The 115,343-nt window shown below is 59.1% G+C and carries 80 protein-coding genes, 1 tRNA gene and 3 pseudogenes (2 of these 84 only partly in view); 46 read left to right on the forward strand and 38 right to left on the reverse strand.

What is annotated here, in order from left to right; translation table 11 throughout:
* Nucleotides 1-1,270 carry the 3' portion of a glycoside hydrolase family 1 protein gene (locus H3T90_RS05795; RefSeq protein ID WP_232350603.1) on the forward strand. Its footprint begins 197 nt before the window's first position, so only the last 1,270 of its 1,467 coding nucleotides appear in the window; the start codon falls outside the window, past its left edge; it ends in the stop codon at nucleotides 1,268-1,270.
* Nucleotides 1,271-1,344: 74 nt separating this feature from the next.
* Here the strand turns inward: H3T90_RS05795 and H3T90_RS05800 are convergent, their stop codons facing one another.
* On the reverse strand, nucleotides 1,345-2,901 hold the full coding sequence (locus H3T90_RS05800; RefSeq protein WP_232350623.1) for a dolichyl-phosphate-mannose--protein mannosyltransferase: 1,557 nt from the start codon (nucleotides 2,899-2,901) through the stop codon (nucleotides 1,345-1,347).
* Between the two features lie 250 nt (nucleotides 2,902-3,151).
* Here H3T90_RS05800 and rsmI point away from each other — a divergent pair, with 250 nt between their 5' ends.
* Complete coding sequence (gene rsmI / locus H3T90_RS05805; protein ID WP_232350624.1) at nucleotides 3,152-4,081, forward strand: 16S rRNA (cytidine(1402)-2'-O)-methyltransferase; 930 nt, start codon at nucleotides 3,152-3,154, stop codon at nucleotides 4,079-4,081.
* Here the strand turns inward: rsmI and H3T90_RS08900 are convergent.
* Entirely contained in the window at nucleotides 4,045-4,506 is a 462-nt protein-coding gene (locus H3T90_RS08900; RefSeq protein WP_232350604.1) for a variant leucine-rich repeat-containing protein, read from the reverse strand. The two genes, rsmI and H3T90_RS08900, sit on opposite strands and share 37 nt — an antisense overlap.
* Entirely contained in the window at nucleotides 4,503-4,994 is a 492-nt protein-coding gene (locus H3T90_RS05815) for a hypothetical protein (RefSeq protein WP_141650028.1), read from the reverse strand. The genes H3T90_RS08900 and H3T90_RS05815 overlap by 4 nt, the downstream gene beginning before the upstream one ends.
* Before the next feature lie 414 nt (nucleotides 4,995-5,408).
* On the opposite strand from H3T90_RS05815, the gene metG reads away from it, so the two are divergent.
* From metG to H3T90_RS05840, 5 genes are all read left to right on the forward strand, one after another.
* On the forward strand, nucleotides 5,409-7,295 hold the full coding sequence (metG, locus tag H3T90_RS05820; protein WP_198229914.1) for a methionine--tRNA ligase: 1,887 nt from the start codon (nucleotides 5,409-5,411) through the stop codon (nucleotides 7,293-7,295).
* A 542-nt stretch (nucleotides 7,296-7,837) separates the two neighbouring features.
* On the forward strand, nucleotides 7,838-9,220 hold the full coding sequence (locus H3T90_RS05825) for an ABC transporter substrate-binding protein (RefSeq protein ID WP_046322291.1): 1,383 nt from the start codon (nucleotides 7,838-7,840) through the stop codon (nucleotides 9,218-9,220).
* Nucleotides 9,221-9,368: 148 nt separating this feature from the next.
* Nucleotides 9,369-10,355, forward strand: a complete 987-nt coding sequence (locus tag H3T90_RS05830) for a carbohydrate ABC transporter permease (protein ID WP_198229915.1) — start codon at nucleotides 9,369-9,371, stop codon at nucleotides 10,353-10,355.
* Nucleotides 10,352-11,245: a carbohydrate ABC transporter permease gene (locus tag H3T90_RS05835; RefSeq protein ID WP_198207591.1), complete on the forward strand. Its 894-nt coding sequence runs from the start codon at nucleotides 10,352-10,354 to the stop codon at nucleotides 11,243-11,245. The genes H3T90_RS05830 and H3T90_RS05835 overlap by 4 nt, the downstream gene beginning before the upstream one ends.
* A gap of 66 nt (nucleotides 11,246-11,311) precedes the next feature.
* Entirely contained in the window at nucleotides 11,312-14,374 is a 3,063-nt protein-coding gene (locus tag H3T90_RS05840; RefSeq protein WP_198229916.1) for an HAD-IA family hydrolase, read from the forward strand.
* Between the two features lie 41 nt (nucleotides 14,375-14,415).
* Here H3T90_RS05840 and H3T90_RS05845 read toward each other — a convergent pair whose 3' ends face one another.
* Nucleotides 14,416-15,438, reverse strand: a complete 1,023-nt coding sequence (locus H3T90_RS05845) for a LacI family DNA-binding transcriptional regulator (protein ID WP_198229917.1) — start codon at nucleotides 15,436-15,438, stop codon at nucleotides 14,416-14,418.
* A 303-nt stretch (nucleotides 15,439-15,741) separates the two neighbouring features.
* Here H3T90_RS05845 and H3T90_RS05850 point away from each other — a divergent pair, with 303 nt between their 5' ends.
* The 4 genes from H3T90_RS05850 to H3T90_RS05865 all read left to right on the forward strand — a co-directional run bounded on the left by H3T90_RS05850 (nucleotide 15,742) and on the right by H3T90_RS05865 (nucleotide 22,111).
* On the forward strand, nucleotides 15,742-17,580 hold the full coding sequence (locus H3T90_RS05850) for an ABC transporter ATP-binding protein (protein ID WP_121913037.1): 1,839 nt from the start codon (nucleotides 15,742-15,744) through the stop codon (nucleotides 17,578-17,580).
* Nucleotides 17,581-17,609: 29 nt separating this feature from the next.
* On the forward strand, nucleotides 17,610-19,517 hold the full coding sequence (locus H3T90_RS05855) for an ABC transporter ATP-binding protein (RefSeq protein ID WP_198229918.1): 1,908 nt from the start codon (nucleotides 17,610-17,612) through the stop codon (nucleotides 19,515-19,517).
* A 115-nt stretch (nucleotides 19,518-19,632) separates the two neighbouring features.
* Nucleotides 19,633-20,700 carry a glycoside hydrolase family 43 protein gene (locus H3T90_RS05860; protein WP_232350605.1) on the forward strand — a complete coding sequence of 356 codons (1,068 nt, stop codon included), beginning with the start codon at nucleotides 19,633-19,635 and terminating at the stop codon, nucleotides 20,698-20,700.
* 52 nt (nucleotides 20,701-20,752) lie between these two features.
* Nucleotides 20,753-22,111 carry a glycoside hydrolase family 27 protein gene (locus H3T90_RS05865; RefSeq protein WP_198230034.1) on the forward strand — a complete coding sequence of 453 codons (1,359 nt, stop codon included), beginning with the start codon at nucleotides 20,753-20,755 and terminating at the stop codon, nucleotides 22,109-22,111.
* A gap of 6 nt (nucleotides 22,112-22,117) precedes the next feature.
* Here H3T90_RS05865 and H3T90_RS05870 read toward each other — a convergent pair whose 3' ends face one another.
* Nucleotides 22,118-23,701 carry a glycoside hydrolase family 43 protein gene (locus H3T90_RS05870; protein WP_198229919.1) on the reverse strand — a complete coding sequence of 528 codons (1,584 nt, stop codon included), beginning with the start codon at nucleotides 23,699-23,701 and terminating at the stop codon, nucleotides 22,118-22,120.
* A 211-nt stretch (nucleotides 23,702-23,912) separates the two neighbouring features.
* Here H3T90_RS05870 and H3T90_RS05875 point away from each other — a divergent pair, with 211 nt between their 5' ends.
* The 8 genes from H3T90_RS05875 (at nucleotide 23,913) to H3T90_RS05910 (ending at nucleotide 35,676) form a co-directional block, all read left to right on the forward strand.
* Nucleotides 23,913-26,084: a family 43 glycosylhydrolase gene (locus H3T90_RS05875; RefSeq protein WP_198229920.1), complete on the forward strand. Its 2,172-nt coding sequence runs from the start codon at nucleotides 23,913-23,915 to the stop codon at nucleotides 26,082-26,084.
* Complete coding sequence (locus tag H3T90_RS05880) at nucleotides 26,081-27,163, forward strand: LacI family DNA-binding transcriptional regulator (protein WP_046322303.1); 1,083 nt, start codon at nucleotides 26,081-26,083, stop codon at nucleotides 27,161-27,163. Before H3T90_RS05875 ends, H3T90_RS05880 begins: the two co-directional genes overlap by 4 nt.
* A 162-nt stretch (nucleotides 27,164-27,325) precedes the next feature.
* Entirely contained in the window at nucleotides 27,326-30,160 is a 2,835-nt protein-coding gene (locus tag H3T90_RS05885) for a family 43 glycosylhydrolase (protein ID WP_198229921.1), read from the forward strand.
* A 138-nt stretch (nucleotides 30,161-30,298) separates the two neighbouring features.
* On the forward strand, nucleotides 30,299-31,291 hold the full coding sequence (locus H3T90_RS05890; protein ID WP_198230035.1) for a glycoside hydrolase family 43 protein: 993 nt from the start codon (nucleotides 30,299-30,301) through the stop codon (nucleotides 31,289-31,291).
* 229 nt (nucleotides 31,292-31,520) lie between these two features.
* Nucleotides 31,521-32,840, forward strand: a complete 1,320-nt coding sequence (locus H3T90_RS05895) for an ABC transporter substrate-binding protein (RefSeq protein WP_046322308.1) — start codon at nucleotides 31,521-31,523, stop codon at nucleotides 32,838-32,840.
* A 112-nt stretch (nucleotides 32,841-32,952) separates the two neighbouring features.
* Nucleotides 32,953-33,903, forward strand: coding sequence for a carbohydrate ABC transporter permease (locus tag H3T90_RS05900; RefSeq protein WP_046322309.1), 951 nt, complete (start codon nucleotides 32,953-32,955; stop codon nucleotides 33,901-33,903).
* Nucleotides 33,900-34,781, forward strand: coding sequence for a carbohydrate ABC transporter permease (locus tag H3T90_RS05905; protein WP_052733238.1), 882 nt, complete (start codon nucleotides 33,900-33,902; stop codon nucleotides 34,779-34,781). The genes H3T90_RS05900 and H3T90_RS05905 overlap by 4 nt, the downstream gene beginning before the upstream one ends.
* 163 nt (nucleotides 34,782-34,944) lie before the next feature.
* Nucleotides 34,945-35,676, forward strand: coding sequence for a PDZ domain-containing protein (locus H3T90_RS05910; RefSeq protein WP_198229922.1), 732 nt, complete (start codon nucleotides 34,945-34,947; stop codon nucleotides 35,674-35,676).
* Here the strand turns inward: H3T90_RS05910 and H3T90_RS05915 are convergent.
* The gene (locus H3T90_RS05915; RefSeq protein ID WP_332468240.1) at nucleotides 35,658-36,752 is read right to left on the reverse strand and encodes a LacI family DNA-binding transcriptional regulator; all 1,095 of its coding nucleotides are present in this window, start codon (nucleotides 36,750-36,752) and stop codon (nucleotides 35,658-35,660) included. The two genes, H3T90_RS05910 and H3T90_RS05915, sit on opposite strands and share 19 nt — an antisense overlap.
* A 385-nt stretch (nucleotides 36,753-37,137) precedes the next feature.
* Between H3T90_RS05915 and H3T90_RS05920 the strand changes: the two genes are divergently transcribed.
* The 5 genes from H3T90_RS05920 to H3T90_RS05940 all read left to right on the forward strand — a co-directional run bounded on the left by H3T90_RS05920 (nucleotide 37,138) and on the right by H3T90_RS05940 (nucleotide 42,344).
* Entirely contained in the window at nucleotides 37,138-38,688 is a 1,551-nt protein-coding gene (locus tag H3T90_RS05920; RefSeq protein WP_332468241.1) for a type 2 periplasmic-binding domain-containing protein, read from the forward strand.
* A 125-nt stretch (nucleotides 38,689-38,813) separates the two neighbouring features.
* Entirely contained in the window at nucleotides 38,814-39,743 is a 930-nt protein-coding gene (locus tag H3T90_RS05925; RefSeq protein ID WP_233439353.1) for an ABC transporter permease, read from the forward strand.
* A gap of 24 nt (nucleotides 39,744-39,767) precedes the next feature.
* The gene (locus H3T90_RS05930) at nucleotides 39,768-40,727 is read left to right on the forward strand and encodes a carbohydrate ABC transporter permease (protein WP_144178213.1); all 960 of its coding nucleotides are present in this window, start codon (nucleotides 39,768-39,770) and stop codon (nucleotides 40,725-40,727) included.
* Between the two features lie 4 nt (nucleotides 40,728-40,731).
* Nucleotides 40,732-41,646: a family 43 glycosylhydrolase gene (locus tag H3T90_RS05935; protein ID WP_198229924.1), complete on the forward strand. Its 915-nt coding sequence runs from the start codon at nucleotides 40,732-40,734 to the stop codon at nucleotides 41,644-41,646.
* Nucleotides 41,643-42,344, forward strand: coding sequence for a YesL family protein (locus H3T90_RS05940; protein ID WP_046322320.1), 702 nt, complete (start codon nucleotides 41,643-41,645; stop codon nucleotides 42,342-42,344). The genes H3T90_RS05935 and H3T90_RS05940 overlap by 4 nt, the downstream gene beginning before the upstream one ends.
* Here H3T90_RS05940 and H3T90_RS05945 read toward each other — a convergent pair.
* Entirely contained in the window at nucleotides 42,298-43,362 is a 1,065-nt protein-coding gene (locus H3T90_RS05945) for an alpha-arabinofuranosidase (RefSeq protein WP_198229925.1), read from the reverse strand. The genes H3T90_RS05940 and H3T90_RS05945 overlap by 47 nt on opposite strands.
* A gap of 200 nt (nucleotides 43,363-43,562) precedes the next feature.
* On the opposite strand from H3T90_RS05945, the gene H3T90_RS05950 reads away from it, so the two are divergent.
* From H3T90_RS05950 to gndA, 3 genes are all read left to right on the forward strand, one after another.
* Nucleotides 43,563-44,519: a TatD family hydrolase gene (locus H3T90_RS05950; protein ID WP_198229926.1), complete on the forward strand. Its 957-nt coding sequence runs from the start codon at nucleotides 43,563-43,565 to the stop codon at nucleotides 44,517-44,519.
* Between the two features lie 175 nt (nucleotides 44,520-44,694).
* Nucleotides 44,695-47,016: a KUP/HAK/KT family potassium transporter gene (locus H3T90_RS05955; protein WP_232346824.1), complete on the forward strand. Its 2,322-nt coding sequence runs from the start codon at nucleotides 44,695-44,697 to the stop codon at nucleotides 47,014-47,016.
* Nucleotides 47,017-47,128: 112 nt separating this feature from the next.
* Nucleotides 47,129-48,595 carry an NADP-dependent phosphogluconate dehydrogenase gene (gndA, locus tag H3T90_RS05960; protein WP_046322323.1) on the forward strand — a complete coding sequence of 489 codons (1,467 nt, stop codon included), beginning with the start codon at nucleotides 47,129-47,131 and terminating at the stop codon, nucleotides 48,593-48,595.
* 67 nt (nucleotides 48,596-48,662) lie between these two features.
* On the opposite strand, the gene H3T90_RS05965 is transcribed toward gndA, so the two are convergent.
* On the reverse strand, nucleotides 48,663-49,697 hold the full coding sequence (locus H3T90_RS05965; protein WP_046322324.1) for a LacI family DNA-binding transcriptional regulator: 1,035 nt from the start codon (nucleotides 49,695-49,697) through the stop codon (nucleotides 48,663-48,665).
* Nucleotides 49,698-49,881: 184 nt separating this feature from the next.
* On the opposite strand from H3T90_RS05965, the gene H3T90_RS05970 reads away from it, so the two are divergent.
* The 4 genes from H3T90_RS05970 to H3T90_RS05985 all read left to right on the forward strand — a co-directional run bounded on the left by H3T90_RS05970 (nucleotide 49,882) and on the right by H3T90_RS05985 (nucleotide 53,951).
* Nucleotides 49,882-51,135 carry an ABC transporter substrate-binding protein gene (locus H3T90_RS05970; protein ID WP_198229927.1) on the forward strand — a complete coding sequence of 418 codons (1,254 nt, stop codon included), beginning with the start codon at nucleotides 49,882-49,884 and terminating at the stop codon, nucleotides 51,133-51,135.
* A gap of 13 nt (nucleotides 51,136-51,148) precedes the next feature.
* The gene (locus H3T90_RS05975; RefSeq protein WP_198229928.1) at nucleotides 51,149-52,078 is read left to right on the forward strand and encodes a carbohydrate ABC transporter permease; all 930 of its coding nucleotides are present in this window, start codon (nucleotides 51,149-51,151) and stop codon (nucleotides 52,076-52,078) included.
* Complete coding sequence (locus H3T90_RS05980) at nucleotides 52,075-52,932, forward strand: carbohydrate ABC transporter permease (protein ID WP_110424784.1); 858 nt, start codon at nucleotides 52,075-52,077, stop codon at nucleotides 52,930-52,932. Before H3T90_RS05975 ends, H3T90_RS05980 begins: the two co-directional genes overlap by 4 nt.
* Before the next feature lie 89 nt (nucleotides 52,933-53,021).
* Complete coding sequence (locus tag H3T90_RS05985) at nucleotides 53,022-53,951, forward strand: family 43 glycosylhydrolase (protein ID WP_198229929.1); 930 nt, start codon at nucleotides 53,022-53,024, stop codon at nucleotides 53,949-53,951.
* Here H3T90_RS05985 and gnd read toward each other — a convergent pair.
* The 3 genes and pseudogenes from gnd to H3T90_RS06000 form a co-directional block, all read right to left on the reverse strand.
* Nucleotides 53,941-54,852: pseudogene (gene gnd / locus H3T90_RS05990) on the reverse strand (phosphogluconate dehydrogenase (NAD(+)-dependent, decarboxylating)); the annotation flags it as partial. The gene H3T90_RS05985 and the pseudogene gnd sit on opposite strands and share 11 nt — an antisense overlap.
* A 54-nt stretch (nucleotides 54,853-54,906) precedes the next feature.
* Entirely contained in the window at nucleotides 54,907-55,584 is a 678-nt protein-coding gene (locus tag H3T90_RS05995; RefSeq protein WP_082097679.1) for a gluconokinase, read from the reverse strand.
* A 36-nt stretch (nucleotides 55,585-55,620) separates the two neighbouring features.
* Entirely contained in the window at nucleotides 55,621-57,066 is a 1,446-nt protein-coding gene (locus H3T90_RS06000; RefSeq protein WP_046322328.1) for a GntP family permease, read from the reverse strand.
* A 233-nt stretch (nucleotides 57,067-57,299) separates the two neighbouring features.
* Here H3T90_RS06000 and H3T90_RS08905 point away from each other — a divergent pair, with 233 nt between their 5' ends.
* Nucleotides 57,300-58,076: a FadR/GntR family transcriptional regulator gene (locus H3T90_RS08905; RefSeq protein WP_198207554.1), complete on the forward strand. Its 777-nt coding sequence runs from the start codon at nucleotides 57,300-57,302 to the stop codon at nucleotides 58,074-58,076.
* 29 nt (nucleotides 58,077-58,105) lie between these two features.
* Here H3T90_RS08905 and pgl read toward each other — a convergent pair whose 3' ends face one another.
* From pgl to zwf, 3 genes are all read right to left on the reverse strand, one after another.
* Nucleotides 58,106-58,897, reverse strand: a complete 792-nt coding sequence (gene pgl / locus H3T90_RS06010) for a 6-phosphogluconolactonase (protein ID WP_198207552.1) — start codon at nucleotides 58,895-58,897, stop codon at nucleotides 58,106-58,108.
* A gap of 80 nt (nucleotides 58,898-58,977) precedes the next feature.
* Complete coding sequence (locus H3T90_RS06015; RefSeq protein WP_198229931.1) at nucleotides 58,978-59,985, reverse strand: glucose-6-phosphate dehydrogenase assembly protein OpcA; 1,008 nt, start codon at nucleotides 59,983-59,985, stop codon at nucleotides 58,978-58,980.
* The gene (zwf, locus tag H3T90_RS06020) at nucleotides 59,982-61,463 is read right to left on the reverse strand and encodes a glucose-6-phosphate dehydrogenase (protein ID WP_232350626.1); all 1,482 of its coding nucleotides are present in this window, start codon (nucleotides 61,461-61,463) and stop codon (nucleotides 59,982-59,984) included. Before zwf ends, H3T90_RS06015 begins: the two co-directional genes overlap by 4 nt.
* A gap of 233 nt (nucleotides 61,464-61,696) precedes the next feature.
* Here zwf and H3T90_RS06025 point away from each other — a divergent pair, with 233 nt between their 5' ends.
* Nucleotides 61,697-62,362: an HD domain-containing protein gene (locus tag H3T90_RS06025; protein WP_198229932.1), complete on the forward strand. Its 666-nt coding sequence runs from the start codon at nucleotides 61,697-61,699 to the stop codon at nucleotides 62,360-62,362.
* Here the strand turns inward: H3T90_RS06025 and H3T90_RS06030 are convergent.
* The 4 genes from H3T90_RS06030 to H3T90_RS06045 form a co-directional block, all read right to left on the reverse strand.
* On the reverse strand, nucleotides 62,341-63,222 hold the full coding sequence (locus tag H3T90_RS06030; RefSeq protein ID WP_198229933.1) for a hypothetical protein: 882 nt from the start codon (nucleotides 63,220-63,222) through the stop codon (nucleotides 62,341-62,343). The genes H3T90_RS06025 and H3T90_RS06030 overlap by 22 nt on opposite strands.
* Nucleotides 63,223-63,304: 82 nt before the next feature.
* Nucleotides 63,305-64,330 carry an ATP-binding cassette domain-containing protein gene (locus tag H3T90_RS06035; protein ID WP_198229934.1) on the reverse strand — a complete coding sequence of 342 codons (1,026 nt, stop codon included), beginning with the start codon at nucleotides 64,328-64,330 and terminating at the stop codon, nucleotides 63,305-63,307.
* A complete protein-coding gene (locus H3T90_RS06040; protein WP_198229935.1) occupies nucleotides 64,327-65,562 on the reverse strand; it encodes an FtsX-like permease family protein in 1,236 nt (411 codons plus the stop codon). Before H3T90_RS06040 ends, H3T90_RS06035 begins: the two co-directional genes overlap by 4 nt.
* Before the next feature lie 101 nt (nucleotides 65,563-65,663).
* On the reverse strand, nucleotides 65,664-67,136 hold the full coding sequence (locus H3T90_RS06045) for a DHA2 family efflux MFS transporter permease subunit (protein WP_198229936.1): 1,473 nt from the start codon (nucleotides 67,134-67,136) through the stop codon (nucleotides 65,664-65,666).
* A 160-nt stretch (nucleotides 67,137-67,296) separates the two neighbouring features.
* Between H3T90_RS06045 and H3T90_RS06050 the strand changes: the two genes are divergently transcribed.
* Together H3T90_RS06050 and H3T90_RS06055 are read left to right on the forward strand one after the other, a co-directional pair.
* Nucleotides 67,297-70,791 carry an SNF2-related protein gene (locus H3T90_RS06050; protein WP_198229937.1) on the forward strand — a complete coding sequence of 1,165 codons (3,495 nt, stop codon included), beginning with the start codon at nucleotides 67,297-67,299 and terminating at the stop codon, nucleotides 70,789-70,791.
* A gap of 253 nt (nucleotides 70,792-71,044) precedes the next feature.
* A complete protein-coding gene (locus H3T90_RS06055; protein WP_198229938.1) occupies nucleotides 71,045-71,815 on the forward strand; it encodes an MIP/aquaporin family protein in 771 nt (256 codons plus the stop codon).
* 82 nt (nucleotides 71,816-71,897) lie between these two features.
* On the opposite strand, the gene H3T90_RS06060 is transcribed toward H3T90_RS06055, so the two are convergent.
* Both H3T90_RS06060 and H3T90_RS09040 read right to left on the reverse strand, forming a co-directional pair.
* Nucleotides 71,898-72,314, reverse strand: a complete 417-nt coding sequence (locus H3T90_RS06060; RefSeq protein ID WP_015021278.1) for a hypothetical protein — start codon at nucleotides 72,312-72,314, stop codon at nucleotides 71,898-71,900.
* A 214-nt stretch (nucleotides 72,315-72,528) separates the two neighbouring features.
* On the reverse strand, nucleotides 72,529-77,412 hold the full coding sequence (locus tag H3T90_RS09040; protein ID WP_198229939.1) for a Spy0128 family protein: 4,884 nt from the start codon (nucleotides 77,410-77,412) through the stop codon (nucleotides 72,529-72,531).
* Nucleotides 77,413-77,616: 204 nt separating this feature from the next.
* On the opposite strand from H3T90_RS09040, the gene H3T90_RS06070 reads away from it, so the two are divergent.
* On the forward strand, nucleotides 77,617-78,867 hold the full coding sequence (locus H3T90_RS06070; protein ID WP_198229940.1) for an MFS transporter: 1,251 nt from the start codon (nucleotides 77,617-77,619) through the stop codon (nucleotides 78,865-78,867).
* A 157-nt stretch (nucleotides 78,868-79,024) separates the two neighbouring features.
* On the opposite strand, the gene H3T90_RS06075 is transcribed toward H3T90_RS06070, so the two are convergent.
* From H3T90_RS06075 to H3T90_RS06085, 3 genes are all read right to left on the reverse strand, one after another.
* Complete coding sequence (locus tag H3T90_RS06075) at nucleotides 79,025-79,390, reverse strand: TIGR02328 family protein (protein ID WP_198229941.1); 366 nt, start codon at nucleotides 79,388-79,390, stop codon at nucleotides 79,025-79,027.
* Nucleotides 79,391-79,478: 88 nt separating this feature from the next.
* Nucleotides 79,479-80,219 (reverse strand): SDR family oxidoreductase, encoded by a 741-nt coding sequence (locus H3T90_RS06080; RefSeq protein ID WP_121913066.1) that lies wholly within the window; start codon nucleotides 80,217-80,219, stop codon nucleotides 79,479-79,481.
* Nucleotides 80,220-80,643: 424 nt separating this feature from the next.
* Nucleotides 80,644-81,969, reverse strand: coding sequence for an MFS transporter (locus tag H3T90_RS06085; RefSeq protein WP_198229942.1), 1,326 nt, complete (start codon nucleotides 81,967-81,969; stop codon nucleotides 80,644-80,646).
* A 453-nt stretch (nucleotides 81,970-82,422) separates the two neighbouring features.
* Here H3T90_RS06085 and H3T90_RS06090 point away from each other — a divergent pair, with 453 nt between their 5' ends.
* A complete protein-coding gene (locus H3T90_RS06090) occupies nucleotides 82,423-83,169 on the forward strand; it encodes an SDR family oxidoreductase (protein ID WP_198207524.1) in 747 nt (248 codons plus the stop codon).
* A gap of 18 nt (nucleotides 83,170-83,187) precedes the next feature.
* Here the strand turns inward: H3T90_RS06090 and H3T90_RS06095 are convergent, their stop codons facing one another.
* The gene (locus H3T90_RS06095) at nucleotides 83,188-83,808 is read right to left on the reverse strand and encodes an isochorismatase family protein (RefSeq protein ID WP_198229943.1); all 621 of its coding nucleotides are present in this window, start codon (nucleotides 83,806-83,808) and stop codon (nucleotides 83,188-83,190) included.
* Between the two features lie 345 nt (nucleotides 83,809-84,153).
* On the opposite strand from H3T90_RS06095, the gene H3T90_RS06100 reads away from it, so the two are divergent.
* Complete coding sequence (locus H3T90_RS06100) at nucleotides 84,154-84,924, forward strand: GNAT family N-acetyltransferase (protein WP_198229944.1); 771 nt, start codon at nucleotides 84,154-84,156, stop codon at nucleotides 84,922-84,924.
* Between the two features lies 1 nt (nucleotide 84,925).
* Here the strand turns inward: H3T90_RS06100 and H3T90_RS06105 are convergent, their stop codons facing one another.
* The 3 genes from H3T90_RS06105 to H3T90_RS06115 all read right to left on the reverse strand — a co-directional run bounded on the left by H3T90_RS06105 (nucleotide 84,926) and on the right by H3T90_RS06115 (nucleotide 88,851).
* On the reverse strand, nucleotides 84,926-87,202 hold the full coding sequence (locus H3T90_RS06105) for an ATP-binding cassette domain-containing protein (RefSeq protein ID WP_198229945.1): 2,277 nt from the start codon (nucleotides 87,200-87,202) through the stop codon (nucleotides 84,926-84,928).
* Nucleotides 87,199-87,636: a MarR family winged helix-turn-helix transcriptional regulator gene (locus tag H3T90_RS06110; RefSeq protein ID WP_198229946.1), complete on the reverse strand. Its 438-nt coding sequence runs from the start codon at nucleotides 87,634-87,636 to the stop codon at nucleotides 87,199-87,201. Before H3T90_RS06110 ends, H3T90_RS06105 begins: the two co-directional genes overlap by 4 nt.
* A 366-nt stretch (nucleotides 87,637-88,002) precedes the next feature.
* Nucleotides 88,003-88,851: an HNH endonuclease gene (locus H3T90_RS06115; RefSeq protein WP_232350607.1), complete on the reverse strand. Its 849-nt coding sequence runs from the start codon at nucleotides 88,849-88,851 to the stop codon at nucleotides 88,003-88,005.
* A gap of 185 nt (nucleotides 88,852-89,036) precedes the next feature.
* Here H3T90_RS06115 and H3T90_RS06120 point away from each other — a divergent pair, with 185 nt between their 5' ends.
* Together H3T90_RS06120 and H3T90_RS06125 are read left to right on the forward strand one after the other, a co-directional pair.
* Complete coding sequence (locus H3T90_RS06120) at nucleotides 89,037-91,412, forward strand: hypothetical protein (protein WP_198229947.1); 2,376 nt, start codon at nucleotides 89,037-89,039, stop codon at nucleotides 91,410-91,412.
* Nucleotides 91,413-91,772: 360 nt separating this feature from the next.
* A complete protein-coding gene (locus H3T90_RS06125) occupies nucleotides 91,773-93,395 on the forward strand; it encodes an RNA/DNA-binding domain-containing protein (RefSeq protein WP_456298260.1) in 1,623 nt (540 codons plus the stop codon).
* A gap of 1,806 nt (nucleotides 93,396-95,201) precedes the next feature.
* On the opposite strand, the gene H3T90_RS06130 is transcribed toward H3T90_RS06125, so the two are convergent.
* Both H3T90_RS06130 and H3T90_RS06135 read right to left on the reverse strand, forming a co-directional pair.
* Entirely contained in the window at nucleotides 95,202-95,957 is a 756-nt protein-coding gene (locus tag H3T90_RS06130; RefSeq protein WP_198229949.1) for a DUF8453 domain-containing protein, read from the reverse strand.
* Nucleotides 95,958-96,899: 942 nt separating this feature from the next.
* Entirely contained in the window at nucleotides 96,900-97,130 is a 231-nt protein-coding gene (locus tag H3T90_RS06135; protein ID WP_198229950.1) for a hypothetical protein, read from the reverse strand.
* Nucleotides 97,131-97,624: 494 nt separating this feature from the next.
* Here H3T90_RS06135 and H3T90_RS09000 point away from each other — a divergent pair, with 494 nt between their 5' ends.
* Nucleotides 97,625-97,759, forward strand: a complete 135-nt coding sequence (locus tag H3T90_RS09000) for a hypothetical protein (protein ID WP_269751106.1) — start codon at nucleotides 97,625-97,627, stop codon at nucleotides 97,757-97,759.
* Between the two features lie 393 nt (nucleotides 97,760-98,152).
* Here the strand turns inward: H3T90_RS09000 and H3T90_RS06140 are convergent, their stop codons facing one another.
* The 8 genes from H3T90_RS06140 to H3T90_RS06175 all read right to left on the reverse strand — a co-directional run bounded on the left by H3T90_RS06140 (nucleotide 98,153) and on the right by H3T90_RS06175 (nucleotide 106,488).
* Nucleotides 98,153-99,514: a hypothetical protein gene (locus tag H3T90_RS06140; protein WP_198229951.1), complete on the reverse strand. Its 1,362-nt coding sequence runs from the start codon at nucleotides 99,512-99,514 to the stop codon at nucleotides 98,153-98,155.
* The gene (locus H3T90_RS06145) at nucleotides 99,511-100,113 is read right to left on the reverse strand and encodes a hypothetical protein (RefSeq protein WP_198229952.1); all 603 of its coding nucleotides are present in this window, start codon (nucleotides 100,111-100,113) and stop codon (nucleotides 99,511-99,513) included. The genes H3T90_RS06140 and H3T90_RS06145 overlap by 4 nt, the downstream gene beginning before the upstream one ends.
* 8 nt (nucleotides 100,114-100,121) lie before the next feature.
* Nucleotides 100,122-100,310 carry an excisionase family DNA-binding protein gene (locus H3T90_RS06150; RefSeq protein ID WP_198229953.1) on the reverse strand — a complete coding sequence of 63 codons (189 nt, stop codon included), beginning with the start codon at nucleotides 100,308-100,310 and terminating at the stop codon, nucleotides 100,122-100,124.
* Nucleotides 100,311-100,531: 221 nt separating this feature from the next.
* Nucleotides 100,532-101,392, reverse strand: a complete 861-nt coding sequence (locus tag H3T90_RS06155; RefSeq protein WP_198229954.1) for a hypothetical protein — start codon at nucleotides 101,390-101,392, stop codon at nucleotides 100,532-100,534.
* Nucleotides 101,389-102,810 carry a tyrosine-type recombinase/integrase gene (locus tag H3T90_RS06160; RefSeq protein WP_198229955.1) on the reverse strand — a complete coding sequence of 474 codons (1,422 nt, stop codon included), beginning with the start codon at nucleotides 102,808-102,810 and terminating at the stop codon, nucleotides 101,389-101,391. The genes H3T90_RS06155 and H3T90_RS06160 overlap by 4 nt, the downstream gene beginning before the upstream one ends.
* Nucleotides 102,811-103,079: 269 nt before the next feature.
* Nucleotides 103,080-103,167 (reverse strand) — tRNA-Ser (locus tag H3T90_RS06165).
* A gap of 133 nt (nucleotides 103,168-103,300) precedes the next feature.
* On the reverse strand, nucleotides 103,301-104,743 hold the full coding sequence (locus tag H3T90_RS06170) for a catalase (protein ID WP_110412379.1): 1,443 nt from the start codon (nucleotides 104,741-104,743) through the stop codon (nucleotides 103,301-103,303).
* Between the two features lie 302 nt (nucleotides 104,744-105,045).
* Nucleotides 105,046-106,488: an Nramp family divalent metal transporter gene (locus H3T90_RS06175; protein WP_232350608.1), complete on the reverse strand. Its 1,443-nt coding sequence runs from the start codon at nucleotides 106,486-106,488 to the stop codon at nucleotides 105,046-105,048.
* Between the two features lie 192 nt (nucleotides 106,489-106,680).
* Here H3T90_RS06175 and H3T90_RS06180 point away from each other — a divergent pair, with 192 nt between their 5' ends.
* The 4 genes and pseudogenes from H3T90_RS06180 to H3T90_RS08915 form a co-directional block, all read left to right on the forward strand.
* Nucleotides 106,681-107,409, forward strand: coding sequence for a metal-dependent transcriptional regulator (locus tag H3T90_RS06180; protein ID WP_198229956.1), 729 nt, complete (start codon nucleotides 106,681-106,683; stop codon nucleotides 107,407-107,409).
* A 575-nt stretch (nucleotides 107,410-107,984) separates the two neighbouring features.
* On the forward strand, nucleotides 107,985-110,285 hold the full coding sequence (locus tag H3T90_RS06185; RefSeq protein ID WP_332468242.1) for an RICIN domain-containing protein: 2,301 nt from the start codon (nucleotides 107,985-107,987) through the stop codon (nucleotides 110,283-110,285).
* A 56-nt stretch (nucleotides 110,286-110,341) separates the two neighbouring features.
* Entirely contained in the window at nucleotides 110,342-111,412 is a 1,071-nt protein-coding gene (locus H3T90_RS06190; RefSeq protein ID WP_232350609.1) for a glycosyltransferase family 2 protein, read from the forward strand.
* Between the two features lie 96 nt (nucleotides 111,413-111,508).
* Nucleotides 111,509-112,498 (forward strand): annotated as a pseudogene (locus H3T90_RS08915) (glucosyltransferase domain-containing protein); the annotation flags it as partial.
* Nucleotides 112,499-112,991: 493 nt separating this feature from the next.
* On the opposite strand, the gene H3T90_RS06195 reads toward H3T90_RS08915, so the two are convergent.
* The gene (locus H3T90_RS06195; RefSeq protein WP_332468243.1) at nucleotides 112,992-114,038 is read right to left on the reverse strand and encodes a glycosyltransferase family 2 protein; all 1,047 of its coding nucleotides are present in this window, start codon (nucleotides 114,036-114,038) and stop codon (nucleotides 112,992-112,994) included.
* Nucleotides 114,039-114,438: 400 nt separating this feature from the next.
* Between H3T90_RS06195 and H3T90_RS08920 the strand changes: the two are divergent.
* Nucleotides 114,439-115,343 (forward strand): annotated as a pseudogene (locus H3T90_RS08920) (DUF6020 family protein); its annotated part runs 493 nt beyond the window's last position; the annotation flags it as partial.

Below are 115,343 nucleotides of genomic sequence, written 5' to 3' on the forward strand. Positions count from 1 at the left end.
CTGCGATCAGTATCACCGCTACCCGGAAGACATAGCCCTGATGAAGCAGATGGGTGTCGGCGCCTACCGCATGTCCATATCCTGGTCCCGTATTTTTCCTACAGCCGGCGGTCCGGTGAACCGAGCCGGGCTGGACCACTACCTGAAGGTCCTTGATATGCTGCGTGACAATGGAATCAGGCCCGTCGTCACCCTATACCACTGGGACCTTCCCCAGTACCTACAGGATGCCGGAGGTTGGCCCAGCAGGGACACAGCTCTCCGTTTTGGCGACTACGCCTCCGCCCTGGCCGCTTCCTTCGGCGATCGGGTGGACACCTGGACCACCCTGAACGAGCCTTGGTGCGCGGCTTACCTGGGTTATGGGAACGGGGCCCATGCCCCCGGGATCAAGGACTACGACCAGGCCTTGGCCGCCGTCCACCATCTGAACCTGGCCCATGGACTGGCCTGCCAGGCCATCAGGGCCCAGGTTGGGCAGGATGCCCGACTCTCGGTCACCCTCAACCTTCAGGTGACCCGGGCGGCCTCGGACAGCCCGGAGGACCTCGCCGCCAAGAAGAGGGCCGACCTCTTCGCCAACGAGGTCTTCCTGGCCCCCATGCTGGAGGGGGCTTATCCGGAAGGCGTCAGTCAGGCGGCGAGGGGGGACACCGACTGGCGCTTCGTGCAGGACGGTGACCTGGAAACCATCCACCAGCCCCTTGACGTCCTGGGATTGAACTACTACGCCACCACCTATGTAAAGGCCAGGAGGGCTGATGACGAATCCGCCGATGCCTCGGTCGGTCCCGAGGGCAAGCTGGTCGATCGCCATGCCAACGCTATGCCGGCCCAGGATAGCGTGGAGGGGCAGGCCCCGCAGGGAGAGCTGACGGGAATGGGCTGGAACCAGGAACCCCAGGGTCTGACCGATGTGCTGGTGGAGATGGGCCGACGTTTCCCCGACATGGAACTCATGGTGACCGAGAACGGCTCCGCCTGGGATGACCAGGTCAGTCAGGATCCGGACGCGCCCGGCGGGAAGATCGTCCACGACCCCAAGCGGGTGGCCTATCTGGAAGAGCATGTCAAGGCTGTGGCCAAGGCCATTCAGGCCGGGTGTCGGGTGACCGGCTACTTTGCCTGGTCCCTGCTGGACAACTTTGAGTGGGCCCTGGGCTACACCAAGCGCTTTGGGTTGATCAGGGTCGACTATGACACCCAGGAGCGGATCTGGAAGGATTCCGGTCTGCGTTACGCGCAAATCATCCGTGATCGCGCAGTCTGAGCAAGACGGCATACAAGGCATACAAAGGTTACTGCAAGGCGGTTGGGCATCGCTGTCCGACCGCCTTCTTTGTCTTAGATCCAGCTGGACAGCCACATGTGCATGCGCCAGAAGTCATAGGGGATGGGCATGGCGGTCCACAGCGGGTAGAAGAAGACTGAGGTCAGGCCCAGCAGGGTCAGGCCCATGATCATGGTCTGCCGGTAGAGGACGATGTCCGAGTTCTGCCGCAGCCAGTTGACCACGTAGCAGATGGCCAGGATCATCCAGGGCAGGATGACGATGGAATAGAAAGTGAAGGTGGTCCGGTTCATGTATTGGATCCAGGGTAGCCAGCCGGCCAGCATGCCTGCCAGGACCCCCCAGATCCGCCAATCTCCGTGCTTGATCACGACGGCGATGACGATGGCTAGGATCATGCAGATGCTGCCCAGCCACCAGGTCAGAGGATTGCCCAAGGATGTGACTGCGGCTACGCAGGGAGAGTCCTTGGCCAGTCCGCACAGGCCGGGGAAACCCGTGAGCTTCTGCCAGTAGAAACTGGTGGGCCTGACCTGCAAGGGCCAAGTCAGGGGGTTGGCCATGTATGGGTGGCGGGTATGCAGGGTGGTGTGGAAGCGCCACATCTGCCGGTGGTATTCAGCCAGGGACCGCAGCCCTTCCGGCAGCCAGGTCAGGCCTTGGCCAGGGTGCTGGGCCGCCCAATTGTGCATGAAGGAATCGTCGTGCAGGAACCATCCCGTCCAGGAGGCCAAATAGGTGCCCGCCCAGATGGGGATCATAAGCAAGGCCGCTGGCAGCCCGTCCCTGAACACGGCGCTCTGCAGCCAGGATCCATACCCTGCTTGATGACGCTCCCAGCCATCCCAGAGCACCGAGATCAGGGCGAAGACAGCGAAGAAGTAGGCGCCCGACCACTTGGTCCCCGTGGCTAGGCCCAGTAGCAGGGCGGCTCCGGTCCGCCACCAGGACCAGGCGATGAAGGGGCCGGTGGTGGCCACGGGCAGTTCGACACGGCTTTTCTGCCCTGGCTGTCCCTGTGACTGAATGACCTTCACCCGGTAGTGCAGACGGAAATCAGCCCGGTCCTTGGCCCAGGATTGTCGTAGTCTGGCCCTGGCCCAGTCCCGATGGCCCATCAGACACAGCCAGGCTCCCAGAACGAAGATCATGACGAAGTTGTCCAGCAGGCCGGTGCGGCTCATGACGATGCCCAGACCGTCTATGGCCATGAGGAAGCCGGCCGTCAGGGCGATGGGCAGGTTGTGGAAGAGGCGCAGAGCTACACGGCAGAGCAGCAGGATGGCGATGGTGCCGGCCAGAGCGGTGGCCACTCGCCAGGCGAAGGGATTGCCTGCTCCGCCGAACAGTTTGAGACCCAAGGCGATGCACCACTTGCCTACCGGCGGGTGAACCACGTATTCGGCCTGGGGCAACCAGTCGCTTGTCTGCCCCTGGGCGAAGATCTGGTCGATGGGTAGGTTCAGCGGGCCGGCTTTTTTGGGCCAGTTGCGTGGCTCGCCGGTCATCAGCATGGTCCAGGCGTCTTTGACGTAATATGTCTCGTCGAAGACGATGGCCCGGGGGCTGCCCAGCCGCACAAACCGCAAGAGCCCGCCTAAAAGAGCCATGAGTATGCAGGCCAACCAGCCGCTCTGCCGATGGGAGGGCCTGTGGATCCGGTTGACCCGACCCTTGGTGTGCTGACCCATGGGCGTGCTGAAGATAGATAGCATGACAGGGCGACCAGACCGGTGGGCGGCGTGCCTGCCGTGTCTGGAGGAGCGATGCTGCGAAGAAAGCCCTGCCAAAGATGTCATCACCCCTAGATTAGGCCATACTAAAGGCATGAGCAGCACGAATGGCCGGAGCGATGGACATATGCAGGGCAGAGAAAGTCATGAGAAGCCGATTCCACCTAGTGTTTCACGTGGAACGGTAGTGTTGGCGGCCACGCCTATTGGCAATGTCTCCGATGCCTCGAAACGTTTGGTGGAGCTCCTGCAGTCGGCGGACCTGGTTGCTGCGGAAGACACGCGGCGGCTCTACGACTTAGCCAACCGATTGGGCGTGCGTGTAGGCGGCAGGGTTATGGCCTATCACGATCATAATGAGCGACGGATGGCCGATCCCATTTTGGATCAGGTTCGTGACGGAGCCTGCGTGCTGGTGGTCTCGGATGCGGGTATGCCCACCATCAACGATCCGGGCATGGCCATCGTAAAGCGGGCCATCGAACGAGGCATACCGGTCACCTGCGCTCCCGGCCCCAGTGCTGTGCTGGACGCTCTGGCTCTCTCCGGTCTGCCGACTGACCGCTTCTGTTACGAAGGGTTTCTTCCCCGCCGACATCAGGAGCGGTTGCGGCATCTGCGCACTCTGCGCAGCGAGGAGCGGACCATGGTCTTCTACGAGACACCCCACCGCATTGATCAGGCTATGCAGGACCTTCAGAAGGTCTTCGGCTCCGACCGGCTCATGGCCCTCTGCAGGGAGCTGACCAAGGATCATGAGCAGATCCGGCGAGGTACCGTTGGCGACATTGTGCGCTCCCTCCAGGAGGATCCCCCAAGGGGGGAGATGGTCCTGGTCGTGGCTGGTGCTTCTGCTTTGGAGGCCAGGCGCAACGACCCTGAGGCCATGGATGATCGGCAGTTGGCAGACCTGGCACGCGAACTGGCCAGATCCGAGGGCCTACGGCTCAAGGAGGCTATCGCCCGGGTGGCTGCCGAGCATCCCTTGGCCGATGGCAGCCTGCCTAATCGCAAGCGGATCTATGCCTTGGCCGTTGAAGAGGATAAGGAGGACTGATTCCCGTCCCCTTCATCCAGCAGCACCTCGAGTGCTCTGCGCACACCGGGCCCACCCAGCTGTGAGACGGTTTCCAGCAGTGCCGGCGAAGCGGCGGGATTGGCCACCAGCCACCGGCGCAGCCGGGGCTCTTCTCGGGCGATGGTCCAGAGGATGCTCGGGTCGGTCTCGGGGTCTGTGGCCATCAGTGCCGTTGGCACCAAGGGAGGCTCTGGCGGTGGGGCCCGCCCCTCGGCCATTGGTTCGAGGCTATTGGGTTCGTCTTGACTCCAATCGTCTTCCGTTGAGGGGTGCGACCGGCTGCTGATGGCAGTCATGAGCCGGGTCATGCGTTCAGTAGCGGAAGATTCACGACAGTGTCTGATCCTATCCAGGTGCCGATGATGGCCATGACTACGTCGGCCGTCCCTCATCGCCTTATTCATAGGATCGCCTTGAGCCGTCTTATGGTATCCAGTCCTTGAGCGTGGCCAGGCCATCGGGGGTTGGAGGACAGAAGCGCCTCGCAGGATCCGCAGCTGACATGATACCGCTCCATGAGCTCATGGAGAACCGCCATGATGTCCTCACCGTTGCATTGGCCCGTGGGCTCGCAGGCCAAATCACAGGCCGTCCAGAGCGGCGAAGTCACCCAGAGCCGCCCAAGCTTCATCAGATAACGGGCATCCAGCTGTCGCTGATGGGGGCGAAGGGGCCTGCCGTAAACCGGCGTGCGGAAGTGGGAGTTGGAGATGATGTCCAGAGCATCGGGGAAATGGCCGTTGATCCATACCCAGAGCGCCAGTCCGCCGCATGCTGCTGCACCGTAAGGGACCATGGACATGACGATCGAGGCGCGACCGTAGAGTCCCTCCGCCTGTTCGTTCAGGTAGCAACAGGATCGGTCCAGGCAGGTCACGATTCCCTCGTTCACCAGCAGGCTGAGGCTGAGCGGACCTGGCAGATCTCCGATCTGAATCAGACTGGGCAGCGGTTTGGGCTCAGGAACCGGGGTTCCGAATTCGGTCGTAGGCGGACGGCCACGGGTGCGCGTTGGGCCTGTTCCGTATCGTGGCCCGAAACACTGCTGAGCGGTGTCGACGAGCGGTGCCCGGCCTGGCGGCTTGGTTGTAGCTCTAAGGGTGCGGCTGGCGCCAAGGGTAGTGGCAGGCGCCCACGTCGCTCCCCCGAGGACGTGTTCTCGATTCATGGTTCGACTGTAAAGGGCCGTATCCGGGCTTGCCTGAAGGAGGCCTAAATTTGTGAACTTGTGGATAATCTGCTTGACAGCCGGCAGTCTTGTGGATGAGGCGGGGGATTGTAGGCCTAAGCCGATAATCTTGCTGGTATGAGTCATATCCTTGTTTCCGTCGCCTGGCCCTATGCAAATGGGCCCCGTCACATCGGCCACGTCGCTGGGTTCGGCGTCCCTTCGGATGTCTATGCACGCTACGAACGCATGAAGGGCAATGATGTCCTTATGGTTTCGGGGACCGACGAGCACGGCACTCCCATCCTGGTGGAGGCTGATGCTGAAGGAGTAGGTCCCCAAGAGATTGCCGATCGCTACAACCGGGTCATCGTCAAGGACCTGTGCGATCTGGGACTCAGCTATGACCTCTTCACCAGGACCACGACCGGCAATCACGAGAAGGTGGTGCAGGAGCTTTTCCGTCAGTGCCGGGCCAATGGCTACATCTATGAGGGTCAACAGAAGGTGGCTATCTCGCCTTCCACCGGACGAACCCTGCCGGACCGCTATATTGAGGGGACCTGCCCCATCTGTGGTGCCGATGGCGCTCGCGGCGACCAGTGCGACAACTGCGGCAACGAGCTGGATCCGGACGAGCTGATCAACCCTGTGTCCAAGATCAATGGGGAGACGCCCCGGTTTGAGGAGTCCAAGCACTTCTTCTTGGATCTTCCCGCCCTGGCCGAGGCCAATCTGGCCTGGTTGAAGACCCGCAAGGGCTGGCGCAGCAACGTACTCAACTTCTCCCTGGGGCTCTTCAAGGAGGTCAAGCCACGGGCCATCACCCGCGACATCGACTGGGGCATTCCCGTGCCTGTGGACGGGTGGGTCGACGACCCCAACAAGAAACTCTACGTCTGGTTCGACGCCGTCATCGGCTACCTGTCGGCATCCATCGAATGGGCCCGCCGTCAGGGCGACCCCGAGGCATGGCGCAAGTGGTGGAATGATCCCAAGGCCCTGGGCTACTACTTCATGGGCAAGGACAACATCACCTTCCACTCGCAGATCTGGCCCTCGGAGATTCTGGCTTACAACGGCAAGGGATCCAAGGGAGGAGAGCCGGGGCCCTACGGCGAGCTCAACCTGCCTGAGCAGGTGGTGGCCAGCGAGTTCATGACCATGGAGGGCAAGAAGTTCAGCTCCTCCCGAGGCATCGTCATCTACGTCAAGGACATCCTGGCACGTTACCCGGTCGATGCAGTTCGCTACTACATTTCCATTGCCGGGCCGGAGACTTCGGACTCGGACTTCACCTGGGCGGAGTTCGTCCGGCACAACAACGAGGAGCTGGCCGCCTCCTGGGGCAACCTGGTCAATCGCGTTGCCAACCTGCTCAACAAGGATTTCGGTCAGATCCCTCACATTGAAGAAGGTTGGCTGACTGAAGAGGACCGGACTCTCCTGGAGGAGTCCCGGTCGGCCTTCGACACTGTGGGATCCCTGATCGAGCGCCAGCGCCAGAAGGCTGCTCTGGGTGAGGCTATGGCCCTGGTCAGCGATATCAACAAGTACCTATCGGCACAGGAACCATGGAAAATCAAGGAGGACCAGGACCGCCTGGCCACCGTCCTCCACACCGCCGCCCAGGCTGTCTGCGACGCCAACACCCTTCTGGCCCCCTTCCTGCCACACTCGGCCCAGAAGGTCTACGAAACCATGGGAGGTGAGGGGACCTTCTCCCCTTTGCCCCATCTGGAGGAGGTCCAGGACCTGGACAAGCCCGGCTTCTCTTACCCGATCATCACTGGTACCTACCAGCTGGGCGTCAATGTGCACCCTTGGAGGAGCGAGCCTGTAAAGGAGGGGGCCCTGATCGCCAGACCCGCCCCCATCTTCGCCAAAATCCCCAAGGAGGCCGTGCAGGAGGAACTGGATCGGTTCCAGGCCCAATCGGACGAGCGCAAGGCTAAGGAAAAGGCACGCTTCGAGGCCGAGCAGATCAAATTGAAGACTGCGGAAAACGGATCTGAGGAAGGCTGACCCCCCCCCCCTCCACTGTGCCTTTCTGGATTCCTGGTCGCCTTTACCGGGCCCTGACCGGACCTACGGGAGGAAGACCAGGTACATACAGGGGCACAGGATTCACAGGGAACTTTGAGCTTATCCTACCCGGACTTACAGAAAGCCATGGTTGTATAAATCGTGCCGGTTGAAGTGATGACCGGCGAGGCTCCTCCCTGGGCCTCATAACTGAATCCCTTCTTCTCTCTCAACCCGACGGTTCCTTGCCGTCGGGTTTCTCTTTAACCTGACCTTGCCATTGCGCTCATGGTTGCGAGGTTCCCGGCTGTTCCCGCCCTACCGTAATCCGGTGCGTTTCCAATGAACAGAACAGAGTAAGCGCTTGCAATGACCTATATTTGTACTTATACTGAGAGATGCGCATGGAAGCGTCCGGCCGGGGTCGCGAACCCGTACGGAAATAATGTGCAAAGACGCTGAAGGAACTGTCATACGGATGGTGGGTCCTGAATATAGGAGCTGTCTGTATACGTTCACGAACACAACGTAGTGGGAGAAGTATGAGAAGGACAACGTTAATGAAGGGGCTGGCCCTGGTGGTTAGTTCAGCCACCTTATTCGGCATGGCCGGCTGCGGCTCAGGCAACGGCTCCGGCGATGGTTCGAAGAAGGCCGATTCGGCCAGTTGCACCGCCTACAAGAAGTATGGTGACCTGAGCGGCAAGAAGATCTCCACCTACACCCCCTGGATCGACCAGGAGGGGGATGCTACGGTCAAGGCTTTCAACGAATTCGCCAACTGTACCGGAGCTAAGGTGGAACACGAAGGTTCGCGTGACATGGCCGCACAGCTCCCAGTCCGCGTCAAGGCCGGTTCCGCTCCGGATGTGGCCATCATGCCACAGCTGGGAATGATCAAGAACATGGTGGCCACGGGCAAGGTCAAGGATGTCCCCGCCAAGGCTGCTGCGAATGTGAAGAAGTACTACTCCAAGGATTGGCAGGATTACTCCACCCTGGATGGCAAGCTGGTCTCCATCCCGGTGGATGCCAATGCCAAGTCCTTCATCTGGTACTCGCCCAAGGCCTTCAAGGAAAAGGGCTATAAGGTCCCGACCACCTGGGACGAAATGATGGATCTGACCAAGAAGATCGCCGATGACAACAAGGGGGATACATCGGTCAAGCCCTGGTCCGTGGGTCTGGAGGGCGGAGCCGACTCCGGTTGGCCCGGCACCGATTGGCTGGAGGATGCCGTTTTGCGGTTTACCGATGCCGACACCTACAACAAGTGGGTCGACCACACAATCCCCTTCAACGATCCCAAGATTCTGGCCGCTTTCAAGGAGATCGGCAAGATCCTGAAGGATCCGGCCTACGTCAACGGTGGTTTCGGCGACATCCAGTCCATAGCCTCTACCGCGTGGCAGGATGCCGGCACCCCCTTGGTGGATGGCAAGGGCTACCTCATGCACATGGCTCTTTTCTATCAAAGCAACTACCAGACAGCCAACCCCGATATCAAGATCGCCAAGGACGGGGATGTCTGGGCCTTCCCCATGCCCAGCAAGGATGCCCAGCATAAGAGCATGATTGGCGGGGGTGACTTCGCCATCGCCTTTTCCGACAAGCCCGAGGTGCAGAAGTTCGAAGAGTTCCTCTCATCGCCTGAATACGCCAATGCACGTGCCAAGGCCATGACGGGCTGGATTACGGCCAACACCGGACTGGACGAGAAGAATCTCAAGCCCATCGACAAGCTGGCTTATGAGTCTCTGACTGCCGAGGGAACCACCTTCCGTTTCGACGCCTCAGACATGATGCCTGCCGAGGTGGGTACGGGCTCCTTCTGGAAGCAGATGATAGCCTATTTCGCCCAGAACAAGTCCGAGCAGCAGGTGCTCGACGCAGTCGAGGAATCCTGGCCCAGCGACGTCAAGTGAGTTCGTGTTCCCTCGGGACGCTTCAAGGCCCACAGCTCCATAAGTCATAGTCAGGCCCTGTGCCACCCCGACGCACGGTAAAGAGTGCACACCCCCTCCACCAGCTCCGGCTGTGGAGGGGGTGGCCTGAGAAAGGCTTCTTACAACCATGGATTTCATTCTGCATCCGGACAGCAATCTGTCCAAACTCCTGGCCATGCTTCTGGCCATCCTCATCTTCGTCGGCGTCATGGCGTTGATCCTCTTCCTGACCAACCTGCCCAAGCGGATGCCCTCCTGGGGAGTGGCGGTCATGTTCCTCCTGCCCTCGGTGGCCCTGGTATGTTTCGGCCTGCTCTACCCCACAATCGTCACCTTCCGTGACTCCTTCTACGGGCGTGACGGCAACGAGGCGGTGGGGTTCGCCAATTACGTGAAGATATTCTCCGAGCCTCAGTTCGTCCAGGTCCTGATCAACACGATCCTGTGGACTGTTCTGGTTCCCTTGTGCTCCACGGCCATCGGCCTGCTCTACGCTGTCCTGGTGGACAGGACCCGGTTCGAGAAGCTGGCCAAGTCCCTGATCTTCCTGCCCATGGCCATATCCATGGTAGGGGCCTCCATCATCTGGAAGTTCGTCTATGACCAGCGCGTAGGACTCCTGTCCGCCGCCTATACCGGTCTGGCCCACCTCTTTGGCAACAAGACAGTCTCGGCCCCGCAGTGGCTGATGTCCTCACCGCTGAACACCTTCCTCCTCATATTCGTCATGATCTGGATCGAGGCCGGGTATGCCATGACCGTTCTGTCTGCGGCCATCAAGGCAATCCCTGACGACTTGACCGAGGCAGCCCGTCTGGACGGGGTCGATGCCCGTCAGCAGTTCTTCTATGTGACCGTCCCCATGATCAGGCCCTCCATAGTGGTCGTTCTGACCACCGTGGCCATGGCCGGGCTCAAGGCCTTCGACGTGGTCAGGACCATGACGGCCGGCAACTACGGGACCTCGGTGATAGCCAACGAGTTCTATACACAGTCCTTCCAGTACCAGAACACAGGTCTGGGGGCCGCCCTGGCGGTGATCATGTTCATCGTCGTCATCCCCCTGATAGTGTTCAACGTCCACCAAATGAGAAAGTCGCAGGATGTGAGATGAGCAGGAAACTGACCCGCCATGAAAAGGCGCTGATCCGCACCAGGAACAAGCTGTCCTCTCCCTGGAGCTCGGCCATCTCCATTATCATCGCCGTCTTGTGGACCATCCCCACCGTCGGCCTCCTGGTGACCAGTTTCCGTGACAACAGGATGGCCATATCCACCTCCGGCTGGTGGACCAGCCTGAGCCCCTCCCATTGGAAGGATTTCGGCCTGGGCAACTACAGGTCGGTGCTGGGCGGTGGCTACAACCTGGGCGCCTACTTCGTCAACTCCTTCGTCATCACCATCCCCGGCGTACTTATCCCCATTACCCTGGCGCTTCTGGCGGCCTATGCCTTCGCATGGTGCGAGTTCCCCGGCAAGAACATCCTCTTCGTTGCTGTCTTCGCCCTCCAGGTGGTCCCCATCCAGGTGACCATGATTCCCCTGCTCTCCCAGTATGTGAAGTGGGGGCTCAACAACACCTTCTGGGTCCTGTGGCTGTCGCACACCATGTTCGGACTTCCGCTGGCCATCTTCCTCCTGCACAACTTCATGCTGGATATACCCAAGGAGCTGATCGAGGCGGCCAAGGTCGACGGAGCCAGCCATGTGCAGATCTTCCTGAAGGTGGTCCTGCCCCTCATGGTCCCTGCCATAGCATCCTTCGCCATTTTCCAGTTCCTCTGGGTCTGGAATGACCTGCTGGTGGCGCTGGCCTTCGCTGGAAACACCCCGGCGACAGCCCCGCTGACCTCCCGCCTGTCCGACATGGTCGGTTCCCGCGGGTCGGCCTGGTACCTTCTGGCACCCGGTGCCTTCATAGCCATGGTCGTCCCGGTGGCCGTCTTCCTATTCCTGCAACGCTATTTCGTCCGCGGTATGCTTGCTGGGGCGGTCAAGGGCTGAAAAAACCTGTTCGGAGTCCGGCAGATTCATCTGATCCGCAAGAACAAGTGAGTAGGATGCGCAACCATGAAAATTGTCCAGAGTCTGGCTGTTCTCTTCGATTTGGACGGGGTCCTGGTTCCCACGGTTCGCCTGCACAAGGCCGCCTGGAAAGAGCTGTTCGACCAGGTCCTGCCGGAGGACGTCAGCCCTTATGAGAACCAGGACTATTTTAATTATGTCGATGGCAAGCCCCGCTATGACGGAGTTTCCGCGGTCCTGGCAAGCAGGGGGGTGGACCTGCCGCAGGGGAATCCTGCCGACGGACCTACGGTCCGCAGCATCTGCGGGCTGGGCAACCGCAAGAACGCCATATTCGAGCGTCTTCTGAATGAGGAGGGGATTGAGCCCTACCCCGACACTGTGGATGTCCTGCGTCACCTGATGGGGACAGGCAAGCGCCTGGCGGTGGTATCCAGCTCCCGCAACGCCAATACCGTGCTCAGCGCGGCCGGCATCAGGAACTTCTTCGACGTCATAGTGGACGGGAATGTCAGGGCCAGGGAGGGGCTCAAGGGGAAGCCAGCTCCCGACACCTATGCCTTTGCCGCACACCTCTTGGGGGTTCGGCCGGAGGAGGCCGTGGTGGTCGAGGATGCCCTTTCCGGGGTGGCGGCCGGCCGGGCCGGGGGGTTCGGCATGGTTGTCGGTGTGGACCGGGGGGCCGGTCGGCAGGCCCTCTTGGACTCCGGTGCCGACCATGTGGTCGACCAGCTGATCGAGATGATTCAGGACGGATCCGCCCGCGCCGATCTGGCAAGGCCGGCCGACCTGGATCCGACCACCTACCCTGTGGACCCCTGGGCACTGATTGAGAACAAGGAGGGGGATTCCAACAGTGCGACCCTCTTTTCCGTGTCGAACGGGAACATCGGGGTTAGAGGGGCCGGGGACCCCAGTCGGGACCTGGGCAGCGGGACCTTCATGAGCGGCTTCCATGACACCTTCACCATCAAGCACCCTGAGACCGCCTATGGGTTCGCCCGTGTCGGCCAGGTGATCCAGGGGGTACCCGATGCCTCCGATTTCTCCCTGAGCCTGGATGGCTACCCACTGGGCAGTCCGGTCTCTGCCAGCCAAAAGGTCGATTTCAGACGGGGGATATCATCCTACGTCCGGCGTTACCGTACCGACGATGGGGCCGACCTGTCCGTGACGGTGGAGCGTATGGTCTGCCTCTTCGACCCCCACCTGGCCCTCTATACTCTGATTATCGAATCACCTGACAGGACAATGACGGTGGATGTGGATGCCAGGATCAACGGCAACGCACCCCGTCGACAGGCTTCTAACGATCCACGAAAGTCCAACCTGGTCGACGGCTGCGGCATACACGAGGTCCTGGAGGACGCAGACGGGGATCAGGAGGGCCCTGTCTGCCATGTCTACCGCTGCAACAACTCACAGATGACCGCAGTCCTGGCCGTCCGCCAGTATGCCGAAAGTACAGACGGCGATCCAGGTGTGAGGCCCATGATGACCTCCGCCCTCCCGGAGGATGTCTGGCACCTACGTGTGCCTGCAGGCGGAAGGGTCTCAGTCCGTCGCTACGCCGCCTACCGGAGCCCATCCATCCTCCCGGTCGGGGTCGATTGCGGCTTGGTCGTGCGCACACGGGAGGGGTCGGATGCCAGGAGCATGGTCCTGGCCTGCCTGGAGGATCTCGACAGCGCCTGCCATAAGGGGGCAGGCGGTCTTGAGGGGGCGCAGCGTTCCTGGCTGGAGGACTTCTGGCGAAGGGGGGACGTGCAGGTGGCTGCCGGGGACGGTGGCCGTATCCAGCAGGTGAGCCGGTGGGAGATCTTCCAGCTGGCCCAGGCCACGGCCCAGGTCAGGAACGGAGTGGGGGCCAAGGGATTGAGTGGTTCGGGATATGACGGTCACTACTTCTGGGACACAGAGATTTACATCCTTCCCTTTCTGACCTACACCGACCCCGCACGAGCCAGGGCCATCCTCCACTATCGGCATGAGATGCTCCCGGCTGCGCGCAGGCGCGCTGCCATCATGAATCTGGACGGGGCCCTTTTCCCCTGGAGGACCATCAACGGCGAAGAGGGGTCGGCCTACTTCCCAACCGGCACCGCCCAATACCACATTGATGCCGACATAGCCTACGCCCTCATGCAGTATGTTTTAGTCAGCGGGGATGATGACTACCTGGGCCGAGAGGGGATTGACATACTGGTCGAGACCGCACGTATGTGGGCATCCCTGGGCAGCTACCAGTCGGACGGACGTTTTCATATACACAGTGTGACCGGGCCGGACGAGTACACGGCTTTGGTGGATGACAATCTCTATACCAACCAGATGGCCCGGTTCAACCTCATGGCCGTCATACAGGCCGTCCACAGGCTTGATGAGGCCGACGAGACAGGGGAGATCCTGGCCCAGGCCCGTCAACGCCTGGGATTCGGTGATGAGGACCTGAAGATCTGGAAGGGGATGGCCGAGGCTATGTTCATGCCTTACGCCAATCAGGAGGGGGTCCATGCCCAGGACGCCCAATTCATGAACAGGCCCAAGTGGGACTTCGAACACTGTCCGGCCCGCCCCCTGCTCCTCTACTACCACCCCCTGGCCATCTACGGTCACAAGGTCCTTAAGCAGACGGACGTGGTCCTGGCCCTCTTTCTGCTCAGCTCCTGGTTTACCCCCGAGCAGAAGTTGGCCGACTTCGATTATTACGACCCGCTGACCACTGGAGATTCCACCCTTTCGGCCGCCTCCCAGTCGATTCTCGCTGCCGAGGTGGGGCGTAAGGAGCTGGCCATGGACTACTTCAGGCGGTCCCTCTTCGCCGATGTGTTCAATCTTCATGACAATACCGAGGATGGCATCCACCTAGCGGCCGCTGGTGGTGTCTGGTCGACCTTGGTCTGCGGCTTCGGTGGAATGAGGGATACGGGGGGAACGGCCATAGGGATCGATCCCCGTCTGCCGGACGGGTGGACCTCTTTGGAATACACCCTTCTGATCAGGGGGACCTCGATCAGGGTGACGGTGACGCCGGAAGGTGTGGGCTTGCAGCGCATGTCAGGACCGTCTATGGTCCTCAACGTCAATGGTCATCCCCGTCAGGTGTGAACGAGGGCCTCTGGATACAGCTCTCCAAGGAGGTTCACCGGTCAGCGGATCCTACCGGCGGGCGGGGGGCCGACGGTGGCCCGCTCTATCAGTTTGGTAGGGAAGATGATCGTCTTCAGTGCCAGGTCGCCCTCGATGGCCTTCAGCGCGACCTCGGCCGCTGTCACCCCCTGCTTGCGTACCGGTTGGGCCACCGTAGTCAGTCCGAATGGTCGGCCCAGGTCGTGCCCGTCGATGCCGATGACCGAGATGTCTCGACCCACTGCCAGGCCGCGCTCGCGGATGGCTTGGATGGCCCCCATGGCCATCTCATCCGAGGACGCCATGATGGCAGTGATATCGGGACGCCTGTCCAGGAGGCGTTTGGTGGCCAGGTAGCCGTTGGAGGCCGTCATGATGGTCACGGCTTCGTCCAAGCTGTCGGAGCACTCGAGGTTGAAGCGCGTCAGGGTCTGCTTCCAGCCATCCCGTCTGCGCTGGGAGGGAGCGAATGGGCAGAGGTCATTGGTCTGACCTGACAGGTGGCCTATGGTCTTGTGCCCCAACGTAATCAAGTGACGGCAGGCCTGTGCCGCAGCTTGCCCGTCGTCGATTCCTACATGACTGTAGCCCTTCTGGCGAACGGAAACGAAGACGGCCGGCACACCCAGGGATCGAAGTTCGGCCTCCTCCTGCTTGTCGAAGAAGAGTGAGAGGACCAGGACCGCGTCCACCTTTCCCACCAGATCCCGTGCCTTGAACCGTTGACGTTTGGGGCCAAGGTAGTCGGGCAGGGAGTAGACAAGGGCGTCATAGCCTGCCTTGCGGAAGGTCTGTTCCGCGCATTCGAGGATGGTGCTGAAGAACCACCGCGACATGTCCGGCTGGATCAATCCGATGGAATGGGTCCGCCCGCTGGCCAGAGAGGAGGCGGTGGGGGAGGGGGTGTATCCCAGGGCCTTGGCGGCCTGGAGGACTAGTTCACGGGTTCGCCCGCCCACCCCGGGCAACCCCCGTAGGGCCCGTGAGACCGTGGCCGTTGAGACGCCGGACAAGCGGGCCACGTCTTCGATTCTTACGGTCATACCGTCATTATGCCAGCGTGAAGTCACAAGGGAATCCGCGATCCTCGAGGTGGCTGGATGCCTTTGTTCTGCTGGTCAGGTGATTCTTGCTGATGCAGACACGCCCGGATTATCGGGGTTGCATCTGGTTCTGGCTCCAATAAAATAGGCAACGCTTGACGAATCCAGGGCGGACACGCGCGGCGTTGCATAGGCGAGGAACATAGCCGGGCGTCACCATCGGTCAGTCACTCTCCCGGACGGTCACGGCAATGAGAAGACCAGATCAGAGAAGTTCAACAGGGAACGTGAGGGTGTCCTCCAATGTACGTCGATTCTGCGAAGAATCAGCACAGCAGCAACCTTCGATGGATCCTCCCCTACTGCAGGCCGGACGCCGGTAGAATCGCCGCCGCCTTCCTGCTTTTTGCGGCGGATAAGGTCCTGGTCATGCTTATGCCCATTTTGGCGGGCATGATCGTGGACCAGGTCATTGGCCAGGGACATGAGGACCGGCTGCCCAAGCTTTGTTTCGCCATGATAGCCGTCACCCTTGGGCGCAGCATCTGCCGCTATGGCTACCAGATGTTCATGGAGCGATTCGGACAGAACACCATCTATCGGCTGGTCAGCGACGAGTATGAGAAGCTCCACGACATGGACTTCACCTACTTCAACCACACCCGCAACGGCGACATCATGAGCCGGATGACCTCGGACACCGATGCCATCCGCCACTTCGTCTCTTGGGTCTCCTACAACATCCTGGAGGCTGTCTGTCTCTTCGTTGGGTCGCTGGCCGTCATGTTCACCATCGAATGGCGGCTGGCCCTGGCCCTGCTGGCGGTGACACCATTCCTCTTCTACTTCACCTGGCAGCTCTCGAAGCACGCCCACCCGCTCTTCTACGCCATCCGCAACTCGCTGGCATCCCTCAATTCCATGGTCGAGGAGAACATCGAAGGCAACCGGGTGGTCAAGGCCTTCGTCCGCGAGCCCTATGAGACCGAGAAGTTCGATCGGCACAACGATGACTACATGGAACGCAACATGGACTCCGCCCGCAACAGCCGCACCTATATGCCATGGCTGGACGGCTGCTCCTACATGCTCCAGCTGATCACCCTGATCCTGGGCGGCTGGCTGGTCATCCGCCAGCAGATGACCCTGGGCGCCCTGGTCTCCTTCAACAGTTTCCTGTGGATGATTGATGGCCCGGTGCGCCAGTCCGGCTGGCTGATCAACGATGTGGAGCGATTCAACGCCTCCTGCGTCAAGATCCGTCGGCTGCTGACGGCCGAGCCCAGGATTGTCGAGCGCAAGAACGCCCAGGCCAGCGTGGTCCAGGCAGCCACGGTTCGCGCCAAGGTCAACGGCGAGCAGACTGAGGACCCGGTCAGAATCCGTGGGGACATCCGCTTCGATCACGTCAGTTTCGCCTTCCCTGACGATCCGGAGACCCCCATTCTCAAGGACATCGACTTCCACGTGGCGGCCGGCACCCGACTGGGCATACTGGGGGAGACAGGATCGGGCAAGTCCACCCTGGTCAGCCTGGTGGCCCGCTTCTACGACCCCACCGTGGGCCATGTGCTCATCGACGGGATCGACGCCAGGCAGTGGCCCCTGGACCTGCTGCGGCGGCAGGTCAACATCGTGGCACAGGACACTTTCCTCTTCTCGGACACCATCGGCGACAACATCGCCTTCGGAGCCCACCGCGACGACGAGCAGTATGTCAGGACCATGGCCTCCATGGCCGGAGCGGACTCCTTCATCAACCGGATGCCTGAGGGCTATGACACCGTGGTGGGCGAGCGCGGCGTGGGCCTGTCAGGCGGCCAGAAGCAGCGGCTCAGCCTGGCCCGGGCCCTGGCTGATGACCCGGCCATCCTGATCATGGACGACACCACATCGGCCGTCGACATGGAGACCGAGGCCACCATCCAGCGGCATCTGCAGGAGATGGAGGGCACCAGGACCATGGTTACCATCGCCCACAGGATCTCCTCCATCAAGGATTCCGACCTGATCCTGGTCCTGGACCACGGCAGGATCGTAGAACGCGGGTCCCATGAGGATCTGGTCCACGCCCACGGCCGCTATTACCGGATATACCGCAAGCAGTTGGGGCTGCAATCCGGGCAGTCGGTGGGATTCTGACACATCAGCAGGCATGGCAAGGTGAGACGATGAAGCAGAAAGAGCAACGTTCGGCGGGCACCGCGCGCAGGAACACCTTCCGCGAGGACGAGGACCTGGAGGAGCAGATTGACTTTGGGGACATCAAGCGTATAGGGGCCTATCTGAAGCCCTACCTGCGCCAGGGGGTGATCATCCTGGCGGCGGTCCTGTCCATGAGCGCCATCGCAGTAGCCATCCCCTACATGACCAAGACCATGATCGACACGGTCATCCCCTCCAAGGACCCGGTCCGGCTCTTCGCCCTGGGCGCGGTCTTCCTGCTGGCCATCGTGGTCTACGAGCTTCTTCTGCGCTACCGGACCGTGGCCATCACCCAGGTGGGCCAGCTCATGCTCAAGGACATGCGCCGGGACCTCTTCACCCACATACAGACCCTGCCCTTCTCCTACTTCGATTCCAGGCCCCACGGCAAGATCCTGATCAGGGTGGTCAACTACGTCAACACCCTCTCGGACACCCTGAGCTCGGGTCTGATCAACGTGATCGCAGACATCTTCACCTTCCTGCTGACCCTGGTGGTCATGTTCGTCATCGACTGGAGGCTAACCCTTTGGTCCCTGGTCCTCATGCCTCTGCTAGTGCTCTATGTGTTGGTCCTCCAGCGCTTCCAGCGGCGGGCCTACCAGCGCCTGTCCAACAAGCAGAGCAATCTGAACGCCTACATCCATGAGTCCATCGCAGGGGTCAAGACCACGCAGACCTTCGTCAGGGAGCGCGAGCAGTTCCACACCTTCCAGGAGCAGCAGGGGCAGGTTCGCAGCTCCTGGATGCGGGCCGTGCACATCCAGTACCTGATGTGGCCAGGAGTGCAGAACATCTCCACCATCACCATCGCACTGATCTACTATCTGGGGATCACCGGCCTGGGCGGCGTGCAGGTGACCACGGGTATGCTGATCGCCTTCGTTGGCTATGCCAACAACTTCTGGAACCCCATCATCAACATCGGCAACTTCTACAACCAGCTGATCACCTGCTCGGCCTACCTGGAACGCATCTTCGAGACCCTGGATGTCCACCCGGAGATCGAGGACCGCCCGGGGGCCATAGAGCTGCCTCCGGTCAAGGGCAGGGTGGACTTCAACGACGTGGTATTCAAGTACGAGCCCGGAGGCCGCAACATCCTCAACCTGGTGGACTTCCATGTGCCGGCAGGCAGCACGGTCGCCCTGGTGGGGCCCACGGGTGCCGGCAAGACCACCATCGTCAACCTTCTTTCGCGTTTCTACGACGTGACCGAGGGCAGCGTTTGCGTGGACGGGCATGACGTGCGCGACGTGACCCTGGCCTCCCTGCGCCGGCAGATGGGGGTCATGCTTCAGGACACCTTCATCTTCACCGGCAACGTGCGCGAGAACATCCGCTACGGACGCCTGGATGCCACCGACCAGCAGATCGAGGAGGCCGCCAAGGCCGTTCATGCCCACGAGTTCATCATGGAGCTGCCCGACGGCTACGATACCAAGGTCGAGGAGCGCGGATCCACCCTCTCCGCAGGTCAGCGGCAGCTGATCGCCTTTGCCAGGGTTCTGCTGGCCGACCCCCGCATCCTGATCCTGGACGAGGCGACCAGCAGCATCGACACCCGCACCGAGGAGGCCCTCCAGGCCGGACTGGCCCACCTGCTCAAGGGGCGGACCTCCTTCGTCATCGCCCACCGGCTGTCCACCATCGAAAATGCGGACCAGATCTTCTACATCGATCACGGGCAGATCGTGGAGCATGGCACCCACCAGGAGCTTCTGGCCAAGAGGGGTGCCTACTACCGGCTGCACGAGTCCCAGTACGCCATGATCCGCACGGCCAACGGCGACCAGGCGCAATCGACACAGCCGGACGATGATGCTGGACAGGGCAGCCATGTTCGGCAGGATTCGGTCGTCTCTGCGCAATAGCAGGCTGGCCTGTGCATCGCAATTGGTTCTCGACTAGCAGGATTACATCGTTGTAAAATAAGCGACGACAAGTCAACAGCCGACAGGTTCGGTAGCCAGGGCAAAGGAGCAGACGTTGAGCAATACGGTTCACAAGGACGCCGAAGGAGCCGACCCCTACGGGTATCTGATGGTGCACTTCATTGAAGACCCCCAGGGGTACGCCGAACGCCTCTACTTTGACCTGTCCCGGGGCGACGACCCTCTGAGCTGGGATCCGCTGTACGGGGGCAGGCCGCTGCTGACCTCGCACCTGGGCACCACCGGTCTGCGGGATCCCTACATGGTGCGTGATCCGCGCAACGGACGGGTCTATGTCATGGCCACCGATCTTCGGGTGTTCGGCGGCGATCAGTCACAGGGCAGCGGCTGGGAGCACTGGTCCCATCACGGCAGCACCAAGCTGATGATCTGGTCCACTGACGACCTGATTCATTGGTCTGGCCCCCGGCCGCTGGATGTGTCCTTGCAGCAGGACGGCAGCAGGGTCCAGTTGGGCATGGCCTGGGCTCCGGAGTGCCTATGGGTACCCGACTATGAGGGGCCGGGGCAGGGGGCCTTCGTCCTCTACTGGTCATCCAAGCTCTTTGACCAGGATGATCCCGACCATGCCGACCCGTCGGTATATGACCGGGTGCTCTGGGGGTCAACCACCGACTTCACCCAGGAACACTTCCGTTATGGGGGAGTCCTTATCGATACCGGTCGCAATGCCATCGACACCACCATGGTCCAGCGCCCCCTGCCTGGCGGCGGCCTGCGCACCTACCGGGCCACCAAGGACAACGGCTTTGGTCGGGGCATCTGGCTGGACAGCACCGACAATCCCCGCTGGTGGCTGCCACAGGCCCGGTGGACCACCATCCAGGAGCGTATTGGCGCCGGCTGGTGCGCTGATGGCAACCCCTCGGGCGTGGAGGGTCCGGCTCTTTATGCCGACCATGCCCGTAACCGCTGGTACCTGCTGGTAGACGTGATCCCTTCAGTGGGCTACAGGCCCATGGTCAGCGATGATCCAGACGCTGGGTTCGACTACGCCCGGGAGCAGGATTTCCACCTGCGCCCCCATACCAAGCACGGCGGGGTCCTGTCCCTGACCCGGCAGGAATACGAACGTCTGCGCCCTTTGGCGCAACGGAACTGAAACAAAAGGACCGAGAAAGGAGCAAGACATGGACAAGGCCTGGAGACCGCCTATGGGGTGGAACAGCTGGGACAGCTACGGGACCACCGTCACCGAGCAGGAGGTTCTGGACAACGCGCAGATTATGCGCGACAGGCTGCTCCCAGTGGGCTGGGACACGGTCGTCATAGACATCGCCTGGTACGACCCGACCGCCAGGGCCCATGGCTACAACGCCAAGGCGCCACTGGTCCTGGATGACTATGGTCGGCAGCTGCCCGACCCGGTCCGGTTTCCGTCGGCGGCCGACAGCCAGGGGTTCGCTCCGCTGGCCGCTCGGATCCACGATCTGGGATTGCGCTTCGGCATCCACGTCATGCGGGGCATCCCTCGGTTGGCGGTTGAGCGGAACCTGCCCGTCCTCGGCACCTCCTACACCGCCGCCCAGGTGGCTGATACCGCCCATGTCTGTGCGTGGAATCCCGACAATTACGGACTGGACCAGTCCCATCCGGGAGCCCAGGCCTGGTATGACGCCCAGGTTGACCAGTTCGCCCGTTGGGGAGTGGATTACCTGAAGGTGGACGACATGCAGGTCCCCTTCATGGATCGTGAGATTGACGCCTACGCCCGGGCCATCCGCAAGGCCGAGCAGGCCTATGGCCATCCCATGACCCTCTCCCTGTCCCCGGGCACCCGGGTGCCGACCACCCATCTTGGCTTCCTGCGGGACCACGCCCAGCTCTGGCGGATTTCGGACGATCTCTGGGATCGTTGGCAGGACCTTTACGCCCAGTTCGCCCGTCTGGCCCGCTGGGCACCTTTGCAGAGCACGGGCCACTGGGCTGATGCGGACATGCTGCCTCTGGGGCATATCGGGCTGCGGGCCGAGCGGGGCGGGGACCGGTCAAGCCTCCTGACAGCCGACGAGCAGCGCACCATGTTGACTCTTTGGGCCATGGGGCGCTCGCCGCTGATGGTGGGCGGCGACCTTCCCAGCAGCGATGAGGCCACTCTGTCGCTTCTGGATAACCCGGCCCTGGAGGAGGTCACCGCCGGATCGGCCGACAATGGCGAGATCATCCGGGAGCCGGTCGAGGGCGGGGATCACCAAAGCAAGGAGATCTCAGGCGAGGAAATCGTCTGGAGGGCCCTGGCCAGCGACTGGGCCGACGGAACCCCCTCGGCCCATGCCAGCGGGGTCTATGCGGCCGTCTTCTGGACCGGGGATCGCCCGCGGCAGGTCAGGACGGCCCTGTCCTCACTGGTGGGCCTGGATAGGGCGGACGGGGCCTGGACCCCGGTCGACCTGTGGCGGGGCCGGACCTCGGAGCCCGCCCAGATCAGCCTGGAAGGACAGGGTGTCGACCGTGAGCTGGTGACTCTTGTGCCTGCACACGGTGTGGTCTGGGTGGCTCTGGATCCCCACTGAGGCTGATCAGCGCTTGGAGCCCCAGATGCAGAGGTTGTTGCCCAGGGCGCTGAAGGTCATGACCATGCGGTGATCCTTGTCCCTGGGCAGCCGAGCGAAGACTCCCTGGTAGGTTACGGTCCCGTCTTCCTCCTTGAGGTCCATGGACAGCCGTCCCTGGTCGTCGACCTGCCAGTGGCCCTGGCGCGCTCCGGTCACCTGGCCGCCGGGCTCCAGACGAATGTCCACGGCCTTGACCACGCCCCGGTATCGGGTGCTGTGAGTGTCGGTCACCTTGCGCGGTCCCTTGAAGAAGATGGTCGGATCATGCTCCACCAGCTCATAGGTGCCGGCCTCGTCCTTGGCGCTGTACGGGCCGCCGGCCTTGGTGCCCAGATACTCATAGGGGGCGGCTACCAGCCACCCGTCTGTTGTGGGCATCAGCTGCCTGACCCGGATCTGATGCTCCTCCTTGCGGTCGGAGAATCTGGTGTGGTAGACCACGTAGTCCCGGCCGTCCTTGTCGTGCAGAGCCGTGTTCCCGCCCTGCGAGACCTCGATGTCGCCCTTCTTGTCCCCGCTCCACTGGTAGGAGCCCATCAGACGGATGCCTGTCTTGCTGGTCCAGTTGTCGGCCTCGCCGCTGGTGGCAATGGCCGGGTTGCCCTGCTGGTCCAGGTAGGGGCCGGTGATGGAGTCCGAGCGGAACATCCGCATTTGGTAGCCTCCGGTCTGCACCAGCTTGCCATAGGAGAGGAAGAGGTACCAGTGGCCGTTGGTGTGCAGCAGTGCCGATCCTTCGCCTGAGTTGCCGAAGCCTCCGGCGAGTTTGTGCCCGTAGTAGGCGTCGGACTGGTTGGCCTGGGTGGGATAGGTGGTGGAGTAGTCACGCAGCCCGGTCTTGGGGTCCAGGCGGATCATCCAGATGCCCCCGAACCAGGAGCCGAAGCTCATCCACAGGCCCCCCTGCCCGTCATCCTTGACACAGGCGTCAATCGCATTGATACCCGTATCCGTGTAGGACTGATAGCGGTCCAGCTTCGGGTCCGAGCCCAGCACCTTGGGAACATCGGTGCTCATGTAATTGGCCCGGGTGAAGCCGGAGTAGACCACCGGTCCCACATAAGTCCAGTCGCCGTCCACCCGGTCGGCAGTCAGCAGGACGATGACCGAACGATGTTCGGCCCCGTTCAGGCTCAGGTACATGCACCACTTCTTCATGGTGGCGTTGTAGTAGACGTCAGGCGCCCACATGTTGCCGGTCACGTCCGGATTGGAGGACTGCTTGGGCCAGTCCTTCCAGATCTGGGCAAAGATCTTCTTGTAATCGCGGCTCAGGTTGTTGGTGAAGGGGGTCCAGTTGACCAGATCCGTGCTGCGGGCATAGGCCCGGTGCGAGCCGAAGACGTAGTAGCTCTTGCCGGAGCGAACCACGGAGGGGTCGTGGACCGAGACACGCTTGGGTTCCTGGGTGGTGGCGGTTTTTGTGCCGTTGGCTGACGGCTGCTGGTTCGAGCAGGCGCCCAGTGCCCCTGTCAGCAGCACCGCCAGACCCGCCGTCAGGGCAGTCAGGGCCTTCATGGCCCGTCCGGTGCGTTTGGGTCTTCTCATGGTTCCTCGCTTTCCGTGAAGACAGCCCGATCGACATCGATGACGACCCGCGGCGCATGACCGGCCTTGTGGCTCGGTTCGGATGAGCGAACAGCCCGGCCTCATTCATGCGGGCATCGGGCGTCGGGGACTGATCTCCATGTATAATTTCTATCGTTAGAAACGATAGTCGTCGGCGTTGAAGCCGGCAAGCCGAACGGAAGGAATCGTCATGGGTGAGGATGCTCTGGACGGTAGACGAGAATCTGGGGATGGGGTTGCACTCATGTGCTACACCCGGCATCCCACTGATCGGCAGGAGGCCAACAACGAGGATGTTGCCCTGAGCATGCACCTGGCCCTGCGTTCGCGGGCGACTGGCCATTGGGAGCCCCTGAACGGCGACTACGGCATCTTCTTCGCTGCAGCTGTGCCCACCAAGGCAGTGCCGGATAGTGCCCGCGGGGCCTGCACGGCCGGGGTTGCCCTACCAGGCGAGGAGGCGCCGCAAGAGGGTGAGCACAACCCTGGACTGGACGCTCACCAGGCATCTCAGGCGGCCCAGGAACTTGCGGTGGTCCCAGGGCAGGATCTGATCCTTAAGAGTCTGATTGACCCCTTCCTGTTGCCGCTGAAGGACGGCACCTTCGTAATTCTGGCCACTAGAGTGGCCAGGGGCGGCCAGCCGGACGGCTCCCAGGCTGACTCCTTCCTAATGGCTCTTTCACCTGATCTGCTGACCTATCGACGGCTGCCGCAGGTCCATATCCTGGGCGCTCATGGTGTCCACCGGCCCAGAGCGCGGCTTCTGGACGATGGCCAGGGCTGCCGGCTCTACTGGGACGACGATCTCGGGCGGCTGTGCACGGCCAGGGTGGACGACCCCATGCGGATGGGCATGGTGGCCGATATGAAGATCCTGGAGGATGGCGATCCCCTGGCCCAGGGTGACCCCCTGCCCCTGGATCGGCGGCGTGCCTTGGAGGAGGACTGCGGCATGAAGGGCATTCTGGCAGGCAATGTGGTGTTTGTCAGCCTCGATTGCGAGCGTGGCCTGCTGGAACGCTTCGGCCGCATCTACAACACCGGCGTGAAGGTGGATCCGGTTCAGGTGTCCCGAGGTGACGGCCTGGAGTCTGTCCGACAAGCCCAGGCACGGCTCCTCTACAGCGACGGGTCCACCGCCCTGCGCGGGGTAGATTGGGACCAGAGTCAATTAGATTGCCTGGCCAATGATCTGGCCCAGGGTCGTCTTAATTCTGGAGAGACCAGGCTGATCGGCGGACGGGTCCGGCAGACGGCTTATCCGGTCCCCTTCGCCCGGCAGCGGGCCGATCCATCCATTTTCCGCTGGTCCTGGAGGGGTCAGCGCCTGTTCATGTTCATCGCCACCGAGGATGCGGATGGCAACTGCATCGACCCCTTGAATGGGCACACACACATGCCCCTGCGGGTGGCCGACACCATCGAGGGCCTGAGCGATCAGGCCGGCGGTCATGAAAATGAGGTGGATCTGCTGCGCAGGGGTGATCGCAACAGCGAAGGCCGAGTCATGACCGGCTGTTTCTGGGCCCCGGAGATTCACCTGATCGGCGGCAGGCTCTCCATCCTCTTCATGCCATGCTTCGATGGTCCGCAGACCAATCCGGATGGGACCGCCAACGATCGAGCCGGAAAGCCGGACATGTGGACGGGCTGCTGCCACATCATGCAGCTGCGCCGCGACGACCAGGGCCGGGATCTGGATCCTCGCCAGCCTGATAACTGGGACAGGCCTCGACCCATCCTGCGTGCTGAAGGCACCCCTCTCAACCCCATCCAGCGCATCAGCCTGGACATGACGGTCCTGCACGATACCGGCCGCTGGTATTACGCCTGGCAGCAGCTGGGTTCGGTCTGGATCGCCTCCTTCGACCCGGCCCGCCCCGACCGTCTGACCAGCACGCCGCGCCAGATCATCGTCCCCGAGTTCGCCTGGGATAACATGATTGCCGAGGGGCCCAACGCCGTGGTCCATGACGGCCGGATCTTTTTGATCTATTCCGGCTCCCTGGTGGGCATCGACTACACCACCGGACTGGTGACTGCACCGGCCGGAGTCGGCGCCGATCTATGCGATCCCGGCGTGTGGAAGAAGCTGGACTACCCATTGCAGAAGTCCGGGAAGTACAATGGCCATTGGCAGCTGGGCACCGGCCACGGCATGTGGTCCCAGGACGAGGACGGCACCATGATCTACGTCTTCCATAATGCCGAGCATGACCAGGACCGCTACCTTGGCCGCGACAGTCAGGTACGGCGGGTACATTGGTCTGCTAAGGGGATGCCCGTATTGGATATGCAAACGGATGAGGAGCTCGACCCCACCCGCGCCACGGTAACCTTGGAGGTCAGGGTCTTATGAGTTTAGCCGCTTCCCCCGGCACAGGACGTGGTTCCACCCCGACTATGAAGGACGTGGCCCAGGCTGCAGGAGTGTCGGTCAAGACGGTCTCCAATGTAGTCAATGACTACGAATTTGTCTCCGAGGCCACCAGAGGCAAGGTCAACAAGGCCATAGAGGAGCTGGGCTACCGGGTCAACGTACCGGCCAGAAATCTGCGGCTGGGCTACACGGGGATGATCTCCCTGGCCATACCTGATTTGACTATGCCCTACTTCGCACAGCTCTCCTCCCTGGTTATCGAAGAGGCCAAGAAACTTGGTATGCGGGTGCTGGTAGAGCCCACCCTCTACTCGCGCGAGGGTGAGATTGAGGCCCTGCACGGCTCCCAGCGATCCATGATCGACGGCCTCATCTACAGCCCGCTGGAGCTGGGCATGGACGACCTGGACCAGTTGCGGGTGGACTATCCCCTGGTGGTTGTGGGCGAGCGCATCTTCAGCGATCAATTTGATCATGTGGCGACGGAGAACGTTGAGGGTGCCAAGCACGCCACCGCTTATCTGATCAACACTGGCTGCCGTCGGGTGGCGGTCATCGGCACCCACCCCGGCGAGAAGCTGGGTTCGGCTGCCCTTCGCTTGGAGGGGTACAGACAGGGTCTGGAGGAGGCCGGCCTGGACTATGACCCCCGGCTGGTGGCCCCATCGCGCATGTGGCACCGTATCGACGGGGTCAACGCTATGAACTCTCTGTTGGACCAGGGCATCGTCCCCGACGGGGTGGTGGCCTTGAACGACATGCTGGCGGCAGGGGTTCTGCATTCCATACAAATGCACGGCATGTCGGTGCCGGACGACATCTCGGTCATCGGCTTCGACAATTCAGACGATTCCCAGTATCTGTCGCCTTCGTTGACCAGCATCTCGCCCGGGCTCAAGGCCGTGGCCAGGCTCTCGGTCCGTGTTCTCAAGGACAGGATCAACGGGGTGCAGCCGCTGAACACCAAAGAAAGCCAGCACGTCTTCCGCAAGGTGTCCTCCTCGCTTGTAGTCCGCAATTCAACCCGTGCCCTGCCCGGAAACGAAATCGCCGTCTGATTGTTGATCTTCTTTTCTTTTCCGGGTGTCCCGGGTTCCTTGATTTCTAACGTTGTAATATACTGAAGACGTTCTCGAATGATTTGAGGCGGTATCGGCGGACCATGGAGGCCGGCCGGTCGGAGCGCGGTCGCTCCGATGCCGATATGGAAAGGTGTGAACATGCGTCATCAATCGTCATCAGACGCAGGACGACGGAGCCGGGGAGGAGTTGCAGCGGCGGCCCTCGTGGGCATGATACTGGCGGGCGGCACAGTCGCTTCTCCAGCCTGGGCGGATCAGACCCAAGCGGGCGGCAGCGCCTCAACCGGGATGTCAGCCAGTCAGCCGCAGCCCCTGCTCGGCTATGATTTTTCAGCCCTTGCTCCAGGAGCCAAGGAGGCAAAAAATACAGTCTCAGGCTCATCCTTTGGCCCGGCCCGCATCATGGACGCCGATGGCCGGCCGGCCGGGGCGGTCAAGACCGACGATGCGCTCTTGTTCGATGGATCCGCCTATGTCAGGCTTCCCGATGACATACTGAGCGGACACGCCAGCGCCACGGTGTCCATCCGCGTGCGCAACGATCGGTTCAACGCCTCAGGTCCCTGGACCTACCTCTGGTCGCTAGGGGGGACCGGCCAGCAGGCCGTCGGCTCCTGGACAGCCTCCACCCACACCTCCCTGTACACCTCCATCACTTCCAAGGCCAACGGCCAGGGCGAGACCTATCTGCCGGCAGCCAAAAACCTGCCCGACGACCGTTTCTGCACGCTGACGGCCACCATCGACGGCAAGGACAACATGGTCCGCCTCTATATCAACGGTCTGCAGGTGGCTGAGGGCAAGACCACGGTCAACCCCGCCGCCTTTGGCGACCACCATCACAACGTAATCGGCCAGTCACGATATCCTGGCATAGGCGACGCACTCTTCCATGGCGCGGTGCAGTCATTCGCCGTCTATCCGCAGGCCCTGAATGCCGATCAGATCGCTGCCACCCTACCCTCGGAAGATCTGGGCGATCTGATCGACCAACAGGCCACATCACTGGCGGTCCCAGCCGCTGTGGACGGTGATTTCAACCTGCCGGTCTCTACCACTGTCGCCTCAGTGAGCTGGACCTCTTCGGCTCCCGAAACAGTCAGTGTCAATGCAGCCACCGGCAGGGCCCATGTGGTCCCTGGCAAGCGAGATGTTCCCATTACGCTGACGGCCCGGTTGCAAGCGACCAAGGCCTCGAAGTCCTCCCTGGACGCTAAAGCCATCCAGCATGACTACCGTCTTATTGTCAGGGGCACCTCCAAAGACGGTCAGGACGCCTACTCGCGCGTCTCTGTGCATGATCCTTCCGTGGTCAAGGCCGGAGGGCGCTACTACATCTTCGGCTCCCACCGGGCCTGGGCCCGCAGCACCGACCTCAAGCATTGGGAGCCCTTCACCAACAATCTGAGCCGGGATTACCAGCGCATCCTGGATCCCATCTGGAAGGCATGGCCCAAGCAGTCCTCCAATCCGGACGTGACCGGCAACATGTGGGCGCCCGAGGTCTACTACAACGCCACCATGAAGAAGTGGTGCATGTACCTGAGCCTGAACGGGGGAGGGTTCCCCTTCCAGAAGTCGGTCATCGTCCTGCTGACCGCCGACGACATCGAGGGGGACTGGAGCCTGGTGGGCCCGGTGGTCTACTCCGGTTTCCAGAAGTCCAACGTGGCGGCCACCGATGTTCCCAAGGTGCTAGGCCCCAATGCGGATTTGTCGCGCTACGCCAGCCTCACGGATACGGGTATCAATGCGATTGATGCTTGTGTCAAGGATGATGGGCAGGGGGGCCTGTGGATGAGCTTCGGCTCCTGGTTCGGGGGCATCTGGATGATCCGCCTGGATCCTAAGACCGGGCTGCGTGACTACTCCACCACCTATCCCACCCAGGCCAACCAGTCCGACGCCTACTACGGGCACAAACTCGCCGGAGGCTTCGGCAACTCAGGCGAAGGCACCGCCTTGGTCCATCAGGGCGACTGGTGGTATCTGATGCTTTCTTACGGCGGACTCGGGCAGACCGGAGGCTACCAGATGCGTGAATTCCGTTCCCGTTCCATCACCGGCCCCTACCTGGATCAGAATGGCAAGCCGGCAGTCTATGGGCGTGCAATGAATGATCTGGATGTCAATCGGGGTCTGCGGATCGACTCCTCCTTCGCCCAGCCCGGACAGGACCAGGTGCTGACCTCCCAGGGAGGCAACGCACTTTTGATTGACGAAGATCGCGTCTTCAACGTCTACCACACTCGCTTCGTGCGCGCTGACGGCAACCTGGAAGAGCACCAGGTCCGGGTCAAGCAGATGGTGCAGACCCCTGACGGCTGGTTGGTCATGACACCCTTCGAATACCGGGATTCGGTAGGTAGGGTCGCCTCCAGCCAAGTGGTCGGCGACTACCAGGTGGTGGTCCATGACCCGGTCCATTACTATGCGGGTTCTGGCTTGTCCAGCCCGGCCATCTATCGGTCGGTGTCAGTGAGCCTGCTGGCCGGCGGTCGGCTGGGCGGCCAGGTGCAGGGTTCCTGGACGGCGACCGGCGGCGACCTGACCGTCAAGGTGGATTCGGCGGATCTGGGCACTTTGTTGCACGGCGTCTATCGGGCTAGGCTGGGCCGACAGCTTGATGAGCAAGGTCATCCGGTCGCCTTCTTCTCAGGGCTGGGCGGCGATGTCTTCACCGATGCAGGCGCCGATGTCTCCAAGGCAGCAGGTGCCGCAGCCGTCTGGGGTACGCGTCCCTTGACCGATGCCAAGGTTCATGAGGATGCCGATGGTGGTAACGGTCATGTGACTGTTCCTGCCGCGGACTTCACTCCTGCACCTGCAGGTCGGTCCGACAGGGAAGGCAAGACCGGTCGTCTGCCCTCTACTGGATCGGCCTTGTCGGCTCCCGTCGCAGCTGCGTCTGCGGCTCTTGTCTTGGGTCTGGGCGCACTGGTGTTCACTGCCATTCGTAAGGCCCGAGGCTGAACCCGAACGAACCCGCTACCGAAACCGCCCTCCGACTTTGACTTGATCGCCCAGCGGAGGGCGAGCAGTCCAATAATATTCAACGTTGTATATTGGTCGTACAGACCAGTACCTTCGTCTTCGTGATAGGAACACATGATGAGCGCATACCACAATCCTCTGGTACTCCAGCGGGCCGATCCTTGGGTCATCAGGCACAGGGACCTCTACTATTTCACTGCATCCTACCCGGCCTATGACAGGATCATCCTGCGTGCCGCCGCCAGGCTGAATGACCTGCAGGCCGCACCTGAGCGCACCATCTGGCGCAAGCACGAGTCCGGTCCCATGAGCAGGTACATCTGGGCGCCTGAACTCCACCAGATCAACGGGGCCTGGTACATCTACTTCGCGGCCGCCGAGGAGGACTTCGGTTCTGCCGATCTGCCCACCCACCGCATGTATGTGCTGGAGAATATCAGCGAAGACCCCATGGATGGCGAGTGGACCGAGAAGGGGCAGATCCACACCCCGATCGATTCCTTCTCCCTGGATGCCACCACAACGGTGATCGGGGGCAGTCAGTACCTGATCTGGGCCCAGAAGGATCCAGCCATCGCGGGCAATTCCAATCTCTACATCGCCCGCATGGCCAACCCTTGGACGCTGGCCACTGATCCTGTCATGCTCTCCAAGCCCGAATACGACTGGGAATGCATTGATTTCAAGGTCAACGAGGGGCCAGCCGTCCTGCTTCACCAGGGCATGATCTACCTGACCTACTCGGCCTCGGGAACCGGGGTCCCTTACGCAGTGGGCATGTTGACCGCTCGTGAGGATGCCGATCTGCTGGACCCGGCCTCCTGGACCAAGAGCGATCGTCCTGTCTTCAAAACGGCAGAGGAGAACCATCAGTATGGCCCCGGCCACAACTGCTTCACGGTCAGCGAGGACGGCAGCCAGGATCTGATTGTCTATCATGCCCGCAACTACACGCATATCGAAGGGGACCCCCTCTTCGATCCCAACCGGCATGCCAGGGTCGGACTGGTCGCTTGGACCGACCACGGCCCGGACTTCGGACGGCCCCTGCCTGACGACCGGTGGACTCCGACAAGCCGTCAGATTCTGCCTCCAGACGGTAGCCATTGAGCGGCATTGCCGGGCCATGCCCGACACGCTTGTACATCGTTGAAGAAGTGAGTAGTATATAATTTGCAACGTTAGAAAGATGTCGGTTTACAAAGGCGTGGGCTACGTTCACGTATCTGGGAGCGTGACCAAGCGATGCAAGCCATTGGACCAGATGGGCAGGACATGGTTGTTCCGGCCGTCATCGGTTCCTTTGTAACCGTTGCTTGATGTCGAAAGGACAGAGACAATGAAGGCAATCAGAAAGGCTGCGGTAGCCGCGATCGCGCTCGCCACGCTCAGCACCGTGGGGCTCTCGGCCTGCGGTTCTGGCAGTGGAGGCAAGGATGCCAAGGGCAAGGACGGCGTTACCAACATCGTCATGTGGCACGGATTCTCCGAGGCCGATGGCAAGACTTTGAAGAAGATCGTCGAGAACTTCAACAAGTCCCAGAAGAAGTACCACATCGACGCTCAGCTGCAGCCCTGGAGCACCATCGGCGAGACCATGGTCACCAAGGTCACCTCGGGCGACGGTCCCGACTTCGTCACCACCGGCGCCGACAATGGCCAGGGCTGGTCCATCGACGGCACCTTCCAGTGCGTGCAGGACTTCTATGACGATCCCTCCAACGAGACCAAGAACTACCTGCCCAACGTGACCAAGCAGACCGAGTTCACCATTGACGGCAAGAAGCAGCAGTGCGCGGTCCCCATGGGCTACGCGCCCACTACCGTCTGGTACAACACCGATATGTGGAAGGCCGCCGGCCTGACCGATCAGGACTATCCCAAGACATGGGACCAGCTCCTGGATGTGGCCAAGAAGCTGACCAAGGGTGACGGTTCCCAGTACGGTATGGCCCTGTCCGACTCCGGATGGGCGGCCTTCATGAAGGGCAACGGCACTGGTCTATACGACACCAAGGGCAAGGTCACTATCAACTCCGAGCAGAACAAGGCCTTCCTGCAGAAGATGCGCGAGTTCTACAAGGGTGGTTACTCCAAGACCGGCATGGATGACACCGCTGCACGCGAGTCCTTCGAGTCCGGCCAGTCGGCCATGGTCATCGTCGGCCCCTGGGAGGATCAGGCAGCCACCGACAAGGGCATCAAGCACGATCTGTTCCCCGTACCCAACGGAGACGGCACCTATGTCTATCCCGATGGCAGGAAGGGCTCCAACACCGGTTCAACCGGTCTGTATTGGTGGGTCACTTCGCAGGTCAAGGACGAGGCCAAGAAGAAGGGTATCTATGCCTTCTTCAAGTACTACAACAACCATGACAATCAGGTCATGTGGTCTCTGGGGTCCGCCTATCCGCCGAACAACAAGACCGTGACCACCGAAGAGCTCTCCAAGCGCCCCCTGATCGCCAAGGTCTCCGAGAATACGGACAACTCCTACATCGGCATTGCCGGCCTCAAGGGCGGCTTCGGTGATATCTCGGCCACCCTGGATTCGGTGACCCAGAACACCGCCCGCACCGACGATGACATTTCCGCCTCGCTGTCCAAAGCCTCCAACAAGATCCAGAAGTATCTGGACGAGTACAAGGCTGAGGACTGATTGACCATCCGCCCCTGAGGAATCGGTCTGGCGGCCAGTAGCGCCGCCGGCCGGTCCCCTCATGGCTGACCGTCGCCTGGGCCCGGCGTCCGGGCGACACTTTGGAGTACCTATGTCCACTACCACTGGGATCCCACCCGCGCAGGGCGCCGACGCGGTCATCAAGGACAACAAGAAAACCCTTTCCAGGCGCAATATTCGAATCGGGTTGAGCTTTATAGCACCGGCCCTGATTGTCCTGTCGGTCTTCGTCTTTTACCCGACCATCAAGACCTTCTTCACCTCGCTGACTACAGACCGCATCAACCGTAAGGGCATCTTTGTCGGTCTGCACAACTACGCCGAGCTTTTCACCAACGCGGACTTCTGGACCGACTTCCGCAACACGGTCATCTATGCGGTCGCCTACGCACCACTGGTGGTCATCGTCGCCCTGGCCTTCGCCCTGTTGCTCAACCGCAAGGACATCAAGGGGGTCGGCTTCTTCCGCACCTGCCTGTTCATGCCCTACATCATTTCGCTGACTGTGGCCTCCATCGCCTGGAGCTTCATCCTCTCGCCCTCCCTGGGTCTTATACCCTACTGGGGCAAGGTGCTCTTCGGCATCCAGCACATGGATCTGCTGGGGACCAAGTCCACGGCCTTGGCCACCATCATCTTCATCACCGTTTGGAAGAACTTCGGCTATTTCATGGTCATCTTCCTGGCCGGTCTACAGGGGATCAACCCGGACCTGTACGAGGCGGCCTCCCTGGATGGGGCCAACGCCTGGCAGCGTTTCCTGCACATCACCCTGCCCGGGCTGATGCCCACCTTCAACTACGTGGTCATCTTCGGACTGATCGGATCCTTCCAGGTCTTCGATCAGGTCTTCATTCTGACTTCCGGAGGCCCCGACCGCGCCACGGAGACCATCGTCTACCGTATCTATACCGAAGCCTTCGGCAACGGCAAGATGGGCTATGCATCGGCCCTGTCCTATGTCCTGCTGATCATGACGCTGATCATCGGCGTTATCCAGCTGGTCTGGAACAACAAGCATGAGAAGGAGGAAATCGGATGAGCCAGTCGACTCCTACCGCAATCGAGCACGATAAGCTGCTCAAGAGGGCCCATGCGCGACACATGGTGGCCAGGGTCCTGACCTACTTCCTGCTGATCCTGATGACGGTAATCATCATCTTCCCGCTGCTGATTGTGCTGATTACCTCCTTCACGCCCAACAAGCTGACCCAGACCTGGCCGCCCAAGGTGATTCCCTCCTCATTCACGCTGGACAACTACACCTCGCTCTTCCAGCGGATGCCCATCGGCAAGCAGCTGATGAACACAGTAATTTTCGCCGGAGCAGTGACGGTCTTCTCGGTCTTCTTCGACTCCCTGGCCGCCTACGGGCTTTCCAGGATCGACTTCAAGGGGCGTGGCTTCCTGCTGGGAATCCTGATCGCCACCATGATGATCCCCGGCATGGCCCTGCTGATCCCGGTCTACAAGCTGCTGGCAAGCATGGGCCTGGTCAACTCCTACTGGGGCATCATCATCCCCAGGCTGGCTGATGTGGGCGGCATCTTCCTGATGCGGCAGTTCTTCATCTCCTTGCCCAAGGATCTGGACAACGCAGCCCGCATTGACGGTGCCGGCGAGTTCCGCATCTTCTGGCAGATCATCCTGCCCAACGCCAAGTCCTCGGTGCTGGTAGTGACCATGTTCAACTTCATGGGCAACTGGAACGATCTGCTCTGGCCCTTGATTATGACCAGCCGCCCGGAGACCAGGACCATCACCGCCGGTCTGGCTATGCTGACCGGGCACGGCTCCTCGGTCACGCCCTATGGCGTGGTCATGGCGGGCGCCCTGATCTCGGCGCTGCCCCTGCTGATTATCTTCTTCTTCATTCAGAAGAGCTTCGTGCAGGGCATCGCTATGACAGGCATTAAGTGACCGACAAGGCCGACATCATCGGCACCAGGTACAGGGCCCGTTGAGGGGTGGGCCGCTGTGCCTGGTGCCCAAGGGGCCGACGGGGGATGACCACCTCCGTCGGCCCCTTGTTCATTCTGGATTTAGACTGGGCTGGTGAGCGTCGCGGATGGGGAGGTCAGGCATGGATGAGCGTCAGGGCGATCGGTATGGGCTTAGCTCCGACCAAAAGGATGCTCTGGGGGTTCTGGCATCGGCGGATCCCCACGCCGGACAGTCCAAATGGACCATCTTCAGGCAATTGCCGCCGGCCAAGCGCTGGCCCTACTTCGCCCAGCACTTCCTTCCTGGTGTTCTGGCCGCTGGTCTGGTACTGGCCCTGCTGATCGGCTTGGTCGTCACCAGACTGACCAGGCCGCCGGACCCGCTTATTTCAGTCCAGGGTTTCAACATGAGCGCTCAGGAGGAAGGGTTCGACCGACTCAAACAGGGGTTCATGCGCGACCGGGGAATCAAGGACGGTCGGCTGGTGGACATGGAGGCGACCCTGACGCTGAATGGCCAGGGCTACGACGATTCGGCCAAGGCCCTGACCCAGGTCACTGCAGGCCAAATCAACATGGTTATTGCCCCGGCGGGCCTCTTTCCGACTCTGTGCAAGCGCGGGCTGGTGGCTAAGCCTTCGCAAGGATTGAAGGGCGGCGACCTGCATCGGTTGGCTAGCCAGGGCGTGCTGGTGGATTCCAAGGGCCGACACGTATCGAATCCGTCACACGCCATGGGTCTGGATCTCTCCCGCTCATCGCGCTGGCGGCAGGTGCCTGGCCTTCCTGATCACGCCATCCTGGGGATGAGCAACGTAGCCGACACCGTATCCTACGTCCGGGCCTTCGTTGACTATATGGATTTCGACTGAGTCTCCGGGTCCCTTTGAACCGTGTTTGTGGGATGGATTCCCAGGGTGGATTCTCGCTCCAGCAGATGGTAGCCCACAATCACTCTGCGAGGGGTTCGGGCTGAATCTTCCTGACCTTCCTGCTGACCGACATGATCCAGCATCATGGAGACGGCCATCCGCGCCATCTCAGTGAAATCCACTGCCACGGTGGTCAGGGTGGGGACGGAGTAGGCTCCCGGTTCAATTCCGTCGAAGCCGGTGACCGCGACATCCTCTGGCACCCGCACTCCGCATTCAGCCAAGCCGCGGATGACCCCAAGGGCTAAGGCGTCATTCATGCAGCAGAGGGCATCGTAGGGCATGCCTTGGCGGACCAGGGCGTGGGCCGTCCGCCGTCCGGCCGGGGTGGACCAGTCACAGGCGACAAGGGCCTGGGAGGTATCCATGCCCAGGTCCTGCATGGTGTCCAGAGCCTGCCGGTAGCGGTTCCGCCGCAAGGTCACGCTCAGGGCATGGCTGGCGCTCAGGGCTCCCTGATGGCCGCCCACCACGCCGATTCTCCGGCGCCCGCAGGCATGCAGATGGCGTATGGCGGCGGTCATCCCGTCCCTGCTGGGAGTCTCGATGGAGTCGTAGCAGGCCTGGTTCTGCACGCTCATATCGTCGAAGAGCAGGACCGGGAGCCCGTTGGCCACCTGCTGGATTTCCCGGGCGCTGTTGTGAGTGGAGCAGACGAAGAGCCCATCGCACATGGAGGAGCGTAGCTCCTGAATCTGGCGGAGTTCCTTGGCCTTGTCATACTGGCTGACCTGGATGATCAGCTTCAGGTTCCTGGCGAAGAGCCGGTTGGACAGGGAATTGGCCAGCCTGGCGTAGTAGCCGTTTTCCAAGTCCGGCACAATCAAGGTAAAGATGCCTGACCTGCCCGAGCGCAGGGCACGGGCGGATACGTTGGTGGAGTAGTGGAGTCGCTGGGCCTGTCTGATGACCTTGCGGCGTGTAAGCGGTTTGACGATGTCCATGCCGCGCAGGGCCGCCGAGGCTGTCGACGGGGATACGCCTGCGGCATCCGCCACATCCTTGAGTGTTACCACCGCTTCGCCTCCTTGCGAATTGACCAGGAACCGATGGGTCAAGTCTGGTCCCATAGGTCGACCCGCCTATCGAATCGTTGCAATAATTCTATGTCCATCACCTGCCGAACGCGCCCACAACAGCGATGATTTGACAAGGACGCAATGGGAATTGCATAATCAAATCGTTACGATTCCTATGGGATGACGACAGGTTTCACCCTCTGCAAGTATGCAAAGACGTATGCGTAGGCAAAGCAGCCGGGGTCCTGTAGACCCGATCCGCTTGCCAGGCCTTTCAAGGGCCGGGAATGGAGAAGGAGACTGATGATGACAACCAAGGCAACCATGATGAAGGGCCTGGCCGCGCTGTCGGCACTGGCCATGGCGGGCACTCTCGCCGCCTGTGGCGGGGGGGGGGGGCTCCTCCACCGATGACAAGGGACGGCCCATAGTCAAGATTCTGGTGGTGAAAAACTCCAACGAAACCAAGATGGCCGACATGACCTGGGCCAAGGAGCTGGCCGCCGACTGCGACTGCTCCATCCAGTGGCACGAAGTCAGCGATGACGCCTGGGGGCAGCAGAAGAATGCCTCGCTGGCTGCTGGCGAGATCGACGATCTGAACATCAGGGCTTTCAATCCGGACGATGCCGTCCGCAATCCTTCAGCCTTCGAGACCTTGGGAGATGACCTGGACAAGCTCCCCAATGTCAAACGCTTCTTCAAGGAGCAGCCCACAGCCCGCAAGTTCGTCACTGTAGACGGGAAGGTCCGTGTCCTGCCATCCAGCCGCACCAAGGGGTTCCTGGCCTCGGGGCAGCATCTGATGATCAACCGCGTCTGGCTGGAGAAGCTGGGGCTCAAGGCCCCCACCACCTGGGACGAGATGCGTACAGTCATGGAGGCCTTCAAAACCCGCGATCCCAACGGCAACGGCAAGGCCGACGAGATCGCCTTCAACCCGCGGGAACTGGTCACCGGAAAGATCGGGGACTGGTGGAGCCCCTTCCTGATGATGAATTCGACCGGCATCGTCACCCATTTCAACTCCGGACCCTCGCAGCAGGGGATCTATCTGCGCGACGGCAAGGTCGGCAACTGGATGCAGACCGACCAGTTCCGTCAGGTCATCGCCTTCTACCGTGAGATGGTCGAGAAGGGATGGGCCCCCTCTGACTGGGTCACAGCCAAGGACGACAAGTACAACGCCCGCAACCAATCTGACGGGCAGACCGCCAAGGTAGGCATGGTCTTCGGCTGGGACGACTCTGCCTTCGGATCCTACGGGTCGGCCATGGCCCAGCAGTATGAGAGCATCCCCGTGCCTGCGGCTGACGGGGTCTCCGCCGACAAGGTGGTCTGGGACGGTTCACGCGAGGCCAACCGCTTCGAGGACTACCACATGGCCATGTCCGCCAATGCGACCAACAAGGATGCCGCGTTGAAGGTCATCAACCTGCTTTATTCCGAAAAGTACTCCGTCCAGCAGCTCTACGGCTCCTTGACAGATAAGTACCTTGAGAAGACCGGTCCGCACGCCTACCGGGTCACCGACAAGTTCCACCAGGCCCAGGACGCGGCCAAGATTCCGGCCCTGGAAGACCGGCTGGCCGGCTGGATTCCTGATGCGGTCACCGTTGAGGGCGACCGGGGCATGGACCATGTGGCTGCCGTGGACAAGGCGTATGAGGAGCAGTATAAGCACTACGACCACGAGCGGGACATGATGCCTATTTATGTGCGTATCAGCGAGGCGGATCAGAACACCGTGGCCAACAACAACACCGCCCTGTTCAACTATGCCGTGCCCGTGGTCTCCAACTGGCTGGCCAAGGGGGGCGTCCAGGATGATGCCGCCTGGAAGGACTTCCAGAGCAATCTGAAGAAGTATCAGATCGAAAAGAACACCGCGATTTGGCAGAAGGCCTACGACAAGGCCATCAAGATCAAATAAGCCGATTGGCGCGGATAGGGGTCCGGCGGTCGGTTCTGCAGGATGGCCGGTCGCCGGCTCCTCTGGCAAGGAGGTTGAAGGTGCGTACGGACAAGGAAACGATTGAGCGCGGTAGCGACGCGCAGGTGGTGGATAACGACAAGGTCCGGAAAACCTGGCCTCTGCGTAGGCGGCTGGCCTGGCATTTCCGACGATACTGGCAGCTCTGGCTCATGGCCCTGCCGGCCCTGGGCTTCACCCTGCTCTTCGCCTACGTGCCCATGTACGGCATCCAGCTGGCATTCAGGGACTTTGTTCCCGCCAAGGGGCTGACCGGTGGCCGATGGGTGGGGCTGCAGTACTTCAGGCAGTTCTTCCAGTCGCCCCTCTTTGCCTCCACCATGATCAACACCTTCAAGATCAGCCTTGGGACGCTGGTCCTGGGGTTCATCACCCCTATCATTCTGGCCCTGCTGATCAACCAGATCGGCTCGCAGCGGATCAAGGGATTCGCGCAGACCATCACCTACATGCCCCATTTCATCTCCACCGTGGTCATCGTGGCCATGCTCAACATCTTCCTGACGCCCAATACCGGGCTGATCGGTCGCTTCCTGGGCAAGGACAACGTCCTGGACAGCCCCGGTGCCGTGGCGCCCATCTACTGGATCAGCGAGGTCTGGCAGCACTGCGGATGGAACGCCATCATCTATCTGGCGGCCCTGAGCTCGGTGGACCTGTCCCTTTACGAGGCTGCCAAGATGGACGGGGCAGGCCGGCTGCAGCTGATCAGGTATGTGGACCTGCCCACCATCATGCCCACCTGCGTGGTCCTGCTGATCATGAACATGGGCTCGGTCCTGTCCGTGGGCTTCGAAAAGGTCTGGCTGATGCAGAACGCCATGAACCTGCCGGGTTCCGAGGTCATATCCACCTATACCTTCAAGATCGGCATCCAATCCTTCCAATTCAGCTACGGAACGGCCATAGGCCTGTTCAACACGGTCATCAACTTCATCTTCCTGGTCGCGGCCAACTGGATATCCAAGCGGGTCACCGACACCAGCATCTTCTGATTGTGCAGGATAAGGAGCGTCATCATGACTAGCGGCAACGTCGCGCAACCGGCACCCAAGGCGGACCCTGGGGCCATCCCGTGGAACAAGCACACCAGACAGCAGTTGAAGCCGGGGGATATGGCCGTCGATATCGTCATCGCCCTGCTCCTGGCCGTCATTCTTCTGGCGGTCATCTACCCGCTCTGGTTCATCGTGGTCGCATCCCTGTCCGACCAGGGGGCGGTCTCCTCGGGGCGGGTCACGCTCTGGCCCGTGGGCTTCACGCTGGCCGGCTACCAGAGGGTTTTCCAGGATGCCCGCATCTGGACCGGCTATGGAAATACGGTCCTGTACGCCGTCTTGGGCACGGCTCTGAACCTGGTGGTCACCATGCCTGCGGCCTTCGCCCTGTCACGCCTGGAGTTCAAGCCCCGCAGGGTGCTGCTCTTCCTGTTCACCTTCACCATGTACTTCGCCGGCGGGCTCATCCCCAACTACCTGCTCTACAAGCAACTGGGCCTGCTCAACAGCATGTGGGTCTTCATCTTGCCTGGCGCCCTGAGCGTCTGGAACCTGATCATCGCCCGTTCGTTCTTTGAGACCTCCATACCCGAGGACCTGCATGATGCGGCGCGGATCGACGGACTGGGCTACTTCGGCTACTTCATGAAGATCGTCATCCCCCTAAGCTCGGCCATCATCGCCGTCATCGGCCTCTACTACTTCGTGGGCCACTGGAACGACTACTTCACCGGTCTGATCTACATCCGCCAGGAGGCCAAGGAGCCTCTGCAGAACGTCCTCCAGTCCATTCTGCTGGCCAACCAGACCAACCAGATGGGCAGCGGCAACGGCGGCCAGAACGTCCTGCAGCAGCAGCAGCTGGCTGACCAGATCAAGTATGGCGTCATCATCGTATCCACCCTGCCCCTGCTGATCATCTACCCCTTCCTGCAAAAATACTTCAACAAGGGGGTCATGATCGGCGCGGTCAAGGGATGAGACCATGAGCCTCATACCGGGTGTGCAGCTGGTCAGGCGGGCGGATGGGTCCGTGGCCCAGTTGCACGCTCTGGGCATGCTGAAGGATGGCGGCCGCTGGCTGGCCTATGGCGAGATCAAGACCGGGGGCAGCCGGTTCGGGGGAATCTGCTGCTATGCCACCGAGGACTTCGTCCACTGGCACGACCTGGGCTGCGCTCTGCCAGTGGGGGCGCCGGGCGGGATGACCTCTCCGGAGCGGATTGTGGAGCGCCCCCGGGTCCTGCGCTGTCCGGCCAATGGTCTCTATGTCATGTACCTGCATGTGGACGGCGAGGGGGATTATCGTTACGCCCATGTGGGCACAGCCGTCAGCGAACGGCCCGAGGGACCCTTCCGGCCTCTTTCAACAATGCGGTTTGGCATGAATGCCAGCCGTGATATCTTCGCCTTTCAGGACTGGGATGGCAGCGGGTATCTGGTCTCCGAGGACCGGGATCAGGGAACACACATCTACCGGCTCTCAAGGGACTACCTGTCTCTGGTGGAGGATCTGGTCTGTCTGCGTGGACAGGACGGCCGCTTCGGCTATGAATCCCCCATCCTCCTGCACCGGGGCGACTGGTACTACTGGTTTGGTTCGCAGTTGACCGGCTGGGATTGCAATGACAACATGGTGTCTGTTTCGCGGGACCTGCGTGGGCCATGGAGCCCGTGGAAGCCTGTGGCGCCTCTGGGGACGCAGACCTACCAGTCGCAGTGCGACGCCATCGTGCCCCTTTCAGAGGATCCGGCCCTGCCCTGCCTGTACATCGGAGATCGGTGGCGGCCGGATCATCTGGGCGAATCCCCGCTGGTGACCCTGCCCATATTGATCGACGAGGGTTGCGTTCGTCTGCTCTGGCGGGAACAATGGAATCCAGAAAAGGGGTGGCGATGAAGCGCTTCGCAGTGGGATACGAGTTCCTATGCCGAATCATCATGATGATATTCGTGGTCCATGTGGCCTTTCTGGCCCACACTCTACTGGGACTTGTTCTGGTTGGATTCTTCCCTTCCATGGCGGCCACCTGCACCACGTACCGGACCTGGCTGCTGGACCTGAAAGACCGCTCATGGACGGTCAAGCAGACCTGGATGACCTTCCACCGGGCTTGGCGCTCAGAGCTGGCTGCGGCCAACCGCTTCGGATGGCCCCAGTTCCTTGTCTGGGCACTCCTGATCTGGGAGTACTGGCTGACCATGACCAATGACATGGGCACCCTGACACCGGTGGTCTCCGGCCTGCTCCTCCTGCTCAACCTGCTGTACGGGCTCTTCGTCCTTCTCAGCTGGCCGGTGCGGTCCAACTTCGACGAGGGCCCCCTCTGGGCGGCCCGGACCGCCCTGTCCATGGTGGTGGGGCGTCCCCTATGCTCCCTGATGGTCCTGGCCCTGCTCATGATTACGGGCTGGGCCTACTACACCTGGCCGGGTCTGGCCGTGACCTTTGGTCTGGCCGTGCCGCTTTTTGCAGACATGGCCGCCGTTTATTCCTGGGGACGGCTGCCGGGCATGGATGTCCATGTGCTCGAACCCGCCAAAAAGCGGGTCAGCGGGTCAGGTTCCGCTTCAAAATCCGATACTCGCTCTCGGTGATGGGCATGATGGACCCGTGGCGTTTGGTCAGCCGGCCGAAGTCCATGTCGTTGACCAAGGTCCAGTCCTGTTGCTGTCTGGACGACAGGTCGGCCGAGCGGAAGGGCAGATAGCCCCGGCCCTCGAGGAATTGGTCGCAGATCAGACCGAAAGGCATGGCTCTGCCGTCGGGTCCGGCAGCATCGGCATCGTTGTAGAGGAAGAGCTCGGGGCCCTCCAGATAACGCGAGGAGTAGCGCCCCTGGCCGAAGATGTCGGTCAGATTGGATAGGTAGGACCAGGCCTGGTCGTCGTCCGTGCGCACCAGCTCATGGGTGACCGCATAGGGGTTGCGTGTGCGCTCCAGGGTGATCTGGTCATCCTTGGAGGCCCGGTACCACCAGCCGTCGGGCGCCTTGAGCATGGTTGTGTCGATGATACCGTTGCTGCGGTCGATCCACTTTACCGGGCGGGAGAAGGTGATCAGGTCAGCGCTGGTGGCGTAGTACATGTTGATGCCGTCACCCAGCTCGTTGGCCAGGTCGGCTGCAGCCGGGTCTTCAGCACTGTCGGCGGCGGCCGTGGCCCAGAAGACTATCCATTGCTCCCTGTCGGCATCCCAGCAGGCCTCCGGAGCCCAGGCCATGCCGGCCTTGGGAATGGCCGAGGCCACATCCACCAGACGGGGCCTGCCCCAGTGGGCCAGATCAGGCGAATCCCAGATGACCAGGCCGGTGGATCCGTTCACGGTGGTCCTGCCCTCCTGCCAGCCGCCCCTGTGGTAGACGGACAGATCGGTCGCGATGATGTGGAAGAGGCCGTCTGGCCCCCGGACGACATAGGGGTCGCGTACGCCACCTTCGCCTTCGCTCCAGGTCAGCACCGGGTCTCCCTGGGCCCGCAGGTCATGCCAGTGCAGGCCGTCGCGGCTGAGGGCGAAGTAGAGCTGCTCATCCGTCTCAGCCTGTTCATGGCCGGTGAAGTGGACGAAGAGGTAGGCGCTGGTCGCCTCGAATGAGGGCTGCCAATCCGTAGACATGTTCCACCTTTCCTGCTTTCGGCAAAGATACTGCGGCGGCGGGGGACTGGCAGGGACAGATGGCGGGCGCTTCTTCGCTCTTCCGTTCCGGTCGTTCCAGGGCCGTCATGGGCGATTCTAGCTGCCGACCTTCCTTTTGACAGAGCCGGCCGTCCGGGCGGGTCGCACATTGGGCCGTATGGGTTCCTAGACTGTGGACCATGAGCAAGCATCATCGCGACCGTAGCTGGGCTCCCGACCCCGAGCCGCTGCCCGCAGGCACTGGAGTCATCGACGATCACACCCACATGGCCTCTGTGGTCCCCTTCGCCCAGGAGATGGACCGGCAGGCCAGGGAGCGCGGGCAGGACCCGGTCCCCGTCCGCACGGTCGACCAGCAGCTGGCAAGGGCTCGGGCCGTGGGCGTGGTCGGAGCCATCGATGTGGGCTGCGAACTGCCCCACCTGCAGACGGCTGTGGATCTGGCCCTGGCCCATCCTGGGGTGGTTCACGCGGCTCTGGCCATCCATCCCAATGAGGCCGTTCTGCACGGCCATCGAGCGGTGCCGGGACCGGATGGACTGCCACTGCAATATCAGCCCTGGCATGAGGTTTCTTTCGAGCAGGCGCTTGAGGATGTCGCCCGCCTGGCTCGCGCATATCCCGACCAGGTGGTGGCCATCGGGGAGACGGGCATGGACCTCTTCCGAACCGGCCAGGGGGCCGAAGAGATCCAGCGGCAGGCCTTCCGGGACCACATCGCCCTAGCTAAGGAACTGGATCTGCCGATGCAGATCCACGACCGCGACGCCCACCGGCAGGTCATTGAGACCCTGCTGGAGGATGGCGCTCCCGAGCGCACGATCTTCCACTCCTATTCAGGGGATGCGCAGATGGCTCAGGTGGCCGCCGAGCACGGTTGGTATCTGAGTTTTTCCGGGACGGTCTCCTACAAGGGCAACGAGGGAATCCGCCAGGCCCTGTCCGTAGTCGGCATGGATCACATCATGGTGGAGACCGATGCGCCCTATCTGAGCCCCATGCCCTACCGGGGGCGTACCAACTCCCCCTACATGATTCCCTACACCCTGCGAGCCATGGCCGATGCCTTGGACTGCCCTCTGGCCCAGGTGGCCAAAGCGACGGCAGCCACCACGCGCCGTGTTTATGGCCTGTGAGGGATGTCCGACGGACGGTGCCAGGCCGGGATTAAGCTTATGGTGTGTCGCGGTCTGAATCGCCCCTGCCGAGTGTGGGGGGAGAGTGCTACGGTTGTCGTCGCACGTGTGCGCAAACAGCAACATACGGCACCCGGAAGTAGATGAGTGAAGGCATTGGCCGATGGAGGGCTCTATGGCGGATGAGCGGCATGAGTTGGCGGCTCAGGATGATGGCAGGGGCGCTGACGAACCACCCCGGTTATCCGGCGAAAAAGCGGCGAAGTCGACGGCGGCCTCTCGTAAGGGTCGGTTGACGAAAGAATCGATACTTCCCCCGGAGAGCTTTACCAAGGCCCCAAAGATCTCGGCCAAATCCCGCACGCGCGAGGAGGAGAACGAGCTCAAGCGGGTCCGGCGCGAGGCCCAGCGGGCAGCCCAGCGTCGTCGCACTCCGCCAAAGGGTCCTCTGGGCCGCTGGTGGCGGCGGGTACAGTCCTCACCTGACAGGATCAGCTTGGGCATGTGCATCGTGGCCCTGGGCGTGGTCTACGGCGACATCGGCACCTCGCCCCTGTACACCATGCAGGCCTTCGTGGCCGGGCAAGGCGGTATGGCCCGTGTGGACAGGGCGGCTGTGCTGGGCATGCTCTCCCTGGTCTTCTGGTCCATCACGCTGATTACCACGGTCAAATACGTCCTGGTGGCCATGCGCATCGACAACAAGGGCGAGGGCGGCATCTTCGCCCTGTACACCCTGGTCCGGCATTACGGCAAATGGCTGGCCATTCCTGCCATGGTCGGCGGCGCCGCCTTCCTGGCTGACTCGGTGCTGACTCCGGCGGTCTCCATATCCTCGGCAGTCGAAGGCCTCAAGACCATCCCCGTCCTGACTCCGATCTTCCGTGAGAACGGGAACCTGACCATGGTCATCACCTTCGTGATCATCCTGATCCTGTTTGCGGTCCAGTCGCGCGGAACCGAGCGGATCGGCAAGGTCTTCGGCAGCGTGGTCATGGTCTGGTTCGCCTTCCTGGCCCTGATCGGCATCTACTGCATTGGCAACGACTGGTCCATCTTCGAGGCGCTGAACCCGGTCTACGGGATTCGCTTCCTCTTCAGTCCGCAGAATCCGGTGGGCCTGACCATCATGGGCACGGTCTTCCTGTCGACCACGGGAGCCGAGGCACTCTATTCCGACATGGGCCACGTGGGCCGCGGCAACATCTACGCCACCTGGCCCTTCATCAATGTCGCCCTGGTCTTCAATTACTTCGGCCAGGGGGCCTGGATCCTGCGCAACAGCGACAATAAGGCCCTGCAGGGCGTAGACGGGCTCAACCCCTTCTTCCAGATGATGCCCACCACCGTGCGCTACGTGGCGGTGCTTCTGTCGGTGACTGCTGGCGTCATCGCCTCGCAGGCCCTGATAACGGGCGCGTTCACCATGGTCTCGGAGGCCACTGGCCTCAACTGGATGCCTCACCTGCAGGTGCGCTACCCGGCGCGGACCCGCGGCCAGCTCTATATCCCCACCATCAACTGGGTCCTGTGCGCGGCCACGCTGACTGTGCTGGCCATCTTCAAGGATTCCGAGCACATCTCGGCCGCCTACGGGCTGGCTCTGACGGTGACCATGATCACCACTACCGTCCTGCTGGCCGACTACATCTGGCACGACGGTAAGCGGGCGCTCTCCCTGCTCTTCGCCCTGGTCTTCCTGGCCATCCAGATCCTCTTCTTCATGGCCTCCATGGCCAAGTTCATGCACGGCGGCTGGTTCACCATGCTGCTGACCGCGGCCATCCTCTACATCATGTACACCTGGGATGTGGGCACCAAGGTGGAGCGCTCGCAACGGCGGCATATGACGGCCAAGGAGTGCCTGCCCGCCCTGGAGATGCTCCATAACGACTTCCGTGTCCCCTACTATGCAGACAACCTGGTCTATTTGACCTCGGACGCGGAGATGCGGCGGCTGGACACCGACATCTTCTTCTCCATCTTCGCCAACCGGCCCAAGCGTGCCCGGGCCTGGTGGGCGGTCTCGGTCCAGACCACGGACGCTCCCTACACGCGCAAGTACTCGGTGGAGAACTTCGGCACCAACTACCTCTTCCGCGTGCGCATGAGGCTGGGCTTCAAGGTGGACCAGAATGTGGCCACCTACCTGCACCAGATCATGCACGAGCTGATCGATAGCGGCGAACTGCCCAAGCAGCCCTCCATCTACCCCAAGGTGGACGAGGATCCGCAGATCGGCACAGTCACCTATGTGCTGGTCCACAAGGCCCTGATGCCCGAGTCCAAGATTGATTCCCGGGGCGCCTTCTCGCTGAAGGTCAAGTACGCCATTCGCAAGGTGGCTGGCTCGCCGATCAAGTGGTTCGGTCTGGCTCCCTACAACCCCATCGTGGAGGTGCAGCCCCTGTTCGTCTCCACCCGGGCGGTTCCCAAGCTGACGCGAGTGGTCCTGCCCTCCCGCAAGATGAAGGGCGGCAAGCACCACAAGGACTGAGTGAGTGGAATCTCACCCTGTGGATCCTGGCCCAAATCGGGTCCGGGCCATAGAATTGACGGCATGGAACCTGGTGCCCGGCCTTTCCGGGCTACCGTCGAAAGGTGATGTGATGACACAAGCTCAAGCCAATATCGGAGTCGTGGGTCTGGCCGCCATGGGCGCCAGCCTGTCCAGGAACCTGGCACGGCACGGCAATACCGTAGCGGTCTATAACCGCCACTATTCGCGCACTGAGACCCTGATTCACGATCATGGCCAGGAGGGCCAGTTTGTCCCGGCAAAGACGCTGCAGGAGTTCGTGGCTTCGCTGACCAAGCCCCGCACGGCCATCATCATGGTCAAGGCCGGGGACCCCACCGACCAGATGATTAATGACCTGGCCGACCTGATGGAGCCGGGGGATATCATCGTGGACGCCGGCAATGCTTACTTCAAGGACACCATTCGCCGGGAGAAGGCCATCCGGGCCCGTGGGCTGCACTTCGTGGGCTGCGGCGTCTCCGGCGGCGAGCAGGGCGCCCTCTTGGGACCCTCCATGATGCCCGGCGGGACCGATGAGTCCTGGAAGACCCTGGGACCCATCCTGGAATCCATCGCAGCCAAGGTCGATGGCGAACCCTGTGTCACCCACATCGGCACCGACGGGGCGGGTCACTTCGTCAAGATGGTCCACAACGGCATCGAGTACTCAGACATGCAGGTGATCGCCGAGTCCTATGACCTGATGCGCAGGGGCCTGGGCATGGAACCCGAGGCCATCGCCCAGGTCTTCGAAGAGTGGAACCAGGGGGATCTGAACTCCTACCTGGTGCAGATCACTGCCGAGGTGCTCCACCACACTGATGCCGCCACCGGCAAGCCCTTCATCGACATCGTCACCGATCAGGCAGGCATGAAGGGCACCGGCACCTGGACCGTGCAGACCGCGCTGGACCTTGCCGTGCCCGTGACCGGCATCGGCGAGGCCGTCTTCGCCCGGGGACTTTCTTCCTCGCCCGAGCTGCGCAGCCAGGCTGCCCAGGAGGGCTTGAAGGGTCCGCAGCCCAAGGCCGTCATGGCTGATCTGGCCGCCGACCCCGAGGCCCGAAAGTCCTTCATTGAGGACATTCGCCAGGCCCTCTATGCTTCCAAGATTGTGGCTTACGCCCAGGGATTCAACGAGATGCAGGAGGGAGCTCGAGTCTATGGCTGGAAGCTGGATATGGGTGCCATCGCCCGCATCTGGCGTGGCGGCTGCATCATCCGTGCCAAGTTCCTGAACCGGATCTCCGATGCCTATGCCTCTGGCCGTGAGCCGGGCTCCCTGCTCTTCGACCCCTTCTTCAAGCAGGCTGTCGAGCAGGCTCAGGATTCATGGCGGCGTGTTGTGGCCCGTGCCACCCAGGCCGGCATCCCCATCCCCGTCTTCGCCAGCTCTCTGTCCTACTACGACGGGCTGCGTTCCGATAGGCTCCCCGCCGCCCTGATCCAGGGCCAGCGTGACCTCTTCGGTGCTCATACCTATGGGCGCGTAGATCAGCCAGGCGTCTTCCACACCCTCTGGGCCGAGGACAAGTCCGAAATCAAGCAGGACTGAGCTTCGCCGGGATCGCAAGGGTCCGCGCAGCCGCTAAGACGGCAGCGCGGACCCTTTTGTCAATCTGTTATCGGATCTTGGCTGTGGATTCCCGGACCACCAGCCGGCAGGCGGCAGTCGTCCGGGTGGCAGGACGATTATCGTCGTCGCCCTGCAGGCGGGCCAGGAGGGCATCAACCGCCTTGCGGGCCAGGTCCTCCTTGTCGGTGCTGATGGTGGTCAGCGAAGGTATATAGGACTCTCCCTCCTGGATGCCGTCGAATCCCATGACGGCCAGGTCCCGGGGGACCTCCACGCCGCATTCGTGCAGTCCTCGGATCAGGCCCAGGGCCAGGGAGTCGGTCATGCAGAAGATGCCGTCAAAGGGCAGGTCGGACGTGTCTGCCAGATGATGACCCAAGTCCCGGGCCAATTCCCCGTCCCAGCGGTCCAAGGTCAGGAAGTCTTTGGAGCGGGCCTTGATTCCGGCATCTTTCAGAGCCTTCAAGCAGCCGGCCACCCTGCGGCCGCGGACCGAGTACTGTTGGACCGGATCGGTGCTGGCCGTCATGTCGGCGCCCACCACACCTATTCTTTGGCATCCGCAGTCCAGTAGGTGCCGCACGGCCATGGCGGCTCCCTCGAATCCGGCCGTCATGACTGAATCAAAGACCGGCTCGGCTGAGGGGTCGTCCAGCAGGACCAGAGGCTTGCCATCGGCCAGCTCCTGCATCTCCTCATTGGTGATGCTGCCCGGGCTGAAGATTGTGCCGTCGCAGAGCTGGCTGGTCACATGCCGCAGGATGGAGACCTCATCCTGTTTGGAGTTGGATGTCTGCTGGATGATGGCCTGCATGCCATGGGCGTTGATCTGCCGGGAGATGGCTGCGCTCATCTGCGCGGGGTAGGGCTTGTCCAGCTCGAAGATGGCCACGCCGATGATGCCGCTCTTGCCTGAGCGCAGGCTTCTGGCCGACAGATTGGCTGAGTAGCGGAGCTTGTGGGCTGCAAGCAGGACCCTGCGCCTGGTGTCATCCGCTATGCGTGTATCGCCTCGAAGGGCATAGGAGGCAGTGGCCCGAGAGACCTGCGCCTCCTTGGCCACGTCGCTCATCGTCACCATTTCGCACCTTTCCCGGGTTCAGCCATTATCTTAGGCACGTGGGTGGCCTTATCGTCATGTAATTGACACGATTCAACCAACGTGCTATACCATATCTTGATAGCAGTTGAATCGTGTCAATTCCCGGGTCTCGACGTTGAACAACCCGGAAGGATGTTCAGAGGATTGATTGCAAGGAGGAGTCATGAAGCTGAAGCGAGCATGGAAGGGCATAGCTGCGGCGCTGGGGGTCGGTATGTTGGTGTCGGCCATGGGAGCCTGTGGAGCCGGTGGCGGTGCCGATGGGTCCAAGACCACGCTGACCTTCCTGTCATGGAACAACGAACAGACGATGAGGCCATACATCGACCAATTCGAGCAACAGAACCCAGGAATCAAGGTGGACTTCAGCTACTCGCCGCCTACCGCTGAGTACGTCCAGACCCTGCAGACCCGACTGGTCGGCAATCAGGCCCCGGATGTGTTCGTCATCACCTCCGAGAACAAGGCTGACCTGATCAAGAACAGCTACGTGCGCGACCTGACCGATGAGCCCTTCATGCGCAACATCTCCCAGGCCAATAAGGACTTCGTCAGTCATCAAGGCAAGGTCTACGGCATGTCCGTGTCCTCCTGGGCTTCCGGAATCGTCTATAACAAGGACCTGCTGGCCAAGGTAGGCGCCAAAAAAGTGCCCGAGACCTGGGACGGCTTCCTGCAGCTGTGCAAGAAGCTCAAGGCCGCCGGGGTCACGCCCTTCCTTGAGGGCATCGCTGACGCTCCCAGTCAGATTCCCGACGCTTTTTTGGGTTCGCAGCTGGCCAGGGACAAGGTGGATGTGAACAGCCTGATTGACCGCCGCCCACAACAGCCAGGCAGCGATCAGCGCGAAGCAGTTGCGGCCTGGATGAAGCTCTATGACCAGGGCCTGTCCACGCGAGACACAGTGGGCATCAGCGGCGACGACAGAAAGACCCAGTTCATCAACGGACAGGTGGCCATGATCTGCACTGGGCCCTGGGACCTGCCCTCCATCAGCCAGTCCGGATTCAAGTGGGGCATGGCCCCCATGCCGCTCATGGAGGAGGGCATGCCCAACTACGCCCAAGGATCACCTTCGCCTGCCTACGCTATCTACTCCCATCTCAAGGGTGCCAAGCTCAAAGCGGCCCGGAAATTCCTGACTTTCATGGACAGTCGCTGGGCCTTGCAGCATTCGGCCGATAACGGGGATGCCATTACCGTTCAGGGGTTCAAAGCCAAGGTCAAGCCCGAGTACGAGGAGGTCTACCGGACCAGTCTGCAGACGGGTCGTTACTTCCTGGTCATGAATTTCTACGCCAAGCCTGATGTGCTGACCACCGTCCGTCAGTCCGAGACCCAGCAGTTGGTGCAAGGGTCCATCAATGTAGATCAGTGGGCCAAGGCCATCGATGACAAGATGGCCTCGGTCAAGTAGGAAGGGCTAGAATATGACTTCCCAATCTGTGGCAGAACGTGCCAACGCCCATCGACGGCGCATGGTCGGTCTGCGGCAGGATCTGACCTCTTTCTGGTTCCTCCTGCCCATACTGGCCGTCTTCGTCATCCTCTTCGCGGTGCCGCTGGTGCAGACCATCATCTACTCGGTGACAGACTTCAACGGCTACAGCCTGAACATGCATTATGTGGGCTGGAAGAACTACCACAGTGTGTTCACCGATTCCTCGACCATGCAAGGCCTGATGTTCACCATTCTGTATGCCGTGGCTCAGACGGTCCTGGTGACCATCTTCGCCATCCCTCTGGCCGTCACCCTGAACCGGAAGTTCTGGGGCCGCAACTTCGCCCGCTCCCTGTTCTTCTTCTTCAGCGTGCCTTCGCTGGCCATCATGGGCATGGTCTGGAAGTACATCTTCTCACCCATGAAGTCAGGCGTCTTCAACACCATCCTGGGTGTCTTCGGCCTGGGACCAGTGCCCTGGCTGTCCAACTCGACCCTGGCCCGGTGCTGCGTCATCTTCATCGCCGTCTGGGCGCAGATCGGCTGGCATGCCACCCTCTACTTGGCCTTTTTGCAGTCCATTCCCGGAGACCTTTATGAGCAGGCCACAGTGGACGGGGCCAGCAGCCGCCAGCAATTCGTCCACATCACCCTGCCCCAGCTGATCCCAGGCATCGTCACCTCCAGCTTCCTGCTCATGTCGGGCGGCCTCAAGGTCTACGACCTGCCCTACACCATGACCAAGGGCGGCCCCGGGTACTCCACCTATACGGTGACCCAGTCCATCATTCAGCAGGGCATCGGCCAGTCCCAGTATGGGCTGGGTTCGGCCCTGGCGGTTTTGTTCACCTTGGCTACGGCCCTCGTGGTCTTCGCTCAGATGGGTGCCGCCAGCCTGATTTCGAGGAGGTTCCAATGAGCAGCAGCAAGAGCTCGACCCTGACCCTGAGTCAGCGGGAACGGCGGCGTTCGGTGGTCAGAAGCGTGGTGGTGCTGATCATTGCCCTGATCTGCGCTGTGCCCCTCTGGTACATCTTGATTAACACTTTCAAGACCATCCCCGACATGGCCACCAATCCGCTGGGCCTGCCAAAGCAGTGGACGCTGCGCAACTACACGCGGGCCTTCGCCACGGTGCCCATCGTCCGCAGCCTAATCAACACCCTGATCGTCACCTTCTTCGGTGTCCTCTTCCAGGTGCTGATCGGAGCTCTGGCTGCCTACGGGATGATTTTGCGCAAGTCGATATTCACTTCGGTCATCGGAGTGATCCTCATGATCGCCTTTGTCATTCCCGCCCAGTCCACTCTGATTCCCCTCTACCGGATGGAGTCCAGCGTGGGGCTGGTCAACACGCTCTTGGGCCTGATTGTCATGTACCTGGGCGGGGCGGTTTTCTGCTACTTCCTGATCGTGGGCTACATGCAGTCCCTGCCCTTTGAGGTCATTGAGGCCGCCAGGATCGACGGGGCCGGACCCTTGAGGATCTTCTGGAGCATCGTCCTGCCGCTGATCAGACCCATACTGACTACGGTGGTGGTCTTCCAGACCATGTCGACCTGGAATGACTTCATGACGGCCAACGTCTTCATCAGCAGTTCCAACCTGCGCACCATCGTTCTGCAGGTTTACAACGCAGTCGGCCAGTTCACGACTGATTGGCCCAGCTTCATGACCATTACGGTCCTGGCCCTGATCCCGGTCTTCATCTTCTTCATCTTCTGTCAGAAGTGGATCGTCTCCGGACTGGTTGCCGGAGCGGTCAAGGGGTAAGGCGGCCAGTCGGAAGGTCATAGTCAATGGCGGCGGTCGGAGGTTCAGGTTCCGGCCGCCGCACTCATGAAGGATCGGAGTCACAGTCCATGGAGGAATTCGCAAGCGCACATCAAGGGTCGAAGGGGACGGGATTGGCAAGCAACCCCCTGCATCGCTACTGCGCGGACCCGGATCTGGTCATGATCGGGGACCGCTGGTACCTCTATTGCACCGAAGACGGGCTGCCTGATTGGTCCTCGCACGCTTTCTACGTCTATGAATCCAGGGACCTGTGCCACTGGACCCGCAGAAAAATCCTGGATCTGGAACAGGTCCCCTGGTGGCATGGGGGACAGGGTGCCTGGGCGCCCTGCCTGCTGGTGCGCCGGGGACGCTGCATCCTGTATTTTGTGGCCGATGGACAGATCGGCCAAGCCGTCGCTCCCGGCCCGACCGGTCCCTTCCGAGCGGCCAGGGAGCCATTCATCGCCCGGGGGGACTACGACTGCCTGCCCATCGATCCCTCAATCTTCGTGGATGACGGCGATGTGCCCTATCTGCTGTGGGGCAATGGCCGTGCCTATATGGCGCGGCTGAGCCCTGATGGCCTGCGTCTGGAGAATGGCTCAGTACGCTCCGCTGTGCCTGACAACTTCCGCGAAGCCATCACTGTTTGTCGGCGGGGAGACATCTACTATGCCTCCTGGTCGGAAAATGACACCAGGGATCCGAACTATCAGATCCGCTGGTCCAGCGCGCCATCGCTGGACGGCCCTTGGACCGCGCCCCAGGTCCTGATCAAGGCTGACCATGCCAAGGGGATTCTGGCCACGGGGCATCACTGCATTACCTGTGTGCCGGGCCGGGACGACTGGATCGTCGCCTATCACAGGTTCGCCAGGGACGGCCAGGGCGACGGCTGTCATCGCGAAATCGTCTTTGCCCCCTTGGATTTCGCTGATGACGGCGCCATGGTCCAGGTCTGTCCGCAGGTGGGATCCTACTGGTACCCGGCCCAGGACCTGGTTACTCCCTGACGATGGGGTGGCCGCCGAAGGCGCTGCGCAGTGCAGAGACCACCTTCATGGTCATGGGGTCCTCGATCTTGGAGGACTGGCGGGCGTAGAGTGCCGAGGTGATGGCCGGTGTGGGCACCCCCAGCTCCAGGGCGTCCGCAATCATCCACTTGGTCTCGCCGGTCTCATCGGCCTTGCCGGCGATTCCACTTAGGTGCGGGTCTTCCTTCAGGGCCTGAGCCAGCAGGTCCAGCAGCCAGGACTGGATGACCGAGCCCTTTCGCCAGGACTCCACCACTTCGCCTGGCTCCTTGATCAGGTTGGAGGCCTCCAGGACTGCGTACCCTTCGGCCAGGGCCTGCATCATCCCGTATTCGATGCCGTTGTGGACCATCTTGGCATAGTGGCCAGCGCCGGTTCCTCCCGCGTGGACCAGACCGTAGTCGCCCTCAGGTTTCAAGGTGTCCAGGATGGGCTGGATCCGGGCCACGTCTTGATCCGATCCTCCGACCATCAAGGCGTAGCCCTTCTCCTTGCCCCAGATGCCGTTGGAGGTGCCCACATCCACCAGGCCTATGCCCTTGGCGGCCAGGGCTTGGGCGTGCTCCTGGTCCTGGGTGAAGCGGGTGTTGCCCCCATCCACGACCAGGTCGCCGCGCTCCATCAGCTCGCCCAGCTGATCGAGAGTGGACTCAATGGGCTTGCCGGCCGGGACCATGACCCAAATCACTCGTGGGGCATCTAGGTCCCGGACCAGGGCTTGCAGGCTGTCCACATCCCTGCCCGAGTCCGGCGCGATGTCGTAGCCGACCACCTGGTGGCCACCGGTACGCAGACGGTCCGCCATGTTCTTGCCCATGCGTCCCAGGCCAATCATGCCGATCTTCATAGTGTCAGTTCCTCTCCCTTGACTGCAACAGTGTGAAGTTGACCGCGATGGTTGGTGGTCGGCCGCGGTCGGGCCGCTTTGCCGGTGCTACTGGCGGGCTGCCTGCCGGGCGCGCTCGGCCTGAACCTGGGCGGTGTGCGCTTTGACATCACACTGCAGACCCAGGGTGTCGATGACCTCTTCGGCCTCGATCTCGGGAGACATGCGCAGACCTACGTCGATGGTCAGGTGAACCTCGTCCGGTCCCAGGGGTTCCAAGTCATCGAACTGGGAGCGGAGCATCTGCGGCTTCATGAAATGCCCCTTCCGCTTGGAGAGCCGTTCCATGATGGAGTCGTAGTCCCCGCTCAGGTGGATGAAGACCACCCCAGGCATTCGCAACCGGTCACGATAGATCCGCTTCAGGGCGGAGCAGGTGACGGTTCCGGGCACTCCTCGCCGCATGTGGTCCTCGATCCAATCATGGATGCTGTCCAGCCAGGGCCAACGGTCCTGGTCGTTCAGGGGGATGCCGCGGGCCATCTTGTCGATGTTGGCCTGGGGGTGGAAGTCGTCGGCCTCGGCCATGTCCCAGCCCAGTTTGCTGCCCAGGTGCTCGTTCATGGTGGTCTTGCCGCAGCCGGCGACTCCCATGATGACCAGAACGGGTGTGCGGCCTTGGAAGTAGTCCGGGGGAACCGTGTTGTCCACTGCCGAGGGGACCTGGGGCTCCGGGTGATCTTCTGCGCTCAGCGCGTCGGAATTCTTCAACGATGTGTCGACCATGTGCAACCTTTCTGAAAAGTAATCTGACAATGACGCTCAGGCGGTGATGGGCACAAAGATGCTGGCGATCATGACCAGGACCAGAACCACTACCGACAGCAGGCATTCCAGAACCGACCAGGTCTTCAGGGTCTCACCAACGCTCAGGCCGAAGTACTCCTTGATCAGCCAGAAGCCCGCGTCGTTGAGGTGGGAGAGGAAGATTGATCCGGCGCCGATGGCGATGACCAGAAGTGTAGTGGCCGTGGAGCCCGCATGCATCATGGTCATGGCGTTGCTGAGAATGCCGGCCGTGGTCAGGATGGAGACGGTGGCCGAGCCTGTGGCGATGCGTACGAAGACGGCGATGACCCAGCCCAGCAGGAAGATGGAGATGTTGGAGTTCTCCACAAAGGTGCCGATGATCTTGCCGATGCCGGTGGAGACCAGGACGCCCTTGAAGCCACCGCCTGCGCCCACAATCAGCAGGATGCCCGCTACAGCGGGAAGCGACGCTCCCAGGGAGTCATTGACGGTCTTCCAGGAGATGCCCGAGGCGGCCTTGAGGACCAGCATGGAAACAATCAGTGCTATGGCCAGGGCCATGACCGGGTTGCCGATGAAGTTGATGGTCTGTGCCAGGCCGTCCTTGCGATCCTTGAACCCGGGAATGGCGATCTCGAAGATGGAGGTCAGCAGCATGAGGACTGCCGGCAGAAGGATGCAGCAGACCGAGAGGGCGAAGGATGGCAGCCGGGTCTCCTCCTTGCCGGCCTGCTCGCTCTTGGCCACAAAGTCGGCCGGGGCTTCGATGGGCACCCAGCGGGAGGCTAGACGGGAAAAGGCCGGGCCCACGACGACCAGGGTAATCAGGGCGAAGGGGATGCCGAACATCATGGTCAGGCCTACGTTTCCGGTCTGCTTGAATTGGCTCAGGGCTGCCAGGGGGCCGGGGTGAGGAGGCACACAGGCGTGCATGATGGACAGGCCTGCCAGGGTGGGGATGGCCACACGCATCAGGGGAAGCTTGGTGCGGCGGGCCACCAGAATGATGACCGGGACCAGAATGACCAGGCCGACTTCGAAGAACATGGGCAGGCCGATCAGGGCGCCGATCAGGGCCATGATCCAGGGGATGGTGGCGGGCTTGGACTTGGCGACCAGGGTGTTGACCACCTGGTCAGTGGCTCCGGTGTCCATGAGGACCTTGCCGATCATGGCTCCCAGGCCGATCAGAATGCCTACGGAGCCCATGGTGGAGCCGAACTCGCCGGTAAAGCTGGTCAGGGTGGCCACGGGTCCGTAGCCAGAACCGATGCCGACCACGAGGGCGGCACCCAGCAGTGAGACAAAGGGATGAAGTTTGACGACAGTGACTAGGAAGATGAGCACCGCCAGGCTGAGCACCAGGCTGATGCCCAATTGGGTGGTGTTCAGGGAAACGGCCTGACTCGCCGCCAGGGTTAGGTACCCGTCGGCTGTCGGCTGCGACGCTAAAAGCATGGCTGCCTCTTCTCTGAGGATGCGAGCCGTTCAGCCTGAACAGCTTCCCGGCTCTTATTTTTGCATTACATAATATCGACAGTGTGATATTACGTATGCCTTAACAGATAGTATTTTACACGAATCTGTGACGGATTGGAAGACGGCATGCTAAGAGGCAGGATTGAGTCTCAAATTATTTACATATCACTCTGGTCCCATTGGGAATGAGCCAGGTTGCTAGAGTGGAATTCGTGAAAAACGCGAGGAAACCTGATGACGAAACGGCTGCAGAAGGCACCCTGCATGATCGGCTGCTGGATCAGTGGGGGGCGGCCATCGTAGATGGCACCATCGCTCCGGGAGACCGGCTGCCCGCCCCCGACCTGGATAGCCAGAGGCCTTCGCGCACGGTCACCCGCGAGGTCACCAGGGTTCTTGAGGCCATGGGTCTGGTCACTGTCAAACGCAAGGTCGGTGCCACAGTCAATCCTCGTCAACTCTGGAATATTTATGATCCACAGGTGATCGAGTGGAGACTGCGCGGACCTGACCGGGGACGGACCTTGCATGAGCTGTCTGAGCTCAGGGCATGCGTGGAGCCCATGGCTGCCCAGCTGGCGGCCGGCAACGCTGATCAGGATCAATGGGCGAAGCTGACGCGGGCCGCCATTGATATGGTGGCCAACGCTGACCGGGCCGACGGGCCGGACTATCTTCGGGCTGACGAAACGTTTCATCGAACCCTGCTTGAGGCATCGGGCAACGCTATGTTCGCGGCCTTGGGCGATGTGATTGCATCAGTGCTGTCTGGGCGGACCCGGCATGAGCTTATGCCCAGGAAGGCCGATGAGAAGGCACTGCGGCTGCATGGCGACGTAGCTGCACTGATACGTCGGGGCGATGCGGAGGGGGCCCGCCACGCCATGGATTGGATCGTTGACGAATCCGATCGGGCTGTCGAACAAATGACAAGAAAGGACTCCGAAGACTCCGCTCCTGCTGCGGATAAGGAATCTTCGGAGTCCTGAGATCTGTAGAGGCTCTTGGTGCAGAAGGCTCAGTTCAGTTTCGAGGCGGCATCAGCGTCCAGGAGCCAGAGGGTCTCCAGAGTGCCCCTGGCATAAGAAGAGGGGACATGGGGATCGTCTGTGGTTCCCAGGGCAGCAGCCACGGCCGAAGCCTTCTCAGCGGTTGAGGTGAACAGCCAGACCTTGGGGGTCCGGCGGATGAATGGCGTGGTCATGGTGACCCTGAGCGGGGGCAGCTTGGGGGAGTTGCTGACACCCGTCACCAGCAGATCGTCGTCCTGCAGCCTGACCTCAGGACGGTCGGGGAAGAGGGAGGCATAGTGGCCGTCAGGGCCCACGCCAAAGACAGCCAGATCCATCCGGCCCTCAGGGCCCAGCTGGTCGATGATCTCCTGCTGATATGTGGCTGCCGCTTGGGTCAGAGCCCGTTCGTTCTCCTCCTGGTCGGCGGCCTCAACCTGAGCTGGGCTGCGAGTATCCACGGGCATGGAATGTACATTGGCCTGCGGCAGCAGCCCCTGGTCGATCAGCGAGCCATACCAGGCCCGCCGTGCCTGTTCGTCGTTGCGGTCCGGATCTTCCAGGCCCACGAACCGCTCATCGCTCCACCAGAGGTGGACCCGGCTCCAGTCCACGCTCTGGCTCAGGGGATCAGCGCCCATCAGGGCATAGACATCCGCCGCATCTCGCCCGCCGGTCAGCGCCAGGTCGGCCCGGTCCTGACGGGCCAGAAGGTCTCCCAGCTCCAGCAGGATGCGGGCTGCTGTAGCTTGGTTGAGCAGCTCGGTTGTGGCATAGGTAACGATACGACGCTCGGTCATCTGATCCTCCTCGCATGCAGGTGATGCTTGCCTCAGCCTACACCCCTGTGTTTGCATATGAATTCAGTCGCTGCCGGGGCCTACTGGTGGTCGACCATTCCCCAGCCGGCGTGGATGACCTCCTGATAGACCTCGTCAGGATCCAACCGACCCAGTTCCTCGCTCATGCAGTCCACAGCGGTGCGCAGGGGCATGGAAATGGTCTGTGAAGCTTGCCCAGGTTGGTTGATTCGGGCCTGGTCGTCATTGTGGCGCTCCATGCTCATGATTCCGTCCGGGCGTTCGAAGTAGACGCCGGTGACGGCCTGGGCCTTCGGATCGCGCTCGACGGTGACCGGCACTTTAAGTTTCAGTGCCAACCAGGAGGCCAAGAGTTCCAATGGCAGGTAGTGGGCCTGGCCGGTCACCCTGACCGAACGGATGGGCAGGTGGGGCGGCTGCTGCACCATTGAGGTCAGCTGTGCCCGCCAGATGGTGATCCTGGTCCAGGACAGGTCCACGTCCTGAGCGCGCGAATGGGCCAGCAGCCCAGCGAAGGCAGCCTGGCGATCGTCGGCCTCCATGGCATCGGTGATTCTGCTTGCGGCCATGGTCCCGATGGAATCCTGCGAGGGATCCAGTGGCGGATTGGTAGGCCACCAAACCACCAGAGGGGCATCCGGCACCAGGAGTGGGATGACCAGAGCATCTGAATGGTTCAGCAGAGCCCCCACTGGTCGCAGGACCACTACCTCGCCGGCACCGGCATCCGAGCCGAAGCGGATCTCGGCATCCAGTGTGCGGTCGCCGTCATGGTCGGTGTTCTTGTAGGAGACGCAGTCTTCAGAGGACTGTGCTGCAGCGAACTTCTGATCCGCTTCCTGCTCGGCCTGATGGTCTTCGGCGTCGGTCACCATGGCGATAACCCGGCAGGGGTGTTCGCGGCTTGCGGCGTTTACGGTTTCCAGGGCCGTCTCCAGATGGGCCTGCTCGGTGACGATGACCAGGGTCAGCACCCGTCCCTGGGCCGCCTCTCCCCGCTCCACGTGGAGCTCGTCAATCTCCCGGGCGATGGCGGAGGTAGTGGTGTTGTTCAGTCTGACGATCATGGCATCCTCCAGTGGTATCCGTCGCGGGCCAGCATCAGATCTGCCTCCCGCGGACCCCATGTGCCGGCGCGGTAGGGCTGGGGCTGGCCCTGTCCGGCCCAGTACTCCTCGATGGGGTCCAGGATCTTCCAGGACAGATTGACCTCCTCGGTGGTGGGGAAGAGGGGCGGGTCTCCCAGGAGCACGTCCAGGATCAGCCGCTCATAGGCCTCCGGGGAGGCCTCGGTGAAGGAACGCCCGTAGGAGAAGTCCATGTTGACGTCACGCACCTCCATGGCCGAGCCAGGGGTCTTGGCCCCGAAACGCAGGGTCACGCCCTCATCAGGCTGTACGCGGATGACCACGGCGTTGGCGCCCAGTTCCCGGGTGGCTGTGGCTTCGAAGGGCAGGTGGGGGGCGCGCTTGAAGACGATGGCGATCTCGCTGACCCGCTTGCCCAGGCGCTTGCCTGTCCGCAGGTAGAAGGGGACGCCGGCCCAGCGGCGGGTGTCCACATCCAGCCTGATGGCCGCGTAGGTTTCGGTGGTGGAGGAGGGATCGATCCCGTCCTCGTCCAGGTAGCCGACCACGTGCTGGGAGCCCTGCCAACCGGCTGTGTACTGGCCTCGAGCGGTGTGGGCCGCCAGGTCCTTGGGAAGGCGGACAGCTGAGAGGATCTTGGTCTTTTCAGCCGTCAGATCTGAAGCCGAGAAGGAGACCGGCTCCTCCATGGCCGTCAGGGCCATCAGCTGCAGGAGGTGGTTCTGGATGACATCCCGGGCTGCTCCGATTCCGTCGTAGTAGCCGGCCCTGCCGCCGATGCCCATGTCCTCGGCCATGGTGATCTGCACGTGGGAAACGTAGTTGGAGTTCCAGACCGGCTCGAACATCATGTTGGCAAAGCGCAAGGCCAGGATGTTCTGCACGGTCTCCTTGCCCAGATAGTGGTCGATGCGGAAGACCGAATCCGGCTCGAAGACCTCGGAGACCACTCGGTCCAGCGCCTTGGCCGAGGCCAGGTCGTGACCGAAGGGTTTCTCGATGATGACGCGGCGCCAGGCCCCTTCCGTGGAGTGGGAGAGCCCCGACTCGGCCAGCTGACGGGCCACCTGGGGGAAGGCCTTGGGCGGCACCGACATGTAGAAGGCATGGTTGCCACGGGTGCCACGGACCCGGTCCAGCTCAGAGACGGTGGCCGACAGGTGGCGGAAGGCCTCGGCATCGTCGAAGCTGCCTTTGACGAAGCGCATGCCCTGGCTCAGATGTCGCCAGGTGGATTCGTTGAAGGGGGTGCGGCAGTGGGCGCGGACGTTCTCTTCCGCAAAGGCGACGAATTGCTGGTCGCTCCAGTCGCGCCGTCCGAATCCGATCAGCCCGAAACTGGCTGGCAGCAGTCCCCGGTTGGCCAGGTCATAGACGGCCGGCAAGAGCTTTTTCTTGGCCAGATCTCCGGTGACGCCGAAGATGACCAATGAGCTGGGTCCTGCGATGCGCGGCATGCGCAGATCGCGCGGGTCCAGCAGGGGGTTGTGCCAGGGCGCCTGTCGGCCGCCGTCCTCGTCGGGGGGAGTGGGCTGGTCGGCGGAGCGCACAAGTGGTGAAGTGTCCATAGTGCTCCTCGTGAAATACCGTGGCTCCCAGTGTACTGTCGGCAGCAGAAGGGCAGGGCTGATTATCCGCTGAAGTGTGCATAAGCGTCGCAAAGGTCACATTTGCGGCAAGGATCCCTAGAATGGTCGGTATGATTCCCAATGTTCCCATGGCTGAGGCCCTGCATCGTCAGTATGCGCCCTCCCAAGCCGCCTATGAACTGATACACACCCACTGCCAGATCATTGCCGCGCTCGCGGTGCGCATGACCGACCAGGTCAACGAGCGCCTGTCGCGTGGCGATGACCCTGACGGGGTCCTGCCCGAGCGGCCGCTTGATCGTGACCTGGTCCGCACGGGCGCCTTGCTGCACGACATCGGCACCTATCGTATCCTGAAGTACGACGGTTCTCAGGGCCGGCCCCTGACCTTCCAGGGTGAGCGGTACATCGAGCACGGGCTGGAGGGCTATCGCCTGCTGCTGGACGCTGGCGTGGACGAGTCGGTGGCCCAGTTCGCCCGCAATCATACCGGGGTTGGGCTGACCCGCCGCCAGGTGGAGGAGGAGCACCTGAACCTGCCGCCGGACGACTACCTGCCGGTCAATCCTGAGCAGGAGGTGGTCATGTATGCGGACAAGTTCCACAGCAAGCACCAGCCGCCTATCTTCGTCTCCGAGCCTACTGCCGCCAAGCGCACGGCCAAATATGGTCCCGACAATCTGGCCCGTTGGAGGCAACTGGTGGCCCGATACGGGGTGCCGGACCTGCAGCCCCTTGCTAAGTACTACGGCATGACCATCGTCTGATCCGGTCGGGTCGACCCCCAGGAACTGCGGAAACGACCAGCGAATTCGCGCGCCATCCACGGGTCTGGTTGATAGGGGTCGACTGGATCGGTCCGGCAGTTCGCGACGGCTTTCAGGAAAGAGATCATGCCCTGTGGCCCGTAAGCGTAAGGGGCTGCGCACCAGACCGGGTTTCCCTCCAAAATCAGCGGCCGATCCGACCCACGGAGGAAGGCCAGGTCCACGCTGATTGGAGCAGAAGATCGACCATTGGCTGCCTGGAGGGCGCAGTCCTCGGCGATTGTTCGGTGTTTGGGATCGAAAACTGCACCGTCAAAAATCGTGGTGATGGCCCTAGAGCCCTCACCTTCATGCAGGCAGTATCCGCTGGATGCTGCAATCCGTCCCTTGTTGATGATGACCCGCCACTCCTCTTGGATATCGGGCAGGTGGGTCTGGATGCGAATCAACGATTGCGCAGGGGCCGTCCGCAGCTTGCTCTGCAGATCTTCAAGGTTTCGCCGGGCTGCAGGCAGGCCCGATACACGACCGACGGCCAGCTGCGACCAGGGGCGCTGCCCCAAGCCCGATGGTAGTCGGCGCCAGGCCAGAATGGTTTCGGCCGTTACAGTCAGAATTCTGCGTCCGGTCAGGGACTGGTCCAGATCATCCAGCCACATGGTCGGTGGGGCTGACAGGGCCCATGAGGGACGGCCGTGGGATACCAGCCAGGCGTTCTGGGCGATCAGCAGCCCTGGGGTGATCCATATGGCTTCCTTGATGCCGACTTCCCGAATGGGTCCGAATCCATGGTGATGGTGCAGGATGATTCCCCGTTGCCGATGTGGGTCCTTGTTGCTCAAATCGATTTGTTCGGCCATGACCCGGGGTATCCACTCCTCATGGGTGATGACCGAACAAATCAGTGCAGTGCCATCCGTCTCCGGTCCGGAAGGCTGAGGCTCAATCGACGATGAATCGGTCGTCGTAGGTGCCCTCGTCTACAGTGTCCGAACCGCCCGAGGTCAGGATGATCACGGTGCAGTCATGACGGCGGGAGACCCGCTTCAGGGTGGCCAGCAGGGTATCCCAATCGCCCGGCTCCAGCCCTTCGGTGGGTTCGTCGGCGATAAGCACATCGCACTCGCAGCACAGGGCTCGGGCCACGGAGGCCAGGCGGAAGTCCAGGTGGCCCAGATCAGCGGTCAGTTTGTCCTGCAGACGCTCCGGGAAGCCGACCTCGTCCAGCAGTTGACGGGCCAGATTGTCCTTGGGGCCCAGGAAGGTGCGCCCGCTGGCATCCATGGTGTAGACAAGATTCTGCACAGCGGTCAGGTCGTGCCTCAGGGCATCAGTGCCAAAGATGGCCCCAATTTGGTGGCCCCGATAGTCGGAGGCCAGCAACTGGCGCAGATCTGTGCCCCGGAAGAGCACACTGCCCTGGGTGGGGGCGCGCAGGCCAGTCATCAAGGCCATCATGGCGGCTCGTACGGAAGGGGAGGTGGTCTCCACCGAGTAGATGCGGCGACGCTGGAATTCCAGATCGACATCGTCCAGAATCTGTTCGGGGCGACCCTGGATCTTGCGCGTATAATCCACGTGCTTCAGGGAAAGCACCGGGTAGCCTCCAGGAACCAGCACCCGTTGGTCATCGGTATCCAACAGCGGGTCCTCTTCCTGATCGTCATCGGAATCTTCGGTATCTTCGTGCTCGATGACCACTTTGAAGGCAGCCAGCGCGGCATCTTCTTCTGAAGAATTATCCTCCTCGGTCTTTTTGTCCGTCTGAGTGGTTGCTTCTTCCTTGGATTCCGTTTCCGTCTCCGACCCTGTGTTGGGTTCGGACATGGGTTCGGCGTTGGTGCTCTCGTCGGCTGTTTGCCCAGCTTCGGCCCTTGTCTGAGCGGCTTGCTTCTGATCGGTCTGTTTCTGATCAGTAGTTGCCTGGGACTCTTCGTCTGGTTGCTGGTCCGATGTCTTTTCGCTCATGCCTCGTCCTCCAGGTCGTTGGTGTATAGCTGGGCGGTTCTGAAGGCCGCTACTCTGGCGGCTGCTGCCAGAGCGATGACCAGGCAGGCGGCCAGGCCAATCAGGATTATCTTCCAGATCAGGCCAGCATGAGGCATGCTGGCCAGGCTCCCCAGATGGAAGAGCGACCGCCCCAGCGGCCGACTGATCGCGGTGCCCAGCGCCAGGCCCAGGGCCAGTCCGGGCAGGGTGAGCAAGAGGGTCTCCAAGGCGAACTGCCAGCCCAGCCGGGCCTTGTGGACACCGATGGTGATGGCCATGCCGATTTCGTTGGTGCGGCCGTGCAGCATGAGGAATAGGCAACCCAGCAGAATCAGCCCGCCCAGCAGGCAGACCAGGATGATGACAGTTCGCGCCTGGTCGGCAGCCTGGTGGACCGGCTCCATCCGCCGCTGATAGTCCTTCAGGCTGGGAGAGTCTATGTCGTACTGCGAGGCCTTGAGCCCGTCCTTGCGGAGCTCCTTGATGAACTTTTGGTAGGTGCTCGGCGAATCCAGAACGAAGGCCACCAGCAGCTCATGGCCAGGGTCACCGGGTTTGCTGGCCGTATCCAACCCCAGCATGGCAAAGGTGGGATAGGCCGTGTAGATGGCCCGGTTGGCTGCCTGGTCGGCGGCCTTGCGGTAGTGATAGATGCCCGAGACGGTCAGCTTGACCTGCTGATCCTGCTGGCGGGGATCCTTGATGGTCAGGGTGTCGCCCACCTTGAGCTTGTTGACCTGTGCCATCTGCTTGGAGATCAGCACGGTCTGGGTGCCGGAGGTATTCTGCGAGGCGTAGTCCAGCCCCTTGCCCTGGTCCAGCACGAAGGGACCATGAGGCAGGGTGGGCTCGGCCTGCTTGTCTGAGACGCCCACCAGGGAGTAAGTGCCTGACTGGGTCAGTCCCTCCGGGTTGATGTCGGCGGTCTCATGGAAGTAGGCCTTGTACTGCATGCCATCCATCTGCAGGCGCTGGGCGTACTTGGAATACTCGTTCCAGCCCAGGGGGGAGGCCTTGGTCCCCTTGCGCGGGCTGATGACGGCATCCACCTGTTGGGATTCGTAGTCTGTGGTACGTGCCTTGGTGTCAGCTTGGAGCACGGTGGCTGCTGCCGTGGCCAGCGCCGCCACGACCAGACAGGCAAGAACCATGACCAGGCTCCGCGCCGCATGCCGCCTGATGGTGAACCAGGCGTTCTTGAGAACGAACATGACACCCTTCCTGATAGCGTTCCAGGGATGACCGGGCGGCCCGCGATGGCGGGCCTCAAGTCCGGTCGCCGTCCTCCAGTCTAGCCAGGGACGTTCCCAAGCTAGCGGTGCGAACTTGGAGCTTGCTGAATGTCTCGATCGGCCTCTGGCTGCTCGGCGTGGGAGAAGTTGCGCACCTTCAGGGAGACGGCCAGAGCAGCCAGGATCAGCACCAGGGTGAATATCAATCCATAGTGGGTCCCCTTGGTGAAGGCCTGGGCTTTATCAACTCCGGCTGCCTGACCCTCGCCCATGGCCAGCAGGGAGGTGGTGATGGCTGTGGACACGGCTCCTACGATCTGCTGCATGGTGTTGATGATGGTGCTCCCGTCGCCGGACTGCGGGCCACTCAGAGAGTTGAGCGCGTAGGTCTGTGCTGGCGACATGGCCAAGGGGCAGCCGATCATGAGGATGATGTGGGCTGCCACCACCAGGGCCACAGGGGTGTGCGGGCCGGTGAACAGGAGGATGATCGTTCCCAACAGTGCGATAAGAAATCCGCAGCGGACGGGCATACGAGCCCCGAAGCCGTCGTAGAGCCGGCCGGCGAAGGCCGAGACCAGGGCGTTGATGGCCCCGCCGGGCAGCATGAGGATGCCGGTCATGGCCACGGGCAGGAGCAGCCCACGCTGCAGGAACTGAGGCAGCAGATACATGGAGGAGAGGATGACTGCGAAGTCCAGCATGACCAGGGTGGCGCCGTAGCGGAAGGCCGGGATGGAGAAGATGCGCAGGTTGAGCACCGGGTGTTCCAGGCCCAACTGACGACGAATATAGAGGACCAGGGCTACTAGGGCCACGACCAGAATGGTCAGGGTGACCGGGGAGAGCCATCCGAACCGGCTGGCCAGGCTGACACCTGCCACCAGTCCGCCGAAGCCGACAATGGATTCCAGTATGGAGGCCAGATCGGGCCGCTGGTGGGTGATGGTGCCAACGTTCTTCAGGAAGCAGACGGCGAAGATCAGGGCCACCACCAGGAAGGGGGTGAAGAACCAGAAGATCCAGTGCCAGGTCAGCTTGCCCAGGATGATCCCGGTCAGGGTCGGGCCGATGGCGGGGGCGAACATGATGACCAAGGCGCACATGCCCATGACCGTGCCCAGTCGCGCCGGCGGGAAGATCAGCATGGCCACGGTGAACATGAGCGGCAGGATCAGGCCCGTGCCGATGCCTTGGATCAGCCGTCCAGCCAACAGGACAGGGAAGGTGGGTGCCATGGCCGAGATCACCGAGCCCGCCAGGAAGGCGACCAGACCGAAGATTACGGTCTGCCTGGTGGTGAACCACTTGGAGATCAGGCTGGAGAAGGGCAGGACGATGCCGATGACCAGCATGTACCCAGTCACCAGCCATTGCACGGTGGCAGCGGGGATTTGGAAGCTCTCCATCAGGTTGGGCAGGGCGATATTGAGCGAGGTTTCGCTCAGCATGCCCACGAAGGCCCCGATCATCAGCGCGGCGATGGCCGGCCAGGGGTGGGGGACGGCCGGTCGTGACCGGTGAACGGAGGCAGAGGTGGACGTGTTTTGCACGATAATGATCTCCTTCTTCAGACAAACAGCACGCCATCTTAGGGAGGCGGCAATTTTTTCGTAAGTCGGCATGTCTACTCGCTTCGCCGAAGGCGTGCCGCGTCGGGATGGAAAAGGTTATGCTCGGGAATGGTCGTCAGAGACCATAAGGAGGGTGCGTGTGGATTGGCATGCAGCGGTCTACGGGTCAAGAGCCGGTGGTTCAGGAGGCCATGGCTTCTATGATCCGGGTGATGAGGAGGAGGGGCGGACCTTTGGTGATCCGGACACCATCTCTGACGCTGCTCTGCGTCGATTGGGCGGCAAGGCCTACTTCCGTGCCCATCAACTGCTGGATGACCGTCGCTTTACAGACTTGCGCCTGCGACACCTGGGGGCTTTGACCGTCCTCAAGGGACGTGTGCCCGCCACCTATCAGCCGGATGGCGACTGCATGGTTCAGGCTCGGCTGGACGAGCAGGCCCATCGGGTCATCGACTCCTCCTGCACTTGCCGGGCCTTTGGGCGCCAGGGTCCTGCATGCAAGCATGTGGTCGCTCTGATCATGGCCTATAACGAGTCCAGCCAGGCCTTTGCAGGATCGGATGATTGGACCGGTGACGAGGGTCGATCCCGGTCCGCCCGCTCGACCTCAGGACCCTTGGCAGCCTACATGCACCGGCAGGAGGGTCGGCGGCGGCAAGCCTTTCGTGACCGCCAGCTGAGCTTGCTCAAGCAGGAGAACGGACCGGTCGGCGGTCGTCACCTGCCCATCGGCTCAGTCGGACTGATCCCAGACCTGACCAGCGAGCGCGGAGGCTGGCTGGTCCGTCTGCACATCACCCTGTCCTCCCACGGGGTCGCCTATTTGGTCAAGGACCTTCCGGCCCTGCTGCGCGCCGTTGACCAGGGCGAATTCATGTCTTACGGACGGCGGCTGGCCTTCATCCATTCTCGTGACACCTTTGATGACCGGGCCCAGGCTCTGCTGACCATCCTGGAGAGGGCTGGCGCCATCCGCCGCAGCCTGGCCGAACAGGAGGGGGGCATGCGCCGCCGTCTTACGCGTGCAGGATTGGCGGGGATCCGGCTCAGCGACGATGAGGTGGCGCAGATCCTCGACCTGTTTGTGGATTCCGGGCTCACCCTGGACTACACGCCTCCTGAGGACTCCTTCCTGCAGACCATGCCTGCCCCCGTGGTCGGCGGAGACCCGGACCCTGGCATCGCAGTCAGCAAGGAGGCGGAAGGCTACCGGATCACTCATGCCCTGGCCGTGGAGCGCTTCATCGTAGGCCAGGCCCATTCCTTCGTTATCGTGCGCCCCTCTCAGCCTGGTTTAGGGCTGGATTCGGGACCAGTCATCCACCGTTGCAGCGCGCGTTTCATGCGTCATCGGGACCTGCTGGAGACCCTTTGCCGCCCTGGCGAGGATCGGGATCTGCATCTGGATGCCGACGACCTGGACTTGTTCGCCCGGACTGTCCTGCCTGACTTGGATCAGGGTGCCCAGGAAGGATCCGGGCTCTCCGCCACACTGCCTGAAGAGCTGGATGCCCGCCGACGGCCGCCCTGCAGGATCGAGCTTTACCTGGACAGGGATCAGCAGGGGGTCAGCTGTGACCTCAAGGCCCGCTATGGAGATCGTCTTGTGTCCGTCGGCGCTGATCCCGGCTCGGAGGATGAACCCGGCAGAGATCGGGAGAGCGAGTCTCTGGCCCGGCAGACGGTCCGCCGCTATTTCCCCCTGATGGATGAGGGATTGGCCCGCATCCCCGAGGAGAACGAGGAAGCCATCCACACCCTGCTGACCCGGGGCCTGCCGGTGCTCAAGAGTCTGGGACGGGTTTTTTCCACCCCGGCCTTCGACGGACTGAGCGTCGTCTCTCATCCGCAGATTCGTGTGGGTGTGCGGGTGCGCTCTGGTCTGGTTGAGATCTCTCCCATCGCCGATGAGGTACGGCCCGAGGAGGCCGCCGCCATTCTGGCTGACCATCGCCGTCGTCGGCGCTTCCATCGTCTGCGCAATGGGGCTTTCGTCGAGTTGGCTGATCTGAATACCGATGCTGTGGACACCTTGGCCCAAGATCTGGGCATCGACCCGGCTGATCTGGCCAAGGGGCCGGTCCGTGTGCCTGAATTCCAGCTCGGCTACCTGGATGCGCTGGTACCCGAGCAGGACCGTGATTCCAGCTTCCGCGACTACCTGAAGGAGCGCAAGCCTGACCCTCAGGAGTTCAAGGTCCCCGACGGGCTGCGCGGGCAACTCAGACCTTATCAGGTAGAAGGGCTGCGTTGGCTATGCACCTTGAGCGACCGCGGATTTGGTGGCATCCTGGCCGATGAGATGGGCCTGGGCAAGACCATACAGATGTTGGCTTACCTGCTCTCCCGTAAGGATCAGGCCAGTGATCGAGGGCCTTCGCTGATTGTCTGTCCAGCCTCCTTGGTCTACAACTGGGAGGCCGAGTGCCGTCGTTTTACGCCGGATTTGCGGGTGGCGGTCCTGGCTGGGGGGCGTAGCCAGCGTCAGGCACTGCTGGATCAGGCCGGGTCCTACGACCTGCTGATCACCTCTTACGACCTGCTCAGGCGTGACCTGGATCGGTATCGGAGCCTACCCTGGTATGCCTTGGTCTTGGATGAGGCCCAGTACATCAAGAACCATGCCACCAAGGCAGCCCGGGCCGTACGCGCTCTGGACAGTCTGCATCGGTTCGCCCTGACCGGCACACCCATCGAGAACCGGCTGTCTGAGCTTTGGAGCATCTTCGACTTCCTGATGCCCGGGATGTTGGGCCCCTACTCCCGGTTCCGGGACCGCTTCGAAATGCCTATACTCAGCGGCGATCAGGACGCCCAGTCCCGGCTCCAGGCCCTGGTGGGACCCTTCATTCTGCGACGGCTCAAGTCACAGGTGCTGACCGATCTGCCAGAGAAGATCGAAAACGTGATCAGCGTGCCCCTGCAGGGTCGTCAGCGCAAGCTCTATGCGGCCCTGGAGCAGGAGCTGAGGGCCACGCTCAACAAGGAAAGGGATCAGGAGTACGAAGTCGGCAAAATCCAGGTCCTGGCCCAGCTGACCAGGCTGCGGGAGGTCTGCTGCGATCCGCGTCTGGTCTACCAGGATCAAGGTCGTGACCGGAGGGGCGATTCGGCCAAACTGGATGCCATCGAGGATCTGGTGGTCTCCTGCCAGGATGCCGGACGCAAGATGCTGATCTTCTCCCAGTTCACCTCCTACCTGGACCTGATAGCCCAACGGCTGCGTCGGCTGGACGTGTCCTACGATCTGATCACCGGGGCCACATCCAAGAAGCGTCGGCTGGAGCTGGTGGAACAGTTCAATAGGGATGCCACGCAGGTTTTTCTGATCTCCCTGAAGGCCGGCAACACCGGGCTCAACCTGACCGGAGCCTGTGTGGTGGTTCATGCGGACCCTTGGTGGAACGCCGCTGCCCAGGAGCAGGCCAACGACCGCGCCCACCGGATCGGCCAGACCCAGGACGTCAACGTCTACCAGATCGTAGCCAAGGACACCATCGAGGAACGCATCCTCAACCTGCAGTACAGCAAGAGCGACCTGGCATCGCGCTTTGTCGATTCGGCCGCCTCCACCGGCGCCTCCAGCGTGGCCAGGCTGAGCAGAAAAGACCTTCTGGCCCTGCTGGGCTGATCCCGTACTGACATGAATCTACTCGAAACTAAGACTCAGCGATTTTGAATGTGCTGCCATCATTGATGGCGAGGTCCTCGGGCCACGGTTCCGGTTATTCTTGATGCGGTAGTCAAATCGAAAGACTATGTGTATGAGCAGATTGACGGTTGTGCCACTGCGGGCTTGTCGATTTGGCAACGGTCGATTATTCGGGTTATGGGAGCCTGGCCATTTTTCAGCTCCTTTGATACAGGAAGCTAAAGGAGAGAGCATGATCAGCGGTGTGCAGATGTTCTGCTCGGAGTTCATGGGCACCGCCCTTATGATGGCCATCGCGGTCATGGTCGCCGCCAGCAGGTCGCTCCCCAAGACAGGGGCTTATCGATCCGACTGGATCAACGCATCGCTGGGCTGGGGTCTTGCTGTCTATGTGGGCGTATATGCGGGGTGGAGAACGGGCGGTCATCTGAATCCGGCCGTGACCCTGGCCAGGGTGGTCGGTCACTGGATTGATCCACAAGCGACCTTGAACGGCCTGGCCATGGGCAAGGGTGGCATTCCGGTCACCTTGGCCAATGTAGCCATCTTCATTTCCGCCCAGTTCCTTGGGGCTTTCTTAGGTTCCTGTCTGGGCTACCTGGGCACTCGCCAGCATTTCGAACTTTCGACCGATACAGATACCAAACTCATGGTTTTCTGCACCAAGCCGGCCATACGTTCGAATTTCTGGAATCTTACATCGGAGGCCATCGGCACGGCCATCCTGGTTTCCTGGGTTTTCCTCAATGGTGGAACTCCTACACAGGTCGGGCCTCTGGGTGTGGCCCTGGTCATCACGGTTCTGGTCATGGCCTTGGGTGGGGTTTCTGGTGCGGCCATGAATCCTGCACGTGACTTTTCCGCCCGATTGGCTTACTGCCTTCTGCCCATGTCCGGCAAGAAGGATGCGGACTGGAGCTACGCATGGATACCCTTTGTCGGGCCGATCATTGGAGCCTGCATCGGTGTGCTGGCTCCTGCCTGGATGGGACTTCTGCCTTGATCGTCGGCATGGAAAAGCCCCTAGCCTTGTCAGGGGGTTATTACGACAGGACCGGGGGTCGAGTTAGTTAGACAGCTCGAACTCAGTAGCTGGCTGAGGTGGGCTCCTGGAAGCGGACTGTCAGTCCGCGGCCGTGGTGAAGGAACATCTCCGCACCGTGGCGGTCGACATCGCGATGGGTGAAGAGCATGCGGATGGCAAACGCCGTCTGGGCATCATCGGGCAGGTCCAGAAAGGCCTTATGGGCATCCCAGCCATCGGCTGCGACAGCCTTATTGGGTACGTATGCATATCCATAGCCGTCCTCGTCCACGTAGCCCAGGAAAGGCAGGTCCCATGCCTGGTGGTAGCTCAACTGATTCTTGTAATCCTCGACCTTCTTAAGGGCTTCGTCGCTGATGCCGTACTTGCGGGCGACCTCGTTGGCCTTGGCGGTCTTCGCCGCGGCATCTTTTCCGAACATGGAAGTATCAACAACAATGACTGTATCGTCTACCATGACTGACCTTTCTGTGTGACGGCCTGCACGTGTGACAATCAACGCCATGACCATGCAGGGCCATGACCTTTCGGGTGACCGTCCATCGTCGACAGCGACCCCTGGATGCAAGATTCCTTCCACTTGCAAGAATACCAAATTCCGCCTGCAAATAGGGGCAAGGAACCGTGAGGTTCGCCATAAGTGCCTGACATTGGCGAAGAGGAGGGAACTATCAGTCCAGCTCGGTCTCCTGAGCCCTGCGATGCCGAAGCAGACACATCAGCGCCAGGCCGAGAACGGCAGTGCCGACAGCCAGGGCTGCAGGAATGACTATGTCTGAGCCGGAGTCGGCTAGGGACGGGGAATTCGTAGAGGACTTCGCTTGGTCATCAGAAGATTGGCTTCCTGGCACTGGTTTTTGGCTATTTCTGGTTTGATCCGGTTTGCTAGGTGCATGATCGGACTCGACCGGCTTGCTCGGTTCCACCGGCGGATTCGGCTTGTCATGCTCTCCGGAGTTGTTGGAGTTGTTGGGGGTGCTGGAGTTGTCAGGGTTGCTGGAGTCGCCGGTGTTGCTGGGGTTGCCGGTGTTGCTGGGGTTGCCGGTGTCGCCAGAGTCAGAGTTGCCAGAGTTGCTGGAGTTGCCAGGGTCGTCGGGCTTGGCCGGCTGGGTCTGGTAGGTGTTGGTGAAGACCGCCGTGTCTAGCTTGATGCCCTTGCTGTCAGTCCATTGCGCCTTGGCGGTACGGTGTAACTGAGCTGAATCGGTTGTCAAAGTGATGGTCAGGATTGCAACGCTCTGATCATACGTCAGGCCAGGAATGGAGCCGGTTTCCTGGTGAATACGATACTTGTAGCTGCCATCGTGGGGCAGAGCATACACGTTGACGGGCACCTGGATATCTTGGTTGTCGGTGTTTATGATGATTTGGCTGGGCAACGCTGCGGAGGGTGCTCCTTCCAGGGGCTCGACGGTTAATGTAAAGGAGTCTGTACTGAGCCAGTTCCTGCCTTGAATCCGTACTTTGACTCCGGCAGACACTTCATCGGTGTCCATTGTTCCCGTCAGACCGCAGTTGTTGTAGTCCAGGGATTGGCTGGCTGCGTCCACCATATCCTCGGCCTGCTGGAACTCAATATCGTTGATGACGGCGCCTTTCATGGTTCCGTCCTCCAGTACGTCGCTGGCTGAGGAGTTTTCGCTCGGGCTGGCTCCGCTGGCCTTTTGGACTGTTGTAGTCAGGTGAGTCCAGTTCGTGTTCGGGGCGGGGGCGAAGCGCAGGTGGAATTTCCCTGCCGGTATATTGGTCAGTTCGTACTTGCCCTGGGAATCAGATTTTGTGCTCAGAACATCATGTGGGGTGACGACCGACTTGGCGGGCTCGTTGGTACCGTCCTTGATCAGGGTCACTTTCACATCTTTAAGCAGAATATCTTCCGAAGAGCGGACACCGTCCCCATTGACGTCGTACCATACGATGCCACTGATGGAACGTTGAACAACCATGGCCTGGGCAGGCATTTGGTTCAGTGCATTGCCCCAGCGATTCCGATAGAGGTCGCCGGAGGAGTTGTTTCCGGGGTTTATATGGAAAGTAATGTCATAGCGGAATTGGTTGGGCTGCCCATCAATGATGAAGGCCCAGGCGACCACGTTTCCAGGCATTTTCACTTCGCCGCTTGTTGGGTCAAAGTCAGCCTTGCTCCAAGAGAGGTAATCCTGGGATTGTATGGAACTCGTGTCATTCACCCGCCATCGAGAATCTGTGGTGTAGCGGATGGTGATTCCGCTCAGACCAGCCCCCGCCGAAGCTTTTATGCTCATATCGGCAAAAGTGGGTTCCCCGTGGAAGTCGGGTTTGCCGCTTGCCTGTTTGTAAGGCATGATGTCGATGGCATAGTGATGCTGCTTGCCACTGCCTGCGGTGCTGCTCAGCATGTTGGTGAAGCCGATTGGTGCACCGGCTTCATTGGTATCCTGTACGGCCGAAGTGGAAAGGCTGGTGGTGTTGGTCCGCCAGGCGTGGATGGTGAAGGAGTCGGCAGTCTTCAAGTATGTGTTGGGCTGGGACATATTCTGTTTTGACTGGACTGTGGCAGAGGTCATTAGGTCGTCGCCGGGACCTATGTCTTTGCTGGGGTCAGTCAGGTCGCCCAGGGAGGTGGAGAAGTGGATGATGCGGTTGCTGCCGTCCACAGGGATGTTGGTCAGTGCCCAGGACAGAGTGGTTATTCCGGTTTCGGAGTCCGTGCTTACCGATGGCTCACAGGCGGTTCCGCCCTCTATGTGGCCCATTTCAGGCGTGGCTTCCGTATATGTGCCGCCCAATCGGGCGCTGCCGGGGATGTAGTGGAGCTTTGCTGGTAGTTTGTCGGTGATGTAGAGTTCGGTTTTGGCGCCCTTGTTGGCTTGGGAAGCTGAAGTGCCGGTGTTGATGGTTAGCCGCCAGTCAACGAACCGTTGATCGCTGTCTATGTCAAAATAGTCTTTGGGTTTGGAATTGGTGCTTGTTTGTGCTACGGCGTTGGAGATGGTGTTGGTTTCGCCGGCTACATAGAGGCTGTCCCCGTGTTCATTGCCGCCGGTGTCTCCGCCCAGGTAACCGTTTATTTGATCATAGTGGGCCTTGGTATAGCCTCCGACGGGAGTGGTTAAGACAGGAGATTTTATTTTGGCCAGATCGTATGGGTTCTGCTTCTCGGCCCAGTTCTCCCATTCCTGATCTCTGGACTTCTCGGGGCTCAGCCCGGCCATAGCTGCTAATTGGCTGCGGGTGAAGGTGCGCGACACTGATGTCAGCTGGGCTACCGAACCTACTTTGGCGTCGGGGAGGACGTTGATCACAAATCCGCCGAAGCCGAATCGGGAATTCTCTTCGGCAAACCTGGAGGGCGCGGCGGTGCGCCCGCCCAGCAGCATGCCTACAACCGTGCCATGCTTCTTTGCTTCCTCCTGTGTGCTGTAGAAGTTCAGATTCTCTATGTCGGCATTGGCTTGCTCAGTGTCGTTTTTCCAGTCCTTTCCGTCGGGTTTGGTGGCATACATGACCAGGTCCCGAAACGGGTTTTGAGCGCTCGTTTGCTCGTATTTATCGTATTTGCCGTTTTGCCAGATGCCATTGACCCAGGGAAGATCCAGGCTGTCGGAGTCCGGCAGTCCAACTACCTTTGGGTCGATTTTGACCAAGGACATTCCCAGCAGAGGCAGATCGGCCTTGCTGGTTTTGAAGTTGAAGCCAGCCGTTACCCGCACTTTGGTCCCTGCGACTGCTGAGTCGGTCCCCCGTAGATTGTCAGGAGCGTTCCACCACCCGCAGTCCACGCCGTTATCAAAAAAGTTGGAAGCCGTCATGCAACTGTACTGAATGATGTTGCTGATGCCTGCCTTTGATGTTTCGGAGCCTAGCGTGAAGATGACGTTGTGCCACATGTCATCGGACTGGTCGGGTTGGTTTGACGTGTCCGTTGCGTCAGAGGCAAGGGGTAAAGACTGGTTTGATAGCGATTTCGCACCCAGGTTGCCGTCATTGACCTTGCTCTGCAGGCTGAGACCGGTCTGTCCATAGTAGTTGGCCACGTCCTTGCCTCCGACAGTGGAGGGGTTGAAGACATATAGGTAGCCAGTGGAGATTTCGGCCACTTCCTGTCGCGTGCAGTCAGTCGAGGCCAGGGCAGGGGTGCAGTTGGTGCCTGGCGCATGGGTATGCCCCAGGTATGGGAAGGGGTCGTTGGTTTTATAATCCTTCAACGTCAGGTCCAGCCTAAGGCCCTGGCTGCTGCGCTGTTCAGCCACGGTGTATTGACCATTGCCTTGGACCCGGTCCTTCCCGGCATCGCCACCCGTGGATCGGGCATAGCCATAGTTGCTGAGAGTGGGTTTCCAGCCCTGATCGCCGGTGTTGCGCCCGCTGTTGTTGAAGTCGCCATCGATGGTGCCGATGTCCCAGAAGTAGGGTTGCAGATCCTCTATTTTCGGGTAGGCATCTCCGCCGGCGGTCTGCCACAAATTGCTAAGCGACAGGGAAAAGGTTATGGGGCCAGTGGGAACCTCCAGACCCTTAAGACCCTTGGTTCGATCGGGCCAACGCATGTCAACGGCCCAGTTGAACTTGCTGATGATCCCCTTGCGCTTGCCCAGCTCATGGTTGGGGTAATTGCTGGCGGCTGGGGTGTTGAAATCGAAGGTTTGGTTGCCGGAGCCTTCATTGGTTCCGCCAGTGATTCTCAGGTTCAGATTGAGCTTGGCCGATACGGTGATCTCATCGGACGTGGCTGAAGCAGGATCGGTCTTGGTGGTGGCATCCGGAGCTCCCCAGGCCTGGATCTCTGGGGCGAATTTGCTGCCATTGGGCATGCTTCGGACCCGGAGGACCAGAGTGACGCTGGAGGATCCCGGAATGACGGTAGACATATTCTGTGTGGAGGCGAGCAGCCTGTAAACGGTAAGCACCTGTGTGGGCTGACCGTTGATGATCTCTGTAGTTTGCTTTGGCTCGTATCCCTGCGTATTGTCCACCCAGCCCATCGAAGCCACATCAAAGGTGACCTGATCCTCAGGCTGGCTCAGTTTGAATTGGAAGCCTATTCGGCCCCGGCGGTAACTGGTTGTCTCGCTGCGGGTATTTACGGCGAAAGAGTAGGTGTAGGACATCTTATCGAAAGTGCGCACTATGGCATTGTCCGCATCGTGGTCGTCGCCTGGGTTGTTGTCGCTGTCGAAAGGAGCCGTGCCAGTGGAGCGGGAGGCCTGGGACAGTGTGGTGACCACGGCGTCGTCGGTGTCCAGCGTGTCCTTGATTACCGATTTGGCGGTCGGCCTCCTGCTGGGTTGTATGGGCGCGGCCTGGTTCGGGGAGGTTGACTTCGATTTATGAGTGGTTGGGGCTGCTCCAGACGTGGCAGCGTCTAACTGTGGAGACGAGGTTTGGGTCGACGTGGATGATGCCTGGTTTGTCACAGTCGTCTGTTGTGCTTGCGTCGTTGCCGATGTTGATGTGGAGGCGGTGGTCTGTGCACCAGCTGTCTGCCCACCATCGGCTATAGCCATGGTGGGTATCAACATGGCCATAGCCATCAGGCCGACCAGGACTTTTCCACTCAAATTACCCTTTGCCACGTTTCTCCTTTTTGAGCGCCGACGACCTCCAGGGGCGTCGGGCCGGGCATCCCCTTCAGATCATCCGGTCGACTGTCTACGATGGTTTTCGAGTCATTCGATATTAGTTCTGTAGAGCTAGTATACAAAGTCTTTGGTTATGATTCCGATTGATACGCGCCTCCGGAGAAAAGGGCCAACCATGGACAGAACAAGGAGGTCCGCATGAGTGAACGGGATCATCATGAGCTCTCGGCTGCCGATTTTCCGGGTCACGGAATGCGCGAGCGGCTGGCCGTCTACGGGTTCTTCATCATCATGGGTATTGGTACATCGGCCTGGATTTCTCGACTGCCAACAGTCAAGGCCAGTCTCGGTCTGCAACCCTCGGGTCTGGCGCTAATGACTATCCTGGGCGGATGCGGCGCTCTGGTCGGCATGCTGGTCTCGGGAGTGTTGACTGATCAGCTGGGTGTGCGCCGGGCCATGTTGCTGGCAGCTTCGATCTGGTGCCTGGGCATGGTGATCGCGGCCCTGGCCGTCACTTTGCAATCAGTGCCGGGGGTGATTTTGGGGCTGCTCTTCAATTCGGCGGGGATCAGCCTCTGGGGAACGGTCAACACTGTTGAGGCCGGCGCAGTGGAGCGATTCTCCTCCCGGTCCATAATGCCGCGCTTTCATGCCTCGTACAGTCTGGGCATGTTTCTTGCCCTGGGGCTGGGCTCGCTCCTGTCTCATCTGGGCGTGCCCATAGGCGCGCATCTGGCGGTCAATGCACTGATCAGCCTGGTCCTGGTGGCCGCTTGCGTTCTGCTCTGCCCGGCTCGGCCTCTAGGGGACTACAAGGGCAGTGCTGACGGCAAACGTTCGGACCGTCATGCTGATTCATGCCGCTCATCCGCCTTCAGCAGGCAGTTAGCGGCTTGGAGTGATGCCTTGGTGCTCATCCTGGCCCTGATCAACGTGGCTCTGGAGGCCAGCGAGGGTGCTGTCAACGACTGGAGCGGGATCGGTCTGGTCGATTCCTTCGGTGTCCCCGAGTCTCAAGCCGGTCTTGCTCCCACGATTTTCGCTGCAGCCATGATCGTCTCAAGGCTGCTGGGTACGCATCTGATCGAGTGGCTGGGGAATATGCGCTCGCTGGTTCTGACTCTGCTGGTCTCGGCTCTGGGCATTCTGGTCTATGCTCTTTCGCCCTCTTTCGTGCTCAGCCTCGTGGGCACTGGAATTTGGGGTGTCGGAGCAGCTCTGGGTGTACCTATCGTCACCACTCTGGCAACCAAGGATCCGGCCATGGCGGCTCAGCGGGCTTCGGTCATCTCCACTGCCTACTACGGGGTCTCCTGGATCATTCCTCCGGCTATCGGATTTTTGGCCGACCATACAGGTGTCAGACCGGCGTTGCTTCCCTTGGCGTTCTTGTTGGCGGCAGTCACCCTCCTGGTGCCCAAGGTGTCCAGGCTCACTCGGGAATAATGCTCTTCGGTTGGCAAACCCCGTCAACCGGTTGTTGGGCGAAGTACAGTCTTTGGGAAGATACTCGGATTCAAACAGCCCTTCCTCAACATTGCCGTACACGTCAGTGAATTTTATGGCCACAGCAGTCAGCCGGCACCGGCCCTGAGGATCGGCCTTAGGACAGATGGATGCCCTTCTCCGCCAGGTTCTCCAAGCACTCCTGCAGGTAGGCTGCATCGTGCTCGGGATAGATGGGGTCCGTCAACGGCACTGCAGACAGATCCTTATAGGGCGGGCAATGTCTGCCGCGGTAAAGCGGATCGTACCAGGCAGGATCAGGATGGTAGCCGCGCTCGCGCATCGTTGCCATGACCAGCAGATGAAATTGAAAGAGCTTGTACGGGGAGTAGTGAAAGACATAGTCAACAGTGGCGTGCCGTCTACCCCAGCCCAGTCCCCGCAACGCGGTGATCTCCCGATGCTGGCCCAACAGCTGCTGTCTGGGGAGCAGTCGAATCAAATCCTGATGCCACAGTCGCATGATGCCCCCTCCTTCAGCCTAGCCGCTTGCATTACTGTAAAGCGGACTGGCAGAAGAAGGGGTTTCAGCAATTCTTTACTGGAATTGCTTACTGGGCGATGAATCCACCGTCCACAACGAATTCGGCACCCAGTGCGAACTTGGATTCGTCGCTGGCCAGATAGACGCAGATCTCGCCGATGTCCTGGGGCTCGCCGATGTGGCCCAGGGGGGTCAGCTTGCTCATCCTGTCCTCAAGGCTCTGGCTGATCAGAGGGGTCTTGATGAATCCGGGATGAACCGAGTTGATGCGAACACCATAGTTGTTGTTGGCGGAATCCAGGGCCGCGGACTTGGTCAGCAGCCTGGTGCCGCCCTTGCTGGCGTTGTAGGCTCCGGCTCCGCTCAGGCCTACGAAGCCCTCAATGGAGGAGATGTTAATAACGGATCCGCCACGGCCCTTCATGACCCGCATGCCGTGCTTGGTGCCAAGGAAGGTTCCGTTCAGATTGATGGCGATGACCTTTTTCCAGTCCTCGTAGCTTTCCTGGTCCATAGTGGCTCCGCTGCCGCCTATGCCGGCATTGTTGACCACGGTGGTCAGCTGACCCAACTCCTTTTCAACGGTGTCGATGGTGGAGACCCACTGGTCCTCATCCGTCACGTCCAGGGTGTGGAAGACGACCTGCCCGGGGTGCTTCTGCATGAAGCTGCGGGAAGCATCGCTTTCCTTGATATCGGTAAGGGCCACCTTGGCTCCCTCGCGGACGAAGCATTCGGCGATGCCTACGCCCATGCCACCGGTTCCTCCGGTGATGATGGCTACCTTACCTTGTAGTCGATCAGTCATATCCACTCCTTTATAGAGATGTGCTGTCATATTCCATCCTATGGGATGGCATGCCCACGGTGGTGACCGACGTACCGATTATCTTGGTTCCGTTATTTCTTTGAAGTTGTCCATGAGGGGCTAAAAGTTCTGCAGGGGTTACAGTAAATTCCCCGCAGAAACAGTGCGCCTGTTCTGCTGACTGGTCTGCGCTTAGACATCAAGCAGAAGGCAGTAGAGCCCATGATCCATAGGTCGGTCAAGACAGAAATTGGTGATGGTGACGAGCATCCGGTCATTGCCGTCCGGCCCTGCTTTTCTTCCCGGCATACGGTGGCCCTATAGCGGTGACGGGGCCTAGGTAGTAGAAGTTGCGGTCTGCCGTATCCTGTCAGCCCATGACGCAAGGTGGAATGTTGCGCAGGCTGCTGGTTGCAAGGTTCGGTCAGTTGGTTTGAGTAGCTGACTTGTGCGTGCCCTTCAGTGGGATAATGCCCAGGAACAAGGCTGCAACCATGATCAGGATGCTCAGACCGAACATGATGATGTAGCCGTGGGGCAGGTCGGCGATGGCTCCCCAGAAGAGAGCGGCGAAGGCCGAAGCCAGGGAGCCCACCATCTGAATGCGGGCGTAAATGTTGGTGTAGTCATGCGAGCCGAAGACTGCCGTAACCAGAATGGGCGTCTGCACTGTAGTGCATGCGTAGACCAGGCCGAAGGCGAAGGCTCCCAGCAGGAGAAGCGCAGGCAATCCGGGGAAGGCGACCATGAGGCAGACGCCGAGAACGCCGCCGCCGATGCCCAGGCAGAGCCCGCCCACGATGCTGCCGTCGTTGACCATGCCCAGGATGACCTTGCCGATGGCCTGGCCGGCCATGCAGGAGGAGGCGATCAGGCCTGTGTAGGCCGCCATGGATGGCAGGGATGCTGCATAGGAGGGCAGGAACTGGTAGATGGTCTGATTCATGGTGATCAGGCCGCAGAAGAGTGCCAGCGCCCAGAAGGCAGGGGAACGCAAGGCCTGGGAAGCGGTCATGCCAACAGTCGACGTGACAGGCTCTGGGCTCTTTACGTCTTTACTTCCGGTGTTTGGGCTGTTGGACGCAGCCTCAGCTGCAGCAGGCTCCTGGCCGGTGGCGCCATAGGGGAGCAAACCTATCTGCTCGGGCGTGCCGCGAATGACGAAAATGGTGAAAGGCAGGGTGATCGCCAGAATGAGAATGGCAAAGACCAGGTATCCCCGCCGCCATCCGTCAGGGGCGGATCTGATGATCATGGTGCCTATCTGGTTGAAGATCACGCCGCCTATGCCGGTGAAGGCCATGCACAGGCCGATGAAGAACCCGACCCGTTTGCGGAACCAGGCGTTGATGAGCGTGGGAACCGACAAATATAGAATGGGCGGCATGCCGATTCCCAGAACCACTCCGCATAGGTAGAACTGCCACATGGCGGATGATCGGGACATGCCAAGGCAGCCCAGTCCGGCCAGGATGGTGCTTGCCGTCAGGACGATGCGCAGATCATAGCGGTGCATCAACCATCCTGCCACCGGCAGGAAGACGACCATGGTGACGCTGAATATGCTGAAATACCCCGTAAATGCAGCCTTGGGAACATGAAAGTAGTTGCTGACAGGAGTGAAGAAGATGCCTGCGCAGCTGCATACCAGCGATACGGGGATGGCCGTGAAGACAATGCCCGACAGCACGATCAGGTACGGATAAACAGCCTGTTTTCGTGATGAGGGCTGTGTCGGTGTGGTCGACATGACTGCGACCTTCCTCTTATGGGATCGTGGCTAGCCAACTGATGTTTGGTTTGTATGCTCCCATCGATCTGTGGCTCGTCTGCTCTGAATGTCCACTATGGGAAATGTAAGGACTAATTGTAGTTCAATATTTGACCCTCACCTATCGTTACAATGCAGATTAAGACGATGCAGATTAAGTAGTTTTGCGACACTGCCGTTTTTATTCCTTGCAATGGAGTGAACAAGCCCCTTTTGGCTAGCAGTTGCCTTTCTTCGTAGATTACTGTGTCGATTCTCCATATGCCCATGCTGATGCCGCCCTGACTGATCTGTCCTTCACAAAAGGTTCAGCCCTGTACCACGCATCTGGTCACAGTTGTCGATGTGTGCCTGATAGTAGTAAAGACTTGCACCTCCAGCGACTCGAGGTTGTACCATCAGGCCGAATGAACATCTAGGAAAGGCGGGACTATGACAGTTGCAGATAAGACAGTGCTGATCACCGGAGCTTCTTCTGGCATCGGAGAGGCTACGGCGAGACTGTTGGCGCAGCGAGGGGCCAAGGTGGTGCTGGGTGCTCGTCGCAAGGATCGGCTGGATACAATCGTCGACGACATTGTTCAGGCTGGTGGCCAGGCGGCTTCCATGGCTCTGGACGTTACTGATAGGCAGGCCAATGAGGACTTCGTGGCCTTCGCCAAGAAGCAGTTCGGCGGAGTGGACGTGGTATTCCTCAATGCCGGGCTCATGCCTAATTCTCCCTTGTCGGCTCTGCATGTGGACGAGTGGGATCGGACTATTGACGTTAACCTCAAAGGCGCACTGTACGGCATTGCTGCGGCCCTGCCGGAGTTCACCGGGCAGCGTCACGGGCAGTTCATCGCCACCTCTTCGGTGGCTGGTCTCAAAGCCTACCCGGGCGGAGCAGTTTACGGGGCAACCAAATGGGGCCTGCGTGATCTGATGGAGGTGCTCAGGATGGAGTCTGCCCAGGAGGGGACTCATATTCGCACCTCTACCATTTACCCGGCAGCCATTCGAACCGAGTTGCTGGACACCATCACAGACAAGCAGACCTTGGCTGATATGAACAAGACCTACGACACCTATCAGATCGATCCCGAACGGGTGGCTCAGGTGGTGGCCTTTGCCATTGATCAGCCTGAGGATACCAATGTATCGGAATTCACCGTGGGCCCCACCATTCAGCCCTGGTGAATTCCTCCGCCGCTGCCCTTAGTCGCCACTGGAGGAAAGAAGACGAATGCCGGCTTGTGCCATGGCCTTTCGAGCCTCGATGCCCTGATCCTCGCTGACCGGGACAGTCAGATCCTCGAAGACCGTGACCTGGTAACCCAGCTTTGCGGCATCCAAGGCCGTCTCCTTGACGCAGTGGGATTCGGCGATGCCGACTACATCCACCTGGTCGACTCCTACTTGCGCCAGTGCGTCGGCCAAGGTGACTCCAGATGACTTGGCGGCAGCGAATTCCTCCCTGCTCTGGATTCGATCGGTGTTGTCTTCGATGCCTTCGAATCCGGAGTAGGCGGCGGAATATTGGCCCTTTTTGAAGTGATGGGTGATGCCCAGCTCCCGAATGCTGGGATGCAGCTCCGCCCCGGGTGATCCGGCCACGCCGTGCTTGGGCCAAGTATCCACAAAATCCGGGTGATCGGACCAATGGGATCCGGGTTCGATGTGCCAATCCTGGGTGGTGGCCATGTAGGCATAGTCCTTGGCGTGGTCGTGGACATAGTCGGCGATTTTGTCGGCTGTGGCGTTGCCTCCCTCGACTCCCAGCTCACCTCCTTCGCAGAAGGTCGGTTGAACATCCACGACGATCAAAGCCTTGGACATAGTGATCACTCCCTTGGTCGATGCTGACGGTAGGCAGAGGGAATACCGGTTGAAGCTCCTCGATCATTTCCTCTTACGCATCAGTCTAATTCCCGCAGATGCGTCGGTCCTTCCGCGTTAGTGCATGTGGACGAATATGGCGGCGAATCAGCACCTTGTGGACAAGATGATAAAGGAGGTAGCAAGGGTGATTAACCGTGGCTGTGTGAGGTGGATCCATACGGTCTTTTGGGGCGTTTGCTTGGTATCATAAGCAGGATTGTACGTAGTTGTGGCCGGTGCTTTTAGGCCTGCCTCTTCCGTGCGATGACGGAGTGAGCATTGTTCCAAGGGAGGAGATGCGGTATGAGGATCAATGAGTTTGGGCAACCTATTGGGGATGCGATTTCGTTTGCCGGGGCCAGGGTGCCAGAGCCTGTCATGTTGACTGGCAAGACCGTTCTGGCAGTACCCTTGGACGAAAACCAAGGTGATGCCTTCTATGAGCGAATCTTCGGTCCAAAATGCGACGAATCCATCATGACATATACCACTCACGACCTCTACCCTGACAGAGCAGCATTCGACTCAGGATTCGCAGCCATGATTGAAAGCCGGGAGCCGCTATTCTTTGCTATCCTTCGCAAGCCATCCGCACCTGACTTTGGTGTCGGTCAGCCTGTGAGTGAGAAGGATGCAGATTTACGGGAGCATGTGAAGCTTCATGATTCGTCGGATCTGTTGGGCATGTATGCCTTGCACCGGATAAGGTCCGACATGGGAAGCGTCGAGATGGGCCACGTTATCTATACCAGGGAGTTGCAGAGAAGCAGGCAGGCTACCGAGGCCCAATATCTGATGGCTCGGCATGTCTTCGAGAACTTGGGCTATCGCCGATACGAGTGGAAGTGCGACAGCCTCAACGCGCCCTCACGGTCGGCGGCGCTGAGGCTGGGGTTCAAGGCTGAAGGCCGGTTCAGAAACGACATGGTCTACAAGGGTCGGACTCGGGATACGGATTGGTTTTCCATATTGGATAGTGAATGGCCAACAGTGAAAGAGCGGTTGGAGACCTGGCTGGATGATGACAATTTCGATCAGGATGGCAGGCAGAAGCGCCGTCTGCAGGATTGCTGAACTATTGCTGTTGCACTGCTGCATCCTTGAGAAAGCCAAAATAGGCATTCATGGCTCGGGCTGTGGGAGTGTCATTTCGACGCATCAGTGCAAGTGGAGTCCCTTCAAACAGCACCTTGCCGCCCGCGCTCCCGGCTCCTGGGCCCATATCAATCACCCAGTCGGCCTGACCGATGAAGCGCAGGTTATGTTCTATGGCGACAACAGTCAGGTCTTTATCAGTGATGAGTTTGCGTAAGAGGGCAATCTGCTGCAGGATATTGGATTCGTGCAGGCCGCTGGTAGGTTCATCCAGAATCAGAGTCTCACGAATTCCATCCTTGAGCAGCTTGGCCAGCTTGAGACGTTGCAGCTCACCGCCCGAGAGCGTATCGAGAGCCTGTCCAACGGATAGGTAAGACAGACCGACATCCTCCAGGGCCTTCATAGCTGGCCCCAGCACCGTACGATATTGGTGCATAGCCTCGCTGGCAGTCAGTTTCAGCGCCTGGGCGATGCTGAGACCGCAGTATCTCGCAGATAGAGCCTGTGCTGAATATCTGGTTCCATGGCAGCTTTCGCAGACAGTGCTGGCATCGCCCATGTAGGCAATATCAAGAGTGACAATTCCCTTGCCCTTGCAAACAGGGCAGGCTCCGGCAGCGTTGAATGAGAAGAGTGACGGGGACTCACCTGTGGCCTTGGCGAAGGCCTTGCGCAGTGGGTCGAAGACGCCCAAGTAGGTCAACAGGTTGGAGCGCCCACTGGCCTTGATCGGCTTCTGATCCAGGAGTATGGCATCATGCTGAGCCATGAAGCCTGCCTTGATCAGGGTGCTTTTGCCTGATCCGGCCACACCGGTCACCACTGTCAGCATATGCTTGGGTATCTTGGCGTGGGCTTCTCTGACGTTGTGGGCAGTGACCTTGTCTATCGCGTAGAAGCCATGCGATGGCGCCACTGGTTCGTTCACTACGCCTGGATCTGACAGAGCTCTGCCCGTGGCTGTGCCGCTTTCCAGCAGAGACTGATAGCTCCCTTCGAAGACGATCCGTCCTCCTTCCCTGCCTGCTCCTGGCCCCATGTCGACGATACGGTCTGCAATACCGATGAGCTCGGGGTCATGATCCACGATTACCACCGTATTGCCCTTGTCCCGTAAGCCCTTGAAGATTTTCTTGATCCCGGTCAGGTCATGGGGATGTAGCCCAACGCTTGGCTCGTCAAAGATGTAGAGAACGTCATTCAAGGGGCTGTTCAGGCAGTTGGCGATTTTCAGACGCTGTGCCTCTCCTCCGGAAAGCGTAGAGGTGCCACGCTGTAGACTCAGGTAGCCCAGACCAACCGTTATCAGGTTAGCTATCTTGCGCTTTAGGTCCTGCAGAATGGTCTCGGTCTGATCGTCATGAATCTTCCCCAGCCAGTCCTGCAGGTCAGCAACGCTCATGGCGGAGCAGTCAGCTATGTTCAGTCCGCCAATCTTGGCTGAGCGCACCTTGGCGTTGACCCTGGCCCCTTGGCAGTCGGGGCACTGGGTGATTCGCGTAACCTCCTCCAGCTCGTGCTGGTACTTGTCACCGTTCTGGTTGATGAAGGACTTGGTGATCCGGGGCACCAACCCCTCATACATGGCCGTCTTGTGCCAGTTGGGACCAGGGTGTGCCGGTTTTTGCTTCTTGCCATACAGCAGAAGGTCAAGGTCGCCGCTCGTCCACTCCCGTAGGGGCAGATCGTTGTCAAAGTAGCCTGAATCCGTATACCTGGTCAGTCTCCAGCCGCCCGGCTGGAAGGTGGAAAAGTTGATGGCGCCCTGATTCAGCGAGAGATTCACGTTGAGCAGGCGATCAAGCACCAGACTGCGCACCGTTCCCAGCCCCTGGCAGGTTGGGCACATCCCCGCAGGATTGTTGAAGGAATACGTCATGGAGTACCCGATGAAGGGCTGGGCCATACGGGAGAACAGCAGGCGTAGGGCGGTGTAGATATCGGTGTAGGTACCCACGGTCGAGCGGGCATTTCCCGAGAGCTGCTTCTGGGTGACGACAATGGAGAAGGGCAGGTTATCGATGCGGGCGACTTCCGCGGGCTCATACTTGGGCAGGAGCTGCTGGATGTAGGAGCTATAGCTGCGGTTGATCATGCGCTGTGACTCGGCTGCCAGCGTGGAAAACACGAGGGACGACTTACCTGAACCTGACATGCCGGTGACCACGGTGATGGCCCGTTTGGGTATGGACAGTGAGACCTGCTTGAGGTTGTGCGTAGAGGCCCGATCAATAAGGATGGATTCTGTCCTCATCGGGCGACTCGCTCCTGACGCAGCTTGGCAATGAGTCTATTGGCAAGAGCAGCGAACTCTTCCTGCTCGTCTTCGGACCAGACCTGTCGGGCATCCTCCTCGAGGGTCTTATGCTGTTGATCGATGATGCTGAGCATGTCTCGGCCATCCTGAGTCAGGCTGGTCTCCAGCTCTCGCCGGTCACGAATATCGGGCGTCTGCCTGATGTATCCGAGATCGCGCAGCGTGCTCAGGTTCTTGGAGACCTTGGATCGGCTCATACCAAGTCGCTGACCAATCTGTGAGGGCCTGAAGGCTCCAGTACGCAAAACAGTGAGGATATCGAACTGTTGCCAGGTGATGTCTCCTGGGTTGACCCTATTACGCTCTGCTACGAATTCGCACTGCAGATACATGAGAGCATCATAAAGGGAGGATGGCCTATTTGATTTCATATTGGAAACTATATCATGTTGGAAACTATATATTTCCCGAGCCGTTTGGTAGTGCTCTAGCTTCTGTCTTGTCTGGCTATCGAATCCATGAAGTTAGCCCCCCCCCCCCCAGGATGTCATTGCTTTATATTTGGCCTTGTTTCGTTGAAAAATGGCTGGGCGCTTCATGGATTGCTTAAGTGCTTGGCTGTTTAATCCTGCGCTCTCACAGTCCGTAGCCATGCGGTGAAGCAGGTCGTTATGGATTTCAGGCTGGCAGAGCAGCCTCTGGACATGGTTGATGCCTTGGAAGAAAAGGGCGGGGAGTGATGTGTCCAATATTTCCAGGCAGAGCAGAGCGTGCAGGGAGAGGGATAGTCCCCGTGGCTATGCAGCATCGGTGAGAAATATATGTTTGTGATGGTACTCGATAAATTCATGCGAGGGCCGGCTGATCGATGGCAATGTGATTCTCTGGTCTTCGAAAGCGTAGAGCCATTGATCATTGATCGGCGAATGCCTTACCTTGTCGTGGTTGACCATGATGCGGTAATCGTCGTCGATGGAAATGAGCCCTTGATCAAACGCCCGGTCGTGGAGTGCATTGAGCAGCAGGCCGTTCGATGCAGCGGTTTTCTCGGTTGGGGTTGATGCTTTCCATGGTTTGATATGGCTGGCAATCAGCATCGAAGGTATCTGCATACCTGTGATGCAGCATGTGTACTGGTAGTTCAAGAGCAACGAATTGCGGAAGTAAGACTGGTTGATCCGCTGAATCGTGGTCGCTTCGCGCTCGCGGCCTTTGGGATTGAGTTTGCCAAGCAGCAGTCTTGTTGCGGTTTCGAGCGAGGAATATCGGTCGGAAGCCAAGGGTGCTGGATGGAAGTCTTGTTTGTTCGCTTGCAGGAGTGCATGTCGGAGCAAATTGAGGCATTCTGCCATGAAAGCATCGGGATTTTCCTCGTACCATTGCCAGACTTGGGAATCCATCTTGCTGCCATGCTTCATGCCTGCCTTGCCTTGTGCGCTCCGATTGACGTCACGGGCTGCGATGTTCCAAATTTTCAAGGCGACTGAGGCGGGTGTGCGGTTCAGGAATGATGCCAGACGCTGCACGTCTAGTCCATTGTCATCACACTCTCTAGGTTCAAGTACGATGTACAGGGCAAACGCCATCATCGTTTCTTCGCGCGACCAGTTGCGACGGCGCGACGCGACATTGACGTTCATTGCCATACCTCCAGGATAATCGGCCGTGAAGCTTGCGGGATGTATGTCTGAGGGAATTCTGAAACCTGCAAAGCTGAAGGTGAATTGCCGGCAAGGGGCGTAATGGTTGACTGTTTGCAGGCGTTCCAGTCGCTGTTTTATTCTGGCTACATTGCTTTGTTCCTGTGCGCACTGTGGAAGGAGAGGGACGGATGACAAGGGAGTTGGAGCTTTCGCCACGGCACGGCAGCGAGTTGGTTTCTGTTGAGTATTCGTTGGAGCTTGCGAACGACAAAGGTATAGAGGCTGGAATTAGCCTTGCTAAAGCGACCGAAGATTTTGGTGATGGAATCTATGTGGAATCCATTGAAGAAGATGCTGCAACTGACCATGTGCAAGATGACGCGCAGCTTGATTACAAGATAGCTGCAGCTTGTGGGGTGGTTGCTGGTTTATGCGATTCGATTTTTGTTGGCAAATTCTCTCTGGACAGGGCGAACGAGTGGGGTTCGGAGAAAGTCAATGAATTCGTGGTTTGGGTGGCAAAGCAGCATTCTGGTTTTAGAGGAGAGTCCCTGCGTGATGCCATTCAATTCCTAGAAGATCAATATCCTTTTGTTAGCGATAAGTACACAGCCGAATTTGGCGGTGGTTTGCAGCATCATCTCAGGGACTTTTCTCACCACTTCTCCCTTGAAGGATTGGTATTCTCGATACTTACGCAATTTACCGGAAAGGTATACGGCACCAATCAGTATGGGGATTTCATTGCAGTCCCGGTGGAAGAACAATGGTTCAAGGAAGGACTGATCGGCGATAACTTCTGCGAAAAGCTGTTCTTAGGCGCGGTGCAATGGTTCTTTCACATGGCATCAGACATGGCGGGGTCAAGTTCGAATCCCGGTAAAGGCACGGGGATACCTGGGCCTTTTCTCTCTATTATTAAGGCATTGTCCGTCTTGCCCGTATTTAAAAATGCCATGGATCCTGGCATGGGGGCGCGCAATTTCATTTCCAAGATGTTTAATGGGACCTTATTTGCACAACTGGATGATGAAGGTCGTAAAGTGCCTCGTAGGTTTAACCTGCGAACTGAAATCGGAATTGTGCATGAACTGGGGCGCCAGGCGCTTCCAGTGTTGCTGAATGAATGCTTGACGCGGGGCTGCTATTTTCTTCATCATCTGTATCTGGAGATGAAAGATAATGAGGTCCGCTCTTTGTCCGATTTGAAGCAGCTGGACATGGACCGAATTCTTCCATTCAATAATTCCAGAGTTGTTCGCATGGTATCCATTGCCTCGGCCACTTTTACTGCGGTGGATCTGGCGGATGCTGCTATTCGGGCTGCATTGGTCGGGTTTACGGAAGGCAGGGTACTTGCCGGCAAGGAGTTCTTGCTGAGAGTCAACTACGTAGGTGTGACTCGTCTGGTTTTCGCAATAGGTGTGGATGTCAAAACGGTATGGGAACGAAGAACAAGCCACAGGCAGCGGCAGCAAAACGACGATTCGGCCGATCGGGCGACAATGGAAACGCTCTCGTTGAAGCCGGAGCATCTATCTGTTCTGTTCTCGATAGAGCGACTGGCGCTTTATGAGGACATAGATCGAAGTAAGGCAGTGGATCGAGGCGAAAAAGAAGAATGGTTTGGCAAATGGTCTGAAAGCCTCCCTGCTGACTGCGTTCTTCTTAATCGTGGGCAAGTGAAAGAGAGAATTGAAGAACTTGTTGCACGAGATGGAACTACATGGAAAGCCTTGGTTCTGATTGAACTTGCACGGTTTGTGCCATATGACTCCTATCGTTCTGAAATGGAGTCAGAGGATCCTGACGGAAGGTCAGACTCCTCAATCAAAAGGACTAAACGCCCAAAATTTGATTCAAAAATTCTCGAAGAATTATGGCGTGATGTAAGCGGCGATTCGGACAAATCCCCTGTGCAACAGACCGCTAAGGCGCTGAATAAGAATGCAGGCGTATTGGATGGTAGCCGAACCAAAATAATTGTCGGTGCTGCCGGAACTGCCGCGGTTGCGGTTGCTACGGGAGGTGCAGCGTTTACATTAGCGCCAGTCATAGCGCCGTTGTTTGCCGGATCGGCTGTTGCCGGCCTATCTGGTGCTGCTCTTACCAGTGCGAGCCTTGCAGCGGTTGGCGGTGGTGCATTGGCTGCAGGAGGACTCGGTATGGCAGGTGGCACGGCCATAATCGCTGGTGGCGGCGCAGTCTTGGGTTTGGTTGGTGGTAGTGGGGTAACTGCTGTTACTTCGCTTCTCACTGATTCCAAAGGAGCGTTTGCCCTCGACGAGTGTTCGAAGCTCCTAACATTTTGCCAATCCGACTTTGCTCAAGCTGATATGAAGCCAAAGACGATTGAACGGATGCGACAAGGCTTGCTCGATCAGATTGAACGAATTGAAATTCAGCAGGAGATTCTCTATGGGCGTTCTGGAGACAAGGAATTAGATAAGTCTGAGAAAAAAGAAACGAAGAAGGAGCTTTCCGGTCTTAAGAAGAGCCTGGGTTACATGCGTAATTGCGAAAGGGAATTGTTGAAGCTGATCAATCAAAAAAGTCACTCGTAGGAGATTACGGCAGCCGCCAAGGACGATGTCGGATTGGCCTGATCAAGTACAGCGCTGGAGCGGGAATCATGCCGAGATGTATAAGCATCGGATTCTGCAGATTGTCATCTTGGGGAATGCAGGGGATATCTCTGATTAAAGTCTTGTTCTGCTTTTTAGTATTCCAGGTTACTGATTGCATTGGAAATGTTAAAGGGGGTCCAGTTCTCTCTGCTGCCAGACTGTTTGTTTAAGGGTAGTTTTAACTGAATTCAGTTATCCTTTACCGGAATTCAGTGAAAAAGTATATAATTCAGTTAAGGCCAATAGCTCAGAACAGGTGGTGGACGACGGATGGCGTGTGAGTACGGCAAGGAGACTTTGTCCAAGGAATTCAAAAGTGATCTCAAGGGCTTGCCGGACTCCGAATTGGTAGAAGCAGTTGTTGCCTTGGCCAATACGGATGGCGGATGCTTATACTTGGGCGTTGAGGATGATGGCACGCCTACCGGTGCGCAGCAAAAGCATCAGGATCCGGTTGGAATGGCTGCAATGATTGCCAATAAGACTGTGCCACCGATATCGGTTCGTGCGCAATTGGTTGGCAATGACATCGCGGTTATTCAGGTCGAGGTGCCCAAGACGCAGAGCGTGGTATCAACAAAGTCGGGTAAGATTCTCCGTCGCATGATGAAAGTGGATGGCACGCCTGAAAGTGTACCCATGTATCCGTATGAGTTTGCAACTCGTCTTTCTGATCTGGGAAAGCTCGACTATTCAGCTCAGCCGGTGAGGGGATCAACTCGGGAAGATTTTGATCCGTTGGAGCGTGATCGTCTGCGCAGGATCATCGCCTCTTATCAATCTGGTGACCAGAACCTTCTTGAGCTTTCGGATGAGGATATGGAAAAATCGCTGCGCCTTGTCGTATCGGTCGATGGGGATTTGACACCAACCTTAGCTGGCTTGCTGCTCATTGGCAACGAAGATGCATTGCAACAGTTCGTTCCGACGAATGAAGCGGCTTTCCAAGTTCTTAACGGCACTGACATCAAGGTGAACCAGACGTATCATGGCCCTTTGCTCAAGACCATAGAGCAAATATCCGCTTCGTTTAAGCCGTGGAATCCGGGGACGGAGCTGAATGTGGGCCTGTTTTCTTCGATTGTCCCCGAGTTTGACGAAAGGGCTTTTCGAGAGGCTTTGGTTAACGCATTCGGCCATAGGGACTATTCGGTTCTCGGACGTGTGCGCGTATTGGTGGACGATGCTGGCTTGACCATTGCCAATCCCGGTGGGTTTGTGGAAGGCATAAATGTTCATAACCTGCTTACAGCTGAGCCACATGGGCGTAACCCATGTCTGATGGATGCATTGAAGAGATCTGGCCTCGCCGAACGCACTGGGCGTGGGATCGACCGCATTTTCGAAGGTGCCCTGAACTATGGCCGTCCTCTGCCTGATTATTCGAGATCCAACGGGCGTGGGGTATCAGTGCTGTTGCCGCGCAGTGCGCCCGATAAGGCGTTTGTGGAGCTGCTGGCCGAGGAGCGTGAGCGTAGTGGCAAATCCATGTCTCTCGATGGGTTGCTTATTCTGGACAAGCTCAAGAGAGAGAGGCGCTGCAGCTTTGACGTGTTGTCGAAATCGATGGACATGAGCGACCAGCGTCTACGCACGGTTTTGGGGCAACTGACTGAATCTGGTCTTATCGAAAGCGTTGGCACCGGGGCTCGCCGAACATATATGTTGGGTGCGAAGGTGTATCGGCGTAGCGGCAAGGTAGTGGAATACGTTCGCCAATCGGACATCGATAGAGTTCGGTACTCCGAATTAATCATCAAGCTGATCCATGAACAAAAAACGGTGAGTAGAAACGACGTAATGGAACTGCTGCACCTTAGCGGGAATCAGGCGTATTACCAGTTGCGGAAGCTCGTTGATGAGGGGCGTATCAGAAAAGTTGGTAGTGGAAAACGTAAAGCACGGTACGAGGCGGTGTAGTGGATAAGTCAATTGGGATATCGCTAATCGAGTCTACCTGAATTCAGTTATTTTTAACTGAATTCTGTAAAACCAGTGTCCGTTTTACGTTGTTTCTCAACATACACGGTCGCATACTCGCGAAATGTGATCTTGCTTCCGGTATTGGCCTTGCCCGGAACCTTCGGCGGAGTCCACACATTCAAGTTGATAGGGCACATGCCTTATTAAATCATGTCTTGGCCTGAGTCTCTTTCTCTTCATCGAAGTTCTTGTGGATGCGGACAGGGTTTGTACTTTGCGAAGTGCGTGCCATGGTAATCAACCCCAGCTGCCGCAGACGGATGAACGACGTCGTTTTTGGGCTGAGTGCTTGAGCGCTAAAGCGATACTGCTTAACTTACTCCAGATAACGGGTCAAAAAGAAAGAAGACGGAGCAGGGACAATCTTTGAAATGTTGCCAAAAATGTTACAATCCCGCCCTCTAAGCGAAAAAAGGGATTTTTGGAAAACCAAAAATCCCTGCTGGCGGAGGATACGAGATTCGAACTCTGATCTTTCATAATCCCCGCCGTTGCAAAGGTTATTAAAGAACCAGGAAAAGAGGGAACCACCTAATTCACCACCTAAGTGACGTTTTCAAACGTACCAAGACGGCGCATAATGACGCTCCAATGATAACTCGAACGAGCAAATCCAGCCGCTCCTAGGGGCGGAGAACAGGGCTCGCGAGTGTCTCTATTTCCAGAATTAACTGACGTGATGATGACTCCAACTAGTTGTGGTGAAGATTTGACTAATGGGGCCAGGGGGGACCTAGATTCAATCTCGGGGGCCTCGCTTTCGGCCACCTAGCCCCATGTCCATGATGGACATGACAGAATCTGGGCGGGGATTGGAAACCCCATGTTCTTGGACTATGAGGTGGGATGAGCCAGGCTCATGCCGCTTCAATAGCGTGCATGAACATGCGCAACTGCCTTGCCGACAGGCGTGTAGGATTCACCGCCCCTCTTCAAGCATGTGTATGACACACTCAATTGGCGGACATTTCCACTAGAGGGAGATTCTCCAATAGTGGCTATGATGACCTCAAATGGCCCAACAAAGTCAATTCCTGTGCATCTCGAACCTGTTATTAAGCAGGCTACTGTCCCGCATGCCGCAGGCATGACGCCCATGGCCGCAACGCGGGGAATCGTCCCAACAGATAGGAACTTGCGGATACATCTGCATTGTGGCGGCATATCCTCTAGGGTGCATGTGCTGATCTGTTTGCTCTGACACCAGGAAGTCAGTGAGGGCATTGTTACGACGGTCGCCAATGGCAGAGGTCGGCCGTGACAGGCCGGTGGAAGGGCTTGCCACCATGTTGCTTACCCCTGATCGCTAAGGTGGCTCAGCCTGACTTAGCCCGTCTTGACTAGGGTGGGTTTCACTGGTACTGAACCCATGGACTACGCCCGCGTGCACAACTATGGTCACGACGGGCACGCCCTAAGCCCAGCTTAGATCTAGCATAAAGTTAGAGGCGTTCGTTTGGCAATGGATTGGGAGAAAGACCGGACGTGATAGTTTTGAACCCTCTACACTTCCGAGCCGTCTCGCTGACGGTCTGAGGATCCACCCCGAACGGTACTCCGACCACCTGTGTGCACCCCTGCTTCAGCTTGTGGTGCTTGGTCGGTTCATTGGACCTACGTAGGTATTAATCCTAGTGGTCAAAAGTTGAAATCGCGGCCCAGGAAATTGCTTCGACTACTTTGTGGGGGATTCTTCAAACAAAAACAATAATAGTCCAGTAAAGGACGAAAATAATATGCGTATCACAGACCATAGCCAATCTTGAGAATATGGTTTGGAGGTGGAGACGAGAGATCCATTTCATTAATTTCAATACGGGGGCCAAACTGGACAGAGGCTGTTAAGCCCTCCTCGCCCTTTATCGGATACTCATAGCTATTGCCTGTATCGTCTTTCCATGTGATATGGAGAGTGTATTGAAGTTGAGTAGTTTTTTTCCAAGGTCCCCTATAAGGGAATGGGTAGTTCTCGTTCCCTGTGTTATTAAACCATGTGTGCTCTGTATTTGGTTTCAGAACACTTACTTGCAAATCTGCCTTTGTCGGGCAGTTTCTAGACCTTGGTTTTTCATCATTGCATTCCCAATAAGCTCTGATTTCTAATGCGACACCGCCCCCAACATTGGAGATTGCTAGTTTACAGTTTAGATAGTGGTTAACAAGAAAATCAGTGGAACGGGTTACTTCGATGATGGGAACCAGACGCGGCAACAATTGATGTTGATGGGATTTATACTCCCCAAAAGCGACCATGGCAGCTACAATAGCTACGAGAAAAGTACCGAATTCCCACCATGCAGACCAATCAATATTCCCGGCGAACACGTCTGCGATTGTCGCACGAAACTCATGGTTGTGCTTGAGATATTGCCAAATCAGTGGAGTGATAATAAAAAGCACGACAAGACAAACGAAAACAACAAGTATGATGATTTTTCGAATGACCGGCCGCTGCAGGTGCCAATACTTCTTTACTTTATCTAAACTTAGCTTGCCCATGCCCCAATACTAGCGTCTCGTAAAGTTGATTAGGGATGTCAACAACGGAATTGATGACACCCCTTTGCCTTCTCTTAGCCCCTGTATCAGGCTAAAACAGGATAAAAACAAATTGGAAAACCTGAGATGCTCGAAAAGCAGTTATGGCGGCGCGGGAGAGGTCGGTTCGATTGGCCTTCTTCTGACCCATTACTCCGTATAGGAATCCAACCGCCACCCAGAGTTATTGTGACAACGCTATTTCAGGTCGTTGGCCTGCTGTGCCTATTGGCTTCTCTCAATTATCGTGACGAAGGTAAAACAGGATGGAGGTGGTTGGTTCGCGAGCGCCCATGTCGTCGGTTGGATGCTCCTGGTGGCCTCATGGTGAAGGGTCTGAGCGTCTTGGGTTACTTATGACTCCACTGGGTTGCATCCGAGTAAAAATGACTCTTACGGCGCATGCATGTTTGGTGGTGCTATCCGGCGGTTATATTCACCCGCCCGGGAAGTATCCCCCCACCCACCCCGTTATGAACCCAGCTTGGAGTGAGCTACCTGAGCTTAGAAGAAATTATTTCGACAATGTGACCAACATCACACTATTGTTTTGAGAATATGCCTATAAACGGCTTCTTCATGCCGCTTCTCGGTATCATACAAATAAGTTCTACGACAAGGAGATACCTGACTCGCTGAACAGAAAGGAGCAAGCATGCACAGCAATTTATGGCTCTTGGTGATCGCATTCATCTCGGCAAAGTTGATCAATCGCCTAAGCCCAGTACAAGCAACTGTAGCACTGATTCTGATTTTTGCAATCAGCACCATCGTCTGTATGTGGTGAAATTGTAGAGAACCTGAATCATTGTGGCTTGCCGAGCTATAAAAGTCGGCAAGCCACACCCCATGTCATTTCGTTCCAAGCTGCTGTAGTTCTATCTGACTGTCAGCCGCCCGTTCCTATTTGCTTGATGTTGGTGTTGTTGCGGTGTTGATGGTGAGTCGGGCGAGCCGGTTGGGGCGGAGGACGCCGAAGCCCAGGCGCATGGTGACGCGGATGGCCAGGGAGTCGTTGGCGAAGTATGCCTGGTCGCTGGTGGCGACGGCGGCTTGGCTGGCGGCGCTGAGTACCTGGCTGGCGGCGCTGAGCACCTGGCTGCTGTCGTTGAGCAGGATGGTGTATTCACGCACCCCCCCCCCCCTATGCGGCTGTGGGGAGGGAGGAATAACGATGCGCAGGAGTGTGTCGGCCTTCTTGCTCTGTTGCGATGGGAGTGTGCCCCCTGCGATCATCGCTTGGGGCTGTTATGGGGATCGGGGTCATGGCGATCTTGGTCGGGTGCTTGGTGGGGATGGGCAACCGGTCATTTCCCAGAACCTGGCCTTGCGGCGTTAAGGGTAACGGGAGCCCCGACGGGGTATGCCCAAGCCTGCACGTAAGTCGATCGTCGCACATCTGCGCTCAGGCTGGATGGCAAGCGTGGGTCTTCTGGAACTTTCCCGGTCGCGGGGGGATACAGGCAATATGCCCCTGGGTGCTGGGAGCCGGGGAAGGGGGGCTCGCCCCCGTGGTCAGGGGGAGGCGTCACGCTCATGCGGCCCCTGACAGATAATCAGCGACTCGCCCCCGTGGTCAGGGGGAGGCGAGGAGACTCGAAAAACACCATGAACAAGGAGATTGAGCAATGAACAACATGGCTGATGGGACGGGGCAGGAGCAGCCGGAGGCCAGAAGCGTGGAGAACACTTCATTGACCTACCTGTTCAAGCAGTTGCGGGTCAGAACTGGGCAGAACGGGTCTTTAATGGACCAGGTCTGAAACTGTTGGCCTTGTGCCGGATTGGGGATGCTTTGGGGACTCAGTACACGTTGGATGACATAGACCAGGATGGCATCCAGATTTACGCCCAGTCGTAGGCCAGGGAGAATAGGCGGGGCCTCCGGCCGTCCACACGAGGGGATGGCCGGAGGCCCCGCTGCTCTTCGAGGGGTGTTGGGGATACGGGGAATGTTTTACACATGTTATAGGCGTTATACCGTTATATGTGTTCTCCTGATTGGGTTCCCGTGTTATATAAGTGCGTTATATTCGGTATACAGGCGGGTTTGTTTGTATATCATGTATACCGCTGTATATCAGTCGACTATCACACGTCACCCCCTTATAGGAGTATGCATATAACGGTATAACGCTTTGGGCTGCGGGTCAGTGTCAGTGTGAACATACAGGTAGGGTCCACAGATCGTTCGAGGTTCGTCCTGTGGTCTCACCGACATGCTCTACCAGGCCATCCTCGTACAAACCCTCAAGGACCCGGTAGCATAGGGTGCCGTTCCTGCCGCACCTCTGCCTGAGCACATACCCCTTGATCCCCTCACGGGCATCATCCTCCCCCAGCGAGCGCAGTATGGCGTTCCTTACAGTCTGCTCCTTCCTGCACTCAAGACTCTCGGAGGCCTCATCCTTGATCTGCATGGAGTCCGCTATGCGTGTCCTCTGCGCCTCCCTGCCCAGTTCAAGGCATCTTCTCCTGGTCTCAATGGAATCCGACGTGATGGCCTTGGCGGCCAGCCAGTCATCCATGTCGACCTGTTCGCGGCCGTCGGCCATGGCGAGGATTCCAGCCACTTTGACGCTTACCAGCAATTTGTGGGTGTCCAATGGGTCGATTCCCACTCCGCGTAGCGCATCGAGTCTTTGAGCGTCAACCTCCTTCCATACGGCATCCGGATAATCCAGGATGGTGAGTGGGTAGCGTTCATCGGGGTTGAGCATGTTACTACGGTCACGCTGCTGATAGAGAAAGTCTAGGTCATCCCGATCCGGGTCATATGGAATCAGACCCAAACTGACCGGCAGGCTGCCTTCAGGGCGATCGGGACGCTGGTCGGGTGCCTGGGGATCACCGGTGTTGGCCCACAGGAAGCGCTGTGGCAGGCCGGTGCCGCTCTCGTTGGTTAGGATATCCGCGTTGGCGGGTTGTACACCTGTGACCAAGGCCAGGGAATAGCCATAGCGTGGAGCCATGAGACGGTCCGAATCGTTCTTGTTCCAGGCCCCCAGGGTCTCGCCGCTGAACGCGCTGGTCAGGGTTGGTACGATCGTGCTACCCTGTCTGGACGCGGCCCCTCCCAGGGAACGGATCTCGGGAATGTTCAGCAGGGCGCGGGGGTTGGCGCAGAACAGTTCACTGTCGTGGGCCTTGGGGTCCTCCGGGTTCTCCCGGAACCTTCTGCCCGCGAAGATGGCTACTAGGCCTTCGCCCGATGCCGGCTGGGTCTCGACCGCCCCACGGAGGTTGGGGATGAGGCTTTCGGCCGTGCTGATTGTGCTGCCCTTTCCGGCTCCCGAAGCACCCCAGAGGGCCAGGAACAGGTTCAGGGTGATAGGACTGGACCCCACAAATGCGGGAGCAGTCACCGTGGGCGGGATCAACGCCGAGAGACGGGTCAACACCGTGTCTAGCAGGGCCGTCGGTGCCACCCGGCAGGCTCTGGCGTAAGCTCTCACGTAGGCGAACAGGGGACGGCCCTCCCAGAAGTCCTTGTCAAGCAACTGGCTCACGTCGCTCATGCCGCCACCTTCAGACGGAGGTCTCCAGCGACCTTGGACCATGGGTCTCCCTCCATCAATCCGAGCCTGCACAGGACCCGGGAGGATTCCCTGCCGTCCGCGAGTGCCTCGCTCTCGTACCGTCTGGCGCAGGAGACCAGGCGTTGACGCATGTAGGACACGTCCATGCGAAAACGGTCAGTGAGCATGCCCGACTCCAGCAGGGTGAGTATGCGTTGGTCGCTGCCCACGGTTCTGAGAGGCAGCATGGCCGTTGGAGGGGCGGTGCTGGGTGTGAAGGCCCATGTTCCGTTCTCGCTTAGGAGGCTGGCCGCTTGGACCATGATGCAGGCACCTAGGTCGTGGGTGCTCGCGAACAGAGCTATAGGGATTGGGGTGATGTGGGAGGCCAGGGCCAGGAGCGCCACCGCCTGGGTCCGCGAGCCCAGGTTGTGGGTGAGGGTCAGGGCGTATGGTCCCCATGCGGTTTCCAGCAGGTAGCAGCTGGTGGTGGACAGGGTGTAAAGGATACGGTCGGGGTCAACGCCGACAGGTATCATGGCATTGTCTTCAGAACCCTTCAGGCCGCCAGCTTGGAGGGTTTTCTTTTGCTCGATCATGGTCGGGTTCAGTCCTCGATGAAGGATTTGAGGCTGGAGTAGCTGACCAGGAAGATGCGCCCGACCTTGCGGGCCCTGACCTTTCCCTCGTGTATGAGCTTGTAGGTGGTCTTGGTGTCCTTGAATCCCAGGAGCCTGGTGGCTTCGGGAACAGAGACCGATAAGGGTTCGGTGATGGTTGTTGCGGGAATAGACATGGTTGTCCTAACCGGTGAAGACACGACAGGGTACACTTCACCTAACTCGGTAAGTCTGCTAATTACTTCCCCGTTCGACCTTGGCTGGGTCACTACGTGGCACGAGTTACTAAGCGGATCTTTTATCTCCGATGGAGATGGCTGTACCGCCCATGAGCCTTCCACGTGAGCCACCACATGGAAACAAACACCTGTTCAAGGCATCTACTGATAGGATATCACTACTTAGCGGGCCAACCCCCATTCAACATGTCGGAGTATTTGCTGGTTGGCTCAACCGGGGGAACTCCTTGCTTATATGCTCTCATAAAGGCCGATAGTGCTTCGGATACTGTTGTAGGCCCTTTAACGAAATCGGGATTATTTGTCGGCAGTTTGTTCATTTCTTCATACGTGTTAAAGAAAAGGTCCAACGCCTCATGCGATACTTCAGCGTCGTTAATCTCTCCGTTCTTGTAACGCCACTGTTCAGTGTGCCAGAATGCATATGCATAGCTGGACAGATCTACCAGACCAAGACGAATGTGCTTATCGTCCTCTTCGGCATTGCGCACATGCGTCAATAGCTCGCCCGCTAGTCCAGTGAAATAAGTGCCCAGTTCTGATTCCTCTCCGTCAAGATAATCAGCGAACAGTTCATCGCGTCGTTTCAACATGCCAGGTACGCCATATTCACTCTGTGCTATTTCCCAATTGCACAGAATGGAATATCTGCTGGTATGGATTCGCATTTTCTCGATATGCTGTTCTTCCAGATACCGACTCAGATACTCTTCCACCTGGCCAATGATGAGTTGAACCATTTGCTTACGTCCGTCTGACCAATCGCCATCGCGTTGAATGTTAAAAACGGCATTCAGGCCGGCATGGGCACCGCGAAGAAGCCCCTGCCTATGCTGTTCGAATTCCCAATAACCTTGTTCGACATTAGCCAGTCCGGTACCCCAATACCCTTCCGTCGGAGCCAACTCAGCTTGCAGCTCCCATAAGTCATCGTCAAACATGTAATCCCGGCCATACGCAAGATCCAGGAATTTCCTCAATGTCTTCTTGTGCTCTCTTGTAACTTGCACCATGCTCATACCGCCTTGCTCAATAGAATCGTCATCGTTTCCGCCTGCACCTGGGCAGAGAAGCAGGCCAGGACCCTGTTCCGTCTCTCCTGGGAAAGACCGTTCAACACTTGGACTCGAACCTCTAGGTCCATGGATTCCAAAGCGGCCGCGAGCGCATGCAGCTCCTGTCCGCTCTCCTGGATACCCTCAGGCGGCTGCGCTGGCTTTCCGCCGTGTTCAGCCGCCTCGCCATCGGCCTCTATGCCTGCGAGGATCTTCCCACGCTCGCTCTCGGTGACATGCTGATAGTGCATGGCCGTACTGACCTGGGTGTGACCACCCTGGGCCATGATGGCCTTGATGCTGTTGGTATGCTTGGCGACCTCGGTCAGGGCCCGATGGCGCAAATCATAGAGCCGCAGCTTCCTCTGCTCCAGGCGGGGAACGGCCTTGCGGGCCCGATACCAGGCGTTGCGAACCGACTGGTCGAATACCAGGCCTCTGGTGCGCTCGCCGGTGAACAGCCAGGCGTTGGGTCTGTCCTCCACATAGGTGTCCAGGTGGTGACGGATGTGGGGGATGAGGAAGGGGGGCAGCTCCAGGTCGCGTACGCTGCCCTTGGTCTTGGTGCTGCTCACCTCCATGACTTTGTGTCCGTCCTTCATGATGCCCTTGGCGCTCTTGGTGATGTGCACCACCCCGCCTGAGCCATCCTCGACCAGTTCGATGTCCTTGCGCTGCAGAGCGTATGCCTCCCCTGGCCTGAGGCTGAGCACTCCGACTAGGTAGAGAACCAGGGAGAAGCGTCCGGGCATGGCCTCGACCAAGGCGTTCAGTTCCTCCATGGACACGTCCCCGTAGGCCCGGTTCGAGTTGGGCTTATCCACCCTTAACAGCACAGGGTTGTTCCTGAGCAGGGTGGTGCCCTCCTCATCCAGGGGTTTGGAGCAGGCCTCTTTGAAGATGGCGCTGAGCAGCTCCCACACATGTCGCTTGATACTGGCACCCTCTCCGGCCTTGCCGACCTTCATGGAATCGGCCCAACGCTGGATGTCTTTCGGGCGTATCGCAGCCATGGACATGTCCCCCAGGATGGGTAGCAGGTCGTCCCTGAGGTACTGCTCGTACTTCTGCCGGGTGGTTGGCGCTATGGGCTCTCCGTTCGCCTTGCGATGCTTTTGGAGGTATGCGGCCGAGTATTGGGCGAAGGTGACGGCTCCGGCTTTGCGTGAGTCCTCCTCGATTTGTGGCGGCTCCCAGGTGCCCATGCGTATGGCGGTCTCGGCCTCGTTGAGCCACCGCTCCGCCTCGGTCTCGAAACCTACGGGGAAACGTCTCGTTATCCGCTTGGGGAGTCCCGGCCAACGCGAGTAGGCGCTGACAGGTGGTTGGTAGCGGGCTTCGATGTACTTACGACCGGACCTAGCATCAGTCTTTAACGGCATGGAACCGAACCTTCTGCGCCTCGCCCTCTTCGCCATGGATCGCCGCCTTCCGAACACCCTCGCCTGACACATCTTGCATGGCAATTAGGTGGTGAGTTTGAGCCTCTGGGAATTGCGCCACCTAACTCACCACCTAACTTAGCATGTTCAACGGTCCCAAACGGAACTAAAAGGATAGTCGAAAAACGAGGAGAACAGCTGGAAAACGGCGAAATACCGGCAATAATGGCATGAAAAAAGGGCCTTGAACGATGGTCCAAAACCCTGGCTGGCGGAGGATACGAGATTCGAACTCGTGAGGGCGTGAACCCAACACGCTTTCCAAGCGTGCGCCATAGACCACTAGGCGAATCCTCCAAAGCTGCAGTGAACGGGGCCGTAGCCTACGTGACCCTGATCAAGGCAACTAGAAAATAGTAACACAGGGCAAGGATTGCAGGCCAGTCCAGACGTGTCGCCGACAATCCTCGCCCTGTTTCTGTTTTCTGTGTTACTTGATCTGATCCATGGAAAGGCCAAGGGCCTCGGCCACGCGCTGGCCGTAATCCGGGTCGGCCTGATAGAACTGCCTGGTCTCGAGAACCTGGATCTCCTGGTCATCAACGGATCCCAGATTGTTCTTGATGGTCTGGATCAGACGGTCCTTCTCTTCCGGGCTCATCAGCCTGTAGAGACGGCCGGCTGCGGAATAGTAGTCCTTGTCATAGGGACGGGAGTACTCGGTTTGCCCTTGGACGGCATCGCCATGCATGCGGGCATCGTTGTCTTCCACGGGGCCACCCTTGCTGTTGGGCTCGTAGTTGACTGATCCATCCTGACCTTGGGACATGAACCCATCGCGCTCGTAGTTGTGGACCTCGTTGACCGGGCGGTTGATGGGCAGCTGTTCGTAGTTGGCACCCAGACGGTAACGCTCGGCGTCCTTGTACCCGAACAGGCGGCCCTGCAGCAGCTTGTCGGGCGAGGGCTCGATGCCGGGGACGAAGTTGGCGGGGGAGAAGGCCGCCTCCTCCACGTCATCAAAGTAGTTGGTCGGGTTGGTATCCAGCACGAACTCGCCTATCTCGATGCGCGGATAGTCCTTCTTGGAGACCACCTTGGTCACGTCGAAGATATCGTCCTTGTAGTCCAGGCCCTCCTGGTAGGGCAGGATCTGCACGCAGACCTTCCACTTGGGGTAGTCGCCCCGGTCGATGGCATCGTAAAGATCGTGCAGGAGGAAGTCCGTGTCCTCGGAGGCAACCTTGGCGGCGGTCTCATCGGTCATGTTCTTCACGCCCTGCTCGCTCAGGAAGTGATACTTGACCCAGAACTGCTCGCCCTTGGCATTGACCCACTTGAAGGTGTGGCTTCCGTAGCCGTTCATGTTCCGGTAGCTGGCCGGGTTGCCCCTGTCGCCCATCAGATAAGTCACCTGGTGAACCGACTCGGGGGAGTGGGACCAGAAGTCCCACTGCATCTCCTGGCTGCGCAGATGCGTGGCCGGATCGCGCTTCTGCGAGTGGATGAAGTCGGGGAACTTCAGGGGGTCGTTGACGAAGAATACAGGGGTGTTGTTGCCCACCACGTCGTAGTTGCCCTCCTGCGTGTAGAAGCGCAGGGCGAAGCCGCGCACGTCACGCAGGGTGTCGGGATAGCCTGATTCACCGGCCACCTGGGAGAAGCGCAGCAGGATGGGCGTGGTCTTGCCGGCTCCGTTGAATACGTCGGCCTTGGTGTAGGCGCTCATGTCTTTGGTCAAGGTGAAGGTTCCCTTGGCCCCGGCCCCCTTGGCGTGGACTACGCGCTCCGGGATGCGCTCGCGGTTGAAGTGGGCCAGCTTTTCGAGGAGCTGGTAGTCCTGCATGAGGATGGGTCCGCGGGTGCCCGCCGTCTGGCTATGGTTGTTGTCTGCCCAGGGCTGCCCTTCGTTGGTAGTAAGTTTGTCGTTCATATTTGCTCGATTCCTCTGACATCTTTGATATTTGCGGTCGACGGTCCCATGCGGGCCAGGTCTGTGACCCTGCTTCTGGCCGGCCGTCCGGTCGCTTATAGCAAGACCCTTGATAAAATCCTGCTATCCTCCACAGTATCTGACAGGCAATGGAGTTGGTGGATATGCGCGCTGAGCGAGAGTCAGATATCTCACTAATCAAGCGAGGCGTTTATGGCATCTCAGACAGAACCATAAGAAAGCCGCCGACATTGCCTCATTCATTCGGCAAATGGCGGCGGCTCTCATCAGAGCACTGGCGCTCAGAGCATCTGCATCAGTTCGCCCACATCCTGGATGACCAGCTGGAGGTTGAGCCCGGTCAGGACAGCCACGACAATCCAGGCCAGGAAGGCCATCCATCGGGGGTTGGCGTATTTGCCCATGATCTTCTTCGAGGAGGTGAACCAGACCAGAGGGATCATGGATATGGGCAGGGCCACGCATAGGAAGACCTGGGAGTAGACCAGCAGGCTATCCAGGGCAGACTCCTTGCCTCCGAAGGCGATGGTGCAGATCAGCACGGGGATGATGGAGATCACACGGGTGACCAGCCTGCGCAACCAGAGAGGGATCCTCATGCGGATGAAGCCCTCCATGACGATCTGCCCGGTCAGGGTGCCGGTGATGGTCGAGTTCTGACCTGAGGCCAGCAGGGCCACGGCGAAGAGGGTGGAGAGCAGTCCGGAGGCGACCGGCCCGGCGATGGCCTTGTCGCCAAGGGCGTTGTAGAGGGCGGTGAAGGTGTCCAGCCCTTCGCCGTGTCCGAAGAACATGGCCGCCCCCAGCACCAGCAGCAGGCAGTTGACCACGAAGGCGGCAGACAGTTGGATGTTGGAATCCCAGGTGGCGAAGCGAACAGCGTTGGCAACCTGACGGTCGTCGCTTCGATCGAAGTCGCGGGTCTGAACGATGGATGAGTGCAGGTAGAGGTTGTGGGGCATGACCGTGGCGCCCACAATGCCCAGAGCCATGGTCAGCTGGCCATTGCCCAGAATGGCCTTGTCGGGGATGAAGCCGCGGAAGACCGCAGGCATGTCTGGCCTGGCCAGGCAGACCTCGTATAGAAAGACGGCCATGATGACCAGGATCAGGGTGGCCACGATGGCCTCGATGCGGCGGAAACCGATCTTGGTCAACAACAGGAGGATGAGCACATCCAGGACGGTCAGCGTCACGCCCAGGACCAGCGGAATGCCGAAGAGCAGCTTCAGGGCAATGGCCCCGCCGATCACTTCGGCGATGTCAGTGGCCATCACGGCCAGCTCCGTGCAGATCCAGAGGACGAAGCTGAGCCGGCGGCTGGTGTGCTGGCGTGTGGCCTGTGCCAGGTCCAGACCAGTCACGATCCCCAGCTTGGCAGACATGTACTGCAGCATCATGGCGATCAGGCTGGAGATGAGGATGACGCTCATGAGCAGATACCCGTACTGGGCGCCGCCGCCGATGGAGGTGATCCAGTTGCCAGGATCCATGTAACCGACTGCAACCAGGGCGCCTGGGCCTGAGAAGGCAGCCAGGTTCTTCCAGAAGGAGGATGTCGAGTTGGGCACGGAGACTGTGGCGTTGATCTCCTCCAGGGATCGCCCATTGGCGGTCTCGATGATGGGATGGGATTGGCGCTGCCGACTGGACGGCGGAGTCCCGACTTCGGATCCGGCTGGACTGGCGGACCCTGAGGAGGGTCTGGTCTGACTGTTCGGCATGACACCTTCCTTGATTCTGGTTGCTCAAAGGTCTGGAAAAACTTCGACCCTTCGAAGTCTAATGGTGCCACATGAAAATTGCGAGACCTTGACAATGACATGTCTGTGACATTGCCTACATGCCGGATTCTGCTGATGTTTGACTGAAAAAATCGGGGAAGGGGCTGAGGAATTGTGCTATAGACTGTGCACATGGACGTCATTCAGCTTTCCACCAATGTCCAGGACTACCTCAAAGTCATTTGGGATCTGGAGGAGTGGGACGATGGCCCAGTCCACCCGACGGATATCGCTGAACGGACCGGCATGAAGCAATCGACCATTTCGGGCGCGCTCTCGCGTATGGTCAATGCCGGCTTGGTGGAACATAAGCCTTATGGACGGGTTGGTCTCACTTCGGCAGGTAGGCGTTCGGCCGTTACCATGGTCCGTCGCCACCGCCTTCTGGAGACGTTTCTGGTGGAAGTTCTGGGCTATAGCTGGGATGAAGTGCATGAGGAGGCTGATGCCCTTGAGCATGCCGTCTCTGAAAAGTTGGTTGACAGGATTGATCGCTATCTGGGCCATCCAACCCAGGATCCGCATGGGGATGCCATACCGACTGAATCCGGCAGCATGCCCGTTGTCCCTCTGACGAAGCCTTTGTCTCAGGTGGAAGATGGGCAAACCGTACGCGTATGGCGAGTGAGCGATCAGGATCCAGCATTGCTCAGGTATTTGAGCAGGCACAGGGTGCGCCCAGGGACCTTGCTGAAATTAGTTTCGCATGGGGACGCATCAGAGAGGGCGCAAATCCGCGTTCAGAAGATATCGGCCGGGCAAAGTAGTCCCAATAGGGATGAGAACGAATCGAAGGGGATTGCTGAGCCTGTGGAATTGGATGATGCACAGGCTTCAAGAATCCAGGTAGTAATTCAATAGATTTTTATATACTGCAGATGTCACGGCAGCAACGATGGTTGTGCTGTCCATCAGGGAACACGTCCATCATCTCCGGCTATGAGTTCATGGATTATTTCACCATGCAATGTTTTTCTGTTGGGAGTCATGGTATCCCCTGCATCTGCGGGAAGATCCAGCTAAATTCCCCAAAACGTCCAGACTCTGTCTGGCAGCAAATGAATGGACGTCTCGCTTATCGTCTTCAAGCAAGGTTCCGGACCAATACATACGCCTTTTCTTAGGCTGAGGTGTCCGCTCGGCAGGCCTTGGAGCTTTTAGTGACACTGGAAAGTCTGGTATCTGGTATGTTTCGAAACCAATTCTGCGATCATTGGACGAACTCGGCTTTACCTCCTAAGCTGGTACCAGTGTGGTTGGTGGGTTCATTGTTGCATGACGATTGAAGGGGAGCCGTAACAGTGCTTTGGTCTGTGATTAAAAATATTCTGGTTATTGCTGCCACTGCTGCCATGGCCGGTCCTATGGGATTTCAGCCCAGTGCCCCTGGATCCACGGCTGCTGAATGGAATCCACAGTCAGCAACGCAGGAACAGGTGGCGGAGGAAGGGCACGCAAACCCCTCGACAATAGGCGATCAGGACCAGTCGCAGAGCGCGTCTATGCCGGACAACCCCAATCAACCACTGCCAGAGAAAATCAGCAACGCCATTCCTAAGGACTCGACCGTAGTTGCGAATGATCTGGTTTTGACACCAGACCAGCAGCTTAAGCAATTGGACTCAGGCAAGAAAGTCACCGACCCGAAAATCGTCGGAACATCAACCCATCAGGCAGATCCTTTGGCTAAGACCAATGGGGAATCATTCATCCCTGTTCATGTGGATAAAGTCAGAAAAGCCATAAAAGATTCCAAGACGGATTCCGATCAACAGACCAAGAACAATCAGGGTGAAGAGGCGAGACCGGCAACAGCTGATTCCTCCGTCCGGTCGCGTACATCCTTTGCTTCGTTGCAGAATAATGAATACGGTGCTCACTGGGGCTCTTATCAAGGTTCACAGGCATTTTTTGAGGCTGATGGGACTCTCTTCGCGGACCAGGCCAAGGGGGTCATCGATGTTTCTGTGTGGCAGAACACTATAAATTGGGAGGCTGTAAAGAACTCCGGAGTCGACGGCGCCATCATCCGCCTAGGCTACGGTTGGGGCAACGGCCTGGATAAACAGGCCAAGAGAAACATCAGTGAATGCAAGCGTTTGGGAATACCTTTCGGCGTCTATATCTACTCGTATGCCTATGACGCCAATACGGCCGCCGCTGAGGGCGACAATGCGGTCAACCTGTTGAGGCAGGCCGGTGTCAGCCCTTATGATCTCAGCTACCCCGTTCATTATGACTTGGAAAATTGGACCTGGGCAGGTCACAGTCATCCCACCGATCCTGGAACCTATGATCAAATAGTCAATACCTGGTGGGGCAAGCTGTCATCTGCCGGTTACAACAGGCTGTCCTTGTACTCATACACCAACTATCTTTATTCCGCCTTGAATTCTGACAACATCCATTCCAAGACGCATTGGGTGGCCAGCTATGGTCCGCGTACTGGTTTTCATTTCAGAAGCGCTGATAAGGGTTGGCAATACAGTAGCAGCGGTTCAGTCAGCGGCATCAACGGACACGTGGATTTGAACGCCTTCAGCAACATACGCAGTCAGCCTGATTTCAATGGAACCGACCCCAATTCATTTGCAGCCAAAGTCACGGACGTTCCTGAAGGGCGTTACTATATCGCCAGTCTTTTCGACAATCGTTATGTCGACGTAACAGGAGCCAGTCCTGACAATGGTGTGCCTCTGGATATCTGGCCCTACAACGGGCAGGACAACCAGCAGTTCTATATCAAGCCGGCCGGTGGCGGTAATTACACCATTGCGACTGGCTACAGCAAAGTGGTGGATGCATCAGGACCTTCGGCTGATAACGGGACACCATTGATTCAGTTTTCGGCAAATGGCGGTCGCAACCAGCAGTGGACCCTGTATAGGTGCATCGATGGTTCGTACTACATCGCTTCTGTGTATGCCGGAAGCCGGAACAAGGTTTGGGACATCACCGCCTCGAATGGCGCCCCGGGATCCAGGCTGGAATTATGGGCGGCTAATCAAGGCGAGAATCAAAGATTCAAGCTGGTCAGCGTTAATGGAAGCGGCAACGGCAACTCTTCAGCATCAGGTCAGTTGGTGAGCGCTGATGGTGGAAAGTACTGGTATGAGAACGGAGAGAAAGCCCGTTCCAAGGAAATATATGATTCTTCTGCCGGACTCTGGTACTGGGCAGGTGACGACGGTCAGCTGGCCAAGGGCTGGAAGACGCTGCCTGATGGGCGAAGGGTGTATTACGATCCCCGAACCTTGGGAATGGCCCATGGCGAAAGGCTCATTGATGGGGCTTGGTATTACTTTGCCTATGACGGCAATATGGTCAGAAGCCGGGATCTCTACCTCACTTCAAACGGCGGAAAATATGTAAGATACGCCGCCGATGGAAAAATGGTCAAGGGCGAAAGTAGCAAGGCCGGCAAATGGTATTTCTTCGACCCCGTTACCGGCGCTATGGCTAAGGGGTGGAAGCATGTGTCGTCCAACGGCGGCAAGTGGGTCTACTACGATCCGTCCAATGGCCAGATGCTCCATGGAGAGGCCTATATCAATGAAAATTGGTACTACTTCAACGATTGGAGCGGTGCCACCACTTATGGATGGAAGCACTTGGCATCCAACGGCGGCAAGTGGGTATATTACGATCCGGTTATGGGGTGGATGCTCAAGGGCTGGCAGCGAGTCGAAGGCTCCATGCGCCACTTCGATGAGACGACTGGGGCGGTGCTCAATTGATTGATAGTTTGTCTTTCTAGCAAGCCTTCGCTGGTATCCTGCAAACTTGGTTGAGCATGGGTTTAAAGTTAGAAACCATGAACACTGCTGGGCAATTGAAATCGGATCTGCCTGAAAGCGAGGCAGATGAATCTGCCTCCGGCCACGGCGGGAATGCCGATGACCAGGGTAACGGTAGGGGCGCTCCGCAACTCGCCTTGGTGATTCCTTGCTACAACGAGCAGGATGTTCTGCCCATAACTTTGCCCGTGCTCGATACCAAGCTCTCAGACTTGGAAAAGCGCGGGTTCATTACGGAGAACAGCTACATTCTTCTTGTGGATGATGGCTCTCACGATTCCACATGGTCAATTATCGAGTCGAGTCATTCCCAGTACCCTACGAGGGTGCATGGCCTTAAGTTTTCTCATAATAGGGGACACCAGAACGCCCTGTATGCAGGGCTTATGGAGGCTCTGAGTCGTGGATGCGACGCGGCCATTTCAATGGATGCGGATTTGCAGGATGATCCCGATGCCATTGATGCAATGGTGAAGGAATATGCCAAAGGAAACGACATCGTCTACGGTGTCAGGGACAACAGGGATACCGACACTGTTTTCAAGCGCTCGACAGCGGATCTGTTTTATAGGATGATGTCATGGCTGGGAACTGACACAATACCGAACCATGCTGATTACCGGCTTATGAGCCGTACGGCCTTGGAGGCTCTTTCACACTACACTGAAGTCAATTTGTTTTTGCGAGGCATCGTTCCTTCTCTCGGTTTCCCCCATAGCAAGGTGTACTACAAGCGCGGCTCAAGAGCAGCAGGCGAGTCCAAGTATCCTTTGAAAAAGATGATGTCATTCGCAGTGGAAGGCATTACGTCTTTTTCAATCACCCCGCTCAGAGCCATCACCGGCATCGGTCTCATTTCGGTTGCGGTGGGCATAGTGATCCTTGTTTATGTGCTGGTCTCCTTCTTCTCTGGTCGTACAGTGGCCGGCTGGGGGTCTGTGATGTGTTCGATCTGGATCCTTGGAGGGCTGATTCTGTCAGGCATTGGAGTGGTGGGCGAGTATGTTGGCCGAATCTATTTGGAAGTGAAGCATCGACCCCGCTATATCGTCGAAGAACGCATCTGATATGTACGTCAAACCGCATTTCGACCGGGAAAGTCTCGACAAGATAATTCAAAAGAGGTATTGAACGTGAAATTTGTCCTCTCTCGGCATGCACTGATGCCTATCGAATCGCTGAAGCGTCACGCTGGCATTGCTCTATTGGCTTTCATCCTTAACGCCGTTGCCTTTGCTCCCCTGATTGCCCGTCGACATTACTCGGTGGATTCCTATCATCTGATTGACGACCAGAACGCTCTTTGGTATTTGCAGAATGGCCGATACACATGGTGGCGTTTGACGCTGGTGGCGGACAGCCTCGGTCTGAACCTGGTTTTGCGGCAGCGACTGTTCATGGCAATCTGCATTGTCGGATTCTCCATCTCTTTGATTATTCTCACGGCCTCTTTTGCCAGGCTGGGCGGAATCTCATCCTTTGCTGGGCAGTGCTGTCTGTGTCTGACCTTGTCGGTGGTATGGATCAACGTATTCGTACTTGAATTCCTCTTGTTCCCTGAAAGCGCTGTGTCTGCAGCCGTCGGTTCCATATTCGTCAGCTTGGCTGTTAGCCTCATCCTTGGCAGACGGAATGTTTGGCTGTCGGCTGTATCGTTGATTTGTCTTTTGATTGCCCTGGGGTGCTACCAAAGCTTGGTAGGCGTGTTTTTAGCGCTCGCCTTGCTGGGCGGCTGCCTGACTTCTTTACGGGAAGGGCATGAGCCTTTTACACGGGTGATGCTTCGATGGGCCAAGGTGCTGGGCATGGCTGCCTTCGGCTCTGTTTTCAATGTCATCTGCGTAAGGTATTTGATACATATTCAGTACATAGCCGATCCTGGCCGTGGAGCCGGGCTTTCTTTGCCGACTATTGTCTCCAACGTCAAACAGGTATTGAAATACCAGCTGCCTCTGCTCAATAATGCCGATGGACTCATGCCCAAATTCAGCGTTACCCTGATACTGCTCTTTCTGATTGCTCTGCTGGTGCTGTCCTTCCGTACCAGGCACAATCTGCCCTATGGGCAATTGGCTTGCGCCGCCCTGGTCACCTATATGGCAGTCTTTGCTCCTCACTATATCGAGAAGAATATCCTCTTGACCCCGCGCAGCAATATGGCTTTTTGGGCTTGGATTGCGTCAATGGCCACGGTTTTTGCGGTTTCCCTGCTCGTATCCCGGCATCAGCCGCTCACGGTCAGGACCTCGATCGAGCCCATGCCGGAACCAGAGCGAAAGGCCGAAGGCACAATTGAGGGGACCGAGGCCTTCCCGGGCTCTGGCAACGGTGCTCAGCATGCTGCAAGGCTTATCGCCGTCTCTGGCGTCTTTCTCCTCTTTTCAAGCCTATGCATGGCGGACATAGCTTATGATGCCTATGTCAGTAATACCCATGATCAGGCCTATGCCCTGAGCGTCGCCCAGAAGATCAAAGAGTATGAAGCTTCCACCGGCCAACATGTAACAGCTATCGCCATAGTTCCCGATGCCAGGGTGCATGTCAAATACGACAGTGTGCGTTATCAGAGGTACGAACTGAACCGGCGCATCATGAATACCCCTTATTCAAATTATCAGATGATCAATTATCTGAGTCATTCGAACCTCAGCAAAATTGAGATGCCTCGGTCGGACTATCGCCGCTACTTTGCCGGTCGGGACTGGAACCAGCTCGATTTGGATCAGCAGCTGGTATTCTCTGGCGACAAGGCCTATCTGGCCTTGTACTAGCGGCTTGCTGTCTGCTCAGATACGCGAATTGGTTTCGAGCCAGAATGATGCGTTTGCGCTCCTCGGCTGCCATGATGTCCAGGATGATTCCGGCCACGATGAGCAGCAGGCCCGCGATGACGAGCATCACGGATCCGATAAGCGTGGGGAAGCGTAGAACCACGCCGGTTTTCCAATAGTCAATCATGACGCTCAGAGTCAACAGCAGCCCGACCATGGATATCAACAGTCCGGAAATGCCAAAGAATGGCAAAGGTCTGTACTCGCGTATCATGCGGAAGATGGTTGACATGACTTTAATCCCGTCACCGAAGGTATCCAGTTTACTCACCGATCCATTCGGACGGTCGCGGTACTGGATGGGGATTTCGCAGATGCGCAGGTTGTTGTCCAGGCTATGAATGGTCATTTCGGTTTCTACCTCGAAGCCCGAGGAGGTTACGGGGCAGGTTTTGGCAAAGGCGAAGGATACGGCTCTGAAACCGGTCATGACATCCGTCAGATGGGCTCCGAAGAGCAAGTTGATCGAAGACCTGACCAGTCGGTTGCCAAGACCATGCAAGGGCCGTTTGTTCTCTTGGAAATAGGTGGAGCTGAGACGATCACCGGAGGCCATGTCATATCCTTGGAGGATTTTGGAGACAAGCTCCGGCGCCGCTTCGGCCGGGTAGGTGTCGTCCCCGTCAACCAGCACATAGACATCCGCATCAACCTCCTCGAACATGGCTCTGATGACATTGCCCTTGCCCTGCCGAGGTTCCTGGCAGACGATGGCGTTTCGTTGCCTTGCTATGGAAGCCGTTGCATCAGTGGAATTATTGTCGAAGACATACAGGTCGGCCGTTGGCAAAGCCCGACGGAAATCGTCGATCACCTTGCCTATAGTCATCTCCTCGTTGTAACAGGGAATAAGTACGGCCACACGTGCTTCCTTGTTCTTCCTTATCTCTTCCACAAGGCACAAGCTTACCAATCAGCGCAACAATGAATCAGGGTCGTATTCTGCGGCTTCCTGGTGGTGTTGCAAGGTAGGCGGGAGGTTAAGCTGGCATTATTGACGTATCCATCAGTATGCAAAGGGAATCATGGTCGGACTTCGCAGGACTGGTTCGAATCGAATCGGGCCGATCGCACATGGCAAGAACCGTGACGTGTTGCTGCAAGGCAGAGCAATGGAAGGGTGCGTTTTTCCTTTGCTGCTGGGAGTGCTTTTCTCTCTGTCCTCAGATGCAGGAACCTATGGTGCCATTCAATGGGGTCAGGCGCATCTGTATCTGAATATCGTGCTCTATGGAATGCTCTTCTGGGTCTTGTTCGCTACGATGTACCGATTCTGCTTTCCCGATAGGATCGGCTCTTTTTCGGATGACCGAGCCGGAAAGCAAAAAAACAGCCTGATACGACGGCTGTATTTCAATCATATTGAATCGCCCAAAGGCGTGCTCTGCGATGGCATACGGATTCTCATCTGCTGGCTTCCGTACCTGATACTTCTATACCCGGGTTCGCTTTTTTGGGACACTGGTGATCAACTGGCCCAATACTACGGGATTGCGGCTTTCAGCCAGGCCCCAGGCGTCATATCTGACCGCCATCCCTTTTTTGATACTTTTCTTTACGGTTGGTTTTCCGACCTTGGCCGGTTCCTGACGGGCAGTCCGAATTTCGGCTTTTCCTTGTATGTCATAATTCAGTTCATCTTTTTTGCGCTCTGCATCGCCTGGCTGCTGGCCTATATGTCCACAAGGGCGATGGGGAAAAGAATCATTGCGATTTGCACGGCCTTTTTCTGCCTTTTCCCTCTGGTTCCCATGATGGCCATGATGATTTGCAAGGATACGACTCATGCCTTGTTTTTCCTGCCCTGGGCCATCCTGTTTGTAAAGCTGGTCGAGGGCCGGCTGGAACCCTTGAAGAACCCCCGTTTTCTCAGCGCTTTTATTGTTCTGACCCTCCTAAGCTCGCTGACGAAGAAGATGGGCCTTTACATTATTGTGGTGAGCCTGCTCCTGCTGGTCCTCGGCCATTTCCGAAGGAAAATGAAGGTTCTGGCCGCTTGCCTGACGGCATCGATATGGCTGGTTGTCAACATGCTTATACCTGCCTGTCTTTTTCCTGCGCTGCATGTGGTGCCGGGGGAGAAGGTAGCAGCAATTGTCATGCCTGTACAGGTGCTGTCCAGGACGGCTCATGATCATCCAACAGCAATCGCTGATTCCCAGAAAAA

The sequence above is a fragment of the Bifidobacterium polysaccharolyticum genome (assembly GCF_016101585.1).
GTDB lineage: Bacteria > Actinomycetota > Actinomycetes > Actinomycetales > Bifidobacteriaceae > Bombiscardovia > Bombiscardovia polysaccharolytica.

What these genes read in the sequence shown, in the direction of transcription:
- H3T90_RS05825 (WP_046322291.1), top strand. Translation starts at nt 7,838, where the DNA reads ATGAGAAGGACAACGTTAATGAAGGGGCTGGCCCTGGTGGTTAGTTCA.
- H3T90_RS05980 (WP_110424784.1), top strand. Translation starts at nt 52,075, where the DNA reads ATGAGCAGCAGCAAGAGCTCGACCCTGACCCTGAGTCAGCGGGAACGG.
- H3T90_RS05975 (WP_198229928.1), top strand. Translation starts at nt 51,149, where the DNA reads ATGACTTCCCAATCTGTGGCAGAACGTGCCAACGCCCATCGACGGCGC.
- H3T90_RS06150 (WP_198229953.1), bottom strand. Translation starts at nt 100,310, where the DNA reads ATGTCTATTCCCGCAACAACCATCACCGAACCCTTATCGGTCTCTGTT.
- H3T90_RS05835 (WP_198207591.1), top strand. Translation starts at nt 10,352, where the DNA reads ATGAGCAGGAAACTGACCCGCCATGAAAAGGCGCTGATCCGCACCAGG.
- H3T90_RS06025 (WP_198229932.1), top strand. Translation starts at nt 61,697, where the DNA reads ATGGTCGGTATGATTCCCAATGTTCCCATGGCTGAGGCCCTGCATCGT.
- H3T90_RS05900 (WP_046322309.1), top strand. Translation starts at nt 32,953, where the DNA reads ATGTCCACTACCACTGGGATCCCACCCGCGCAGGGCGCCGACGCGGTC.
- H3T90_RS05985 (WP_198229929.1), top strand. Translation starts at nt 53,022, where the DNA reads ATGGAGGAATTCGCAAGCGCACATCAAGGGTCGAAGGGGACGGGATTG.
- H3T90_RS06110 (WP_198229946.1), bottom strand. Translation starts at nt 87,636, where the DNA reads ATGAAATCAAATAGGCCATCCTCCCTTTATGATGCTCTCATGTATCTG.
- H3T90_RS06080 (WP_121913066.1), bottom strand. Translation starts at nt 80,219, where the DNA reads ATGACTGATCGACTACAAGGTAAGGTAGCCATCATCACCGGAGGAACC.
- zwf (WP_232350626.1), bottom strand. Translation starts at nt 61,463, where the DNA reads ATGCCGCGCATCGCAGGACCCAGCTCATTGGTCATCTTCGGCGTCACC.
- H3T90_RS06035 (WP_198229934.1), bottom strand. Translation starts at nt 64,330, where the DNA reads ATGAGCGAAAAGACATCGGACCAGCAACCAGACGAAGAGTCCCAGGCA.
- H3T90_RS05910 (WP_198229922.1), top strand. Translation starts at nt 34,945, where the DNA reads ATGGATGAGCGTCAGGGCGATCGGTATGGGCTTAGCTCCGACCAAAAG.
- H3T90_RS05950 (WP_198229926.1), top strand. Translation starts at nt 43,563, where the DNA reads ATGAGCAAGCATCATCGCGACCGTAGCTGGGCTCCCGACCCCGAGCCG.
- H3T90_RS05930 (WP_144178213.1), top strand. Translation starts at nt 39,768, where the DNA reads ATGACTAGCGGCAACGTCGCGCAACCGGCACCCAAGGCGGACCCTGGG.
- H3T90_RS05945 (WP_198229925.1), bottom strand. Translation starts at nt 43,362, where the DNA reads ATGTCTACGGATTGGCAGCCCTCATTCGAGGCGACCAGCGCCTACCTC.
- H3T90_RS05850 (WP_121913037.1), top strand. Translation starts at nt 15,742, where the DNA reads ATGTACGTCGATTCTGCGAAGAATCAGCACAGCAGCAACCTTCGATGG.
- H3T90_RS06190 (WP_232350609.1), top strand. Translation starts at nt 110,342, where the DNA reads ATGGGTTTAAAGTTAGAAACCATGAACACTGCTGGGCAATTGAAATCG.
- H3T90_RS06095 (WP_198229943.1), bottom strand. Translation starts at nt 83,808, where the DNA reads ATGTCCAAGGCTTTGATCGTCGTGGATGTTCAACCGACCTTCTGCGAA.
- H3T90_RS06060 (WP_015021278.1), bottom strand. Translation starts at nt 72,314, where the DNA reads ATGGTAGACGATACAGTCATTGTTGTTGATACTTCCATGTTCGGAAAA.
- H3T90_RS05830 (WP_198229915.1), top strand. Translation starts at nt 9,369, where the DNA reads ATGGATTTCATTCTGCATCCGGACAGCAATCTGTCCAAACTCCTGGCC.
- H3T90_RS06175 (WP_232350608.1), bottom strand. Translation starts at nt 106,488, where the DNA reads ATGCCGAACAGTCAGACCAGACCCTCCTCAGGGTCCGCCAGTCCAGCC.
- H3T90_RS05870 (WP_198229919.1), bottom strand. Translation starts at nt 23,701, where the DNA reads ATGAGAAGACCCAAACGCACCGGACGGGCCATGAAGGCCCTGACTGCC.
- H3T90_RS06115 (WP_232350607.1), bottom strand. Translation starts at nt 88,851, where the DNA reads ATGGCAATGAACGTCAATGTCGCGTCGCGCCGTCGCAACTGGTCGCGC.
- H3T90_RS05955 (WP_232346824.1), top strand. Translation starts at nt 44,695, where the DNA reads ATGGCGGATGAGCGGCATGAGTTGGCGGCTCAGGATGATGGCAGGGGC.
- H3T90_RS06070 (WP_198229940.1), top strand. Translation starts at nt 77,617, where the DNA reads ATGAGTGAACGGGATCATCATGAGCTCTCGGCTGCCGATTTTCCGGGT.
- gndA (WP_046322323.1), top strand. Translation starts at nt 47,129, where the DNA reads ATGACACAAGCTCAAGCCAATATCGGAGTCGTGGGTCTGGCCGCCATG.
- H3T90_RS05865 (WP_198230034.1), top strand. Translation starts at nt 20,753, where the DNA reads ATGGGGTGGAACAGCTGGGACAGCTACGGGACCACCGTCACCGAGCAG.
- H3T90_RS06100 (WP_198229944.1), top strand. Translation starts at nt 84,154, where the DNA reads ATGAGGATCAATGAGTTTGGGCAACCTATTGGGGATGCGATTTCGTTT.
- H3T90_RS05845 (WP_198229917.1), bottom strand. Translation starts at nt 15,438, where the DNA reads ATGACCGTAAGAATCGAAGACGTGGCCCGCTTGTCCGGCGTCTCAACG.
- H3T90_RS05840 (WP_198229916.1), top strand. Translation starts at nt 11,312, where the DNA reads ATGAAAATTGTCCAGAGTCTGGCTGTTCTCTTCGATTTGGACGGGGTC.
- H3T90_RS06015 (WP_198229931.1), bottom strand. Translation starts at nt 59,985, where the DNA reads ATGATCGTCAGACTGAACAACACCACTACCTCCGCCATCGCCCGGGAG.
- H3T90_RS06075 (WP_198229941.1), bottom strand. Translation starts at nt 79,390, where the DNA reads ATGCGACTGTGGCATCAGGATTTGATTCGACTGCTCCCCAGACAGCAG.
- H3T90_RS06090 (WP_198207524.1), top strand. Translation starts at nt 82,423, where the DNA reads ATGACAGTTGCAGATAAGACAGTGCTGATCACCGGAGCTTCTTCTGGC.
- H3T90_RS06130 (WP_198229949.1), bottom strand. Translation starts at nt 95,957, where the DNA reads ATGGGCAAGCTAAGTTTAGATAAAGTAAAGAAGTATTGGCACCTGCAG.
- H3T90_RS06120 (WP_198229947.1), top strand. Translation starts at nt 89,037, where the DNA reads ATGACAAGGGAGTTGGAGCTTTCGCCACGGCACGGCAGCGAGTTGGTT.
- H3T90_RS05970 (WP_198229927.1), top strand. Translation starts at nt 49,882, where the DNA reads ATGAAGCTGAAGCGAGCATGGAAGGGCATAGCTGCGGCGCTGGGGGTC.
- pgl (WP_198207552.1), bottom strand. Translation starts at nt 58,897, where the DNA reads ATGACCGAGCGTCGTATCGTTACCTATGCCACAACCGAGCTGCTCAAC.
- H3T90_RS05995 (WP_082097679.1), bottom strand. Translation starts at nt 55,584, where the DNA reads ATGGTCGACACATCGTTGAAGAATTCCGACGCGCTGAGCGCAGAAGAT.
- H3T90_RS06170 (WP_110412379.1), bottom strand. Translation starts at nt 104,743, where the DNA reads ATGAACGACAAACTTACTACCAACGAAGGGCAGCCCTGGGCAGACAAC.
- H3T90_RS06145 (WP_198229952.1), bottom strand. Translation starts at nt 100,113, where the DNA reads ATGATCGAGCAAAAGAAAACCCTCCAAGCTGGCGGCCTGAAGGGTTCT.
- H3T90_RS05905 (WP_052733238.1), top strand. Translation starts at nt 33,900, where the DNA reads ATGAGCCAGTCGACTCCTACCGCAATCGAGCACGATAAGCTGCTCAAG.
- H3T90_RS06160 (WP_198229955.1), bottom strand. Translation starts at nt 102,810, where the DNA reads ATGCCGTTAAAGACTGATGCTAGGTCCGGTCGTAAGTACATCGAAGCC.
- H3T90_RS06140 (WP_198229951.1), bottom strand. Translation starts at nt 99,514, where the DNA reads ATGAGCGACGTGAGCCAGTTGCTTGACAAGGACTTCTGGGAGGGCCGT.
- H3T90_RS06055 (WP_198229938.1), top strand. Translation starts at nt 71,045, where the DNA reads ATGATCAGCGGTGTGCAGATGTTCTGCTCGGAGTTCATGGGCACCGCC.
- H3T90_RS05855 (WP_198229918.1), top strand. Translation starts at nt 17,610, where the DNA reads ATGAAGCAGAAAGAGCAACGTTCGGCGGGCACCGCGCGCAGGAACACC.
- rsmI (WP_232350624.1), top strand. Translation starts at nt 3,152, where the DNA reads ATGCAGGGCAGAGAAAGTCATGAGAAGCCGATTCCACCTAGTGTTTCA.
- H3T90_RS06000 (WP_046322328.1), bottom strand. Translation starts at nt 57,066, where the DNA reads ATGCTTTTAGCGTCGCAGCCGACAGCCGACGGGTACCTAACCCTGGCG.
- H3T90_RS05940 (WP_046322320.1), top strand. Translation starts at nt 41,643, where the DNA reads ATGAAGCGCTTCGCAGTGGGATACGAGTTCCTATGCCGAATCATCATG.
- H3T90_RS08900 (WP_232350604.1), bottom strand. Translation starts at nt 4,506, where the DNA reads ATGAATAAGGCGATGAGGGACGGCCGACGTAGTCATGGCCATCATCGG.
- metG (WP_198229914.1), top strand. Translation starts at nt 5,409, where the DNA reads ATGAGTCATATCCTTGTTTCCGTCGCCTGGCCCTATGCAAATGGGCCC.
- H3T90_RS05875 (WP_198229920.1), top strand. Translation starts at nt 23,913, where the DNA reads ATGGGTGAGGATGCTCTGGACGGTAGACGAGAATCTGGGGATGGGGTT.
- H3T90_RS05935 (WP_198229924.1), top strand. Translation starts at nt 40,732, where the DNA reads ATGAGCCTCATACCGGGTGTGCAGCTGGTCAGGCGGGCGGATGGGTCC.
- H3T90_RS05880 (WP_046322303.1), top strand. Translation starts at nt 26,081, where the DNA reads ATGAGTTTAGCCGCTTCCCCCGGCACAGGACGTGGTTCCACCCCGACT.
- H3T90_RS06085 (WP_198229942.1), bottom strand. Translation starts at nt 81,969, where the DNA reads ATGTCGACCACACCGACACAGCCCTCATCACGAAAACAGGCTGTTTAT.
- H3T90_RS06105 (WP_198229945.1), bottom strand. Translation starts at nt 87,202, where the DNA reads ATGAGGACAGAATCCATCCTTATTGATCGGGCCTCTACGCACAACCTC.
- H3T90_RS06180 (WP_198229956.1), top strand. Translation starts at nt 106,681, where the DNA reads ATGGACGTCATTCAGCTTTCCACCAATGTCCAGGACTACCTCAAAGTC.
- H3T90_RS05895 (WP_046322308.1), top strand. Translation starts at nt 31,521, where the DNA reads ATGAAGGCAATCAGAAAGGCTGCGGTAGCCGCGATCGCGCTCGCCACG.
- H3T90_RS05800 (WP_232350623.1), bottom strand. Translation starts at nt 2,901, where the DNA reads ATGGCTCTTTTAGGCGGGCTCTTGCGGTTTGTGCGGCTGGGCAGCCCC.
- H3T90_RS06040 (WP_198229935.1), bottom strand. Translation starts at nt 65,562, where the DNA reads ATGTTCGTTCTCAAGAACGCCTGGTTCACCATCAGGCGGCATGCGGCG.
- H3T90_RS06155 (WP_198229954.1), bottom strand. Translation starts at nt 101,392, where the DNA reads ATGAGCATGGTGCAAGTTACAAGAGAGCACAAGAAGACATTGAGGAAA.
- H3T90_RS05965 (WP_046322324.1), bottom strand. Translation starts at nt 49,697, where the DNA reads ATGGTGACGATGAGCGACGTGGCCAAGGAGGCGCAGGTCTCTCGGGCC.
- H3T90_RS05885 (WP_198229921.1), top strand. Translation starts at nt 27,326, where the DNA reads ATGCGTCATCAATCGTCATCAGACGCAGGACGACGGAGCCGGGGAGGA.
- H3T90_RS09000 (WP_269751106.1), top strand. Translation starts at nt 97,625, where the DNA reads ATGAACAACATGGCTGATGGGACGGGGCAGGAGCAGCCGGAGGCCAGA.
- H3T90_RS05890 (WP_198230035.1), top strand. Translation starts at nt 30,299, where the DNA reads ATGAGCGCATACCACAATCCTCTGGTACTCCAGCGGGCCGATCCTTGG.
- H3T90_RS06030 (WP_198229933.1), bottom strand. Translation starts at nt 63,222, where the DNA reads ATGGCCGAACAAATCGATTTGAGCAACAAGGACCCACATCGGCAACGG.